The organism is Sulfurovum sp. AR (genome assembly GCF_000296775.1).
GTDB classification, from domain to species: domain Bacteria; phylum Campylobacterota; class Campylobacteria; order Campylobacterales; family Sulfurovaceae; genus Sulfurovum; species Sulfurovum xiamenensis.
In genome coordinates this window covers 1-115,343 of record NZ_AJLE01000009.1, presented here as the reverse complement: position 1 = coordinate 115,343, position 115,343 = coordinate 1, and the positions used below count along the sequence as shown (strand labels likewise).

Genomic DNA, 115,343 nt, shown 5'->3' with positions numbered 1-115,343 from the left:
GGTGGTAAAGTTTTTGTTTTTAAGCAGGGTAAGGGCTTCTGTCGCTTCCATACTTTGCTTGTCTATCTCTTTACCCAGATAAAACAGTCCTAACTTTTCATAGATCTCTTCCATACCCTGATCCTCCATGTTAAAAATAGATAGAGTCTATTTTAGCGAAAGTTCGTTTGATTATTCTGTAGAGGAGAAAGGCAGATACTATAGAGGTGTTGGGGGAATTGTCGTTGCATTTTTGTCTGTAGGTGCTTTCTTTTTCTCAGGCTTGACAATGCCTTGCAACATAAAACTGATGGGCTCTTTTCCTTGTTGCTGTATCAATACCAGGATCTTATCTTCTTCATGGTAGAGATCAAAGACCTCTATCCCCGTCATCACAGGGTCGATTTCAACGCGTTCTTCCAAGCGTAGAGGTAAATGATATCCATTCCCTTCGATCCGTGCCAGTGTATTCTCTTTTTTGAGCACGATCCAACAGACTTTTGCCGAAGGTAAAGCATAGAGTGAATTTCGTGTCTCCCCGATGCAGACTCGACTGAATTCATCTTTTGTTATCGTGATATTACCATCAGAGTCTATCATATCCATATACAGCACTTTAGTGATATTGGTGGTTTTTTTAGACTTTTCCAAGTATTGGGCAAGTTGTTGATTGGAGTCCTGCATCATATCTACAGAAGAAAAAAGAGCTACGATCACGATACCCATAAGGGCGATAGAGATGAGTACTTCTAAAAGGGTGAATGCTTTACGGTTAGTCATGGACCCTAGCCGTCCATCAGTCCGACACGGATCGCTTCTTCATAGCTGGTTTGTCCCTCTAACAGCATCACTTTAAGTTTATCGGCAATGGTTTTCATCCCCTCTTTTTTCATCGCTTCTCTTATTTGATGATCATTAAAATCATCTTTCATCATCTGTTTGACCTTGTCATCGATAATAAAAAGTTCTCCAATGGCCTGTCTGCCTTTATAGCCTGTAAAATCACACGCTTTACACCCGACAGCTTTAAAGAAAAGCTTCTCTTCAGGCACACCTATCTCCTGTGCAGTTGCCGGAGCAAGCTTTGTCTCCTCTTTACAGTGCACACAGAGTTTACGTGTAAGCCTTTGAGCCAATACACCCAACAGCGTAGAAGAGACAAGAAAGTTCGGTATGCCCATATCCATCAAACGACTTAGGGCTGATGTAGCATCATTGGTATGAAGCGTAGAGAGAAGCAGATGTCCTGTCAATGCCGAACGTAACGCAATCTCTGCTGTTTCATTATCACGTATCTCACCTACCATGATAATGTCCGGATCTTGTCTCAAAATAGAACGTAACCCTGCTGCAAAGGTAAGTCCTACTTTACTGTTTACCTGTATCTGAGAGATGTTATCGGCATTGTACTCTACGGGATCTTCTACGGTAATGATATTCTTGTCCGGTGTGGAGACATGCTGAAGACAGGCATGCAGTGTGGTTGATTTACCTGAACCTGTAGGACCAGTTACCAGTATCATACCGTGTGCATGGTTAAGCAGTCTATAGAGATCCTTCGTGATCTCATCCACAAAACCCAAAGATTCAAGTGTTGGAATATGCTCTGTTTGTGCAAGGATCCTCATCACGACCCTTTCACCATGATAGGTAGGGAGTATGGAAACCCTTACATCAATGCTTTTCCCGGAGATCGCCAACTGTGTACGTCCATCCTGAGGCACTCTTTTTTCAGAGATATCCAGGTTTGATATGACCTTGATACGGTTAATGACCAGGTTCACAATACTTTTATCAAGATCTAAATGTTTTTTAAGTGCGCCGTCTATACGTAAACGCACTTCACCCTTCTTCTCCCCACTCTCAATATGAATATCGCTTGCCCCTTTTTGGAGTGCTTGGAAAAAAAGTGAATTGACCAGCTTGATGATCGGTGCAGACTCTTCACTTGAAAGCAGATCCTGGGAGTTACGGATAAACTCCAGAAGATCAGATTCAACTTCAATGAGCTCCTCTGATGTGGTTCCCATCTCTTCAAAATCTGATCCTGTTTGTATTTCCAAAAATTTATTTTTTAAACGTTCAAAACTCTCGGAATCTACAAGTGTGATGGGATAATCCAATGAAAGTTTTGAGAGATAGTTCAGTGCATCGCCCAGCGTCTTTTCCTCAACGATGCATGTTTTGACATCATCGACTATAGAAAAAAGCAAAGAGTGCTTGAGTGCCAGCTTGTGGTTTATCTCTTCTTCCCATAAGGGGTCAAGGTTTACATCCTGAAGGCGGGGAAAATGCATCATGCTTCCTCTAAGATACTTAAATTGCTTTTAGGTTTTCTCTGGATCCTTCTGCTTGCAGGGACAATTGCCTCTTCAGCAGAAATACCGGTTTTTTCTTCCAGTGCTTCATTGAAGAAAGTATTATATCTTCCCTGAACCTCTTCAAGTTCAGCCAGCATACTTTTCAACTTTTGCAGATCACCACTTTCTCTTACAATATAAGGAGTGAGATAGATCACTACATTCTGTTCCTGTTCTATATCTGAAGTATTCTTGAACAGCTCTCCCAGGATAGGGATATCCCCTAGGAGTGGCACTTTAGATACCCCTTTCCCACCCGTTCTTTTGATCAATCCACCCAGAATGATCATCTCTCCATTGTTCACGATCGCATTGGTCTTCACCGTTCGTTTTGTGGTCGTTGGTCTGTCTGCCATTTGCGCTGAAGAAGGGTCGATATCTTCCAGTACTGTCTCTACCTCTAAAGTCACTTTATTGTTGCTCGAGAGTCTTGGTTTCACTTTGAGGCTCAGACCGATGTCCTCTCTTGAATAGTTGTTGACTACATTGGAGACACCTGTCGTGGATTGCTGTGCTTGGGTCAATATAGACATGGTCTGACCGACATAGATCTCTGCTTCTTTGTTGTTGGTACAAAGCACAGAAGGTTCACTCAAGATACGTGCTGCACCATTGTTTTCCAAGAGGTCAAGTGTCGCACCCAAAGCAAAGACCTTATCTACTGCATCAAATGAGAAAGCAGGGTCATTAGAGTAGATCGGATTACCATTCGCATCAAACCCTTCAAAGTTGTTTGTATTTGCATTCAAAAAGCCCAAAAGTGCTGGAGAGATCTGCAGTGCAGAAGCTCCCATATTTCCTGCCAGTGTATAGAGACCGTTGGAAGTGATAGCCCCGCCATTAAATCCGTATTTGAATCCTACCTGTTGCGCCATATTGCTATCGACCTCAACGATCTTCGCTTTGACATAGACCTGCACTTTAGGGATATCGATCCTTTTTATCGTATCCCTGATATTCTTCATCTGTTCTGCCGTCGCAAGCAGAACCAGTGCATTTCTTTCGATGTCTGAAACGACCATCGCTTTACTTGGCGGCTCTGCACCTTTTGCAGGTGTTTTCATCGCCACATTGTTCATCTGAGAGATGAGTTTACTCATGATCTTCTCCATCTCCTCAACATTGGAGTTCTTGAGTCTGATGACATACATCTTCTGTGTGGTACTCTCACCTTGAATATCGAGCTGTTTGATATACTTGATCATGCGGTTGTTATTCTTTGGTTGCCCTACCAGAATAATCGAATTGGTCGCATCATCTTTAAATATATCGACTGTTTCACTCTCAATGGTCTGAGGGAAAATTTTCTTTGCCATATTCTGCGCATTAGCATACACGTCTCTCACACTAGCGTTTTTCAGTTTGATCACCACCGATTTTTTTTCACCTGTTATCTCGACAGCATTGATCACTTTAGCAATGGATTCCAATACTCTTGGGGTTGCAGTAATGGCCAAGACATTATTTTCTTTAAAAGAGATCACTTTTGCACTTCTGTCCAAAAGTGGCTTGATCTTCGCACGAAGTACAGCTGCATTGGTGTTCCTTAACGGGAACATGACCGTCTTCATGGTCTCACCCTTGATAGAACTGCTTACTTCCAGCCCTTCTCCCGCTGCATCGGTACCTTTTACCACCTTATAATACTCACCCTGGTCTATAATCGTTAGACCTTTGCCTCCGAGTATAGAGTTTGCCAAAGAGAAGAGTGCACTTTTTTTAATAGGCTTGGTGGAGACGAAGTTGATCTTTCCTGTAGGCTCAGCTTCGATCAAAATATTCTTTTGTGTGATTTTGGAAACCATTTCAATGAAGTCTTTGACACTAAGGTCGCGGAAGTTCACGTCTACCGTCTCTTCTTCCGCATATGATCCTACAGACAATACCAACAATATACTCAATACAATTTTAGTTAACTTCATATTCTAACTCCATTTCTTCTTTACCTCTTTGAATGACCAATGTCATGTTATTGATATTGGAAATATTTTTATACACATCAAATGCAGCATTATAGCTGTCTATCTTTTGACCGTTTACAGCTTTGATGACATCCCCTCTTTGAAGCCCAAGTTTTGAAAAAGGTGATCCTTTTCTAATAAAAGAGATACTAAAACCTTCCAGATCTTTACCTTTTTTAATCTCCTTGATACCAATGTTCTTATAAATATCATCCATATTTTTTGCATAATGATCCAGTAGTGAGCGATCTACGATCTTGTGATCCCCCGCATCTATCACTTCGCCTTGAATTTGATCTGCAGAAGGAGCTGAAGCTGCAGAAGTCTGGGCACTTTTGATGCTCCCTTCACCTTTTCTACTGACGATCAAATCGATCTGATAGGTTTTTGCATCTTTACTGAAGGTCGCATAGTTGCTCCCTGCCCCTTCGAGGACAAATCCATTGATCGTTTCACCTTTGGCAAGCACTTTTGTTGCACGTTTGTATTCTACTGTCACAACAGTGACATCGGAGGCATTATATATAGCCAAAAGTTTGATATCCTGAATACTCCCCGCAGTTTGTACAGGTCTCTTCGTCGTAGGTACCGCTCCGTCATTGGGGCTTAACTTAACCCTATAGTAAAGTGCTTTGGCTCTACTCTCTTCACTGTGATCTACTCCCATAGTCGGTAACCATAACAATTCAACCACGAACCAGGACATTTTGATCACTAGCAGTAAGATCAAAAGTGTCCAGATCCCTTTCGCTACTTCAGGTTTAAAAAGATGTTTCATAGACCCATCCTTTTTCACTTTGTTTCAACTGAGGCTTTAACATCTCTATGTTCTTGCTCTCATTAAAATCCAAATGTACTTGACGTTCACCAAGATCAATGCTACCCGTCATCCCGCCAAAAGACCCCTCTGCATCTACAGAGATCTTCAGTGGAAAGAGGATAGAGTGCGAGAACAGTGCCTGTTTCGTATCCTGTGGTAGCATTCTTTTTAAAGAGTCATCCACATGCAGCTCCTGTAGCTCCACGCTGCTATAGAGAAGTAATGTACACAGAGCCACCTCATCGATGGTCGCCACAGGGATACCTTTAACATACACGGTGACCTGATGCAGCTTCAAAGAGAACAATCCTTCATCTATCTTCTCTTCATTAAGTTCTATCTCCTGTTTGGCAAGCTCTTCTTCGAGTTTATAATAAAACTCCTGCTTGGGCATTAGTACAATTATGGCAAACCAGGCTACTATCAATACAATACCACTCTTTTTTACCATTTGCATTTGAACTCCACATTGTAAGATGAAGCTATTTTTTGTATCTTAAGTTTCTGTATCTCTACCGGAACATTTAAGATCTTTGTCACTAAAGCATTTAACTCTGTCGCCGTTAAATTTTTATAGCTTGCTGTCACCTTTTTGTTTTGACTGCTCCATGTTACCTTGGAAGAGGGAACGAGCGTCTGAAGCGTCTCTACTTTTTTGCCGGTTCTTGTATCGTCCCATATCTTCTTCAGAGAGATGACCTCTTGGACCTCTTCTACAGCGTGTTTTGCCGTAGCAAGACTTTGGCCCTGTGAAGAAACCTGTGCCGTTTTATACCCATAGGCCCCCAACATGAAGACAAATGCAATTAGTGCGATCAACTCATTCTGATATCTTTGCCAGGTCATAGTGTACCTTCTATCTTCAAGTCATGACTTCCTGAAACGGCTGAAGTTTTCAGTTTGTTCTTTGCTGCCAACTGGTTGAGACGTTTTACAACCTGGGCATCTTTACAGGTAAAATGTATTTTGTAGCTCTTGGTATCTATCTCTAATGCAGAGAGTGTCACGCCTTTAAAGATCATCCCTGATACCATTTTAACAAGCTCACGTTTTTTTCGTTCCGTTCTATCGATCGCTTTATATTTGGACGCAATGCTCTCTCTTGTATAGGTACTCTGCAGGGCCGGATTGGCTGAAAGCAGTTCTTGTATCTTGGCCTCTCCTGCTTTGGAATCATCGCTGTAGCGACTACCTTCAACAAAGAACATGAGTGCAAAAAGTATAAAAATTGCTGAAAGCATCGATGCTTGTTTCAGGCTCAGTACTGAACCGTATGCACCGGAAAGTACGATACCTTTTTTAGGCGTAAAATGATTGTCGAAGACCGGTGAAGGGCCATCCTCATCTGAAAGCGCCCCCCTTGGAACGACCACAACCATACCGTCCAAAGAGACCAATGCATCATCTTCTCCAAACAAAATCGGTTTATCGAAAAGATCAACGGATTGTTGGGCAAAAAAGAGTTTGGAAACGTGCTCCAAGGCAAAGCTTTTACTCTCCAAAAATGTTGTGATCTTCTGTATATCATAAGCGAGGAAGACCCACGCTTCATCCTCTTTCCATACCATATACTCATAATCACCTCCTTCTAGCAGGCCGTCAAACAACGATGGTGCGATCTTCTTTGCCTGATAGGCGTAACGGAGGGGCAATACTTCTTTTTTAAGCGTGTAGAACTGTGGTGGCAACATGACATTCACGGCCTCTGTCAATGACACAGGTTTCATAGAAGGATGTATAAGCAGTAACTCTTTATTGTTTCCCATAAAATTCAAAATATTTTGCCTCTCCCTGAATATATTCAAATCTAAATCCATACTGATTATCCGCCATCGCATAACGTACAGAGCATTCTGCCGCTTCTAGGAATGTTTCACCTGCAAGAATGCTTTTTCTTTTCTCATAGTCTCCGCCATTCTCACGTATAAAGTTTTCCAGCGTGCCTTTGTCCGCAAGCGATGTCAACTCTTCAAGCGACGTCCACTCTTCCACCGTTGATAGATCCATATCAAACAGGTAAGCGAGTAGTTCTGGGGAACTATATTGGGCATCTACTTTATCTGCCTCCGGATAAAAACTAAAATATTTTTTCCATGGAACAGACCCTATCTCAGGATCATCTACCTCAAACTGGTAACGGTCGATGATCTCTGAGAACTGCTTGTAAGATATAATACCCTTTTTTTGGTGAAGCCTGCTTTGCTCTTTTTGTACCCATCTATTTTCCCCACCTATCTCTTCAAGCAGCATCTCCTGCAATCTTCCAGGATCTTGGATATTGTAGTCCTGGGCAATGGCTTCAAAGAGTTCTTGTGCTACGGAAATATATGCTGTTTTTTGAGCACTGTTCTCTAACCCGAGCCAGTTGATGTTCACCCCTTTGTATAAGGGTTCACACCGAAGTTGCAGAGAAAACCTACCTTCTGGCGTCTGCAAGGGTAATGCCGTACTGTATAATACAGAAAAAAGGGTTTTTTTATTTTTAAACCCTTGAAATATGTTTGTTATATTTTTATAGTATATATCTGCCTGTATCAGTGCTTTTGTATCGCTGGCATCCTGTTTGACCTCCTCAAAATAACTCAGAAGTACGGTGGTCAGTGCGATGATAACGGCCAAGACCGACAAAGTGATCAGAAGGGCAAATCCTTGTCTATGCTTGACATCATGTTGGGCAGGCTGGGTTTTATCCATCTAAAAGCTCGATTAAAGTAAAATTTGTACAATTGGATCAAAATATTATACCAAAGCAAACTAAAGGACATCTATGAAAAAAAACATGCAACTTAGAGCCGGTTTCTCCCTTATAGAACTACTCATCGTGATCGTTATTCTTGGAGGGCTTGTTGCGGTTGTGGCTCCAGGACTTATGGATGCTGCGGATGAGGCAAAAAGAGATACAGTCTGTTTAAAAATGAACGATCTAGGCAAAAGACTCGACATGTTTAAACTGGATAACGGTACCTACCCTGAAACAGAAGAGGGGTTTGAAGCGCTTTTAAGCAATCCCGATCCGGATAAATATCCGAACTACCGTGCAAAACCTTACCTCAAAGAGTTGCCTAAAGACTCGTGGAAAACACCTTTTATCTATATCAATAAGGGAGACGAGTTCGAGCTCATCTCCTTTGCTGCCGATAGAAAAGAGGGCGGAGAAGAGAGCAATAGAGATATCCTCTTTAGTGAATGTAACAAGTAAGCTCTTTTTATGCCCACTATCCAGAGATATAACGCAAGCAAAGGATTCTCTCTTTTAGAGCTTCTTATCGTTATTCTCATTGTCTCCATGGTCTACTTTCTTGGTTTTGAGGGAGTAGAGATAGGGAAACAAAGGCCAAAGGCACTCACCCCCCTTAACCTTAAATCCAATATCATCTCATCTGAACTCTTCAGCGGGGAAGGGACTCTTCTCTGTATCAATCAGTGCCGTTCCTGTTACTTCAGATCGGATGTTTCCTCTCCGTTTGAGGAGTATACGAGTCCTATAGACCTCACCAATATCCAAGCCTATACCATTGACAGCTATGACGCACTGACCCGTATCGAATATGGACGATATCTAGATCAAAAAATTTGTCTGATCATGGATTTTTTCAAGAATGGAAGCTCTACTCAGATCATTTTGAAAAATGATGAGGGGAGCTATTTCCTTCCTGCTTTTTTTGGAGAGCCCCAGCGCTTCTCTTCTCCTGAAGAGGCAAAAGAGTATTGGTTGAGAAACACTGCTTTGGCTTCTGACAGTGGAGCGTTCTATTGAAACAGTTACGCCCGGCTTTTACTATTATTGAGATCCTTATCTCTGTGATCATTCTTTCACTTGCTATTTTGCCTGTACTCAAGGTACATACAGACAATCAAGAACAGATCATTTACATTTCCGAGAGGAACAAACGTGCTTTACAGGATTCTCTTTACTTAGACACTGCTATTTTTCAGCAACATAAAGAGACTAAAAGCGCTTATGATATATTGACAGGATCATTCAAGATAAACGAGCTGAAAAGCCGTGAGATCTTAAAGAAGAACCATAAAGACATATACATCCCTGAAGAGATCCGTATCACCCCTCTTCCTGAGGAAGGTGGACCTACCGCCATTGTCAACGAAGTGATGCTGAAAGATAAACACTCTTCGAACTATTATTTTTTTACATTGGATGGCTTTGAATAAAGTGTTTAAACCGTTTCATCTTTTCCTAGAGCAAGATACAGCTAAAAAAGTTATAATACCTATAATTTACTGCAAGGACATACACACGGATGCTTTTTAAGTACAAAGGGTTTGACAAAACAGGAAAAAAGGTCAAAGGTACTGTTACAGCAAGTTCTGAAGAAGAAGCGGGACAAAAACTTCGTACACAACATATCTATCATGAAGGGCTTACACCTACCAAAGAGTTTTCACTGGAAGCCTTTGCCAAACGTCAGATGCCAGGGGAACTTCTGAGTACTTTTTCTAAAGAGCTCTCCTCCTATCTCAAGTCAGGTATGACCATACTCACTGCGATCAAGCTTCTTGAGAACCAGCATGAAGGAGAAAAAAAATATGTCTCCTTTCTGAACTCCGTGAAAACTATGATCGATGAAGGGAAATCTCTTTACCATGCGCTCAATACCCAAAAGGTCTATGCACTGCCTGAGTTTTTTCTTCAAAGCCTCAATGTGGCAGGACAGGGAGGGAAAATGGTTGAAGTCCTTACAAACATGGGCAATTTTTTCTCTGCGCAGAACAAAGTCAAAAAACAGGTCAAGGGTGCGATGACATATCCTGCCATTATTTTTACCGTTGCCATAGGGATGACCTCTTTTCTCATCGCTTTTGTGGTACCCAAGATCACAGGCATTTTTGAAGATACCGGCCAGGCACTTCCCCCGATCACACAATTTGTACTAGGCTTAAGCGACTTTTTGACCGCACATTATATTGCTATCATCGTGGTGATCCTCTCTGTGATCCTCATGTTTAAGATCGCGTATGCCAAAATAGAGACCTTTCACCGTATCATTGATGCAATGCTGCTGAAGATACCTGTACTGGGGTCTCTGATCCAGAACCATGAACTTGGGAGGTTCTCCTATATCCTCTCACTGATGCTCAGCTCTGGTGTTGCGTATGCCCAAGCCGTACAACTTGCCAAAGCGACTTTTGCAAATCACGGCTTACGTGACCTGTTTGAAAAAGCATCCGTAAAAGTGCTCGAAGGGAATAAACTCTCCAATGCACTTCAAATGTCAAAAGGCGTAAAACTCAAACGTAATTTTATGCAATCTCTGGCCCTGGGAGAAGAGTCCAGTGAAGTCGCACAGATCCTGGACAATACCTCTGCACTCTATGCCGAAGAGAATGAGGACAAACTCAAACTGCTTCTGAGCCTACTCGAGCCATTTATGATGCTCTTTATCGGTGTAGTTGTGGGTGTCATCGTCTCAGCGATGCTTTTGCCTATCTTTACTATGACACAAGGATTACAATAAAATGGTAAATATAAAAAGACTTCTACCCTTCATACTACTGCTCACACTCAGCGAGCTTCATGCAGATACCGTAGGAGGAGAGGTCTCCCTTGGATTTTTCAATCATCAGCCAAACGGAAATGCTGCATATAAAGGAAACACTGCAGATATTGAAGATACACTGGGCTTTAGTGAAGAACAAGATACATTTTTAAAAGCCTATTTAGAACATCCTTTACCTCTCATTCCCAATATAAAATTGGGATATACCACACTTTCACATGAGGGAAGCAGCAGTGTGAATAACTTCACTTGGGGAGACCATACCTATAGCAGTACTATAGAGAGCAGCCTGTCACTTGACATGTCGGATGTCACGCTCTATTATGAATTCCTGGATAATTGGGCCGAGACGGATGCCGGATTTACCCTCAGATATATCTCTGGGGATATGGGCGTACACAGCAATGCGAACAGTGATGTTGCAGACTTTTCGACCTGGGTACCGATGCTCTATGGTAAAGTACGTTTTAATCTGCCTATCACTGATCTCTCTTTTCAGATCGAAGCCAATGCTATTAGCTATTGGGATATTACGGCTTATGATTATGAACTCTCTGCCCGTTATACCCTGGCTATGGGAATAGGTCTGGAAGCCGGGTATAAGGCCTTTCACCTGGAGAGTGATGAGTTGGTCAATGGGTTTAATGCGGATGTGGACTTCTCAGGTCCCTATGCCGCTGCGATTTGGGATTTCTAATGGCTAAACAGCGTTTTAGGGATGTCAAACAAAAAAGGCTCCAATGCCAGACACCTACAGTCAAATCGACACCTACTACAAATGACTATGCCTCAACGAGTGTGAAGATAAAAGCATTTTTAACCGATGCTTTTATGCTTCTCATGCCTATCATGTATATTGTCTTTTATCTTGTCATGGATGGCAGAGAAGATTTTTCTGAACATAAAATACTGGGCTGGATCTATATACTGGTTCCTTTGGTCATCATCCAGACGACTTTTATGTATAAGACGGGTCAGACCCCGGGATATCGTGCCTATAACATTACACTCATTGATGAACATATGAAGAAAAAGCCCTCACCTTTTATCATCCTTTTCAGAAATTTGGCTGCAATACTTTCACTCTTGACGATAGTAGGTTGGATACTGATGTTTTTTAGGAAAGACAACAAGACGCTGCATGACCTCTTATCTGCAACGGCTGTTGTAAACAAAAGATGAAACCGGTCAACAGATTTCTTTCACCGCTTTTAGGGGGATACTACTTTTTTTACTTTGCCCTTGTTGGTGTCTATGTCATCTTCCTGCCAAAAGTGTTGCTGGATCTGGGATATACCCCTTTTGAGGTGGGCATCATTTTTGCTGCTGCCCCCTTCATGCGCTTTTTACTCCCTTTTGTATTTCGGCACTTTATCTCTCTAAGCCCCAAGGTCTACCAACTTTCCCTGCTCTTCACTTTTATTGGTACTTTGCTTTTTTTGGCCACGGTACAGGATTTTTGGATCTATCTTGCTGCAAACCTTCTTTTTGGGGCCGCAATGGGTATCTCTCTTCCGTATGTCGAGACCATCGCACTGGCTTCTTTGTCCAGACACGTCTACGGCAAAGTACGACTCTGGGGCTCTCTTGGGTTTATGGGTATTGCGTTATGGCTGGGGAAAGTCCTTGAGTCACCTTATGAAGCACTCTATTACTTAAGTGCCGTAGCGTTTTTAACCCTTCTTTTTGGTGCTATGCTGACAAGGTATGACACGATCTCCCACTCTAGCCCGCAAGAAGATGCATCATTTTCACTCACACAATATTGGGCATTTTGGGTTTCTATCTTTTTAATGCAAGTAGGTTTTGGAGGCTTCTATAACTTTTTCACTATCTACGAAACTGCACATGGTGTCTCTCTTGAAATGACAAGTTGGATGTGGAGTTTTGGCGTCGTCTGTGAAATTTTTATGTACTATTTTCAAGGTCCTCTTCTGCAAAGAAACCTGCTTCGTATCTTGCAGTTTGCCACGCTTATCACGGCAATCAGATGGATGATACTCTATCTCTTTCCTGACTCGATCATTTTGACCTTTGCATCACAATCTCTACATGCCATCGGTTTTGCACTCTACCATACTGCAGCCATTACCTATGTCTTTTCACTCTATACCCAGAAAAAACTTGCACAACAGTTTTTTTTGGGTATTGCATTTGGATTAGGGGGTTCAGTGGGTGCAGTACTTTCCGGCCAGGTCTATGGAAAGTATCTTTTCCTGATCGAGTCACTCATCACCTTTATGGCATTTGCCGTCTTGCTGATACATCAAAAACGTAAAGAGAGTGTAACTCTATGAAAAAAATAACCTATGCTGTCATCTTCGCTGGGGGAAAAAGTTCCCGTATGGGTGAAGACAAGGCTCTACTTCCTTTTGCCAACTATCCTACACTGACAAAATTTCAACTAGATAAACTCCGTACCTTATTTGACGAAGTCTATATTTCGGCAAAAGAGAATAAATTTGATTTTGACTGTAGGGTGATTCAAGACAACTATCTAGAAAACTCGCCTCTTGTAGGACTTATCTCTGTCTTTGAAACATTACAGGCTGAAGAGATTTTTATTTTAAGTGTAGATGCACCCTTTGTCGGCAAAGAGATCATAGAGAAGCTTTTGGAACAAAATGAAAGTCAATTTGATGCGATTGTTGCACAAAGTCCCAGTGGTTTGCAACCTCTCTGTGGCTTCTATAAAAGATCAATACTGCCTTTGGCCTATATACAACTGGAAAAAGGGAACCATAGATTGGGGGACCTGCTGCGCCTTGCCAATACCCGCCTTGTAGCGTTTGATGAAGATGGTCCGTTCACGAACCTGAACCATCCCGAAGAGTATCAGGAAGCCCTTAAACGTTTTGAAAACCATTGATATCTAGGCTTTTTGGCCCTCTATCATCTGCATCATCAGTTTTCGGGAGAAGAAGACAAACTTTTCAAACAATGAACTGTGATACTTGTCTTTATGATAGATCATCAGGAAATCTCTTTTACACTCAAAGTTTTCTACAGGAATTTTGCACAGTTTCCCCTCCTCGAGTTCATTTTTCACTGAGATTTTAGAGATACAGGTCAGACATTCACCGTTCATCAAAATACTTTTAATGGACTCTGTATGTCCAAGTTCCAGGAAAATATTTAAATTGTCCACTTTCTCTTTAATATAACCCAAAAAGACTTCTCTTGTACCAGACCCCTCTTCTCTAAGGACCCATCTTTTTTGTTCCAGTTCATCTATCGTACATGGTTTGCAGAGCTCCTCATTTGCTGTAACAACCACCAGTTCATCTACCCCTATTTTCTCTTTAACGATCTCTGAACCAGGAACAAGCCCTTCAACAAACCCTATATCTATCGTCCCCTCTTTGATCATATCTGCGATCTCTTTGGTGTTCCCCTCTTTAAGCGTGATCTTCACATCAGGATACGAACTCATGTAACTGCAGATAATGGCTGGCATCAAATAGTCTACGATCGTGGTACTTGCCCCTACCCGTATCATTCCCTTATTCTCTGAATTCTTAAATTCATACTCAATGTCTGAAAGCTTTTTAAAGATTGGGTCTATCTCTTTATAAAAGGCACGTCCCACTTCATTGAGCACAAGTTTTTTATTGATCCGGTCAAAGACAGGTCGACCCAAAATATTTTCTAATTCTTTAATGGACATAGAGATCGCTGATTGACTCAGCTTCATATCTTTAGCCACATTCGTTAGATGTCCAGAGACCACAACATTGAGGAATATCTCCATTTGTCTAAGTGTTAATTTCATATTTTTTTCTCTTCTTTAGAATGGTTTTTTAACATTAATTACCTAAATAGTTTGTAAATTATATCAAAATTATAGTAGAATTCTAAAAAAGTTATCAATAATTTTGAATAAAAGGATTTTTATGCCATTTTCTCCACAAAAGCGTAAAGGTACAATGAGTGGTATTTTATTTGTTGCTATCTTCGCTGCAGCAGCAACATTTATCTCAGATTTCCCTGCTGTCAAGGCATTGGGTATCTCACCACTTGTGATCGGTATCGTCATTGGTATTTTCTATGCCAATACTTTGCATAATCAGACCCCCGAAGCATGGCAAGGGGGGATCACGTTCTCAGCGAAAAAGATCCTTCGTTTTGCGATCGTTTTCTATGGGTTCAGACTTACGTTCCAAGAGATCATCGATGTAGGGTTGGCAGGATTCCTTGTCTCTCTTATCATGCTGGCATCTACCTTTATACTCGGTACATGGTTGGGACACAAGATCTTCGGTATGGAGAAAGATACTTCTATGCTTACCGCTTCAGGAGCGTCGGTATGTGGTGCCGCGGCCGTACTTGCAACGGAACCTGTACTCAAGTCTGAGGAGTATAAAGCTGCTATTGCGGTATCGATGGTTGTACTTTTTGGTACGATCTCGATGTTCCTCTACCCGGTACTCTACACAGCGATCATTGAACCTGCTGCCGGATTCCTTCATATGACAGCCAAAGAGTTTGGTATCTATGTAGGTGGTACGATCCACGAAGTGGCACAAGTGGTTGCTGTACCTGCCTCCGTACCTGGTTCACCTAAAGAGATGGCTGATGCAGCCGTGATCGTTAAGATGACGAGAGTCATTATGATCGCTCCAATGCTGATCATTCTTGGTATCTACCTAAGCTATAGTGCTAAAAAAGAGGGTGCTGCAGGTGAAAAAGTGAAACTCGTGATCCCATGGTTCGCGGTTTACTTTATCGGTGTAGCCGGTTTCAACTCGCTGCACCTTGTGCCTGCAGATATCGTAAATATAATCAATGAGATCGATACTTTCCTTCTTACGATGGCAATGACCGCTCTGGGTATGGGAACACGTTTTGCGAAATTCAAAGGTCTTGGACTCGCACCGGTCTATACAGCTTCTGCAATGTTCGTATGGTTGGTTGTCGGTGGATTTATCGTTACTAAAGCGGTTTGTTCGGTATTCTAATACCGAATAGATCGGTTCTTTTTTCTATTTTCTGCGTCTATAACTCAATGCTTCCAAAATATCACTTTTCTCGATCTGCAAATGTCCATTAATATCTGCAATGGTTCTAGCTGTCTTTTTCACTGATGCGATACTTCTATGTGAAAGTCCAAATTTACTGATAGCATTTTCTAAAATTTGACTCGCATGACTCTCTAATATACAGTAAATCTCTATCTCCTATTCTGTCAATTTTCCATTAAGACGCTCTTGCCCGCGCTCTTTTTGTATCTTAAATGCCCTGAGAACAGCTTGATGCATCTGAGCAGAGCTTATATCACCCTTATCCTCACTGTTCACTTCCTGCATAACGACAAAAAGATCTATTCTATCTAAAAATGGGTCGGAAAGTTTATTCTGGTAACGTTTGATCTCAAGTTCTGAACACCTGCAGGATTTACTTTTAGAGAGCAGATTCCCACAGGGGCAAGGATTTTGCGCCGCTACGAACATGATATCCGCTTCATATTCTATCTTTGCATTGACCCTTGCTATATGCACTTTTTTATCTTGCAGTGGCTCTCTAAGGGCTTCAAGGACCGCTTTGGAAAAGTGAGGCAGTTCATCGAAAAAGAGTATCCCTTTATGTGCCAAGGCTACCTCTCCTATCCTGGCTATAGAGGAGCCTCCACCGAAAATAGATGCAGAGTTGGCAGTGTGATGAGGAGATCTTATAGGACGTAAAGCTGAAAAGCTTGGTACCACACCATCTAGGAACTGATGTTTTGCGATGGACAGTATCTCTTCTTCAAAGAGTGGAGGCAAGATATCGCAGTGCCATAGACAGATCCAAGTGTGTACCCGACTTCTTTAGATCCGAAGGACTCAAATTGATCGTGATCTTCAGCGGTGGGAAAACAAAATCATTGGTAAGAAGTGCCGACTTTGTCCTCTCTTTTGCCTCCTGAATGTCGCTACTGGCTAAGCCTACAACCGTAAATCCTGGAAGTCCTTTTGTAAAACTTCTATTACCTGTGCATTCACACCTTCGAGTGTTGCACAGGTCAATCGATTCACAATGGCTTCTTTTTTAGGTTCTTGTTTGTGTTGCTTTTGGGGTGGAGTACCACTATCTATTTTTGCATTCATACACTCATGATGCACTAAATTTGTGAAAATGGTTAAAAATATGTCAAATTGTAATATAATTGGGTTTACACACATACAAAGGACAAGCATGGAGTATATTGAGCAGGCATTAATTCGTGCCGAAAAAAGTAACTGTAAAAGTGACACCATTTTTTTTCAAGCACTGAAAGAAGTACTCGAGACGATACAGCCACTCTTAGAAAAACATCCCGAATATCTGCATCAAAATATCATAGATCGTATCATGGTTCCCAACAGAGCGATCCATTTTAAAATAGAATGGATGGACGATGACAATATCATCCATGTCAATAATGGGTACAGGATTCAATTCAACAATGCGTTGGGCCCTTACAAAGGCGGTGTACGGTTCCATCCTTCAGTCAATCCGGATATCCTGAAATTCCTTGCTTTTGAGCAGATCTTTAAAAATGCGATCACGGGACTTCATATAGGAGGCGCAAAGGGTGGTGCTGATTTTGACCCTAAAGGTAAAAGTGATAAAGAGATCATGAAATTCTGTCAGGCTTTTATGTCTGCTTTTTATAACAGTATCGGTGCAGATATCGATATCCTGGGTGGGGATATCGGTGTAGGAGCCAGGGAAGTAGGCTATCTTTTTGGACAATACAAACAGCTCACGAACTCTTATGACAGTATCATCACCTCCAAGCCCCTTGCTCTAGGGGGAAGTTTAGGACGTACTGAGGCAACAGGATATGGGCTTATCTATTTCACACAAACCTTCTTGGAGGATATGGGAGAGACACTCAAAGGTAAGATCTGTACCATCAGCGGCAGCGGCAATGTTGCGATCCATGCGATAGAAAAACTCTATGAGATCGGCGCCATTCCTGTCACCTGTTCAGATTCCAAAGGTGCGATCCATGACAGTAACGGTATAGACCTTGAACTTTTAAAAAAGATAAAATTGGAGCGAAGAGCTTCACTGGAATATTATGCACTGGAAAGAAAAAAAGCCACATATGTGAAAAGAGAAAGTTATACAGAAGGGCGCAGTTTTGTATGGAGTATCCCTTGTTTTGCCGCATTTCCCTGTGCTACCCAAAATGAATTGGGTGAAGATTCTGCAAAACTGCTCATAGAGAATGATGTGAAGATCGTTGCTGAAGGTGCAAATATGCCTACCACACCTGAAGCGATCGCTCTTTTTGAAGAGAATAATATTCTTTTTGGCCCAGCTAAAGCAGCCAATGCCGGAGGTGTGGCTGTCTCCGTATTGGAGATGAGCCAAAATAGTTCACTCAACTATCTCTCATTTGAAAAAGTAGATCAAAGACTGCAAGACATTATGTCAAATATCTACAGTGACCTCAAGCAAACATGCGATGAGTATAAGCTTGATATGGATCTTGTTTCTGCTGCAAATATCTTAGGATTTCAACGTGTGGCTGATGCGATGATCATGCAGGGAGTATAAAAAAGAAAAGGTCAAATACACTGGCCTTGGCCTACGCCTCTTTTAATCTTCGTTTCCACTCTTTTTCAAATTTCTTTCTTTTTGTAAAAGAGAGTTTTTCAATGAATACCTTACCATCCAAATGGTCTATCTCATGCTGTATAGCAATGGCAAGGAAGTCATTATCTTCTATGATATGCTTATTGCCCTCTCTGTCTAGATACTCTACTTTCACATGTTTGGCACGTTCAACTTCTTCATAGATACCCGGAACCGAGAGGCACCCTTCTTGAAACTTTTCGGAACCATCTTTTTCAAGGATCACAGGGTTGATCATCTCTATCGTATTCTCTTTAGGCTGGTCATGTTCTCCATCCGCATTCTCTAAAGGAACGTTGATGATCAGTGCACGTATATCAATACCGACTTGTATGGCTGCGAGGCCTACACCGTTACGCGCACGCATCGTATCATACATGTCATCAAGAAGATCATGTAATGCACCATCAAAAGACTCTACCTCTTTTGAGACAAGTTTGAGTCTTTTGTCCGGATATACTACTATTTCTCTAACCATACACCATCTCTATTAGGTAAAACTTTTTGTGAGTACTTTATCTATAAGCCCGTATTCCAATGCTTCCCTGGCTGACATAAAGTTATCTCTCTCTGTATCTTTTTCAATACGTTTGGTTGTTTTGCCTGTTTGCTCTGCCAAGATCTCATTGAGTGTATCTTTGAGTCTTTGTATCTCTTGTGCCTGTATTTGGATATCTGTTGACTGACCTTGAGCACCGCCTGAAGGCTGGTGGATCATAATACGTGCATGTGGCAGCGCATAACGTTTACCTTTTGTCCCTGAAGAGAGCAAGAAAGCACCCATAGATGCTGCCTGGCCTATACAGATCGTGACAATATCCGGTTTAATGTAATTCATCGTATCGAACATTGAAAGCCCAGAAGTGATCACACCTCCTGGAGAGTTAATGTAAAAATAGATATCTTTATCCGGATCCTGTGCTTCAAGAAAAAGAAGTTGTGCCACTACAGTGGAAGCCACTTGATCATTGACTTCACCGCTTAGCATAATGATACGGTCTTTAAGTAACCGTGAATAGATATCGTAAGATCTTTCACCTCTACCGGTCTGTTCTACAACGTATGGAATATAACTCATCTTTTGCCTTTAATAATATATAGTTAAATAGATTTTTATCCACTCAACTATACACTCTATAGGTTAACAGAACAAATAGCAACTAATGTTACTATTTGTTTCTTTTATTTATCTAAACCTAGCATCTTACCAAAAAGTTTATCTTCGATCATACCCATCTTCACCGCTGGAAGAAGATTATTCTCCTGGTAATATTTGATCACTTGTTGTGGATCTTGACCACTCATCATTGCTTCATAGTAAATGGCCTGTGATACTTCTTGATCATCTACAGATACCTCTTCTTTTTTAGCCAGTGCATCTACGATAAATGTCGCTTTTACACTCGCTACTGCATCTGCTCTTACTTCTTCACGAAGTGCTTCGATCTTCTCAGGATTATCTTTATAAGAGTTAAGCTCCTCTTCACTCATCTCTCTTGCTTTTGCATTCACCTTTGCATCGATCTCTTGCTCAACAATATTGTTTGGCAATGCAAAGTCAAATTTCTCTACCAATGCTTCAACCAATTTTGGCTTGAGGTCTTCGTTATAGAGTTTAGAAATTTCTGTTGATTCGATCTGTGTTCTTACTCTATCCGTCAACATTTCAAGTGTTGCATTCTCTTCACCTTGAAGCAGTTTTTGTGCCAACTCATCGTTAAGTTCTGCAGGTACCTGCTCTTGAATTTCGTGAAGTTTTACTTTGAACTCTGCTTCTTTTCCTGCAAGATCAGATGACTGATACTCTTTAGGGAACGTCACAGTGATCGTTTTCTCTTCATCATATTTCATTCCAATGATCTGCTCTTCAAATCCAGGGATGAATTGACCTGAACCGATCTTAAGGCTGAATTTCTCAGCTTTACCACCGTCAAATGCTACACCATCTACAAAACCTTCAAAGTCGATCACTACCATGTCACCGTCTCTTACCATACGCTTTCTTTTGATCTTCGTATACGGTGCCTGCTGAGCTGCGATCTCATCCAATTTCTCTTGGATCTCTTTGTCTGATGCTGTTGGTCTCTCAAAGGCCGGAAGAACATCCATATGACCTTCTGCTTCAAATACTGGTCTAGTAGAGATCTCTACCTCAACATCGATACCAGAATCTGTTTTGTCATATTTCTTAAAAGTAGGCTGACCAAGCATATCTGCAGGATTGATACCAGCTTCTTTCATACCCGCATCAATAAGCTCCCTAAGTACTTCACCTTCAGCATCCTGTGCAAGCTTGTCACCATGGAGTTTTTTGACTACGTGCGCAGGTACTTTACCTTTTCTGAACCCGTCTACTTTCATCTCTTTACCAGCTTGAACAGCCATCTTGTTAATGTTCTCTTCAACAGCACTGTTTTCTATAGTGCCGCTTACTATAATATTTGCGTCGTCTACTTTGTTTACTGTAACTTTCACTACAATCCTTTATATATAATGATGTGATTTTATCTAAATAATGTTGAAATACCAATAAGCGTTAAAATGGTAGGAGGAAAAGAGGTTGTAAACAGAGTTCTCCAGGTTTAACCTGGAGAACAAAAAAGTCATACTATTTATAGGTTCTTTTGATATCTTTTTCTATATTACCCGGAGCAGAGGCTATTTTCATAAACTCCGTCATACTTAAAAGAGGTAACGAGACCGCCAAATAATATTTAGGGTCCAACATCACCGCTTTACCCTCTTTGATCATACTTCTATACGGCAAGATATGTGCATTATGCGCTGCATCTATCTTAAGAAGGAATTTATTTGTTCTGCTTCTTAGGTTATGCCCGACCAGTGTTGATCCATTAGGAAGTTTAAGCGTGTAAGCTACATATTTGTTCTCTTTGAGTTTTGTTTCCAGGTCTTCACCTTCACCTACTTCGATCGTATCCTCTACATGGGCCATACCCATCATGAACTGATAGTGTGGAAGTTTTGAAAGTTTGAACTCATCTTCTACCGTATAAAGGTCACCGAGTGCTTTTTGAAAAGATTTCAATGTTCCGGAAAACTGACCATAGGTATACTTGTCCTGAAGGTAAGCTGCACCAAAATAGGATGGATTTTGTATGCGTACTTCTTTTTCATTGACAAGTACATTCAGTGTTGCCAGCCAAGTATTTGTAGCCTTGAGCTCATCATTGGTCACTGTGATCACCGTTGCACCTTTGATCGGTGTAGTCGTAGCCAAAATGGAAAAGCCGTTGGCTTTCAATTTTGATTCTACTTTTTCTGTACTTTGTGCTTTTGCAGCATAATATGTGCTTAATACTTCCGGTGCAGGTGCAGAGATATCCAGTTTAGTTCCTTCTGCCTGCAGTGTAGCAAATGCCAATAAGAACGCTAATGCCATTTTGGTAAATTTCATCTATTTCCTTTTTATACTATTTTCTTTAACTTGTCTTTTGTAAGCGCTAGTCTTTACCGAGAGTGACTACTTCAAAGCCCATCTCTTTAAAGGTTTCAACCACTTCTGCATCGATCGCCCTCATATGATCAATACGTTTTTGGTCTTTAAAGTCGAGTGCATTGATCCAGTTATCTACACTTGCATACCCTACGTGAAGTTCATTAGTTCCCTTAGGAACATAGAAATAGACTGAACATGGTGCGAACATACCTGCTTGAGGCATACCTCTGTTGAAGATAGAGTTTGAGAATTCAAAGTGGCAAAGCATAGAGACCCAGTAAGCATCATATTTGTCAAATTCCATCTCCATATCGGCATATTCAAATTTAAAATCAATAAACCCTGCAATGACAAAATGATGTTGAGAGAAACGTCCATCATGGTCCATAACAAACTCTTCAACAAATGTCTCTAGGTCATCTGTTCTTTCAAACTTTTTCACCATTCTTGTCAACCCGTTTTTTGGTAATGGCTTCGTATGTTCAAACCTTTTTGATTTTGTAGGCTTCATCTCTTTTTCTACCAATGCATCAAAAGAACCTACCATATCTGTAAATTCTTTCCTTGTCTCTACATCTTTCTCACCGATGATATCCAGCATAGTATTTGGAGTAAGGTGTCCATACCAGGTGTTATTATCCTCTTTATCAAGTGTTTTATAGCCAAAGAAGTTGAAAGGGGCATAAGCGCCGAAATCTGGGTTTTTAAGCAAAAGCGGTCTCAGTGCCTCTATATTTACAAGACCATAGAAAGAGATCATCTCCAAAGTCTTCTCATTAAACATGTTTTGCCAATGTACTTGTATATTTCTATTCGCTTGCACGACAGAATAACCAATTGTATTGATCTTTTTGATCAATGAATCCAATTGAACTGCCTGATTACCTTCATTCCCCCAAAGTTCTGCTGTTAATTTTGTTTCTGCCGCATTGGAAGGCACATCCGCCTGTGCCAGTCCAAAAAGCATCAAAAATGCCAATATCACTCTCTTTAATTTCATACGTCTTCCTTATCATGTTCAATAGAATCTCTTATGGTAATAAAAGTTGTATTAATATGTGATTAACCATAAAATAAACTGAACTTCATAAAAATGTTTGCTTGGATACCCTATTATATAATGATGGTACAAGCGTTGATTTTCTTTCTCTTGATTCTGGGCGTACAAAGCAACACATGCTATAATCCCATCATGTATAGAAAAACCCACCAAACCATCCAAGAGTGGTACCAGCAAAGCGGAAGACTGGACCTCCCCTGGCGCAACACAGATGAAGCATATTATATCTACCTCTCGGAAGTGATGCTTCAACAGACACAGGTCAAAACCGTATTGGAGAGATACTACATCCCTTTTATTGAACGTTTTCCCAGCCTAAAAAGTTTAGGGGAAGCACCTTTGGATGATGTATTAAAGATGTGGGAAGGGCTTGGCTACTACAATCGTGCCAAGAACCTACACAAGACCGCCACACTTGTAGATGAACTGCCAAGTGATATAGAGAAACTCATCAAACTTCCAGGTATCGGTAAAAATACTGCCCATGCCGTTGCTGCCTTTGCCTTTCACCAACCTGTTCCTATCATGGAAGCCAATGTCAAACGTATACTGTGCCGTCTACACCAGATCATCAAGCCCACAGAGAAAAGACTCTGGGAGATCGCTTATGATCTGGTAGACAAAGTCAATCCTTTTGACTACAACCAGGCAATGATGGATATAGGGGCAACGATCTGTCTGCCTAGAAATCCTAAATGTGAGATCTGTCCTCTTAGTGATATCTGTAAAGGAAAAGAAGATCCTGAACGCTATCCTGAAAAAAAGAAACGTATGGTACCGACCAGAGAACAAAATATTCTTATCCATATCTATGAAGATAAACTCTCACTGAGACAAAGAAAAGGTAAATTCCTGCATGGCCTTTGGGGGTTTGAATCTGTGGAGATCCCGGAGTGTGCTTCTGATTATCTGGGTGAAGTCACCCATGTTTATACACACTTTAAACTCAACTGTAAAGTCTATCTCTATTATGAACATACGCCTGAACACTCTGACTATTTTAGTGTCGATGAGATACAAAAACTCGCTATCTCTAAAGTAGATGAGAAGATTGTTAAATTGTTTTTAGCTACAATGTGAAAAATATCTCATTAGGTACTATCATGAATAAAGAAGAAGAATTTGAACAGGCTGTGACCAAAGTCCTTGAACTTTTAGGAGAAGACCCTACACGGGAAGGTTTACTTAAAACACCAAGCCGTGTTGCCAAAGCACTCCAATTCCTGACAGAGGGTTACCAGCAAGACCCCAAAGAGATACTGAATCAAGCACTCTTCAGCACAAGTAATGATGAGATGGTACTGGTACGTGATATCGAGTTCTACTCTATGTGTGAACATCACATGCTTCCTATTATAGGACGAGCCCATGTTGCATATATACCTGACGGAAAAGTCGTGGGTCTCTCAAAGATCCCCCGCATCGTCAATGTCTATGCCAGACGTCTGCAGATACAAGAACAGATGACCGAACAGATCGCAGATGCTATTTTGGAAACGATCAAACCTAAAGGTGTAGCAGTAGTCGTACATGCACGCCATATGTGTATGGAGATGAGAGGGGTGCAAAAAATCAATTCAACGACAGTCAGTTCTGCGCTGCGTGGTCTATTTAAAAGTGATGAACGTACCAGAAACGAATTTTATAACCTTATCAATACTCCTACCCCTTCAAATTTTTAAACAATACGGATAGTCTCCGTATTTGGTATTTGTAACTTGCAGATCACTTCTATAATATTCCGTATTTAAACTCTCCTCGTTGTAGATCAGCCAAAAACCATATAAACCAGAGTAAAACTCTCCTCTTTAACTTAAAATTTATCTTAATTTAAGAATAACAGCGTATTATGCGTAAAACTAATTAGGACTAAAATTGTCTCAATTAAAATGAGTATCATTACAAAAAAAATTTAAATGAAATTGAATGGATTTGGTCCTATTCAAAGGAGAAAATGAATGAAGGTCTATTTAGACAATAATGCAACCACTATCGTTGACCCTCAGGTCTTCGCTGAGATGGAACCTTATTTTGTACAGAGGTATGGTAATCCAAACTCACTGCACATATTTGCAAGTGACACGCATCCTGGTATAAAAGCCGGTATGGAAAGAATCTATGCAGGTATCAATTCTCCTAGAGAGGATTCTGTTATCATCACTTCTTGTGCAACAGAGAGCAATAACTGGGTACTCAAAAGTATCTATTTTGATCAGATTTTGACAGGTAAAAAGAACCATATTATCGTTTCTGAGGTGGAACACCCTTCTGTCATTGCCACTGCAAAGTTTCTGGAAAATATGGGATGCAAGGTCACGTATCTTCCTATTAACCATGAGGGACTTATCGATGCCCAGAGTGTAGAAGAGAGTATTACAGATAAAACTGCTCTTGTATCAGTGATGTGGGCAAATAATGAAACAGGTGCTATCTTCCCGGTAGAAGAGATAGGTGCTATCTGTAAAAAACACAACGTACCTTTTCATACAGATGCCGTACAAGCTATAGGGAAAATACCTGTAGATGTACAGTCATTTAATGTAGACTACCTTACATTCTCAGCACATAAGTTCCATGGACCTAAGGGTGTAGGTGCCTTGTATATGAAAAAAGGTAAAGAGCTTATGCCTCTGCTTCACGGTGGTTCACAAATGGGTGGATACCGTTCAGGTACGCTCAATGTACCTGGTATCGTAGGTATGGGTAAGGCAATGGAACAGGCGATCGATGCGCTTGACTATGAAATGTCAGAGATCAGAAAGATGAGAGATGCTTTTGAAGATGAACTCCTCAAAATAGAAGATACATTCGTCGTCACACCAAGAGAGAAAAGAACACCAAATACCATCCTCATTTCATTCAGAGGTATTGAAGGTGAATCAATGTTATGGGATCTTAGCCGTGCAGGTATCGGTGCAAGTACAGGTTCAGCCTGTGCAAGTGAAGATCTGGAAGCAAACTCAGTGATGGAAGCTATCGGTGCAGCAGAGGATTTGGCACATACGGCTATCCGTTTTTCACTGAGCCGTTACACGACACAGGATGAGTTGGACTACACACTTAAAGTGGTTAACGCAGCGGTGATAAGACTGAGAGGGATCTCAAGTTCATACGCATATGCACCGGCAGGTCATGAGAGCGGATTAGACGCTCATCACCATTAATAGATAGAAAATAAGAAAGGATATATTATGGGTATAGATAGTTTAGTAGGCGGTACCATCTGGGATGAGTATAGCAATAAAGTAACAGATTTAATGAACAACCCGCAAAACATGGGTGAGATCACGGAAGAAGAAGCAAAAGAGATGGGTGCAAGACTCATCGTTGCCGACTTTGGTGCAGAGAGCTGTGGGGATGCCGTAAGACTTTACTGGGCAGTAGATCCTGAAACAGATAGAATTCTTTCATCTAAGTTCAAAAGTTTTGGTTGTGGTACTGCTATTGCTTCTTCTGATACAATGGCTGAACTCTGTAAAGGCAAAACAGTGGATGAAGCTGTGAAGATCACAAATATCGATGTTGAAAAAGCAATGCGTGATGACGCTGATACCCCGGCAGTGCCACCGCAAAAAATGCACTGTTCTGTTATGGCTTATGATGTGATCAAGAAAGCTGCAGCACAGTATAAAGGTGTAGATATCGAAAGCTTTGAAGAGGAAGTGATCGTGTGTGAATGTGCACGTATCACACTCTCTACACTCCAAGAGGTGATCCGTCTTAATGACCTTACTACAGTGGAACAGATCACAGATTACACAAAAGCAGGTGCATTTTGTAAATCATGTATCAAACCTGGTGGACACGAGGAAAAAGATGTCTATCTTGTAGACTTGTTAGAAGAGTATGAAAAGGAAAAAATCGCTGCTGGTGCAACGCTTGGTAATGAAGGTGGTCCTGCTGCTGATTTTGCTAAAATGACTATCGTTCAGCGTATCAAAGCAGTCGATAAAGTAGTCGATGAAAATATCAGACAAATGCTTGTGATGGACGGCGGTGACATGGAGATCCTTGACATCAAAGAGAACGGTGCGAACTTTGACATTTACATCCGTTATTTAGGTGCATGTTCTGGTTGTGCAAGTTCAAGTACAGGTACACTTTTCGCTATAGAAAACATTTTAAAAGAGAAACTAGACGAAAACATCAGAGTTTTACCAATTTAATCTCTCTCCATTAACATACCTAAGGCTTTTTGCCTTAGGTTCATCTAATAATATTATCAATAATTTAAGATTTCTATTCAATTGATTAAAAAATATACAGAAATATGTATATTTATTGAATGACCTAGGTTATACTTATCTTATCCATAGTATTTATCCCTAATCTATGGGCGTTAAAACAGATACATTACAATTTTTTTATTGTAATCTCCTTTTTGAATACACACTCCACCTATCTGTTTTAACGTTTTTTATCATTTGGATCTTTACTAATTCAATCTAGAAAATAAACCATCATGTGACGATTTTATCTACCATCAGTTGTAAAGTAACCCTTCCCCGAAAATGATTTTCAGTGACTGTATAGACGATATCAACTTTAGTACCCGTTTCAAATACTTCTCGTGTCTTGAATTTCACTCCCTGCATCACGACACCATCCTGGGCAAAAGAAAAACGTATGTGTTCTCCCTCTTTACCCATAGTGTCTGCCTGAAGAATCTCCACATTGCTACTGACAAATTTTGGTGTAGCATTTCCCTGTCCGTAAGGTTCATACTTCTTCATGAGGGATGTCAACTCAAAAGAGATAGCAGAAAAATGCAGATTTCCTACAATATCCGGGTCAAACAGTTCTTTCACATAAGCACCTTCTTTAAAATTTCTCTCTACTTCCATTTTAAAGGTTTCTAAGCTCTCTTCTTTTAAAGAGAGACCAATGGCTGCTTGATGACCTCCAAACTTCTCTAAATGCATTCTAGCACCATCTACAATAGCAAAGAGATCACACTCTCCAAAACTTCTACCACTCCCTTTCAGTAATCCCTCTTCACTTTGTGTAAGTATGATACAAGGTTTTTCACATGCCCGTGCCACCCTTGCCGCTACGATACCTACAACGCCTTCATGCCACGCTTCACCAACCACAATCGCCACTTTGTCATCCTGTTCCACTTGGGTTATGGCTTTTTGTGTAATATCATGTTCGGTAGCTTTTCTAAGGGTATTAAATTCTATAAGACGTTCCAATCTTACTCTAGCATCATAGATATTAGTCGAAGTGAGAAAATCTACGGCAAAAGAGGCATCTTCCATCCGCCCTGCACTATTCAGTAACGGTGCAAGAAAGAATCCTATATCTTCTGATGTGATCATCTCTTTTTGACTGTGTTCAAGAAAAGCTCTGATCGCAGGCCGTTTACTCTGATTGAGCGCTTTGATCCCTGCAAGAACCATTGCCCGGTTAATATGCTGCAGTGGCATCATATCTGCAATAATAGCAATAGAGACCAATTCCATATATGCCATCATGTCAATTTTAATCTCAAGTGCATTTTTAAGTGAGGCAATAAGATACCATGCAATTTGAGCACCACACACATCTTTATAAGGAAAAGTACATGTTTCTTGTTTTTGGTTTATGATGGCATAAGCTTCTGGTACTTCAGGCGCTAAAAGATGATGATCTGTAATAATAAGATCTATACCCTCTTCTTTACAAAGTTGGGCTGCATAGACAGCTGAAATACCGTTATCCACTGTGAGTGCCAGATCTGTACCGATTATACGAGGTATGATATTTGCAGAGAGCCCATATCCATCTTTAAACCGGTTTGGTATGATCCACTCTATAGGATAACCGATTTCATCGAAAAAAAGTTTCATCAAAGTGGTAGAGGTGACGCCATCGACATCATAGTCACCGATAATGGTTATTTTTTCTCTATTTTTAATGGCATCAACGATACGTTCTGTTGCTCTATCCATATCTTTAAACAAAGAAGGTTTAGGTAGATCCCGCAAAGAGAGGAAACCCTCTTCAAAGCGCATAGTTAAAAGTGTTTCTAACCCTGTGAGTGTTAATGGGCGAACCATCTATTTTTTATGTTGAAGTGCTGCATTGACAAAAGCCAAGATCGATGGATTGGCATTTTGGAGTCTAGAAGTAAATTCCGGGTGGAACTGTACACCTAAGAACCATGGGTGATCTTTCACTTCTACTGCTTCTATCAGTCCGTCAGATTCACCTGTAATTTCCATACCCTTTGCCTCTAACGCTTCTCTATATTTAGGGTTTGCTTCATACCGGTGTCTATGTCTTTCGTAAATCACTTTAGAACCATAAGCTGCTCTAAGATTTGAACCCTCTTTTGTTTCACATTCATATTCACCAAGACGCATGGTCCCACCCATTGGAGATGTCGTAGTTCTTACCTGTTTTGAACCACTCGCATCTATGAATTCATCGATAAGATAAATAATAGGATTTGGGGTATTCTCATCAAATTCTACAGACGTTGCATCGTTTATACCCAGTACATTTCTGGCAAATTCTACCATTGCCAGTTGCATACCAAGGCAAATACCTAAAAATGGTATTTTATTTTCTCTTGCATATTGAATGGCCTGAATTTTACCTTCTACACCACGTCCGCCAAAACCACCTGCAACCAAAATACCGTCACAGTCACTCAAATATTTTTGCGCACCGTCATCTTCAACCTTCTCACTGTCCACCCATTTGATCTCTACTTTTGTATCAAGATGTGCACCTGCATGAATAAGGGCTTCTGTTAAAGACTTATAAGACTCTTTAAGATCCAGGTATTTACCTACAAATGCAATTTTCATACTGTCACTAGGCATAATGATCTTATGTACCAGATCTCTCCATTTATCCATGTTAGGCTGGCAATCATGTAGATCCAATTGTTTACAAATAGGTGTTAATATATCTTGATCTAAAAAGTTTAAAGGTACTTGATAAATCGTAGGTGCATCAGCAGCAACGATTACAGAATCTTCATCTACATCACAAGAGTAGGCTATTTTTCGTTTAATTTCAGTAGAAACTGGCACTTCAGCACGGAGTACCAACATATGCGGTGCAATTCCTATGCGTCTAAGTTCCTGTACAGAATGCTGTGTCGGCTTTGTTTTAAGCTCTCCTGCAGCTTTGATATAAGGTAAAAGCGTGACGTGTATATTCATGACCTGCGTTTTACCAAATTCATGTTTCATTTGTCTGATCGTTTCTAAAAACGGTAAACCTTCGATATCACCTGTTGTACCACCCAGTTCAACAATGAGAATATCTTTATTTTCGCCTGCTTTAACGATACGATCTTTAATTTCGTTTACAATATGAGGAACCACTTGGATCGTTTTTCCAAGATATTTTCCTTTACGTTCATTTTCAATAACCGTTTTGTAAACAAGACCTGTGGTAAAGTTATTGTTTTGTGTCAATGAAGTATCTAAAAATCTTTCATAATGACCAAGATCAAGGTCTGTTTCTGCACCATCTTTGGTAACAAAAACCTCACCATGTTCCAAAGGAGACATAGTACCAGGGTCAACATTGATATAGGGATCGAGTTTTAGTACGCCTACACGTTGTCCTGTATGTTTTAATAATGTTCCTATACTTGCAGCAGTAATACCTTTTCCTAAAGATGAAAGTACACCACCTGTAACAAAAATATATTTTGTTTTATTTTCACTCATATAACGCTTTTCCTTTTATGCTACGATTGGCATGATGATTGTAATAAAATTATCGTCTTTAACAATAAACGGCAGTGATGGTTCATTGAATTCAATAGTAAATTCATTCTTATTGACTTGTGAAATAAAATCTAAGATATATCTACTATTGAATGAAAGTTCAAATTTATCATTGAGACCTGTATTGATCTCTAATTCTGTTTTAGCTTCTACATTATCTGCACTCAAAGAGTTAAAAATAATAGTATCAGATAAAAGTGTCATTTTTATTTCTTGTGAAATGGTTGTGATCATTTTTATCGCATCAACCATTTCTTTTTTAGGTAGTGTAATTTGATGTTTTGTTGTAGCAGGGATGATACGTTGATAATCCGGGAATTTTCCATTGATCAATCTTGTATAGAAATAATAGTTTTCATTTGAAATAATAAGGTTTGTTTCATCAAAGAAGATATTGATTTGATCTAAAAAAAGTTTTTGAATTTCCAAAATAGCTTTTTTAGGCACAATTAAAGAGAGGGCTTCATTATTATTTCCTGGTATGGTTGCAATGGCCAATCTTCTAGTATCGGTACCTACTAGATCTGTGCCGTCATTTTTTATATTGATCAAAGCACCATTGAGTTCAAATTTTGGATTGTTCGTGTCTATTGCAGGAGAGATCTTTTTAAGATTTTGAATCAAACTTAGAGAATCCAGAGAAATTTGAGGTTTATCATTTATATTAGGGAATGATGGATAAGAGTTAGCATCAAATGTCGGTAGTTTAAATTTAGAATGTTTTTGTTTGATAATGAGTGTATTGTCTAAAAGTTCTAAGGTAATGTCATCATCTTTAAGTATACGTATAATATCCAGGAGTTTTTTACCGTGTGCAGTAAATGCTCCTTCTGCTTCTATATTAATATTATCAGTAACAATTTGTAAACCTATTTCAGAATCGGTGGCTTTAATAATACACTTATTGTCTTGTGTTGAAAATAGTATATGTGAGGTTATTTGACTTGCATCTTTTTTCTCTAAAAAAGGTTGTAAATTAATGAGTATAGATTCTATAATTTGTTTTTGTGCTCTTATCTTCATTGACTCTCCTTATTTTTAATAAAATTAGTAGGTAGTAGTAGTACGACATGAATATGTGAAAAACTACTTTAATCGCTGGCGTGATCGTTGTTTAATTGAATGTCTAACTCTTTTTGAACATTCACATTTATTCACTTTTAAAATTATATCTTTTTTTTATTCAAGTTTTCTATGATGAAATAGTGTTTATATGTCATCACTTTGTGTATGGGTATTTACTTTGTTGGAGAGTTCTTCTAAAATTACTTTAAAATTTTCATCACTCTCTATAAGTTCATTGATTTTTTTCATTGCATGTGAAATGGCTGTATGGTCCTTCATACCAAAATATACGGCTATTTGAGGCATAGAATTAGGGGTCAGGTTTCTAGCTAAATAGATCGCAATTCTTCTTGCATTTACCACATTTTTTGTACGTTTTTTAGATTTCATATCTGAAGGTTTGATATTGAGTTCTTTTGAAATAATTTTTACAATTTCATCTATCGTAATGTTCTCTTTTTTCTCTTTAAGCTGGTCTTTGATGGCATTTTGTGCAAAATCAAGTGTGATCTCCTGGTTAAGCATGGAAGACAATGCGTTCAGTTTGATGATGGTTCCTTCGATTTCACGTATATTGTCACCCATGTGCGTAGCGATGTAATTGACGATTTCATTATCCAGTGAAATACCGTCAAGTTCACATTTTTTTTGTATGATGGCAATTTTAGTCTCCAGTCCAGGTGGTTGTATATCTGCAAGGAGTCCCATTTCAAAACGGGTTCTTAATCTATCTACAAGTCCGGCGATCTTATTGGGTTGTCTGTCTGAAGTAATGACAATTTGTTTATTATTGTTATAGAGTTCATTAAACGTGTGAAAAAATTCTTCTTGTGTCTGTTCTTTTCTACTTAGAAATTGTATATCATCTATCAAAAGTAGATCACACTCTCTAAACTTTTCTCTAAATCTATCCATGGTCTGGGAACGTAGATGTGAAGTGAAAGAGTTCATGAATTGTTCTAATGTTGTATAGATAACAGTTTTTCCCAGATCTATGTGATAATTACCTATGGCTTGAAGAAGATGTGTCTTCCCCAGTCCTACACCACCATAAAGAAAAAGAGGGTTATAAAGTTTACCAGGTTTTTCTGCTACGGATTTTGCTGTGGTATAGGCAAATTGGTTAGAGTCCCCTACAATAAAACTTTCGAAGGTCAAAGAGGGATTGAGATAGGTACTTTTCGAATGACTTTTTTCACTTGTATGTTTTGTAACTGGTGTTGAACGTTGGTCTTTTTGTTTGCCTACGGTGATCTCTATTTCCGGTTTGACTTCGTTCTGCAGTTCAAAAAGATGCATGAGCTTATCAGTATATTTACTTTTGATCCATTTTGCAATGATCATATTAGGCGCATTAAAATAGGCAATATTACTTCGGGAACGTTTGGTATCATAAGTAAGGTTTTTAATATATCGTTCATATTCTACTTCAGTGATCTCTTTTTTCAGTTCAAAAAGTACTTTTTGTCCTATATTCATCCGTTCATGCCTTTAATATTTTTAAATGTGTGAATAGATTTTCACAGTTTTCAAGCGTTAAAATTCTGTATGTGAATAACTTATGATATTTTAGCCAACTTAAGCTAAAATAGCGTCATTAAACAGAGTTGAATAATTTTATTCACTATGTGAACAAAGGTGTGAATGAATATTTTAGGAATAGACCCCGGAAGCCGTAATTTAGGGTACTGTATCATATTTTGGGATGGAAAAAAGTTTTCACTGGTTGAAGCAGGTTTACTTAAAATCAAAGCAAAAGAGTTACAAGAGCAGATCATTGAGCTTGTAGAAGGCATTGACGTCATTTTAAAGGCACATAAAGTAGATGAAGTGGCCATAGAAGATATCTTTTTTGCCTATAATCCCAAGTCTGTTTTAAAGCTTGCACAATTCAGGGGAGCACTTTCATTAAAAATACTCCAGGAGATAGGTTATTTCTATGAATATACGCCATTACAGGTCAAAAAAGCAGTCACTGGAAATGGAAAAGCTGATAAAGAACAAGTCGCTTTTATGGTAAAAAGACTTTTTGGCATTAAAAAGGAGATCAAACCCTTGGATATTACAGATGCAATGGCTATTGCATTGACACATCTGCAAAGGGTAAAACTACGAAAAAAATCTAGTTAGAAAGCGGTTGTGCATTTTTCTTTACAGATATCATACGTTTTTCAGGTATGGTAAATGTAGACTTTTTGTTTCCTTCTACGGACTCTTCAATGATCTTATCATACAAATAGATATCATTTTTGAAATAGGCCAATCCATTCTCTTCGTAGACAGTAAAGTATAGGATATGCACAGGGATCTGTTTTTTCAGATAGATAGTTGTAGGCTCATTACTTGCGAGTATTTCATCAATTTTGTTTTGAGAATAGTTTTTCCATGTATGTTCAAGCAGCATATCTACAAGATCAAAAGGTTTTTCTACACGCATACAACCGGAACTATAGATCTTATAACGACGGGAGAGCAATGATTTATTGTCTGTATCATGCAGATAGACGGCATATTTATTCGGGAACATGAATTTTACGCGTCCAAGTGCATTTGTTTCACCTGGAAACTGCACAATACGGTAAGGCACAGGTTTTTCACTCTTTTCATAGGGATCCAGCATCTCTTGGGTGATATTTATCTCTTTATTACCTTGAAATACATGCATATTATTCTCTTCGAGATACATAGGGTTATCTCTCAGTACAGGGATCAGATCTCTTTTGATAAGATTATCAGGTATGGTCCATGTCGGATTGAGTACCATATAGCTTATGGCATTGGAGAAAAGCGGTGTCGGTCTGTCTATACGTCCTACGACAATACCTTTTTTCATGACCTTCTTTTGATCTTTATAATACCGAAGATTAAAATCGGGTATATTCACTTCAATATGTTCATCTTCAAATTGTTTTGGATAGAGTTTTGTTTTATCCAGATTTGTAATGATGGCCTGTATATTACTTTTTGCAGGAAGATTAAGATAGTAGGTCGTTGTTCTGTCCACCATGCCTGTTACTTTAATCAGGTAACGCTTTTGGTAGGTCATGACTGCTCTTTTAAGTGTTTCATCAAATTTACTGTCAATAGGTGCATTTTTAGGATAATCACCAGTGATCTGCAATCGTCTCTTTATCTCTTCGACACGACTGGAACTATCACCCAGTTTCAACGTTTCATTACTATATTTTATCTTTGGAAATTTATCCATCACACGATAATCATTAAGAAGTTTGACAAGTTTTCTGTATCGTTTTTCCATAGGAAGAAGAAAAGTTAGATACTCATAGATAGTGTCATTCTCTATAGCAGAGATCAGTCCGTTAAGATCTGGAAATGCTTTAGGTTCCATTTCCCATCTAGCAGTAATATCATCACTTTGTTCAAGGGTGTTCAGTTTTTTCTGTACAAGGTTCCAGTCTACATCACCCTGAACGATAAATCTTACTAAACGTACGAATGAGCTGGTCAATACAAGGTCAAGTTTTGCATAGGCAGAGGCTTGTTTTACCTGGCTGATCTCTCCATTGTCAAGCTGATAAAAGAGATGTTTGATGGATCTTTGATCAAACGATTTATTTTTATAGTTAAAAAGAGGGTCATTGAGTGCTTGTATCAGGTGACTTGTTTTTATTCTGTTTTTATTTCCTATCCATAAAGGCTTATTGCCAGTTTGGGCATAAATCTCTTGAATGATAGGTCTGTTTTGACCAGTGATACGTGTTTGAATACCTTTTTGAATATGTGTAGTGATGTTCTCCATGGAAAGTATCTCCCCATGAAGAGGATTGAGTGTAAATAGTAAAAATATCAGTAGTGTTAAAAAACGCAAAAAAGTGCTCCAAAATTTAAAGTATAAAGTCATTTATGAAAACGTATTATAGTGAAATTTAGTGTAAGTTCAATTGTAGCAAGAAAGGGTAAATGGAGTGAATATTTTTATGTGGCTAAGCCCCTTAAGGCTTAGCATTATTTTAGAATTTATAGGTAAATCCTATATTGATAGAATCAGCTAGAACATCTTGGTTTGGTAATGCACCATCGAATCCTGTATCATCATAGAGGTTTGTGTAGTCTACGAATATACCTATATTCTCAACCACTTCATAGCTGGCACCTAGACCCCACTGAAAACCTGATTCAGACAAGTTTTGCCCGCCATCATAATCTACCTGCCCATATCCAAGTAATCCGTAAAGTGTAATACCACCCATTGGATACATAGGTTTAAGATAGATGGCTGTATTCTCAAGACAATCGGTAAGTCCGCTATATCTACCTTCCACACCAATATATTGGTTAAAGTTGTACCCTGCCAGTAAAAGTACTGCGTCACCATTTGCTTCAGCACTATTATCAGGATCCAAGTTCATATAGGAATAACCTAAACCTGCATAAAATGAACCTGTAGATTCTTCTATCACTGGAGTCTCTACTACAGGCTCAACCGGTGCGATATCTCCACCCGCCGTTGCGAGTGTACTCATTGCCAACAACGCTACTAATGAAAGATTGAATTTTTTCATTTTACACTCCTTGTATCTTTGTAATTCTCATTAGAATTTATTATATTATAATATTATATTAAATGTCAATTAATTTGTAAATATATTTCTAGACAATCTTTATATTATTTATCTTTATAGTTTTTATCGATGAGTTTTAGATATTTTACAGGGGTGACTGCTTTCATCGCCTCAGCCAGCCATTGTATCTGGAACCATGCTGCACCAGAATCCCTGAGGTCAAAATAGTTTTTGAGACTTCTGATATTAAATGTGACCACCATGTCCACTTTCCAGTTATCTGAGACAATATGTTTAAAGCCATCTCCCACATTTCTTTTTTTCTTTCCGTTTTCCAATGCTTTAAAAAGTGCTGCTGCATTGCCTCTGTTCTCTTCTATAAAAGGTATAGAAGATTTTGCTACGGCTGTGTGTATGAAATCACTGTCTCTTTGATATTGAAAATGTAATTTGTCATGGATCGCTCTGATCTCGATGTGCAGATACTCTTTGTCTGTTATGACGAAAAGGTTTAACGTGAGAAGTGTTTCAAAAAAGAATTCAAAACCGTCCTCTGCCTCAAGTGAAGCTACAAAAGCATTGATAACGCTTGACATGGTGTAGCGTGTACTTCTTACAGAAATGGCCTGGAGTCTGTGTCTTGCATGCTCCTGCAGCACACCTCGTGAAGTTCCCTGTATCAAATAACTCAAAGTCGCATGTTCGATGATGGAGTGATGGTGATGTACCCATGCAAGACTTGAAAGAAGATCTGAATCATCGATGTTATTGATGGCATTCGTATCCAAATGATCCATTGCATTTTTTACACATGCATTTTCACTGTTTTCGAAACTGTCATAACATGTTCTTGCTGCGATCTCTGCAACACCAAGGCCAGATTGTTGTAAAAGCGTAACTTTAGGTTTTTCATACGCTATGTGATACATTTCCATTGTTTCCATGGGGAGACTCCATCATATATTTAGATACAATTATATCACTATAAATTTAGAGCTATATAAGGATTAGACTGTGAGACCCGATGAACGATTTTTTAGTTTCGAAAAAGATTTTAGAGACCCTTTTGCAAGAGACAGGGATAGAGTACTGCATTGTAGTTCTTTCAGACGTTTAGAGTATAAAACACAGGTTTTTTTAAATCATGAAGGTGACTACTTTCGCACACGCTTGACTCATTCACTTGAGGTAAGCCAGATAGCTAGAACACTTTCACGTATGCTAGACCTTAATGAGACTCTTGCAGAAGTGATCGCACTTTCACATGATCTGGGACATACGCCGTTCGGGCATGTGGGCGGAGACGAGTTAGATAAACTTTTAAAGGCAGATGGCAGGCCATTAGGCTTTGAACACAATTTTCAGTCATTCAGGGTTTTGACCAAACTGGAAAAACGTTACAAAGAGTTTGACGGACTTAATCTTACATTTGCCACGCTGGAAGGGGTACTTAAGCATTCCTATCCCTATAAAAAACCTTTTTTGGAAGGGTTGGATCCTCATTTTGATCTGGAGAAACACCCTTCTCTTGAAGCGATGGTAGTGGACCATGCAGATGAGATAGCCTACACATCACATGACATAGATGACGGTATCAAATACGGGCTCATTTCGTTTGATGACCTGTTAAAAGATGCGCTTTGTTTAAGAGTGGATGAAGTGGTACAAAAGGAGGGCGTTTCAAGAGAAGAGAAACTCTATAGACACCGATTTGTAGCAGGACTTATTAAACTGCTGGTAGAAGATTTTATAGAGACTTCAAAGGAGGGTGCAAAACAATATCGGCAAGAGACACCGATCTGTGTGACCATCGATGCGCAAGAGGAGTTACCTGTAGGATTTTCAAAAGAGACAGGAACACAGCTTAAAAAACTCAAAAAACTGCTACATCAGAAACTCTATAAACACCAAAAAATTGTACGAAAAATGCACGCAGGGAAACAGTGTATACAAGGACTCTATAAGGCATTCACAGAAGATACAGATCTGCTTCCTCCCTATCAAAAAGAACTTTTTGATGTACGTATTAAAGAGCGGGTTATTGCAGATTATATCGCAGCGATGACAGACCGTTATGCGATGAAAACCTACCATGAAGTGTACGGATTTTCACTGTAGAAAAGCAGATATCTGTATAGCGATAGAACAGAACATTGAGTCAAATGAGATAATTTTTTATATTAAAATCTCTTATATAGCAATTTTTGGGTATAATTCGCGAAAATTACACATAGGGCACAAAGCCTTATTTTAGGATATTTTATGCAAAAAATTAAAAACATCGCGGTTATTGCGCACGTTGACCACGGTAAAACTACACTTGTAGATCAATTACTTCAACAATCAGGAACCTATGCTGCACACCAAGAGGTGCAAGAAAGAGCAATGGACTCTAATGATATCGAAAAAGAAAGAGGAATTACGATTCTTTCAAAAAACACGGCTATTACGTATGGGGATCATAAGATCAACATTATTGATACTCCGGGTCACGCCGATTTTGGTGGTGAAGTTGAGCGTGTACTTAAGATGGTAGATGGCGTATTGATGCTTGTGGATGCACAAGAAGGTGCAATGCCACAAACAAAATTCGTTTTGAAAAAAGCGGTTGAACTTGGACTTATTCCCGTTGTTGTGATCAACAAGATCGATAAAGACGGAGCAGACCCTGAAAGAGTACTTGACGAAATGTTTGACCTTCTTGTTGCACTTGATGCCAATGAAGAGCAACTTGAATTCCCTGTACTGTATGCAGCAGCCAGAGATGGGTATGCAAAATGGGAAATGGAAGATGAAAACAAAGATATGACACCACTTTTCGAAGCGATTTTAGATAAAGTGCCATATCCGCAAGGATCACCTGACAATGATACACAGGCTCAGGTATTTACCCTTGATTCAGACAACTTTGTTGGACGTATCGGTATTACACGTATCTTCAACGGTAAAGTGAAAAAAGGTGATGAGTATCTTCTTGTTAAAGCAGATGGTTCTAAATCAAAATCTAGAGTCTCTAAGCTTATCGGATTTAAAGGACTTGATCGTATTGAGATCCAAGAAGCTGAAGCAGGTGATATCGTAGCGATCGCAGGATTTGCTGACATTGATGTGGGTGATTCTATCTGTGATCCTGTAAATCCGGTAGCACTCGACCCTATGCATGTGGAAGAGCCGACACTTTCAGTTATTATGTCTGTCAATGACGGTCCTTTGGCAGGTACAGAAGGAAAACATGTTACGTCTAACAAGATCCGTGAAAGACTTGAAAAAGAGATGGAAACAAACATCGCTATGCGTATGGAGCCTACAGGTGAAGCATCATTCAAAGTATCAGGTCGTGGTGAACTACAGATCGGTATTTTGGCTGAAAATATGAGAAGAGAAGGATTTGAATTCCTTCTTGCACGTCCGGAAGTTGTTGTGAAAGAAGAAGAGGGTGTGAAAATGGAGCCATTTGAGCACTTGGTTGTCGATGTTCCTGAAGAATTTCAGGGTGTTGCCATCGAAAAACTCGGTAAAAGAAAAGCAGAAATGACTTCACTTACACCTATGCCAGATGGTACGGTAAGGATTGAGTTTGAGATCCCTGCACGTGGATTGATCGGATTTAGAAATGAATTTTTGACAGATACTAAGGGTGAAGGTATCATGAACCACTCTTACTTAGAGTACAGACCTTATTCTGGAACTGTTGTTAGTAGAACACCGGGTGCATTGGTTTCTATGGATAACGGTGAAGCCGTAGCCTTCTCAATCTTTAACCTTCAAGCACGTGGTGTGATGTTCATTAAACCGCAAGATAAAGTATACTCGGGTATGGTAATCGGTGAATCTGCAAGACCGGGTGATTTGGATGTGAACCCACTTAAAGGAAAGCAGCTTACAAATATGAGAACTTCGGGTGCTGATGATGCCATCAAGCTTGTACCACCAAGACCTATTACACTTGAAAGCGCAATGGAATGGATAGAAGATGATGAACTTATCGAAATTACTCCTGTCTCTATCAGAATCAGAAAGAAATATTTGGATGAGAATATCCGAAAGAGAATGGCAAGAGACAAAAAGAACGCAAAATAGTTTTTCCCTTTTGTTCCATCTTCAAAAAGCATGCGGGTCATATATACTGATTCGTATGCTCCTTTACCACATTAGAAACTTTCAAACAAATTTAACACAGAATATATGTTTTTTATATTCAAGTTTTCCTTCTTCATTTAAAGAGTTTATAAAGTATTAGTAATAAAACAGCAAAAATAAAACTATATTTTGCCGCGAATAAACTAAAAAATGATTCTTGTGTCTGTAGATAGAAATTTTCCTCCTCTTCACTTCGTTCTTGTTTGGGTTTTTGAGAAATAATTTTATATCTTTCTTTTTCATTACGGCTAAGTATGCTAAATTTTTTATATCTATTCATGGAATTAAGTAACATAAAAAAGCTCAATACAAATAGTATGAAAATGACAATGGCAGTTTGTTGAATAAGCATTAGAAAACATACTAAAAAGAACATCATTACAGATACTGTTAGCTCCAATTTATTTTTTTTCAAAAATTCTTTTTTAAACATTTTTTCCTCCTCTCATCCCACTCACCCAGGCAAAGTGAAAATTAAATCCTCCCCTGTCTCCATCGACATCGAGTATCTCTCCTGCAAAATAGAGATTTTTTACAAGTTTTGATTCCATCGTTTCCGGATTGATTTCAGTGGTATTGACACCGCCTGTGGCGACTTCTGCCCCTTTGAAACCTTTAGTATCGTTTATGGAGAGTTTTAGATTTTTAAGGGTGTAGACCAGCTTACTGACCTCTTTTCTATTTAAGTCACTTTCTTGTTTGGCTTTACACTTGGATTGTTCTAAAATGATAGAGATGAGTTTTTTGTTGATGACACCGTGAAGCCATAGTTCTATAGGTTTTTCACTTCCCTCTTTTATACGGCTCAGCAGTAGGTTGGTAAGCTTTTCTTTGCTTAGTTCTGGCATGAGGTCCAAACTGAGCTCACAATAGTCATAATTTGCCAGCCTTGTACTGACCTCTCGGCTAAGATCTAGAATGGCCAACCCGCTGATTCCATAGTTTGTGAAAAGTAGATCACCTTTTTTCTCTGTGATGTACTCTCCATTTGCATAGAGTTTCGCTATCCCAGCCACTTTTACTCCTGCACAGGTTTTTACCCATGTTTCATCCGAACAGAGTTGTACAAGAGCAGGGTGACGCGGTATGAGAGTGTGGCCCATTTTTGTGGCAAAGGCATATCCGGAGTTTGAGCCTCCGAGTTGCGGTGCGGCAGGCGAACCTGATGCCAAAAGGAGTTTCTTACAACGCTTTGTGCCCTGGGATGTCTCTACAGTAAAAATTTCCTCTTCTTTGCTTATGGATGTGACTGCAGAGTCACAGAGTATCGCTACACCTGCTTTTTCAGCTTCATACTCAAGTATTTCAACCACGGAACTCGCTTGCAATGACATAGGAAACATTTTTCCTTCTTTCCCTTCGATGAGTTCAAGCCCCAGGTATGTGAAAAACTTTTCTACGACTTGAAAGTCATATCCTTTCAACATGGCATCTATAAAATCAGGGTTCTCTCCATGAAAGCGATGTGAAGTGATGTATCTGTTGCCTATGTTGCATTTTCCGTTACCAGAAACAAGTATTTTTTTGCCGATTTTGGTATTTTGTTCCAGAAGGAGTACCTTCTGTCCTGCTCTTGCAGAAGTGATGGCAGCGACTAGTCCTGCAGCCCCCGCTCCTACAACGATCATATCCACCATTTTCATCCTTTAACCCGAACTATGCTGGATTATAACCTATAATCTGTTATAACATTAAAAATAAATTAAAAGAATAAGGATGACCATGTCAGCATTAGTAGAATTCAGTATGTTCCCTACGGAAAAAACCCAAAGTAAAAGTGCTTTTGTAGCAAGGGTATTGGATATTGTAGATAAAAGCGGATTGGCGTACCAGCTTACGCCTATGGGTACGATCATAGAGGGTGAAACCGTGGAAGAGGTTTTGGCTGTGATTAACAAAGCCTATGAAGAGCTTCAAAAGGATTGCGGTCGTGTCTATAGTTCTATCAAGATAGATTGGCGTGATGGTCCAGTGGGCAGACTGGGTAACAAAGTAGGTTCAGTGGAGGAGAAGCTGGGTCGGAAGTTAAACAGCTAAAATTAGATATAATACGACCAATTTCTCATAAGGATCTTTAAATGTGTGCTGAAAAGATACAACGTTTAATACAGGCTAGTATACTGGGCTTTGTGATGGGTTTGGCCGGTTCTGGCATGTATGCAGCTGCGTTTATTTTGCAATTTGCCATGATGGTCATGCTTGTTATCGCAGGATTGACAGGCTTCTGTCCAGGGCTTATTATGCTTAAAAAGATCTTCCCTGCGTGTAAATGTGAAGAAACCAATGAAAAGGACAATAACTAATGTCAAACATATCATATAAAGATGCCGGTGTAGATATCGATGCAGGTAATGAGTTTGTAGAAGCGATCAAAAGTGATGTAAAATCTACTTTCGATAAAAATGTGATTGGTGGTATAGGTTCATTTGCCGGTGCCTATGCACTGCCAACGGGTTACAAAGAGCCAGTGATCCTTTCTGCAACAGACGGTGTAGGAACAAAGCTGAAAATTGCCATAGAGAGCGGTAAACTTGATACCGTAGGTATTGACCTTGTAGCCATGTGTGTGAATGATCTTATCTGTAATAACGGTACACCGATGTTCTTCCTGGACTACTATGCAACAGGTAAATTGCTTCCTGAGAATGCAAAAGATGTCGTTGCGGGTATCGCAGAGGGTTGTCGTAGATCTGAATGTGCCCTTGTAGGTGGTGAAACAGCAGAAATGCCAGGTATGTATTCGGATGATGACTTTGACCTTGCAGGATTTGCAGTAGGTATCGCAGAACGTTCAGAGATGGATACGGTAGCCAATGTCAAAGAGGGACAGGTCCTCATTGCTATGCCGAGTTCAGGTGTGCATTCAAACGGGTATTCATTGGTAAGAAAACTTTTCTTTGACAAGTTGGGTATGAGCCTCCAAGATGATTTTAACGGCAAACCGCTTGTAGAGACGCTGTTGGAACCGACACGTATCTACGTCAAAGAGTATAAAGCCAATAAACAGTATGTAAAAGCCTTAGCCCACATCACAGGTGGAGGAATCGTAGAAAACCTTCCTAGAGTCCTTCCAGAAGGTATGAGAGCGATTGTAAACAAAGAGAGTATCAGGGTACTGCCTATCTTTGAATTCATGAGCCAGTATGTGGAAGAAGAAGAGATGTACAGAGCCTTTAACATGGGTGTAGGAATGGTATGGGTAGTAGACCCTGAAAATGTCGATGCCGTACTTGAAAATACAGACGGTTATGTGATCGGTACACTTGAAAAAGGTGAAAAGGGTGTGGAGATGGTTTGACCATCTCTCTTTTAAAATAACTTACATATACTCTACGACTTAGGTTCACAAACCCCTTTTTCTATACACTCTTTATCCAACTCTCCACTTTTCCATTTTGAAAGATACGCTTTGAGATTTGTGTGAACAACACCTTGCAGCATATAAAGCCCTATAAGGTTTGGTAAGGCCATTCCCAAGATGAGAAGATCAGAGAATTCTAACAGAGTAGAAGCGCTGGTTATGGATGAGATCACTGTAAATGACACAAAGATCAGTTTATACAACAGAGTATATTTTTCTCCAAACAGATACGTCCAAGAACGCTCACCATAATAAGACCATGAGATCATCGTGGAAAAAGCAAAAAGTACAATAGAGAATGACAAGATCACAGGGAACCATGAAATGACGGTTCCATAGGCTGCTGCCGTCAGTGCTGCACCCTGTTTTGAAGCCACGAGGTTTGCAAACTCTCCACTAGGGTCATAGACACCTGTAGTGACGATCACAAGCGCTGTCATACTACAGATAACGATGGTATCTATAAAGGGTTCATACAGTGCGACCATCCCCTGTCTGACAGGGTATTTGACTGAGGCAGTAGAGTGTACAATGGCTGCAGAACCTATACCGGCTTCACTTGAGAAGGCAGCACGCTTAAAACCTTGTACAAGTACACCTATGAGACCACCTGCAACGGCAGTAGGAGCAAAGGCTTCATGAAAGATGGTTAAGATCGCAGCAGGTACTTGAGAAGCATTTGTGATCAGTATCCATAAGGATGCAGCTAAATAGATAAATACCATGACAGGAACGATCTTCTCTGCTGTACTGGCGATACGTTTAATACCTCCGATAATGACAAATCCTACCAGTGTTGCCAAGATCAGACCGAAAATGATCGGATACTCTTGAAAGAAAGGGATACGTTCTGAGAGTGCACCCATGGCCTGTGAAGTTTGGAATGCATTCCCCGCACCCAACGATCCTCCTATGGCAAGTACAGCAAACATCACAGCGAGTACTTTTCCCAGTTTGATATATCCTTTAGAGGCAAGTCCTATGGAAAGGTACTGCATCGCTCCACCCATGATACGTCCATCAGGTCTTATCTCTCTATAGATCTGTGCAAGGGTCACTTCTGTAAATTTAAGTGTCATACCAAAGAATCCTGCCAGGATCATCCAGAATGTAGCGCCAGGGCCTCCTACCGCTATGGCAATGGCAACCCCTGCGATATTCCCCAGACCAACTGTGGCGGATAGGGCGGTTGTCAAAGACTGAAAAGGAGTGATCTCCCCTACATCGTCAGCAGTCTTATATTTACCTGTGATGATCTTAAAGGCATGACCAAACATGCGTGCATTGATAAAACCAAAACGAAAAGTAAGAAAAATCCCTCCTACGATCAACCATGCAACGATGAAAGGCATACTCGTCTCTTCCATCTTGCCAAAAAAGATGTCAAAGAAGAAAAAAGAGCCTAAAATACTATTGATTTGTTCAAATATACTGTTCATATGTTAACCCTGTATCGAAGATTGAATCATTATACTCATTAACGCCTAAAGTACCTCTAATTTAGTGATTAAATGCATATTTTTCACTTTTTTTCCAAAATCTATTGACAAATGGAAACCTTTTGACTATAATTGCGTTCCTTTTTATAAGGTAACGGAGTGTAGCGCAGTCTGGTAGCGCACCTGGTTTGGGACCAGGGGGTCGAAGGTTCGAGTCCTTTCACTCCGACCATTTAGATATTTAACGTTATAATAATAAGTAATCATTTAATTATGGTGGATGTAGTTCAGTTGGTAGAGCACCAGTTTGTGGCACTGGGTGTCGCGGGTTCGAGCCCCGTCATCCACCCCATTGGTAATTAAACAGGGTAACCACCCGAATGATGAAGCGCTAGTGGCTCAATTGGATAGAGCATCAGACTTCGGATCTGAGGGTTAGGGGTTCGAGTCCTCTCTGGCGTACCATTTAATGTATCAACTTTGTTATTTATTATTATATTGTTTGCACTCGTAGCTCAGCTGGATAGAGCACTCGCCTTCTAAGCGAGCGGTCTCAGGTTCGAATCCTGACGGGTGTACCACTTACTTTTTATTGTTTAGTAAAACAATCACATGCGGATGTGGTGAAATTGGTATACACGCCAGACTTAGGATCTGGTGCTTTACGGCGTGGAGGTTCGAGTCCTCTCATCCGCACCATCTACAAATTCATAATCCATATTCTCACACAATGATTATCCTGATATTTATTCGCTAACATTTTATTCTCAAGTTATATCGATGCCTTTATAGTCTCTTTAGCCAAATACTCTGCTGATCTATCAATTTTGTTCCATGCTGTACAGTATCCATAAATCGCTTTCTTTGTTGCTGGATAGGTATCCTTAGTGACATTGGTAAAAAGGGCTTTAAATGCATTTGAGAGTGGTTTAATATCATAAATGATACTAGTTTTTTCATCTCTTTTTCATACTCTTTCTTGAGCTGTTGTCGCATTATTTCATATTTGTTCTTTTTTCTTTCGAGGATAATAGCGCTTCACGGATTTTCATGGAGTATGAATTAGGTTTAAAATAAAACTACAATTCACATATATAAAAAATTATTGTATACTTTTCATCGTAAATAAATAATTAGGATTTTAGTATGGACAAAAGTTTATTTTTCTTTATTGTCATAGGTATTGGGTTCCTTTATTTTATCACCAATTTCGTAGGTGATATCCAGGAAGATGAGAAATTCCAAAATGAAGAATATAAGCAAAAGCACCAATTTGATCAGTATCAAACCGTTGACAGTATAGGGCGGGAAATACTCGATATGACTGATACACCAGCAACTGTACAGGTGCAAGCATGGAATAATTCTAAGTTAAAAGCAGAATTTTTAGAGCTTTTTCCTGATTTTTCTGAAATGAAAATATTTGTAAAAGAGAGATTGAGAGGAGAGATATTACAGGCGAAACTTATTGCCTCTATCGATAGTGTGGAAAGTCAATACTTTTCTGGTAAAATGAATGCAGAACAAGCCAAGCGAGAGCTTAGCTTATTGAAATAGCCGAGGTTAACGGCAAGGATCAGACATTCTGTTTCTGTCTGCATAAAGATAGACTTCTACTCTTCTGTTAAGTGCTCTATTTTCAGCAGAGTTATTCGGTGCGATGGCTTTATTGTATGAACATCCTTTTGTGTAGGGTCTTCCATTCACGGCAAGGATATCACTGACTGTAGCTGCACGTCTTTGTGAAAGTCCAAGATTGTATTGGTAGCTTCCTACATTATCTGTAAATCCTGCTACACCTACAACAGTTTGAGGATAGTTACGTAAAACTTGTGCGACTTTTTGTACTTTATATCTTGCATTCGACTGTAGCTTAGATGATCCTGTAGCAAACATCATACGATCTCTAAATATAATTTTTACATAGTTATTATATTTTGATACAACGATGTCTCTACGTGGATCAAGCGCTGCTAGAGGGTCATTATTCACACCTGTACCTAGCGCACGGGCAACTTCATTAGCTTGTTGGTCCATATTGTAGCCGATAGCTCCACCTACAGCAGCACCTAAAAGACCACCTATGATGGCACTTTTCGCATCATGTTTACCTGTATTATAGCCTATCATAGAACCTGCCAAAGCACCGGCAGCTACACCTGTTTTTGTACGATCGTAACTTTCATCTTGAACTAGGCCTGGCTGATTGTAACATCCTCCAAGCATAAAAGCAGCTAATGTAGCAGCAAATATTGGTTTGGTTAATTTCATTTTATCTCCTTTTGATGATCAGATGCAGGCTATTGCCATCCGCCTGTTTCTACTGGTTCTGGATTATTACTGTCCACCGCACTTCCTATGCCCGCACCAAGGGCTGTACCGATAAGCGCACCTACAGCAGCATTTTTTCCGCCGCCACTACCTGTATTGTATCCTATCACTGCACCTGCCACAGCACCGGTAGCTGCGCCTGTCTGTGTAGCATTGTTAGGTGCTACTTCTTGACCTGTACAACCATTTAATAAGATAATACTTGTACTGGATACAAGCATATACTTAAGTATATTTCGTTTCATCTCAATTTCCTTTTTATATTAAATAGTGTGAATTATAGCACAGAAATGTGTGAAAAATGTGTCTTATGATTTAGGCACTATTTTCTCATGCCATTGCCAAAGCGTTTTTTCAAAACCTATCTGTTGTGTGTCATAGTATTTTTTGGGTACTGAAAGGTAGGATTGTTTGACCCAGCCACCAAAATCATGGGGATAGAGATAGTTTTTTGCATGGGTTTTAATATGGGATGGAATAGGGTGTATCTCTCCGGCTGCTATATCCTTAAGCGCATGGTTGATCGCCATATAGGCACTGTTGGACTTGGGCGATGAGGCGAGGTAGATGACCAGCTGTGAAAGAGAGATCCTTGCTTCAGGATACCCTATATGTTTCACAATGTTAAGTGTGGAACTGGCAAGATTGAGAGCAGGGGGGTTGGCATTGCCTATATCCTCACTGGCGAGAATGGCTAGGCGTCTTGCGATGAACTCTGCAGGTTCTCCCCCGTCGATCAATCTGGCAAGATAATAGATGGAGGCATCTATATCCGAACCACGGATACTTTTGATCATCGCAGAGGTGAGTTCATAATGGCTTTCACTTTCAGCACTGCCTGCCTGCATGGCATGAGGACGTATCTGTTTGAGTGTGTGTAATGTGATAGGACTTTCTACAGCTGCTGCACTTTCAAGCAGGTTTAACATGGCACGGACATCGCCGCCACTGGAAAAGACAAGGTACTCTTTTGCCTCCTCTTCTACGCTGATATCTTCAAGTTGAATGATGGTATCAAGATAGGTATGCAACGCTGTTTCATCGATCGCTTCGAGCGCAAAAAGATGAGAACGGGAACGCATCGCTGCAGTAAGTGAATAGTAAGGGTTCTCTGTGGAGGCTCCTATGATCAGGGCTGCCTGGTTTTCCATAAAAGGCAAGAGTACTTCTTGCTGGTTCTTGCTGAGTCTATGGACCTCATCGATGAAAATAAGAGGTTTTTGTAGGGCATTGGTGTACTCTTTAAAGATCTTGCGAAGATCCTCGATTTTGAGTGTAGTGGCATTCATCTCGTAAAAAGGTCTATCTAGAAGGGTAGCGATCACCCTTGCAAGCGTTGTTTTCCCGCAGCCTGGCGGTCCGTAAAAGAAAGTATGGGAGAGGGTACCTGATGTGATGAGCTTTCGTAGTATGGCATGCTCACCTAAAAGATGTGATTGACCTATCAGTGCATCGAGTGTTTTGGGACGATATTTCAGTGCAAGGTTTGGCAAAATTTAATCTTTTTTACTAGACTTTTTTGATGTATCAGATTTTTTCTCTTCTTGTTTTGCTGCATTGGCTCTGTTCTTTGCCTCTATTTCGGCATTCTTTTTTCTGCGTTTCATGAATTTGTGTAGATCATCATATTCTTTGCGTGTAAAATAACGTGTTTTGTTCGTAGGTAGATTGTTCAGTTCTATACCTCCAAAAGCGACACGTTTAAGGTCAAGTACTTTTGCTTCAAAATGTGCAAAGAAACGTCTTAGTTCTCTATTTTTACCTTCAGCAATGGTCACACGAAGCTTTGAAAAGTTTTTTCCTTCTGCCCGTATCTCAAAGTGTACGAAAGGTGCAAATTCCATACTATGGATCTTACTTTTTTCATGGGCACCTGCACGGGCATCATCCAGTACAAGACCTTCTTGCATCGCGCTGATCATCTCTGGTGTGATAGGTTTGTCTATTTTCAGGTTATAGGTACGGTCTAATTCACTCTCCATAAGAGCTGTTGCGATTTCTGGAGAGTCTGTTAAGAGCAAAAGTCCTTCAGAGGCATAGTCGAGCCTACCTACGGGTACAAAGTGTCTATATTTGCCTGGTAGTTTATGATAGATGGTTGCACGTCCTCTGTCATCTTTTTTTGTGACCAGAACCCCTTTAGGTTTGTTGTAGACGATGACCGTCACTTCTTTGCTCGGCTTGACCGGTCTGCCTTTCACATAGATATGGTCACCTTCTTCTACTTCATAACCAAAATCTTTCAACACTTGTTTATTGAGAGTGACCTCTCCCTCTTCAATAAGCTTATCTGCTTCTCTTCTGGAATATTTGGTGTTATGCGATATATATTTGTTTAGTCTCATTGTGTCTCGTTTTTTATTTGCTTTTAATACCAGCATTGACCAGATCATGGATATGCAATACTCCGATGATCTTCCCCGCATCATTGGTGATAGGCAGAAGTTGAATGCGTCCATTTTCTATAATTTCAAGGGCATCACTTGCCAGTAATTCTGTATTGGTATAGCTTTTTGGATTCTGGCTGGCATATTCTATAGCCAGGTGGTCTAAACTGAACCCCTCTTTCATCAGTGCCCGTCTAAGGTCACCATCACTTAAGATAGCGATAAATTTATCATCCGCATCTACGATAAGCACGGTACCCAGTTTCCCTTCGCTCATGGCCACAATGGCATCTTTCAGGGTGGTTGTATCTTTGATAATAGGCAGATCTGTGGTTCTCATGAGATCTTTGATCTTCACAAACAGTTTTCTTCCCAACGAACCTCCAGGGTGGAAAGAGGCAAAATCCTCTTGTTTGAACCCTCTTTGTTCCATCAGTGCGACAGCCAAGGCATCGCCCAATGCCATGGTCAGCGTGGTGGATGTCGTAGGGGCAGCACCCAGAGGACATGCTTCTTTCTCTACAGAAATGTCAAGAAAAACATCCGCATAAGAGCCAAGTGATGACTCTTTATTCCCTGTCAGCCCGATAAGCGGGATATCAAAACGTTTGATATGGGGAAGGATCTTCGTAAGCTCTTCACTCTCTCCACTGCTGCTGATAGCGAGCAGGGTATCGTTTTTACTTATCATCCCCAAGTCCCCATGCAGTGCCTCTGTAGGATGTAAAAAGAAACTGGATGTTCCCGTACTAGCAAACGTCGCAGCCATTTTGGCACCTACAAGACCGGATTTCCCTACACCGGTAATAATGAGCTTTCCCTTGGTTCCCAATATCAGTGAAATGGCATCCAGAAAGTTTTGGTCCAGACGTTCGGCAGCTTTGTATAGGGCATCTGCTTCAATGTGAAAAGTTTCTTGTGCAATTTTAATGAGATCCATGGTTTCAGTCTTTATATATTTTTAAAGGATTATAGCATAATTAGCAGGGGGAGAGCAGATGTTTATATTACTTCAGATCAAATAGATAAGTTAAATGGGATTCTCTCCTGCCCTAAGGCAGAAGTAGATTAGATGATGAAGATCGTAGGAATGATAAGAGGATATCTCTTTTTCGTACGGATCACATGCTTTCTTACGACATTTCGAATTTCATTTTCGACATCTCTATGGTTCTTTAATGCTTCAGGTTTCATGTTAAGCATCATAGTCTCAAGCAGTACTTCGATCTCTTTTGCAAACTTTTTATCTTCTTTGGCAGCTACAAGTCCATGACTTGTCACTACCGGTTTACCCACGACTTTCTGGTTGCTTTGGCTGATCTGTGCAACAACATTGACAATACCGTCCTCTGCCAGTTTTTGTCTGTCAAGTACGACATCATTTTCAATCGTCTTATTGTTTTGATTATCGATGTATGTTTTACCACTCTTGACTGTTTTGACCTTTTTAAGATATTTAGGTGTGATCTCTACTTGATCTCCATCGCTCATCAGCAAGATATTTCTCTCATCCACACCACAAGCAACCGCCGTTTTCGCATGTTGTGCAATGTGATTATACTCACCGTGAACAGGCAAGAAGAATTTAGGCTGGATCAGTCTCAAGATAAGCTTCTGCTCCTCTTGTGCTGCGTGACCAGAGACATGGATATCCCCAAACTCTTTGTATCTTACTGTGACACCTGCTTTCATCAGTTTGTTCATCAGACTGGAGACAGAAGCCTCATTCCCTGGAATTGCTGAAGCGGAGATGATAACAGTATCAGTAGGTTTAAGTTTGATATGTCTATGTTCATCCGTTGCCATACGGTTCAGTGCAGCCATGGTTTCACCCTGTGAACCCGTCGTGACGACGAGGATTTCATGGTCAGCATACTTAGGAACTTCATGCACTTCGATAAAGTGTTTCTCTTCGATATCTACAAAACCTAAAGCTCTGTTTGTCTCAACATTACGCTCCATAGAACGGCCGATCACACAGATCTTTCTTCCATGCTTCACACCTCTTTGCATCGCTTGGAAGATTCTGTGAACATTCGATGAGAAGGTCGACATGATCACCCTTCCTTTTGCAAGTTCGAACAGTGAATCAAACGTTTTCCCAACCACTTTTTCACTCTTTGTGAATCCAGGGTTATGGGAGTTCGTAGAATCAGAGAAAAGGCAAAGTACACCTTTTTCTCCATAATAGGCATAACGACGTAAGTCCATCGTATAGTCATCTACAGGGGTATGGTCTATTTTAAAGTCAGCCGTATGCATGATGATCCCTGCAGGTGTCTCGATTGCAAGAGAACAGGCATCAATGATAGAGTGGGTATTATGCAGCCACTCTATTTTCATATCTCCGATCTGATACTGTTGTCTCAGTGTCACAAAGTTGAAATGTTTGGTGTGTGCGCTCAATCCATGTTCATTGAACTTGTTTTCTATCATAGCGAGTGCAAGTGGTGTTGCATAGATCGGAAATTCTAGTTCTTTAAACAGATATGGCATGGCACCAATATGGTCTTCATGTCCATGTGTGATAATGATATAGACGTCTTTTTGACCCTTGAGTGTGTGCAGATAAGAAAAGTCAGGTACTAAGATATCGACACCGTGCATGGTTTCATCAGGGAAACTCATACCCACATCGATGACAATAGCTGTAGTCTCAGTTTCAAGTACGGCCATATTCCCGCCGATCTCACCAAGCCCCCCAAGTGGTGTAAATCTGACCTTTCCTTTGCTCGCCATGTCAATTTTTTTCCATGGATTCATGGTCGCGTCTTTTACGCGTGCATTCTCTTCAAGAGAGGCTCGCATGGTATCATTCACAGTGGTAACATTTTTTCTTTTCCCTCTGCCTTTACCGCCTCCGACACGGTTTTGCTGCGGTTTTTTACCAGGATGTTGTTTTTTGGTTGGATTTTGTCTATTATCTTGACCTTCAGCATTTTGTGTTCTGTTAGGGTTCGGCTTTCTGTGAGGATGTGGTTTTCTGTTAGGGTTCGGCTTTCTGTTCCCATCCGGAGCCTCTCTGTCTTGCACATTCCCATTGACTTCTCTTTGTGGGTTTGGCTTTCTATTCGGGTTCGGCTTTCTGTTCGCATTAGGGTTAGGTCGGTTGGTATTTTGCCCTTGTGTATTTTGTCTATGTGGGTTTGGTTTTCTATCTCTGGGTGTTCTTTGCCCTTGATTTTGAGATTTTTCGTTGTTCTGACTGTTGTTTTCCATCTAAATTATCCTTTAGTTCATTATATATGTGATGATAAATAGATGTCTCAGCTTCATGAGGCCGTAGGTTGGGGTCTATACCCAACTTTTCGAAGGTTTGATGTACCATATCTTTAGAAAAAACAGCCGTAAGGTTTTTAGAGAGTTTTTTACGCGGTTGCGCAAATGCGATCTTTAAGAACGCTTCAAACCTCTCATCATCCAGTGACCGGTCTTTCTCTATTAAAAGCACCGCGGAAGTCACTTTCGGAGGGGGGACAAATGCTTCGGGTTCAACTTCGAAACAGAGTGTCGCTTTCCCTACCGTTTGAGCAAGTACAGAAAGAGCAGAAAACTCTTTTTGTGTGACACTTGCTGCAAACTTAACAGCCACTTCTTTTTGAACCATCACCAGAATGGACCGGCAGTGTTCATCTTTCAATGCTTTTAAAATGATATTGGTTGCGATATAGTAGGGCAGGTTGGCTACCAGATGATAAGGCTCATCTAACAGGCTTCCTGACTCCCAACGCTCAAGCACATCTCCGCACCGTAATTCAAAGTGCCCTTTGTGGATAGGTTCTTTGAATTCGGTTGTAAGATGCTCACATAATCTTTTATCAACCTCAAATGCTGTGACATTTCGAACTTTTACAAGTTCTTTGGTTAAATCACCTAAGCCAGGTCCAATCTCTGCGACTTTTAGATCGTCATTGGGCATCGCTTGGATGATTTTATGAAGATAGATATCATTCTTTAAAAAGTTTTGACCAAATTTTTTACTGGCAAATTCGGCTAAATTTTCAATAATCATACTATAATCTACCTTTATAATTGATACTAATCCCACGTTTGGGATAATTTTTGTATAATCTTATCATAATTTTGAGAGGAAAACGGCGTATTAGATGGATTATTTTGCAAAACGTATCATACCTTGTCTCGATGTAGATAACGGACGGGTCGTGAAAGGTGTTAATTTTGTCGGGTTACGTGATGCAGGAGATCCTGTAGAAGTAGCCAGACGTTATAATGAAGAGGGTGCAGACGAGATCACTTTTCTTGATATCGGTGCGAGTCATGAAGGACGTGACACGATCGTTGATGTCGTGAAAAAAGTAGCACAGGAAGTTTTCATACCTCTTACGGTAGGTGGAGGGATCAGAGAACTTTCTGATATCTATAACCTTCTCAATGTAGGTTGCGATAAAGTCAGTGTGAACTCTGCAGCCATCAAGAACCCGGGTTTCATCGGAGAGGGTGCAAAACGTTTTGGATCGCAATGTATCGTAGTGGCGATAGATGCCAAAAGAGTGGCTGAAGACAAATGGCATGTCTTTACCCATGGGGGACGTAACGATACAGGTCTCGATGCACTGGAGTGGGCAAAGGAAGCGTATGAAAGGGGTGCAGGTGAATTGCTTGTCACCTCTATGGATGCAGATGGAACCAAAGCAGGATTTGACAATGCCTTGAACAGAAAGATCAGTGATCTTGTGAATATCCCTGTCATTGCATCTGGCGGTGCCGGAACGATGCAGCATATGGAAGAAGCATTCACGATCGGTCATGCGGATGCTGCTTTGGCAGCTTCGATCTTCCACTTTAAAGAGATTGACATTATGGAATTAAAACGCTATCTTAGAGGGAAGAACATCCCAGTGAGAATGTAGTATGATCATTTGTGCAGGAGAGAGCGAGCAGTTTGATTTTGCTTTGCCCGTTGGCATTGGCCTGACAGACGTCGCGATCAATTTGACACGTTTATGTTTGTCACAAAAACCAAAATTTCTATTATTCGTCGGTACGGCAGGTTCGTATGGTGAAAAGAAAGTGTTTGACATTATCGAATCAAAGACTGCCGCGAACATTGAGAACAGTTTTTTCACAGGTGGCTCTTATACCCCTATAGACAATATGGTCTCCACGGCAGAAGATGTTTCACGTGAAACAATTGTGAACAGTTCCAATTATATTACGACGGATAAAAGTATAGGGAAGGCGTACCTTTCTAAAAATATCCATTTGGAAAATATGGAATATTATGCGGTATTGAAAGTAGCAAAATCTTTTGATATCCCTGCGGCAGGTATTTTTATAGTAACCAATTATTGTGATGAAAATGCCCATAGAGATTTTATGAACAATCACAAAGAAGCAATGTTTAGATTGACCAAGTATATGAAAGAAAGTAAATAGATGAAAAAAATAATACAAGATCTGACAAAAGAAGAGTTAAGTGAAGTGATCAAACCTTCTTTTCGTGCAAAACAGATCTACAACTGGATCTACCATAAATATGCTATGTCATTTGAAGAGATGAAAAACCTCCCCAAAGAGATGAGAGAAAAACTCGATGAAGCGTATACCCTTACACCTCTTAAAACGGTTATGGTACAGAATTCTAAAGACGGAAGCCGTAAATATCTTTTCGAGCTCCATGATAAACATACAGTGGAATCTGTTCTGCTTTTAATGAGGGAGAAGGAGTATCATGAAGACGGCTCTGTAAAGCACCAGGAGCGTTATACAGTCTGTATCTCATCCCAGGTAGGGTGTAAGGTAGGGTGTGCCTTTTGTTTGACAGCAAAGGGCGGTTTTATGCGTAATTTGACAGCGGGTGAAATCGTTGAACAGGTACGGATGATCAAAAAGGACAATGGGATTGATGCCAACCGGCGTGTCAATATTGTTTTCATGGGGATGGGTGAACCACTTGACAACCTGACAGAGGTAGCAAAAGCTGTCAAGATATTTGCGGACCCTGAGGGTATGGCGATAGCGACACATAGACAAACCATCTCTACTTCCGGACTCAGTACGAAGATAGAAAGACTTGGAAAGATGGAACTGGGTGTGAACCTGGCGATCTCATTGCACGCGGTTGACGATGAATTGAGACAACAGTTGATGCCTATTAACAAAGCATACAATATTGAGTCTATCATCACTGCGGTGAAAAACTTTCCTGTCAATGACAGAAAAAGAGTCATGTTTGAATACCTTGTCATTAAAGATGTCAATGATGATATCTCTGCAGCCAAGAAACTTCTTTCTCTTCTTGATGGTATTAAAGCCAAGGTCAATTTGATCTATTTTAATCCGTATGGAGGTACGGAGTTCAAACGCCCAAGCGAAAAAGATATGAAAGAGTTCCAGGAGTATCTGACCAAAAGAGGTTTGCATTGTACGATACGTGAGTCTAAAGGGTTGGATATATCAGCAGCCTGCGGTCAGCTGAGAGAACAGGAATTGGAAGGAGAAATCTAATGTCAACTTTGGAACTTTTTATGTTAGGTTTTATTATCGTTGTTGCAGCTATTGGAGTAGGTTGGTTTATCTATGACTCCAGGAGTGATGAGGAGAAATAGTTTTCTCCCTATTTTGTATTAAATACCCTTCTTTCTTTCTTGCAGATCAGATCTTTCATCTGAGCAAAATCACTTTTACTCTCTATATGAAATTTAGCACCCATATTAAAGGTCAAACTGTGGGCATGAAGCATCAGTCTGCTTGCTCCCGTTTCTCTCATACGATCTTCCGGACTGAGTATTTCTTCGAGGTAATCATTGGCAGTTTTGAAGGTGGTTCCGTAAAGTGGATCACCCAAAATAGGATGTTTCACGTGAAACAAATGGACCCTTATCTGATGGGTTCTTCCCGTATGAGGATAACAGGCTACAAGTGTAGCATCAAGTGTTTCATCATACTCTAGAGGGATAAAGTCTGTATGTGAAGCTTTCCCCTCTTCAGAGATAAAGACTTTGTGTTTGCTTTGGCTGTAGTCATTGTTGACCTTGATACGTTCTTTCGAAGAGAAGGGTTCTGTGAGTTTTCCATCGACCCATGCAAGGTAGGATTTTTGAATATTTCTAGCTTCAAAGGCACTTTTTAGGAAGGACTCGGAGTGCTTATGCTTGCTTGCCAAAAGCAATCCGGATGTTTCCATATCTATACGGTGTACAGCATTGGCATCATCACCGGCAATAGTTCGGATTTCATCGAGTAAAGAGTAGGGGGTAGCCATGGTATTGGGGTGGACCAATACACCGGAGTACTTTTCAAAGACCATAAAGTCCTTGGTATGAAAGAGAGGAGGGTTCCCTTGTGATGTAGGTTTAAAATAGACCACTTCCACTTCACCCTCTATATGCTCTCCGGAACGGAAAAAAGAGTTTTTTCCGATCAGTAATCTTCCTTTGGAGATGACACGTTGGGCTTGTCCTTGTGACATATTAAAGGTACGCATGATAAATACAAATGCAGGCATTTTCTCTGCTACTGTAAATTTCTCTTTGACAAATGGCATCTCTGCTTCACCTTTATATAACTGCTATTTTGGTAGAATTCTAGCATAAAAAATTTGTTTCTATATTGTATTGAAATATCTATTCCCACAGAGATCACGGGAACGAAGGTTGCAATGTAAAACACCAAGGAAAAGAAAATGGTTGAAAGATATTCAAGAGAAGAGATGACAAAACATTGGACACAACATGCAAGATATGCAGCATGGCTTGAGGTTGAAAAAGCCGCTGTGAAAGCATGGAATAAACTGGGACTTATTCCTGATGATGATTGCGAAAAGATCGTGAAGAATGCTACCTTCTCAGTAGAGAGAATAGAAGAGATAGAAGCGATTACAAAACATGACCTGATCGCTTTTAATACCAGTGTCAGTGAAAGTCTTGGAGAGGAGTCTAGATGGTTCCATTATGGTATGACATCTTCAGATGCAGTAGATACAGGTGTTGCCCTGCAAATGAAAGCATCTTTGGAGATCATTATTGCTGACGTTAAGATGCTTATGGAGTCTATCAAGAAACGTGCAGAAGAACATAAAATGACTCTCATGGTGGGAAGAAGTCATGGTATCCATGGTGAGCCTATTACCTTTGGGTTGACTTTGGCAGTATGGTATGATGAGATGGCAAGACATCTTAAGAACCTTGAAGAGACGATGGAAGTGATCGCTGTAGGTCAGATCTCTGGTGCTATGGGTAACTTTGCACATGCACCACTTGAACTTGAAGAGTTGGCCATGGCTGAACTGGGTTTGAAACCTGAGCCTTGTTCAAACCAAGTCGTGCATAGAGACAGATATGCAAGATTGGCAACTGCTTTGGCACTGATGGCTTCTTCTGTGGAAAAATTCGCAGTACAGGTCAGACACTTGCAAAGAACAGAAGTGTATGAAGCTGAAGAGTATTTTGCAAAAGGACAAAAAGGATCTTCTGCGATGCCACATAAAAGAAACCCGATCCTTACGGAAAATATCACGGGTCTTGCAAGAATGATCAGAGCCTATGCTGCTCCGGCTATGGAGAATGTAGCGCTTTGGCATGAAAGAGATATCTCTCACTCATCTACTGAGAGATTTTGGCTTCCAGATGCGTTTATCACTTCAGACTTTATGCTGCACAGAATGAACAGTGTCATTGCAAACCTTACAGTTATGCCTGAGAACATGATGAAGAACCTTAACTTGACTGGTGGGTTGGTTTTCTCTCAAAGAGTATTGCTTGAGCTTCCTAAAGCGGGTGTAAGTAGAGAAGACGCCTATAAGATCGTTCAAAGAAATGCAATGAAAGTATGGGAAGAGATCCAACAAGGCAAACCAACGACCAATGATGAAGGTGAATCTTTATACCTGGGACACTTACTTGCAGATGAAGAGTTAAGATCTAAACTTTCAGAAGTGCAGATAAGAGAGTGTTTTAATTATGATTACTACACTAAAAATGTAGATGCTATTTTTAAAAGAGTCTTTAAATAAATAGATCATATCGTGGGCACTTCGTCCACGGTAAATAGAGATAGATACTATCGCTTTTTCGACCTTTCCCCTACTATAAATACCCCTTATACTTTTTGCAAACTCCCTGCCAGAGAGCCTTTTAAATGCTATCACCAAATCTTATAAAAAAGATGCCTAAAAATGATACAACTTTTCAAAAATACACAAGGTAAATTTGAGTAAAATCGGATTAATCAATGTCATAAAAAACGATGACAAAGCAACACAAAAGGACAGGGAAAAGATGATCAGAGTTGTTAAACGAAATGGTAGAGTAGAGACCTTAGATGTAGGAAAAATTCAGAAGTATACAGCCGCAGCAGTAGAGGGACTTGTGCGGGTAAGTCAAAGTGAACTTGAGGTAGACGCCAAGCTACAATTTCGTGATATGATCTCTTCTCAAGAGATACAGCAAACACTGATTAAAACGGCAGTTGACAAGATAGATATTGACAGACCGGACTGGACGTTTGTTGCCGCTAGACTTTTTCTTTACGATCTCTACCATAGAGTAACGGGTTTTACAGGGTATAACCATCTGCGTGAACATTTTGAACGTGGAGAGAAAGAAGGACGTGTCGTTCTTGGACTTAAAGACAAATATGACCTTGACGACCTTAACGATTACATTAAGCCTGAGCGTGATCTTCAGTTCAACTACTTGGGTATTCGTACACTCTATGACAGATATCTTTTAAAAGACCGTAACGGAACACCTATTGAGCTGCCTCAGCAACTCTTTATGGGTGTGGCTATGTTCCTGGCACAAAATGAGTTTGACTGTCAAACATGGGCAAAAAAGTTTTATGACATTTTGAGTAAATTTGAAGTGATGGCGGCAACACCAACACTCTCTAATGCAAGAACACCGAGACACCAACTGAGCTCATGTTACATCGGTTCAACACCAGATAATATTGAAGGTATCTTTGACGGATACAAAGAGATGGCATTGCTTTCTAAATTCGGTGGTGGGATCGGTTGGGACTGGTCACTGGTCCGTGGTATGGGTTCATATATCGATGGTCATAAGCATGCTGCAGGCGGTATCGTACCTTTCCTCAAGATAGCCAATGATGTTGCCATTGCGGTTGACCAGCTTGGTACACGTAAAGGGGCTATCGCTGTTTACATAGAGCCGTGGCATGTTGACGTACGTGACTTCCTTGACTTGAAAAAGAACTCTGGTGAAGAGCGACGTAGAGCACATGACCTCTTCCCTGCGATCTGGCTCAATGACCTCTTTATGAAAAGGGTAGAAGCAGATGAGATGTGGACGCTCTTTGATCCATTTGAAGTGACAGAGTTGACAACACTTTACGGTGAAGCGTTCGAAGCACGCTATATAGAGCTTGAAAATTCGGATGATAAGATCACTAGGGAGAGAATTTCTGCGAAAAGCCTTTGGAAAGAGATGCTGAGATCTTACTTTGAAACAGGAAACCCGTTCCTTACATTTAAAGATACAGCCAACAGAGCAAACCCTAACAAGCATGCAGGTATTATCAGAAGTACAAACCTCTGTACGGAGATTTTCCAAAACACTGCGCCGAACACCTATAAAACTCGTTTCACATTCGAGGATGGAACGACTGCAGCCTATGATGAAGATGAGATGCTCACTGTAGACAACGGAACAACTAAACCGGCTAAAAAGGTGACAGCACTTGACAGCCTTAATGGTAAGCAGATATGGATCGTTGACAAAGAGAAAACGGATGGTGATACAGCGGTATGTAACCTTGCTTCTGTCAACCTTGCCAAAGTCAATACAAAAGAAGATATGGAGCGTGTTGTTCCTACGGCGATCCGTATGCTTGACAATGTGATAGACCTGAACTTCTACCCTTTGGCAAAAGTAAAGAAGACCAATGAAAAGTCAAGATCTATCGGTCTAGGTGTGATGGGTGAGTCACAAATGCTTGCAGAACATCAGATAGAGTGGGGAAGTCATGACCACTTTACGAAGATAGATGAAGTGATGGAGTCATTCTCTTATTATGCCATTGAATCATCGAGTAATTTGGCATTAGAGAAAGGATGTTATCCGAACTTTGAGGGTTCAGACTGGTCCAAAGGTATTTTCCCTATTGATAAAGCCAATGAGAATGCATGTAAACTTGTTGACAGAGGCGGTCTCTTTGGATATACCCATGACTGGCAGGGGCTGAAAGAAAAGGTGAAATCAGACGGTATGAGAAACGGTTACCTGATGGCTATCGCACCGACAAGTTCTATCTCTATTTTGACAGGTACAACACAAGCGATCGAACCGGTCTATAAAAGAAAGTGGTTTGAAGAAAACCTTTCCGGACTTATCCCCGTTGTTGCACCGAATCTGACTGCAGACACTTGGCAGTACTATACGCCTAGTTATGATCTTGATCAGAACCTTCTTGTCAAAGCAGGAGCGATCAGACAAAAATGGTTAGACCAGGGACAGAGTCTGAATATCTTTATTACGCTGGATAAAGCAAGCGGTAAATACCTCAATGAGATTTATATGAATGCCTGGAAGTTTGGATTGAAGTCTACCTACTATCTAAGATCTCAGTCTCCTGAATCTTCCAATGATGTTGAAGATAGATCTATGGAATGTGTCGGTTGTCAGTAATGACAAGTATGAATATACTAGATGCATCCATACTATTTTCGAGAGCCGAGAATGTAAGAACACAGTTAGATTACATTTCCGGACATAGCGTTATGTCGGAAAAGGATCGAAAGTGGGTTGATTATCTAATCAGAACACTGGATAAAATATATATGTCTGCTAATACTCGAGAGCATAGACAACATTTGCAAGATTTTCTATTAATGAATAGTGATAATATTTATAAAAAATATGTGGAGCTCTCTAACGTATTTTTGACGAATAATGACTACTATGAACTAAAATAAGATCTATGATTTTATTTTAGTTCGTAAGTTACCTTTATGAATAGGTTTTATGCTCTTTCTTTAAAATCCAAACTACTTTACATTTCTCAACTTATTTACAATATAAATTTCTAAATTTCTATATCAGTACCAGAATGATGAATGAAAAAGTACATGAAACCTTTAAAATACTCATAATCCTATCTAATTCAAAGAATAATCCACTTTAAACCATTTTTTAACCTTAGGTATGAAAAAAATAAAAAAGACGCTTATTTTAGGCAGAAAAAATTGGGCAAATTGGCGATGAAATAATTATTTTTTGATCATCTATAAATTTCACATTCATTACACACAAGAAGAGTATCATAGCAGCATGAAAACCACTGAGGTTCCTCCTCCCTCCCTTTTATAAGCCTCGATGGTTTTCTGATAGCTTTTGGTTTTATATGGTATTCACATAGACTGTGGGATACTCTCCTTTAAGTGAGTTCGAAACATACTAAAGCTATCTTGTCTCAAATCCTCAGCCAAACAAAAATGGCAGTGTAGATATAGAAATCATTCTCTTTCAGGTATTAGTAAACACACTTCATACTTACTTCATACAATGAAGTTATACTCACGCTATGAAAGTCATGAAGGATTCTTATCCCTTTTTGATACTTCAGGCTTTCTAGGTAGCTTTTCACTTTGTATGCATCATTACTTTCCCTTGATAGATGCATCTCCTTTTTTCAAATATACTTCCCAATGAAAAGTTACCTTTTTAGATACGCTTATATATATTCATATAAATGGGATCATTTACGATAAAAATGCCAGCATTATTTTTTTATAAAAATTAAGATTTTTTTTAGCTTAAAATCTCAAATTTTGACATATAATTCCAATATGGATAGAAAGATAAAACTTCCAGAGAAGCTGTTTATATGGCAGTGATTTAAAATGAGGAGAGGGTAGGATGACCTTCCAAGAGATTGAGTTTGCTTTGAAAGTAAACGGGGTTGGAAAAGAGGATATGCAAACGCTTATGGATTATTGTAGAACGAAAGGCACAGATTATCCAAAACTTGACGAGATGCTTGTCGGGATGGGATATGATAAGGTCTTTACGGATGAATTTTTCGGATGGGCGGATGCAGATGACGAATACTATGATGATGACGACTATGATCATGATTATTTGGAACGAACCCCACATAAACATAAATGGGATGACTAAACCCTCCTGTGTAAATGTTTATGTGTCTTAGGGCATTTCTTCAGACCTTTGGTACCTCACCGTCACCGACGTAGACAGTAGATGTTGAGGGTCTGACCAGTGCAAGCTCAAACACTCATTTGGGTTTGTTTTTTTATCAATCATTCATCGACTTATTCTTACTAAATCATCAGCCAAAATGTGTATAATGTTTTAAAATAATAGATGAATAAATTATCAAGGTGGACAGATGGAACGAAAAAGAATATACAATCCTGATTCAGAAGAAAAAACAGGTGAACGTAAGATATTTGGTGGTGATCCTACAGGGATATTTGAACTCAATGACATCAAATACCAATGGGCCTATAATCTATGGGAGATGATGCTGAACAACACGTGGTTCCCTAAAGAAGTGGATATGACCCGTGATGTCAATGACTATAAAAATCTTACAGATGCAGAGAAGTCAGCGTATGATAAAGTACTGGCACAGCTTATTTTTATGGACTCACTTCAGACCAACAATATTATGGATAATATCAACCCATTCATTACATCTCCAGAAGTCAATCTTATCTTGGTAAGACAGGCATTTGAAGAAGCATTACACTCCCAAAGTTATGCTGTGATGGTAGACAGTATATCGACAAATTCAAAAGAGATCTATGAGCTCTGGAGAAGAGATATGATGCTCAAAACTAAAAATGATGCCATAGCAAAGGTGTATGAAGAGCTTACAGCCAATCCTACAGATACCAATATCGTAAAAGCGATGTTCGCCAATCAGATTCTTGAGGGTATCTATTTCTATAGTGGATTTGCCTACCTCTATACGCTTGCTCGTTCAGATAAAATGCTTGGAACAGCTCAGATGATACGTTTTATTCAAAGAGATGAGGTAACACACCTTCTTCTGTTCCAGAACATGATCAACTCTACAAGAAAAGAGAGACCGGAACTTTTTACCAAAGAGCTGATTGATGAAGTGTATGAAATGTTCAGATCCGCAGTAAAACTTGAGTGTGAATGGGGAGCCTATATCACGCAAGGACAAATCCTGGGGCTTACAGATGATATCATCACACAGTATATTCAATATCTTGCTGACAAAAGGCTACATGCTGTAGGTCTTGAAAAAATCTATAATGTGGAACATCCTATTAAATGGGTAGATAACTTTTCACAGTTTAATGATCAAAAAACGAACTTCTTTGAAGGGAATGTAACAAACTACTCCAAAGGAAGTCTGGATTTGGATGACTTTTAGGTCTTCAGATGTTGATCTTGCCTAAAACCATGGAAGTTGTGACGTTACAGCTTCCTTCTTACAAACGGTATCAGGAAAACCTGGATACACTGCTTTACCATCTAAAAGAACATCAAGATAAGCATATTGTCGTGGCACCGGAAGTCTTTTTGACCGGATTTGATTATGAACATATGGCCACAGCTGCAAAATTTTCTGCCAATGCATTAAAAACACTGAAAAAAGAGGTGAATGAACAGATCGTAGTCTTCACACTTATACTTGAAGAGGGTGAGCATTTTATCAATCAGGCAGTGGTGATCCATAAGCATAAGATCGTACATCGACAGGAGAAGGTGAAACTCTTTAAATTGGGAGATGAGGATCTCTATTTCCTCGAAGGGAAAAAGAAGAAGATCAAACCTTTTGAGATTGATGGGGTGAAGTATGCGATACTGATATGTTTTGAGTTACGGTTTAAAGAGTTATGGGCACAGGTAGAAGGAGCAGATGTGGTGTTTGTCCCCTCTAGATGGGGAAAACAGCGTAAAACACACCTGGAAGTGCTCTCACGTGCTTTGGCGGTGATGAACCAATGTTATGTTGTCGTCTCAAACTCTTGTGATGAAGATATGGCAAGTTCCTCCTCCATTATCTCACCTACTGGGGAGGTTACAATGAATGATGGGTTGGAAGCAGTAGAGGGACGCATAGACTTCAGAGAGATCAAAAAAATGCGTCGCTATATAGTAATGGATTAGAAAACCCGGTCTCCGGAATAAGCGAAAAAGCCTTTTTAACTAGATTTTAGGTAGAATTTCTGCATTATTTGGGATGAGGGACTTGAATTGATGATAAAAGAGAGACAGCGACAAAATCTTGTGGCAGAGATAGAAAAACACTTTGCATTGGATACGCATGTCAGAGAAGCATTTTTAGCTGTTGACAGAGAGACCTTTGTCCCTTCACAATTTAAACACCTTGCTTACCAGCTTGAAGCCCTCCCTTTAGCGGCAAGCCAGTGGATATCCTCACCTCTAACCGTTGCTAAAATGACACAACACTTGGAGCTCGAAGGTGTTGACTCCGTGCTTGAGATCGGCTGTGGAAGTGGGTATCAAGCAGCGATACTCAGTAAGATCTGTCGTCGTGTCTTCACCATAGAGCGTATCGATGAGCTTCTTAAAGAGGCAAAAAACCGTTTTTCTACACTGGAAATGCACAATATCATTACACGTTTTGATGACGGGCAAAGAGGATGGAAGCAGTATGCTCCATTTGAGCGTATACTCTTTTCGGCAACAGCCAAAGAGATACCGGAAGTGCTTTTTGAACAATTGGCTGAAGGCGGTATAATGGTGGCCCCGGTGGAAGAGGCAGAAAATTATCATATTATCACACGATACTATAAGAAAAACGGCCGTATCACTTCTGAAACGATCGAACAGTGTCTCTTTGTCCCCGTACTCGACGGGACACAAAAGTAAATTAACTGTTTTTACTTTATTTATAAACCTCTAACAATATACAAATCTCTTAACTAATACATATAAACTCAAAAAATCATATTCCTTATAAAATATGTTAGATTATAAGGTTTTCATTTTTTACATATAATCTATTAATGTGGTACCTTTACACTTTAGCACCAAGGAAAGCAAGAATGATATAACCTATACTGGAAGCCCATTAAACAATAACGGTTAGCAGGTAAGTGTGAAGTTATATATTTATGTAGACTAAGAGAAAATAAAAAAAGGCATACCCTAGCTTTAGGATACGCCTTGCTTTTTCTTATCCAAAATATATTAATATAATGAACTAGTCTATGTTACATTCCACCAAGCAGTGCATCCCAGTGTCCAGAATTATCTGGTATTCCTGTGCCGGCTTGATCTACTGGTGCAGGATGATGTGCCATAGCGCTTGAAGCTAAACCGATTGTTAGAAGTAAGATTGCTGTTAATTTTTTCATTATAAATCCTTTTAATTTTTTTGTAATGCTTATCTGATATTCAAATCAGAAACGCTTTATCCAAATTCAGATGAAGTATAAAATAGAAGTGTGAAACTAGTGTGAAGAGAAAACCTTATAAAATATATAAATTCATAAGGTTTCATTTCAGTAAATAATGTCAGTTCTTGCAAATTCTTCCTGATACTCACCAGATCCCTGGAATTAGTCGGTAAACTGTTTGTTTAGCATACTTTGAATAGCCTTCTAGTTCAGTGTGTAATGTATGATCTTCGAGGTAAGTTCGAACAATCAACAACATCGTCAAAAATAATGAAAGAATTAATGTCAACCGAGACCCAAGTGCTAAGGGAACAGCGAACAGTAAAATGATTGTTACAGTATACATGGGGTGACGGACATAAGCGTAAGGGCCGGTACTGATCACTTTATGGACACGATCCTTATCAATTTTTACTACCTGTGATAGATAAGTGTTCTCACGCATTATCCAAATTAGAAGTACAAAGCAGGGTACATGTACAAACATTGCAGTAATTCTTATCCATAACGGTAAAGGTTCACTCCACGCATAACGCATAACATCAAAACCGGGAAGTAGATAAAGACCAATACCTACAATAAAAAAAAGAAGCATTAAGACCTTATCCCAAACCTTTTGATCCTTATAGAGGTACGAGCTTCAATCGTTCTACAAGTAAAGCAGGATCATTGCGTAATAAGTAAGTCGTTGTGGCAACTCCATAGATAGACCAGAGTCCAACCAATATCCAGGCTTCCCACCATATAAAGGTACCAGCTGGCCACATCAAACCAACGGCAAATAAAATCATCCGGACAACAAAACTCAACCAGATCATGATAGGATTTTGTTTATTTATCATTTTACAACTCGACTGAGTCACCCATTCTGAGAATTACACACTCAGTGCCCAGTTTCTCCACTTCCCTTTTAAAAAGTTGGTCATCTGTCACAGCCATTTTTTTGATCCACAAAAAAGGGACATTATAGTGACATGGGATAACGATCTTTGGAGCTATCAACTTGACTGCTTCAATAGCATCATGTATATCCATCGTCCATGTATTATTGCCCAGACCTCCGATGGGTAGCATAAGGACATCAGGTTTTAATCCTTCCCATTCTTTTAAAAGTAGTGTATCTCCGAGATTCACAATACTCTTATTACCAATGGTGATTTTAAACCCCATAGATCCAATACCTGTTCTCTCACCGAGACCTGGTTGTTTTTTTATCTTAAATCCTAAAATGGGAATGGATATCTGGCCATGCACGGTTTTGATAGCTTCTATCTTGACATCATTTAAAGTAACTGATTCTCCAACATCCAAAGGATAAAGGTTTTCATATGTAATCCAAGATGTTAATTCTCTGCCTCGTGGGTCTATCACAAGAGTTTTTCCATTTTCGATTTTAGTGAGTCCCTTACCACAGATAACGGGAGCACCGGAGACTTTTGCTACTCTATCGGACTGCCAGTGATGATCGGGGTCTCCATGGGTGATCAGGATATGCGTGATATCGTGCCACTCTGACTGTGGAATCAGACTTTGGAGTTTAAATATCCAGAGGTTTTGTCCGGGATCGATAGCGATTTTTGTACTGCCATCCTCTATTAAAAATGCGTTATAGAGATAGTGCGTGATCTTCATTGATTAACCTTTTTATATCTAATCTAAATACTCTATTGATAACATTTCGTTTTAATTTGACTATCAGATGGATGTTGCATTTATTTCTTCTTTAAGGCTTCTCTCTTCATCTCTTTTTCAATCATTTTCTCTGTGAGAGATGGTCTTCCAGAAAAAACAAAGACTCCCAAAGCATGAAAAAATACACCGATGCCCCATCCCATGAGTGGCCACTTGAACCATAGGTATTGGGTGGATGAACTTAGGTTTATAACAATAAGTAAAATTGATACAGCTATGTAAACCGATAAATGAATGTAAAATCCAAATTTTGCTTCTGCTCTTTTTTTAGCTTTTTGATAAGCTTCTTGATGTTCCATTGTGTCTCCTTTGTCATGACTGTGACTACTTGATCAGAGCATTTTTTATAACACGTATTGTTGCCCCTGAAAAAATAAAAGCTAGAATATAACCTAATATCCGAATCGGAAAAATACGAACCTCTGCTTTACAATAGCCTTCAAGGACGGCTTCTTGAAAATCTGCACTGAGTGTTGCATTGTTCCAGGGAAGTAGCATAGGCTGCAGTAAGCCTAAAAGCATTCCGGTATCTGCTGGATCACCCAGTCCAAAGTGCCAATGCATGCGTAAATCTTTGATCTGTAAATCGTGAAAAAGATCCCGGACAAGCCTCATCAGTCGCTTTATAAATCTTTTGCTTTCTCTCAATGACACCAGATGCAGATTTTTTTCTTTTTTTTCTTTTTTGGTAATGTTCTTTTTCTTGTTTTCTGATTCTGCTTGGCCATATCGATAGTAATAAGACCAAACAGTAGACACAGTTCTGCCCGGTACTCTAATGCTTCATCTCTTTTCAGATAGAATTCCAGATCAACAGGGATAGAAAGCAAAATCAGAACAAAGAGCAGAAAGCCGATCAAAATTGCTATGATCTCCATCCTTTCTCCAATCACATATTAGTATATGCTATTTGTCTTTTTCCTGCTTCTCTTGCATCGCTTTACCGATAGCTTCGCCTATATGTTCGAATGCCGAAGCCATACCGCTTTTGATAGACTCAACCCTTACGTCACCGTCTTTGTTAATGATCACGAGGGCAACCGGCCTAATACCGCCGCCACCTCCAGTACCGGCTCCAATTCCCTCTTCGTCACTTTTTTTGCACTTTCCGGTACCACCTCCGGCACCAAAACCAAATCCGATACTGATCAGTGGAATAAGTGTATTGCCCTCTATGACAATCGGTTCTCCTACGACTGTTTTAGTATCCAGTACTCTTTCCAGTTCCTCCAACGAGGTTTTTAATACATCTTTCACATGTTCCATCATGGTATCCTTTGTGTTGTATCATGTATGTTGTCTGTTATAATTCCAGACTCTATTGTTGTTTCATGGACCTTTATAAAGTATAGTGAACATCGCTTAACAGATAATAAACAAACCACAATTGAAATAGTTACTTTCTGAAAGAAGTTGGGCATCTCATATCTTTTATTCTCCCTGTAAGCCTTTCATAAAACTTATGCTATCATTTACAAAACTGTAAATAGGGGAGAGTATGGAAAAGTTGATGAAGCCTGCTGAGTATGCACAGGAGCTGGGTATCTCACGGCAAGCAGTCTATGCGAAGATCAAGCGGGGAATATTGACAGCAAAAAATGTAGAGGGGAAGCTTTACATTGTGGTTGACAATGAGAGTACAGAAGAGACACCCTCTCGTGAAAAAGAGACAACGGTCATACCTAAGAAGTCAATCTCAACACAAACTACTCTACCTCCTGCAGATGTCAAAGACTATAAAGCATTGCTTAAAGCCAAAGATGAAACGATCTCGGTACTTAAAGGCACCGTCAAAGACCTCAAGAAGTCCAATAAACAGATCTCAACCACACTCAAAGGGGAGATAGATTTGCTCAAAGAGGCATTTTATGAGATGCGTACACTCTATGTCCATCAGTTAGAGCAGAAAAAATCCCAAGAAGCGATAGAAGTGATCTCTGAAGAAGAGAGTATGGATGCTGAAGAAGAGCGCTGGATAGGGCTCAAGAAATTCTTCAAGCAGCACAAAATCACGAATGAGAAAGAACAGGCCAAGATCACAAAACGTTTGAAAAAAGCCTATAGAGCAGGGGATGAACGCATTATGGGCGTAGAGGATAAGCTCAAGTTCAATGCCAATAAAAGCTATAAGGATATCCTGAAATAATGCAACTTCTTAAAGATTTTTCAAAAGAGTATAGCCTCTTTGCCGCGATCATCGCGTATTTTGGCATTACGTTTTTCGAACATACATTAGTAGCATCCACGGTTGGGAACCTTATAGGTTTTTCTGTGTTGTTTGCAGTCATTATCTATGCAGCGATGTCCGTAGCACACCATGCAGAGATGCTGGCTGAAAAATTCGGTGAGCCTTATGGGACGCTGATCCTGACCATCTCTGCCGTGGTAGTAGAGATCGTTATCATTGCCATTATGATGGTACATGAGCATAATCCTGTACTGGCACGTGATACCATCTATGCGGCTATTATGCTGGATATCAATGCCTTACTGGGACTCGCAGCGATCATAGGGGGGATCAAGTATGGTGAACAGCCCTACAATGTGGATTCTTCAAACTCTTATCTCTCGATGCTGCTTGTTGCTATAGGTATCGCGATGGTGGTACCGCACTTTATGGATGCAGCCCATATCGACAATTATATGATGTTCAATGTGGTGATGTTCATACTGCTCTATATCACCTTTACACGTATTCAGGTAGCCTCACACAAATACTTTTTTGAGTATGAACATGAAGCAGAGGAAGTATGTGACGAGGAGGGACACTGTATACCTAACCCGCATAAGATCAACGGATGGTACCACAGTGTGAACTTGGTCGTGGCCATCATTATGATCGGGGTGCTTTCGGAAATTTTGGCCGTATTTATGGGAAATACGATGAAAACCTTCGGACTGCCTCTCTCTATCGCTGCAGTGGGCGTAGCTATTATCTCCGCTGCGCCAGAGCTCATTACTGCGGTGCGTGCGGCATTGGATAACCGTATGCAGACTGTTGTCAATATCGCTTTGGGGGCTTCGCTGGCAACCATACTTTTAACGGTACCTGCTGTGATACTTGTGACACGTTACATGGGTATGGACCTTAACCTTGCTATCACACCGGTGCAAGGGGTGATGCTGGGATTAACCCTGCTTGTGAGTATCGTGAACTTTAATGACGGGGAAACCAACATGCTTGAAGGTTTTCTGCATGTGATCTTGTTTGTGGTGTTTGTCTACTTATTGTTTATCTGAAGCTAAAATATATAGGCTATACAAACAGACCCACCAGTTTGCTTACGGCTTCGTCATCTGTGAATATCTTGACAGAACGGATGTCATAGTGGGCAAAATGTTCACCCAGTCTCTCATCGTTCTCTTTGAGTTTTGCAAGATACTTCTCTATACTTCTTTGGCCAAAATAGGTATCCATCTTTTTGCCATCTTGTGGATGGGAGAGTGTAACTTCACCCAGTTTTTTAGGCACTTCTTCTTCTCTGTCCCGGAGTATCACTGCAATCACTTCGTGTTTTTGCGATAGTAAAGAGAGATCCATCTCTTCTAAAAAGTCACTCAAAATAAACAGAAGTGAAGGTTTGTGCAGTCTTTTGAAAAGGTCCTGGATCGCAGCATTATGGTCCAGGGTAGTATTGAGTACAGACGCACTGTAGAGGGTTTGTGAGAACTGTTCTATGTGATAGAGCTGCTTGGTCGGCGGGGTCGCATGGGTCTGCTCCTGTGTATAGTATATCCCGGTAAAGAGATCATTGTTCTGCTGCGCAGCATAGCCTAGAATGGTGGCTACTTCTGTAAGCTTCTTCTGTTTGGCATTGCCTGAGCCAAAATAGAGGCTGGCATCCATAAAGGCAGCCACAACGACGGAGAGTTCCCGGTTGGCATGCAGCTCTTTGATATACGGACGACCCAACTTTGCCGAGATGGTCCAGTTGATCTTACGGATGTCATCCCCCACCTGGTACTCTCTGAGTTCAGAGAAATCATACCCCTCTCCATAGAGCTTAGAGAGGTTGTGCCCGCTAAGGAGGGTGTATACCTGGTGTCTGGCTTTGAGTTGGAGTGCTTTAAGGGCTGTATGCATTAAGGTATCGGCAATGTCTCAATGATAGCAGTGATGATCTCATCTGCATGTATACCTTTAGCTCTGGCCTCATAGGAGAGTACAATACGGTGACGAAGGACATTGTGTATCACATACCCGATGTCTGCAGGAGTGACAAAGTCATTACCACGCAGAAAGGCTTTAGCTTTGGCTGCCTTGTAAAGGTCTATAGAGGCTCTTGGGCTTGCTCCAAACATAATGTTTTCAGCGATCTCATCTAATCCGAATCTTAGAGGTTCTCTTGTCGCAGTGATGATCTGCACCATATAGCGTTCCAGCTCTTCATCGATGTGGATCTTCCCTATCTCTTCCTGAAGGACGAAGAGATCTTCTACACTCAACACGGTCTCTACTTCCCCAAAACTTTTACTGGCTGCTTTTCGCATGATCTCCAGCTCTTGGGCTTCACTGTTGTGTTGTACGACGATCTTCATCATAAAACGGTCCAGCTGTGCTTCTGGAAGAGCGTAGACCCCTTCTTGTTCTATGGGGTTCTGTGTTGCCATGACCAGAAACGGCCGTTCAAGTTTAAAGGTCTCTTCTGCGATGGTGACCTGTCTCTCCTGCATGACCTCAAGCAGGGCAGATTGCACTTTGGCAGGAGCACGGTTGATCTCGTCCGCTAAGAGGAGGTGTGCAAAGAGCGGACCCTTTTTGATACTGAAGCTATGGTCTTGGGGATTATAGATCTGTGCTCCGATGATATCCGAAGGCAAAAGGTCAGGCGTGAACTGGATACGTTTGGACTCTAATCCCAGGGCACGTGAGAGCGCATTGATCGTTGTGGTCTTTGCAAGTCCAGGTACACCCTCCACAAGGATATGCCCATCACAAAGCAATCCTATGAGTAATCCCTCAACCATCGCTTCCTGACCTATCACAGCTTTGCTTATCTCTTTTTTGAGTGTGCTTATCTTTTCATTCATATCTGTTCTTCTGCCTCTTGTTTAACTTTATTCAAATTGATTTTACCATTTCCATATAAAGAATCTTCTAGTTTCTCTATACTGGAGCTAAAATGCCTGTTGTCTGCTGCGATAAGTACCTGCAGCAATGCTTTTTCATCTTTACAATTCCGTATTTTCTCTACCAAAGGGTGGTGCCCTTTTTGTCTCTTTTTCTTAGTCCATCTCCAGCTAAGCGCACTGATATACCCTGCAATAAATGCTACGATGTAACCCAGAAGTGTACTTAACCAGGACCGCTCTTCCTTTGCAGCCTCCGGTGCATCGACCGTATCAACCAAATCATGGGACTCCACTGGTTCAATGTCAAAATGTTGTGAAGGGATATCAAGTATGTAACCTTTATCTGTTTTAGGATCAAAGGCTTTGAGCACGATAGGTGGGAGGATAAAGCTTTGATCATGCGAAAGTGCCATCGGGTAGGTCACTGTACTTTGTGTTCCTCCTTTGGTCGCTACAGATTTCACAATAGGCTTTTCTGTAAAGCGTGTAAAGTTCCCCTCTTTTGGAAGCAGTGTCTCTACTAGCGGGGGATAACCCTTTCCTTTGATACTCACCTGGAAAGGCAGAGGTTCATAGGCTTTGGCTTGATTTTTTTTGATTTCATAGGTCAAGGCAAAGTTTCCTACAAGCACTGTCCCCTCGGGAAGCGGCTTGACCTGTAGTTGTAAAGGTGGTAGGTCGAAAGGTGTGTCCTTGGTCACCAATTTCTTCACATTGTCTCTGTCTCCGGAGAAACTGTAGGCTAGACTCTCATCAGTTGTTACTTTCTTGATGAGGTCGAATGTAATGTTGATATCTCCAGATCTTAAAGGGTAGATGAGATAGACATAATGTATTTTGGCATCATGATAATGCTCGGTTTTACGGATGTCAAGTCTTTGGAATGTGTAATCTTCACTTTTTTTAATGTCAAAGTTAAAGAGCATAACGACATCATGGTTGGTTTGGTTGAGATCAAGAGTAAGCATAACGGGCTCTTTGACATAAGGCGTCGGTTGATCTACATTAAATGTATAGGTAAAATCTTCTGCCTGAAGTGTAAGAAAGCTCAGAAGAAGAAAGAAAAGATGTAATGAGCTTTTACCAAGGTTGTGTTTCACGTATATATCCTTTATTGATAAGTTCATAGACTTTAGAGCCCAGGGGGTGCTGCTCTTGCTTTCCTGCATCTAAAAGCTTGTTCTTCTCCTGCGCTTTTTTTGTTTGGCTCTCTCCGCCTCCACCACTTCCTGAACTGGGTTCATCTTCACTGTTTGACTCTTTATCATCATCTTCTTGTAATTCACTTTTACTTGAAGAGGAGTCTTGTGATTTAGGGTGGGCGATACCAAGGTCTGCACTCTTCTGGTCACTAAGGAGTGCTACCAGACGTAGATTATGTGCTGCATCTGGATCTTCACCTAACTGTAAGACTTTAGTATAGTACACTTTGGCTTTATCATATGCTTCTTGCATCGCATAGGCATTGCCAATGTTGTAATAGAGCTGTTGCTTTATCTTTGGAGAAGTAGAACGGATAGATTTGTAGGTTTGGATCGCTTTTTTAAAAGTACGCTGTTTGTAGTAGACATTTGCCAGTAGCATTTGACTCTGCAAAGAACGGATCTTTATCTGCTGTATCTGTTTTTTTGTCTCATTAAGATCAGAGGCTTTGTAGTTTTTGTAAGCACGGTTAAGATGGTAGTTGTCAAGCATAGAAGCTTCAGCCTGTACCCCTAGAAGGGTAAAGAGTATGAGCAAGTATTTGACAGCACGTGTATGTACCATAAGGAACAAGAGAAGAGCCAATCCCAAAGGCAGTTGATAGAGCTCGAGGTAATGGCGTTGCATCTTTTCTATACGTTGTGCTTCATTCTCGCTCTCCGTTAATGCATCATTGATCTTCTCTGCGGTTGCTTTGGGTGTATTTGAGGCAGTCAAGTAAGTACCTGAGACAGAGGAAGAGAGTGATTCCAAAAGAGGGTTGACACGTGAAATGACAAGGTTGTCATCTTTGTCTTTGAGCAGGCTCCCGTCCTTGTTTTGGATGGTGGTTCCCTGTGTGGTTCCCAATGCTAAAATCGTTAAAGAGATATCCGAAGTTTGCAGTATTGTTGTCAGGGTTTCAAGATCCTCTTCTTCTCCCCCATCGGTGATAAGTATAAGGTTTTTATGACCCATTTTCATGGTAGCAAGTTTCTTAAAGAGTTTTTCAAGAGAGGTTCCCTTGGTAAGGATGAACTCTGGATTGAGATTTTTAAGAGCAATGTTGATCAGTGCATGATCCGTGGTAGGAGGAGAGAGCAGTAAAGGGTTCGTTGTAAAGGCAATGAGCATGATATTGTCACTCGGATTTTCCTCCAGAAGGGAAGCAATGGTTTCTTTGGCAAAGTCATAACGTGTTGGAATGATGTCCGTAGCTTTCATGGAGTATGAGACATCCAGGGCAATGATAATGTCCTTGGCTTCTATACTTGCTTCCTGGAGGGCCTCTTCTTGGATAGGGCGTGCAAGTGAGAGCACGATAAGCATAAGGATGATGAGATGTACCATCTGTACCAGCTTGCGTGAACCGCTCCATAAGAGTATAGTCAAGGGGATTAGAAACCATAAAAAGCTTGGATAAAGCAGTGTCATTTCTCACTCCTTCTAGTGCCAAGTACCCAGAGTAAAAGCAGAATGAACACCAGTACCAGAGGGTAGAGTATGAGCACTCTTTGGTTGAGGTAGTTTTCACTTCTTATCGCACTTGGTTCCAGGGCATTGATCTCGTCGTAGACCTTGGAAAGGGCTTCTGCAGAAGAGGCGGCATAACTCTTAGCTCCACTTTGTTTAGCGATGGTTTCAAGCAAAGAGACATCATAATCAGATTTTTTCCCTATCCCTATGGTATAGATCTTGATGCCTAACTCTTTGGCTTTACTTACGGCTTCTTTAGGCGAGCTTTGACCTGCATTGTGATATCCGTCTGTAAGCAGGATGATCACTTTGTTTTGTGCCTCACCATAAGAAAGGGTACGGATGGACTGCATGATAGCATCACCCAGGGCCGTACTCTCTCCCGCAAGTCCGACATTGGTCATCTCAAGCAGATACGAGAGTGATTCAAGGTCGTAGGTCAGAGGAGAAGCGGTATAAGCGAAGGTACCAAAGACAACCACCCCCATATTGTCATCAAAGCGTTTTGCTATGAAGTCTTTGGAGAGTTCGGTGGTGATTTCATATTTGGTTTTAAATCGGTCTTTCACATGGAATCCGCTCTGTGCCATAGAACCGCTTGCATCAATAGCCAGGACGAGGTCCCGTCCTTTTTTGTGCTGATCCGAGCTCGCATCATAGACAAAAGGTTTTGCAAGGGCAAAGACCATCAGTGTGAACAGGGCCATTTTCAGCCATGGCTCCCAGCTCAAAAGAGGACTCTGTCGCGTCACCCATGCCAACTTGGGGAAATAGTAGGGTTTACTATACTGTTTACACCAAAGGAAACAGGGTAAGAGTAACAGTAGCGCCAATAGATAAGGTGAACCGAATGTAAAATGCATGGAGGTATTCTAGCACTTCTATGTTTATTTTAGTATAATAGGGCATGAATAAAATACTTAAAATCACACTTTCGATAGTACTGTTTCTATTGCTCACTGTAACGGGCCTCTCTTTTTTCATTTTCAGTCAAAAAGGGAATGAGTTGTTAAAGCCCTATGTCAAAGAGACGTTAGAAGAGAATATAGGGTTACCTGTTGAGGTCAACAGATTCAAGCTGGATTCGGGGAGATCCACTCTGGAGTTTGTCATTAACAAACAGGCTTTTGTCAATGTAGCAACACAGCATAAGCTGTGGAGCCAGTCGTTTGAAGGGACCTATCAGATCAAAACAGACAGCTTTTCGTATGAGGAGATCAAGTTAAAAGAGGTAGATATTAAAGGAAACTTTAAAGGGGTTTCCGAAGATATCTATGTAGAGGGGAAAGGAAGGGCCCTTGGTGCAGCATTAGACTACCGCTTCAATCTCATCGATGAGAGTGCACAGAAGATCATTGCCAACATGAAAGGGGCACACTTTTCAGAAGTCTTGCAGCTTGTAGGGTATCCTGCTTTGGCAGAAGGAAAGATAGATGTTGAGATCAATATGCCTAAGATCGGTGAAGAGGCAGCAAGCGGGTATGGGCATATTGTCCTGAACAGAGCCATATTCAATCGGGCATTGGTGAAAGAGCTCTATCACTATACCCTTCCTAAGAAAAGTTACGTAGAGGGAACAGTGGATGCCACACTGGAAGGCAAAAGTGCCCAATTGGTGGGGGATATACAAAGTAACCTCTTTGCCTTACAGATCAAAGATGCCGTGATGGATATGGCTTCGGATGAAGCCAAAGCAGTCTACCGCCTGGATGTGAAAGATATGCGTATCTTGACAAAGAATCAACTGGCAGGCCCTTTCAAAGTAGAAGGGAAGTTAGAAAAGAAAGAGGAAGCCACGCTTGTGACTGGAACTAGCCGCTCTTTGGGAGGGGTGCTCGATTTTGCGTTGGGGGAAACCGCTCAGGTCACTTTAGAGAAACTTTCCCTGGAGAAGCTTCTTGCTTTTCTTAAACAGCCTGACTATGCAAAAGGTGAACTCAGCGGAAACCTGGTGTTCGATGAGTTGGAAGAGATGTCCGGGGCCTATAAGCTACAGGTCGATAAAGGGGTATTCAATCCTAAGGTTGTAGAAAAAATGGCAGGATACAAGATCCCCGAAGAGAATACATTTACTTTTGAATCCAAAGGGGAGATAGACAATGCACTGCTTAGCGGAAATGCAAGAGTCGAATCAACACTGACCAATATCACACTTCCTTCATTCGAATATGACCTGAAGCAAAATACTCTGGTCTCCGAGTACGATATCCTGGTCCATGATATCAATACATTGATCCCCAAGGCAAAGAATGGGAAAGCTACACCTGTTAGTGCCAAAGGCTCACTCAATCTTACGGATACACTGAGCATCTCCGGTGTAACGGAAGGATTGGGTAAAAAAGTCGCGTTTGCGTATGACAGCAAAACAGCCAAAGTAGAGATATCAGAGCTTTCTGTCGAGAAGGTACTTGCCTTGAGCGGATTGCCTGTATACGTGAAAGGAACCCTAGACAGTGATATAGACTTTACGAGCCTTGACCCTGAAGAAGGTACTTTCTCTCTCAAAAGCAGCAAACTGGTAACCCAGCCCGATGCAATGAAAAAATTGACAGGCGAAGCATTCACTATGAATGCGGTCGTAGAGTCTTCAGGAACATTCAAAGAGGGCAAAGGAATGATCCATGCAAAAGTGGAAAGTTCCGTGGGAGATATCACGTTTGACAATATGGTCTATGACGCGGAAAATCAAACCTTGAAAAGTGCGTATACTATCGACATTCCAAGTCTAAAGGAGGTGCAACCTCTGATCGGCAAAAAGTTCTATGGACCGCTTCTCTTGCAAGGGGAATTGTTTAAAGACAAAATCGTAAAAGTCACGGGTGCAACGACCTCTTTGGGAGGCAAGATCAACTATACCCTTAAAGGGGATGATCTCACCAGTACGATCAGCAGTGTACCTTTGGAAAATATTTTGGGAACGCTCGGACATAAGAGGAACTTTTTAGGATCCGCTTCAGGGAACGCAAACTATAACCTTAAGAAGAAATCAGGTGTAGTAGATCTGGATATCGCCTCATTCCAGATCAAACCAAATGATCTGACCAAGATGATAAGCTTGGCGATAGGAAAAGATCCTGCACGTGTGATCTTCTCGTCGACAAAGTTTCATGCAGATATAAACAAAAATATCATTGATTATACATTACATGCGATAGGGACAAGAAGCAGTATTGATATTACGCAGGGAAGAATGAATACGACCAATAATACCAATTCAGCCAGATTCTCATTCGTCTATGAGGAACACACGGTAAGAGGAAAGATCAAAGGGTCGGTCAATAGTCCAAAAATTACGATAGATACCTCTGCATTGATCAAGGATAAAATAGACGAAAAGGTACAGGAAAAGCTTGATAAGGCATTGGGTGGTCAGGCCGCAGAATTTTTAAAAAGTCTGCCATTTTAATATGGCGGGATGCTTAAATTGATAATTACTCTCAATTTAATACTTTTTTAAGAGAAGGTAGACTATACTTCATCAAAATTTAGATAAGTGATAATTATTATCATTTATATAGGTTATAACACTCCATAAGGAAAATAGGTGGAAAAAATAACCATAGCATTGGCAGGACAGCCAAACGTAGGGAAAAGTTCACTCATTAATGCCATATCCAATGCCACACTGAAAGTAGGTAACTTTTCAGGGGTCACCGTAGATAAAACAGAAGTAGAATTTACATTTTGTGATGAGGTCAGCTGTAAGGATTATGAGATACATATCATTGACCTCCCGGGTGCCTACTCCTTAACGGAATATACGATAGAAGAGAAGGTCACCAAGAGTTTTTTACAAAGTGATGAGTATGATATCATTGTTAATGTCGTGGATTCTACGAACCTTCAGAGAAATTTACTCTTTACCACACAACTGCTTGAAACGGGTAAGAAAGTGATCGTTGCCCTCAATATGGATGACGAGGCACGAAAAGAAGGCATTAGCATAGATGAAAAACAACTCTCTGCCATACTCGGGGTACCCTGTATTAAAACCTCTGCTTCGCAAAAAGTAGGTATTGACGCGCTGAAAGCAGCTATTATTGAAGTGTATGAGAGAGAAGAGACAGGCTCAAAGGTTGTCTATAGTGACCCCATAGAAGAAGAGATAGAATCTATTGTTACCTTTTTAAAAGAGAAAAATTATAAAAGTACACTTCCTTATCGCCATCTGGCCGTAAGGTTATTGCAAGAAGATGCAGATGTGTATAAGAAAATGCACGATGAACCTATCTGGATAGAGATGCTGCCTATCGTAAGAGAAGCTTTGAATCATCTCTATCTGCACAATAACACCAAAGACTTGGATGAGATCTTCGCGGATGAACATTTTGCTTTTGCCAAAGGGGCAAAGATGGAAGTGATGTCTGTGGAAGGAATGAAAGCCAAAAACCTTACCCAGAAGATAGACAACCTTCTCATCAACAAGATCCTCGGTATACCACTTTTCTTATTTTTTATGTGGGGATTGTTTCAACTTACGTTTGAACTAGGTTCTGTACCTATGGATTATATTGATGCCGCTTTTGGTTGGCTTGGAGATCAGGCTAAATCGGTCTTGGGAGAGGGCGAATTAAGTTCCTTGATTGCAGATGGGATGATAGCCGGTGTAGGGGCAGTCATCATGTTCCTGCCTAATATTCTTATCCTCTTTGTGGGTATCGCATTGCTGGAGACCACAGGCTATATGAGCCGTGTAGCCTTTTTGCTGGATGGATTTTTCCATAAGTTCGGGTTGCATGGTAAAAGTTTCATCCCGCTGGTCACAGGATTCGGATGTTCGGTACCCGCTTATATGGCAGCCCGTACCCTTAAGAACGAGAAGGACAGGCTGATTACGCTCTTTATTATAGGTTTTATGAGTTGTGGGGCAAGACTTCCTATTTATGTCTTGTTCGCAGGCGCATTTTTTGCACAGGAACAGGCAGGAAATATCTTGTTTGTTATCTATATTTCGGGGGCTATTCTGGGCTTAATCGCAGCAAAAGTGCTTAAAGTATTTGTCTTTAAAGGCGAAGATGAACCTTTTGTTATGGAGATGCCAAAGTATCGTATGCCTTCATTCAAACTCATTTGGCATACGGTCTATGGCCAGGCAAAATCTTATCTAAAAAAAGCGGGAACTTTCATCTTGGCAGCATCTGTACTGATCTGGTTCGCAAGTAACTATCCTAAAAATGAATTGCTTGAAACAGAGTATCAAACAAAGATAGCACAAGCAGTTCATGAGGATACAAAAAATCAACTCAGTAATGAGCTCTCTATGCTCCACTTGGAACAAAGCTACCTGGGAAAGATAGGACATGCTTCCGAACCGTTCTTTGCGCCATTAGGATTTGACTGGCGTATGGCCGTAGCTTTGGAGACAGGATTGGCAGCCAAGGAAGTGGTTGTCTCTACACTGGGGGTATTGTATGCGCTTGGGGATGAGGTAGATGAAGGAAATGAGGGACTGATAGAGCAGATAAAGGCCAACATACCGTTTGCTGCGGCAATAGCATTTATCGTCTTTGTGATGCTTTATCTGCCTTGTCTGGCTGCATCTATGGTCTTTGCTAAAGAGGCAGGAGGGTGGAAGTATCTTGTCTATCTGTTCTTCATGACCACCGCTACAGCATGGATACTAAGTTTTATAGCGTACCGTGTGACGCTGATGATTACAGGAGTGTAAGATGGTATTGAGTGAATTACATAAAGGTGACAAAGCTGAGATCATAAAGGTCCATGCAGACAAGGCGCTAAAAGACAGGCTGACCTCATTTGGAGTGATGCGTGGTGAAACACTTTTTGTCAAAGGGTGTTCTATTGCCAAGCAGACGATGGAGATAGAAGTAGGTTCAACACTTATCGCATTGCGTGCAGATGAAGCAGGCAAAATAGAAGTAGAACAAATAGAGAACTAACACTTAAGCTAAAAGATGAAAAAGAAAATAACCGGTTTTTTACTTTTAATTATGATAATGAGTATTAATATATATGCAGATACATTAAGTGATGTACTATCCAATGCCAAGTCTGACGGTATGGTTAGACTGGGGTATCAAAGCCATGAAACAGACAATATCACAGACACGGAATTTGCACTGGGAGTTAAACTGCACTTTGAAACAGCGCCCTATTACGTCCTACAGGCAGGTGCAACGCTTTTTACATCTCATGGTAATGGGAAAGAGGGTTTTGAAGGTATTGCTTTCTTTGATAAAAACAATGAAGATTATGCCATCCTGGGTGAAGTCTATCTGAAAGGTAAATTTTCAGACACTACACTTTTTTTTGGACGACAGTGTTTTGATACCCCTTTTTCGGATAGTGATGATATAGGAATGGTCCCCAATACATTTGAGGCTTTGACACTGCTCAATACCTCGCTCAAAGATACAACCATCTTTCTTTCACATGTACAAAAATGGTCAGGTGTTGACAGTGAAACACCTGGCACATTTAGCGATATCAATGACAATGCGGGCATGCAAATACTGGGTATAACCTATGAAGGTGTGAGTAAAATGATACTCTCCGGATGGTTCTATCATTTGAAAGATAGAGTGAAGATAAGCTATCTGGAAGCCAATTATGAAGATGAAACCGATAGGTTTACCTATGGTGCTGCACTCCAGTATAGTTTTCAGGACTATGATCACACAGAGAGCTCGACTGTTTACGGAGTCGCAGCATCTTTTGGTGTGAAGAAGGTAGGAGTTACAACGACCATCGCTTATAATAAAGTCCATGGTAGTGCGGCAGACAACTTTTTTGGCGGTGGACCGTTCTTCACGAATGCAGAGCATAATACTTTGAGAGAAGAAGGACCGGATGGAGAGACTATACTTTATGCCATCACGTGGGATGCATCTACCATAGGAGCAGAAGGATTAAACTTTATAGCCAATATAGATGCACATGCAGGAGAACAAAACCATGCGACGGAATATGACATTGGGATGAGATATGCATATAGTGATAGACTCAATTTTTCAGCCATTTACTCCGATGTCGAAAATGGAGATCTTGCTTTCCAAAATCTTAGGATGTTTGTAAATTACTATTTTTAGATCACACCTCTTTGGGATGAAAACTATTTTGGTATAATTTTTTGATATACTCATATCTGATCAAGATAGAATGGGAAGGTCAATGAAAAAAATTAAACAGAGAATAAGAGATCTATCTATACGCTTTGGACTTATGGCTGTTTTAATGTTTACCCAGGGTGCGAGTGCAAATACCCATTTGGAATTTCATGAAGCGGCATCAACAGTCATGATCAATTCACTGGAGACAGAACCTTCAAATAGTTTTTTAAAACAGCTCTATACACGGCTTTTCTTTGTACCTGTCTGGATAGATGAGAATTCTCTCTCTACCTTCAGTCAGGAACTTTTTAGGCAAATAAAGCAAGATAAAACCCTCGATATAACCTCCAGACTCTATCGGGATACCGTTGATCTGGAGAGAGAAGCCCAAGATATTTATGGCTTGAATGGGACATTGTCTCAAAAAGTAGACCTCGAATTTAAAATGTCACAACTCTATAAAGGGTATGCTGATTATACGCTATATGGCAGTATCAACTGGGGTGCATTTCAAGATAGGCTTTACAATCTGAAAGCAGAGGGAATCCATGCAGGATGGGTGACCTACAGACCCGGGTTTAGTCCACTTTCTCTGCTTGAAACGGCAGCAATGAGCGGTAGTTTATCGGAGTTGTTTGCCCAGGCAGTACCCAAAGAGTACCACTATAAAGCGCTTCAGGCATCACTCATCAAGTACCTGGAGATACAAAAAAATGGGGGATGGCCTATCATAGCGTTCAAAGGTGTGCTTAAGCCGGGTGAATCCCATGAGATTGTTCCCCTTTTAAGAAAAAGAGTACGTATCACAGGAGATTATGGCAGCTGTAACAGTAAGGAGGGGGATCTGTATGATAGCTGTTTAAAAGAGGCTGTTGTGCATTTTCAAAAGCGTCATGGTCTGGAAGCTGAAGGCATCATTGGTGCTAAGACCATGGCAGCACTGAATGTGCCGATCGAAAAGCGTGTTGAACAGATACGTTTAAACCTTGACCGTATCAAATGGCTTCATGAACGCAATGCAAAACGGCACATTATTATCAATATCCCTGCATTTACACTCTTCTTTGAAGAAGATAAGGCTTTACGTCTGCAGATGAAAGTGATCACAGGAACAAGAAAAAATCCTACACCGGTCTTCTCCAATACGGTACGGACCATTGTGCTTAACCCGCATTGGAACGTACCTAAGAGCATTATCCAAAAAGAGATGATCCCTAAGATATTTAGAGATCCCAATGCCATGAAAAAAGAGAAGATAGAGATCTATACAGGCTGGGGAGAAGATGCGCAAAAAGTGGATGCAAGCTCTGTAAACTGGGGGCAATACCGTTACAGCAAAAACGTTCCCTATCGCTTTGCGCAGACACCGGGATATCATAATGCTCTGGGAAAAGTGAAATTTCTTTTTCCAAACCAGTTCTCTGTCTATATGCATGATACCCCGACAAAAAACCTTTTTAATCGCAATGTCAGAGCATTCAGTCACGGCTGCATCCGTCTTTCTAAACCCATAGAACTTTTGGAGACATTCTCTACGTTTAATGACACGATAGATTTTGAGAAGGCACAGGAGAGACTCAAGGGCAAAAGAAAAGAGTTTTTGGCTTTAACGCAGAGGGTTCCTGTGGATGTGGTGTATCTGACTGCCTATGTAGATTATGATGGCGTGCTGCAGTTTAGAGATGATATCTACGGTTATGACAAAATGCAACTTCAGTCTTATAGAAAATGGTAATGGCTTTTAAGTATGCTATCGCCCTTACAGGGAGTATCGCTACGGGAAAAAGTTCTACCGTAAAACTTCTTGAAGCTTCCGGGTTTCATATCATAGATGCCGACAAGATCGCCCATAAGATACTGGATGAACAGCATGAAGCGATAGCGGAGAGGTTTGGTGAAGCGTTGGTACATGAGGGGAAGGTAGACAGAAAGGCGTTGGGAGCCATTGTCTTTTCCGATAACACTCAACGTCAAGTACTTGAAGCTTTGCTCCATCCGCTGATCTATGATGAGATCGAGCGTCTTTCTATCGAACAGGACAAGCTAGGGAAGCCTTACTTTATAGATATTCCCCTCTTTTTTGAAAATGAACGATACCCTATAAAAAAATCGTTAGTGGTCTATACGACAGAAGAACAACAGCTTGAACGCCTTATGCAGAGGGAAGGGTATACGAAAGAAGAAGCACTCAATCGTATAAAGGCACAAATACCTGTAGAAGAAAAACGTAAACGTGCTACCTATGTTATAGATAATAGTGGTACACTTACACAATTAGAAAAAGAATGTGAACGGGTAAAAGAGGAGATATTGAATGACAGTGACTAAATATTCAGCCAGCGGTAACGATTTTGTAATGTTCGTGGCACAAAAAAAGGCCGATAGGTCAGAACTTGCCAAAAAACTCTGCCATAGGCAAAATGGTGTAGGGGCAGATGGTCTTGTAGTGGTATTGCCACATCCTGAGTATGACTTTGAATGGGAATTTTACAATGCAGATGGAAGTGTGGCAGATATGTGCGGTAATGCGAGCAGGGCGGTAGCTCACTTTGCACTGGAAAAAGGTATTGCCAAAGATAATAAGGCTGAGTTTCTCACCGGTGCAGGTGTGATACGTGCCACCATTAATGGACTCTATGTGGTGAGTGACATGGTCCCGCCTGATATCATCAGTCAAGAGATAGAAGAGTATGGTGAAAATTGGTGGCTGATCAATTCGGGGGTGCCTCATCTTGTAGCCGTAAGAGACACTATAGATGAGTTCAATATCGAAGAGGCACGTGTTTTACGTCATAAATATAATGCAAATATAGATATCTGTACAGTGAAAGATGATGCCCTATATGTCCGTACTTATGAGCGTGGTGTGGAAGATGAAACCTTGGCCTGTGGAACTGGGATGGTCGCATGTTTTATACGTTGTCATAAAGAGGGTAAAGTTTCTGATAAGATGAAGGTGTATCCTACAAGCGGAGAGGAACTCTATGTAAGTTATGAAGAGGGTGTGTATAGATTTGGCGGCAAGGTAACTAAGACGTTTGTTGCTGAGACCCTGATATAATCAATCTGTTAGTTTAAAGAGGAAGTTATGAAATTTTTATCTATGTTTATCATCGCTACAGTCACTCTTTTGGCCAATGATTTCAATCAGGCGGTAGAGGACTATAACAATGGCGGTTACATCAAAGCTCTGAATACCTTTTATGAATTAGCCAAAAAAGATGATGCAAAGGCACAATACAATGTCGGGCTTATCTATGCGAATGGAAAAGGTGTCCAGAAAGACCTTGACAAAGCGAAAAAATGGTATGAAAAAGCGGCAAAACAGGGCAATGGACCTGCGCAGTACAATTTGGCACAACTCTATCACAGTGCCGGAGAGACAGATGCCCATGGGTATGAAAAAGCACGATACTGGTATGAGAAAGCCGTAGAATCAGGTATTGTGCAGGCCTATAACAATCTCGCTGCCTTGTATATGGAAGGCAAAGGTGTGAAGCAGGATCAGCAAAAGGCGTTTGAACTGTTTCAAAAAGCAGCGAGTATGGGTGACAATGCTGCACAGGTCAATGTAGCTGTACTCTATGCATGGGGAGAGGGTATCACGCACGATAAAATGAAAGCCTATGACAACTTTAAAAAAGCGTTGATCGCAGGGAAAAGCGAAGCCAGTGAATATCTGGATAGACTCTGTTCGGAGAGCGCCTGGGTCTGTGAAGACTAAGTCGCCTCATTTTTAAGTATCTGTTGGCTATACTTTCAACCTGCAAAACATCTCTGTTTTGTTCAATGATCGCGTAACTCAGTTGGTAGAGTACTTCCTTGACATGGAAGAAGTCGTTGGTTCAAGTCCAATCGTGATCACCACTCGAAACCTCCCCTGTGTCCATACTTTGAAGAGATTACACAATTTTTAAAATCGTTTTTAAAATAATGACTTTCCCCCAAAACTTTCCCCCTAAAATCATCTTTTTAGATCAGAATCTAAGCATCGAACAAAAAATGTAACCACAAACGATACTAAAATATCATATAAAATAGACTATGTAAATAAAAAGAAACAGGTGATATAATTTATTAAAGCATAAAAGGTAGGAAAGATGGGGAAAGTAAGTCATATAGATGAAAAAGTTCTTCCAGAACTAAAAGTTTCTAAACAAGAAGCAGAACAAAAATTACAAAAGAGAATTGAAAAAGGGCAAGAACTTTTAAAATTACCAATAACAAATCAATTACAACTTTCTGAAGTAAGAAGAGAGTATAAAAAATGGGATGAATATAACAATGAGTATTTAAGAAGAATTTTTTCTACTGAAGAAGAAGCTAAAAAGTATTCAAGATTTAGAAGTGCTTCTTTTCCCATTAATCCACCGTTTCGTGTAATAATAAGTAATTTTCTAGATGATGTAAAAGAAAAAATCCATAGAATAGAATCTATAATTGAAAGGCTTGAATTGATTTCTTTGGATTCATCATCTAATAATGCTCAAACTGATAATAAAAATTCACCAAGCAATAAAGTTTTTATTGTTCATGGCAGAGATGAGTTAGCAAAAACAAATCTTGAGATTTTACTTCAGGATATGGGCTTAGAAACTATTGTATTGCATCGTCAAGCTGATGAAGGCCAAACAGTAATAGAGAAATTTGAAAAACATGGAAAAGATGTTGGTTATGCGTTTATTTTACTCACACCCGATGAGATCGCTTATTTAGAAAGTGAAGAATCCCTAGCTGATCAAGATAGGAAAAAAGAAAAAAGAGCAAGACCAAATGTAATATTCGAATTTGGTTATTTTATAGGAAGTTTAGGAAGAAATAGAGTGTGTTGTCTTTATACTGGTGGTGTAATGTTGCCAAGTGATTTGAGTGGTTTTGTGTATAAACAATACAATAATTCAGTAGAGGAAGTAGCATGGAGTATCCAAAAAGATTTAAAAGCCATTGGGATTATAAATTGAAAGATTGTATAGATTTTGTTCTATAAAACTTTCCCCCCTACTTTCCCCTTTTTACCCCCAAATGCGGTGGAAAGTTTTATTAGTTGACCCCAGTAAGGCCCGAAAAATAGGGCATGTAGGAAAATGGTCGCTTTTTTGACATGGAAGAAGTCGTTGGTTCAAGTCCAATCGTGATCACCACTTACTTTTTTTATACCATTGATTATCCTCCAAAACTTTTCTTAACTTCACATCTTGATATTTATTTTGTATTACACAATATTATTTGATATAATGTGACGTTTTTATGCTATAGTTTCTATATCAAATTGATTTACAGGGGTTATTTTGGGACTATTTGACTTTCTCAAAACGAAAGATACAGTACCTTATGAAAAAATATATGAAGAGTTAAGTGCCTTTACTGAGGCCTCTCTTGCTATGCCCAAGATGAATAATCCCTTTTTGCTTGATGACAAGAATAAACATGCAATGATCTTTGGCTACTTTATGGGAGTGATGGATTATATCGCACAAACTTATCAACTCAACGAAAAAGATATACTCAAAATACGTACACACTATCTATTAAAAAACTTTACAGAAAATGACATGGAGCAAGCCCAAGAATTATTGAAATACTGTGATGACATAAGAGACACAGATGATGGCAGTAATTATGCGTTACGGGGAAAACTTGCAATGAAAAAATGGGTAGCAGGCGGTCCTATGGCTGCCTATGCACCAATGGGGCTGATAAAAATATTGAATGATTAAGGATGTGCCTGTGCGAAAAATCCGCCTCTTTCTTCCATTAATTTCTTTCTATCCAACTTTTGGCTATAATAGCCACATTTTTAACGCTGCATAGTAAGCGGCGATAACACAAAGGGTTAATTTGAGTGAAAATCTTATCGGTTATATAGATGACCAAGGCAATATTATTGATACACAGAGTGCAGGAGAAAACTGTACAGCAACACCTATAGAGTATGACAATTCCGAAGCTTCTTTAGAGATAGTACGTCACTCTACAGCGCACCTTATGGCCCAGGCTATCACAGAACTTTATCCTAACTCACAGTTCTTTGTCGGTCCTGTGGTAGATGAAGGTTTCTACTATGACTTCAGAGTCGATCAGCAGATAGGTGAGAATGATCTTAAAGCGATCGAAAAGAAGATGAAAGAGCTCATCAAGAAGAAGTACAAGATCGAAAAGTACGAAATGAGCAAAGCCGAAGCGATGGAAAAGTTTGCTGATGATGATCTGAAACAAAAGGTCATGTCTCGTATCGAAGATGATACGCTCTCTATCTATAAGCAGGGTGATTTTGAAGACCTCTGTCGTGGACCTCACGTACCGGCACTCCGTTTCTTGCATAACTTCAAACTGACACGTGTGGCAGGGGCATACCTTGGCGGTGATGAAAATGCAGAGATGCTGACACGTATCTACGGTGTGGCTTTTGCAGACAAAGAGACACTGAAAGCACACCTGGAGATGCTTGAAGAGGCTAAAAAGCGTGACCATAGAAAGATAGGTCATGAGATGGAACTCTTTATGTTCAATGACGCCGCAGGTCAAGGGCTTCCGTTCTGGATGCCAAAAGGTGCAAAACTCCGTTATAAGTTAGAGAGTATCCTGCACAAAGCACACCTTACACGCGGTTATGAACCTGTAAGAGGACCAGAGATCCTTAAGGCGGATATGTGGAGAATTTCCGGGCATTATGCATGTTACGGTGAAAATATGTACCTTACGACGATCGATGAACAGGAGTATGGGATCAAGCCGATGAACTGTTTAGGGCATATCCAAGTCTTTAAACAGACACCAAAAAGTTATCGTGATCTTCCGTTACGTTATTATGAGTATGGTGTGGTGCATCGTCATGAAAAGTCGGGTGTTCTACACGGGCTTCTACGTGTACGTGAATTTACGCAGGATGATGCACATATCTTCTGTGAACCAAACCAGATCGCTGCTGAGGTCCTTGACGTCGTAGAGTTTGTGGATTCAGTGATGAAACTCTTTGGATTTGAGTATACGATGGAAGTCGCAACCAAGCCGGAAAAAGCGATCGGTGATGATGATGTATGGGAATTGGCAACACAGGGTCTCAAAGATGCACTGAATGGCAATAATCTACCATTTACCATCGATGAAGGTGGGGGTGCATTTTATGGCCCTAAGATAGACATTAAGATCACGGATGCGATTGGACGTAAATGGCAGTGTGGTACGATACAGGTAGATTTCAATCTCCCTGAACGTTTTGAGGTTGAGTACGTTGGAGATGACAACACACGTAAGAAACCGGTGATGATACACAGAGCGATCTTGGGATCATTTGAACGTTTCATTGGTATCCTTACGGAGCACTATGCCGGGGAGTTCCCTTTCTTCCTGGCTCCGGTACAGGTCATTTTTGTTCCTATCGCTGATACACATGCAGATTATGCCTATGCACTTAAGAAAAGATTGGTGCAAGAGGGAATGGATGCTGAAGTCTATGACAAAAATGATTCTCTTAACAAACGTGTACGTAACGCAGAAAAGCAGCGTGTGCCGTACGTAGTGATCATTGGTGATGAAGAAGTGGCAAATAAAACGGTCGCAATTCGTGACAGAAGAGCCAAAGAACAGTATAATCTTACGCAAGAAGAATTTATGGTAAAATTAACACAACAACTTCAAGAAGGTAAAATTTGAGTAAACAACACGATAGAAACAGAGGTAGAAAAAAAGCTGATGATGTCATCATGAATGATGCTATTAGGGTCAATGAACTTAGAGTACTAAGTGATGATGGCGAACAACTTGGTATCATTTCTAAGTCTGAAGCACTGCAAATAGCAGAAGAGAAAGGTTTAGATCTTGTTCTTATGTCTCCTGATGCTAAACCTCCTGTTGCTAAAATTATGGATTACGGCAAACATAAATACGAACTTGAGAAAAAGAAAAAAGAAGCAAAAAAGAAGCAAAAGACGATAGATGTCAAAGAGGTCAAGTTCTCTTGTAAAATCGCTGAAAATGACATCGCCTATAAAGTGAAACATGCCAGAGAGTTCCTGGAAAAAGGAAAGCATGTAAAACTTCGTGTGTTCCTTAGAGGACGTGAGATGGCAAACCCTGAATGGGGCGTAGAGGTACTGAACCGTGTCTGGCCTATGCTTGAAGATATCGGAAACCTGGAGAGTAAACCTACACAAGAGGGACGTTACATCAATATGTATGTAACCCCACTTAAAAAGTAACAATAGATTTATTACAATCTCTCAAAACCTAAAATACGCTAAACCTATTTTGGTTTGCGTTAATCTTTGTACGATTCGGAATTTAATTCCTCACATGCACTGAGCTTTAGCTCTTGATTTCATAATGCAGTTTTAACCCTTCACTTGTCATGACAAATCCAGAGATATTGATCTTCCCTTCATGTACCAGATTATGATGATTTTTACATAGAGGGATGAGATTGTATTTGTGGTTTTTATGGAAGTGGTCTATCTGTCCTTCTTCATTTGCATGCTTCTGTTCAGCGATATGATGGACATCTTCTACACTCTCTTCACATAAGGCACACTTACTGAGGTAAAGGTCTTTATTGTATTTACTGCTTTTTTGTTTACGCAGTTTTTTAATGTCGCTTCCGCTATTGTTCAGATTTTCTCGTATGGTCTGTGCCATGTTGAGAAATTCACTGTCCATATGGAGCGATTTGGCAAATTCCAGTCCGTAAAGACTATCTCCCATACCTAACTGCAGTACACGGTTATAGATAAGGGTATCATTACTCTCATCATACTTGATCCCCAAATGCAGGAAGATAAGCTGTTTCATATTTTGAAGCTGAGGTATATTTCCTAACTGATGCAAGTGTGTAGCAAAGATAAAGGTCGATCTCAATGAAATAAGTTTGAGTATAGCACTTGAAACGATCGCAAGCGCAGATTCTGTTTCCGTCCCTTGGCTTATCTCATCCCCCAAGATCAAAGAGCGCTCATTCGCACGGTTAAAGATGTTTTTGAGCTCCATCATCTCCACGGCAAAGGTTGACAACCCTTTGTAAAGATTGTCTTGTGAAACGATGCGTGTAAAGAGTTTGTCATAGAGACCAAAACGAAGTTCCACCGCAGGTACAAAAAAACCGGCCTGTGCCAGTACCACTGAGATCCCTATACTTTTCATCAATGAGGATTTTCCTGAAGAGTTAATACCATACAGAAGCGTGCCTAGTACATCCTCTCCGTTACTGGCATTGAGGGTAATGTGATTGTGTATGGTACCATTGTTTTGGCCTAAAAACACATCATTGGGCACATAGATCCCTCTTTCATCATTGGACTCGATAATAGGATGGCGCAGTGCTGTGGCCTCATAGAAATTACCCTCTTCTATGATCGGACGGGAGAGATTCATCGTTTTGCTGCATTTTGCATTGGAGATCGCAACATCGATGTCAGCGATGAAGACTATCAGCTTGTCAAGCAGTAAAGAGAACCTGTCTTCAAGTAGATCAAGACTCTCTATATAGCGCTGTTTGACAAGGGACACAAGTTTGACCTGAGAGGCTTCATAGTTTCTTGTGATCTCTTCAAAAAGCGGTGCTTGTACTTTGACGGCATTTTTTAAATATTTATAGTGAAAGTCTTTAAAAAAGTGATGCTCGTTGTCAATGGTCACGAAGGACTCTTTGAGAGACTTTTCTATCAGGGTAAAACGGTTTTTTGTAAGGTTGAGAAAATACCCTTCGCTTTCAAGATAATTGACCGTTGTATATTTGGCAGTACCTGAGAATAGTTTGTCTTGGTCAAAGAGTGATTCAACATGTGCGGCTACATCTTCCATTTTGTTGACTTCTTTTTGTTGACTTTTGACAATGCTGTCAATCGCAGGATACACACCATCTTTAAACAGGTTGTCATTGATCTGTTCTATACGGAAGCGTGCACATATATCCAGTTCAAACGTGTCATTTAATACTTTCCTCATCTCTTGTGTCTCATCATAGAGGTTACCCTCTATCTCAAGCCCATTGTTTTGAGCATCATCAAGCAGTTTCAGGATGGCGTCCAAGGACATAGCAATGTAGGTGAGTTCTACGGGATGCAATTTACGCAGTTTAATTCGCCGTGTAATACGCTCAAGGTCATAGATCTGCTTTAAGTGTGTCTCAAAACGATTGATGCTCGGCAGTAGCAGTTCTGTAAGATCATAGCGTTTTTCAAGTAATTCTTTATCGCAGATAGGGTTGAGCAATCGCTCTTTGAGAAGTCGTTTACCAAAAGCGGTGGACGTTTTGTCGATCAGGTCAAGCAACGTGATGTCAGAAGGATCACGAGAGATCACTGAAAGCTGTTCCATGGCATTGTTGCCTATATACATATAACGATTATTCCCCAGGAACTGGGGCTTATTCATCTTCTCTATGATACTCTCATCATGTTCGATGATAAAGTCGATCAGTACTGCCAAAGACTCCGTGGTATATGGGTGCCTTTCAAGGTCCAGATATTCAATGCTCGAAAGGAAAGAGTTGATGTTGAAGACTCGGGTAAAGAGTTCATTTTGAAATTGTATTTTAAAACGTTTTGTATTGAGAGAGTAGTGCAGAGACTCGAGCTCCAAATAGTGAATGATCCACTCTTTGTCTATCTCTTTGCTGTCCAGTGTAATGATCACCTCTGAAGTTGTATAGGTTTGCAAAAGGTTGAACGCTTCATCCAAAGCATAGGTTTTGTCATCTCGGGTGGAGTGTATCTCGTTACAGATGGTTTTACCCGTACTCACATCTATAGCAGCATAGCCTACAGAGAAGATACCGCTGTTTTCAACGATGAGTAGAGAGACGATGTTGTTCTCAGAGGGTTCACTCAGGTACTCAAAGTTTGTACCCGGAGAGATGATGTTGGAGACATAGCGTTTGATATGGGGCATCTCGCCTTTTTGTTTGACGACGATGATGGTATATTTTTTGGTAGAGATGAGTCGGGAGAGATAACGGTCCAATGAGACAGCAGGGACACCCGCAAGAAGAGGGTTTGAAACTGAGTTTTCCAACACAGCTTTGCTTTTGCGTGTGAGCTGTATGTTGAGGAGTTCGGCGATCTCTTTGGCCTTACCTACTTTCATCTCATCATTGTTGACTTCATAGACTTCGAAAAAAGTACCTATCTCCATTAGGACAAGGGCATCTTTCCCGTATTTTTCTTCAAAATGCAGTTGCAGATCAAAATAAACTTCTGTTAAAAGTTTCTTTTTTTGAGAAAGTATTTCGGTCACTCTATCCACTACGCCTGCCCTCATTTTTAATAGATAGATTCTATCACAAATAGGGTTAGAGATATCGGTAGTGAACGGATTTATAAATATTTTAGATAGTTTGGGTATAATACCGTCCCATTTTCTACTAAATGTACGTTTGGTCGAAAAAATCCATACGGGAGTAAGCATATGCCAAAAATGAAAAGTGTTAAAGGCGCTGTAAAGCGTTTTAAAGTGAAAAAAAGCGGCAAGATCAAAAGAGGTACGGCGTACAGAAGTCACATCCTTTCTAAAGTTGATGGTAAACATCACAGAAGTATGAGAAGTCCTAAGCACGTTGACCCTGCTGATGCAAAAAACATTAAAGAGATGATTAACTAATCATTCTTTGACAGAGACATTCCCCCGATTAGGGGCAAGTTCAAACAGAGAGAATGTTTGACACCTACTAAAACTGGCTTTTAAAAAGTTACAGTACAAGTCTAAGGTAAAGGAAAAACCATGAGAGTAAAAACTGGTGTTGTAAGACACAGACGTCATAAAAGACTATTAAAACAAGCTAGAGGGTTCTACAGCGGTAGAAGAAAACACTTCAGAAAAGCAAAAGAACAACTCGAGCGTTCATTAGTATATGCTTACAGAGATAGAAGACAAAAAAAGAGAGATTTCAGAAGACTCTGGATCGTTCGTATCAATGCAGCTACAAGATTAAATGGAATGAACTATTCAACATTCATGCATGGTCTTAAACTTGCAAATATCGAACTTGACAGAAAAATTCTTGCTGATATGGCAATGAATGCTCCTGAAAGTTTTACAAAAGTAGCGGAAGCTTCTAAAGCTGCGCTTGCTAAATAAGTCTTACTTGACTATTTCTTGAGGGGCTTTGGCCCCTCATCCCCTTTTTTAATATTTCCCTAAATTATCATCATTTTGTATTTCTTTATATTCCTTGTTTTATTTGTTGATGCAACAAATAGAAAAACGAACCAAAAAAAAATGCAAAGGATTGTCGTTGGCTAAATGATAGTGTTATGGTATGGTTTTTTTGAGGGGTAAGGGCTTCCTCTTTTCAGAAGAGGGAGGAAATAATTCCTCTGGAAAAGGTTTTGGGCTAACCTCTTTGTGTTTTTCCTGAGAATCCGATGATCCCTGGACGTAGATTACATACATGTTCGAAACCCAGGCCTTTCATAGCGTGTTGTACCTGATAGCTTCTGCTTCCTGAGTGGCAGTAAACGATGATAGGTTCTTTTTTGAGGCCTGCGAGTTCTTCTTCTACTTTGGCATAGAATTGTGAGGTGGGTACAAGTTTGTCCGTTCCTACGATATGTTCCATTTGGTACTCCATGTATTCTCTTGTATCCACAAGGGTAAAATCGATCATACCCAGTTTTTTTGCTTCTATAAGTGCTTCAAGTTCATCTCCGTCAAGTTGTTCTTCTTTCAGAAGCGTTTCTGCTTGCTCTTTTGTTAAGCCACCTGAGTGTTGATGTACGACCTCTTCTATGGCATCGTGTTGTGCTTGTGCTTGAGCGTATTCCGGGGTACAGAATATCCCACAGTGACAGGTACCATCTTCAGGGATCTCTTTTTCCAGAGCAGGAGTACATGGGCAGATACGGTTGTCTGCTGATTTTTGTTCCTCTTTGGTCTCTCCTATCACCATAAAGCAAGGACAAAACCGCTTACCATAGATGAGTTTATTGCGTGCAAGCCCCATTGCCACACCTTCGTTGACCTCTTCATTGGGGTTTTGAACAAAACCGAACTGGTTGTTTACCTTCTCTACAAAGGTCCATGTCTTCTCCAATTCAGCTTGAAATTCATCTGAGTTCATATCTATCGGTTGCATTATATTCCTTTCATTGTCGTATTGGTATTGTTTGTCTCTAATGTTTTTGCCATTTCATCAAACTCTTCTACAAAAACCTGTATCTGTTTGCCCCAGTTTATCAGCATATCATGTGTTTTATTGAGGTCAATATGGATGTGTTGTTCATTGATCTCAATGCCGGCTTCTTTTGTTTCAACCATGCCTTTTTTCATATCATCAGAGAGTTTTTTCATTTGTTCACCCATTTTTTGATTCAATGCCCGAAAAAAATCTTTAGTCTTATTGGTATCTATGGTGATGGTTCCCTCTTCCATATGGATACCCATTTTATGAAGTTTGGATGCATTATTATCGGAGAAGTCTTTTTTTGCCTGCAGTTCTGCAAGCAGTTCTGCTCTAGCTTGTTGTGCTATTTTTGCATCATGTGCGGCTTGCTCTCTAGCTTGCTGTTCTTTGTCTTCACAGCCAGAAAAGAAGAGTAGTAGTATGAGACTGATAAGCAGATGTCGCATTAGTATCCTTCTTGAATTGATAGATACATTATACAAAGATTTATACAAGAAAGGTAAATCCCCTATACCCTGAGGTAGAGGAGACTTGAAAAAGAGGTATTATGTGTAGATTATTCCCCACATTTACCTTTGCCGCATTTACCTTTGACCGGTGCTTTTTTATCGTTGTCACACTTGTCCCCGGATTTTTTGCCGCTATCACATTTTCCACTGTCACATTTTGTTTCAGTTTTTTTGCCGCTATCACATTTTCCACTGTCACATTTTGTTTCAGTTTTTTTGCTGCTGTCACATTTACCACATTTCCCCTCTGCAGTTGCCAGTGTAAGTGTGAGTGCCATTGCTCCAAGTAGTATCAGTAATTTTTTCATCGTTTTTCCTTTGTGTTATTGCTCTTCACCAAACAGAAGATGGTCTAAGCTAAATTTTCCGGCTCCAAATGAAGCGAATATGGCCAAAAACAGCATGTAATATAAAGGAATTTCAAATCCATTGTCTCCTGCAGAAAAGCCATGGCCTAAATGTACAGTAAGAATGGCAACAACCATCACTACAATAAGAGGAAGTGAGATAAGTCTTGTAAAAAGCCCCAATGTTAATAACACAACACCCAACAGTTCTGTACTAGCCGCCACATAGGCATTCAACGTAGGGAAGGGTATACCTAGGGTACCAAACCAACTGGCAACACTAGACATGTCTGACCACTTTTGCATCGCTGGATTGTAAAAACCATAGGCTATAGTAAGTCTGGCCAAAAGTAAGGCAATGTCTTTTCCCTTACTTAATATATTTCTGGTGAGAGGATAGATACCTTTTAGCATGTGTAACTCCTTTATATACAATATGTTTGTTGTTACAGTTACAAGTATAGTATGAAAGATGTGTAAGGTGTGTGTATTATTATGTTAAAGAAAAAGAAGCCTGTCCTCTTTTCCAGAGAACAGGAAGAAGAGATTAGTGGTCACCATCTTTCGTATCTGCATTACACTTTTGTGCAGGTACTTCCGATTTTTGCATAGCACTATCACATTTCCCGGCTTCACACTTTGTCATAGATGCAGTGTTTGTCTCTTCTTTCTTTTCACATCCTGTAAAAAAGAGCAGGGACAAGCTTATGAGTGCCCCAAAGAGTAATTTTATCATCGTCCTATCCTTTACAATAATGGTGTCATGGAGTGAAACATAAGTGTATTCTGTAATGTATCTCTAACTCTTAGAATCACTCAACCCAAACAGAGAGTGGTCATTTTTATTAACCACATTTCTTACTGGCATCACATTTTGTCTCCATTACATTTTGTTGTTCCACCACATTTGCTGCTTGCTGAGCATTTGGTATCCACTTCTGTATTGCTGTTCTTTGTACAGCCGGTAAAAGTAAGCATTGCCAAACCTATGAATGCACTCATAATAAATTTTTGCATATCTGTCTCCTTATATTTTTTTGACAGTTGCAGTATAATATACCACTCGTGCAATGTTCGTGTAGTGATTGCACCTAAAGTGCACACATGGGTGGCTATAATAAAAAAATCAATGTAAAGACAGCGTAATGAAAAGAAGAAAATTTCTCATATTTGGCTCCGTCCTGGGACTCTCTCCCTATATACAGGCAAAAGAGGTCAGTGAGTTTGAAAAAACATTTAAAAAGGTAGCACCGACTCTCTTGGCAGTACAGGATCATCTATTCCCTGAAGGAAGCAAGCTCCCCTCGGCAAAATCTATGAATACCATACAATTCTTGTTTGAAACCATGATGCATGAGAGTTTTGATAGAGATATCAAAGCATTTGTCATTGAGGGAGCAAAAGAACTGGAGAAGCGCGAAAAAGGAAGCTTCCTGTCTATGCCAGCTCAGGAGAAAGAAAGGGCCCTGCGTGCCTATGAGGAGACGCGCTATGGCCACAATTGGCTGTCCCATATCATGACACTGACCATGGAGGGACTCTTTAGTGATCCTATCTATGGCTCGAACATTAAAGAAGCAGGGTGGGAAGCGATATCCTCGTATAGTGGTCTCCCTAGACCTACATCAAGGTATATAGCGCTATGAGTGTGTATGATGTTGTCATCGTAGGCTCAGGAGCCAGTGGGGGTGCTGTAGCCTATACTTTATGTCAAGCAGGATACAAAGTAGCCGTGCTGGAGAAAGGCCGGCTCATCAAACGTGAAGAATTCTCTAAAGATGAGTTGGCTTACTGTAGAAGAGATCTGGTCACGCCCAATCTGTTTGATGAGTATCATACCATAGAAGAAAAAGTAGATGGTGAATGGGTAAGGACACCTACGTATGAATCGGGTTGGAGTTTTTGGAACGGGAACATTGTGGGAGGATCTTCCAATCTGATGTCCGGTATGCTGCACCGTATGCATCCTGATGATTTTAGACTGAAGAGTAAATATGGAGAGATAGAAGGGGCCAATGTGGTGGATTGGCCCATCTCTTATGAAGAGTTGGAACCCTATTATACGCTCACAGAAGAGTTGGTAGGCATTTCCGGTAAAGTCGAGAAACATCCTTTTGAGCCACCCCGGAGTACGGCAGATTTTACACAGCCTCCGACCAAAGAAAATGCAGTCGTAAAACTCTTTGACAAAAGTTGTCAAGCACTTGACATTACACCGCTTGTCACACCAAGAGCGGTACTTTCAAAAGATAAACCCGGACGTGATGCCTGTTATTACTCAAACCGCTGCGGAAGCTATGGGTGTAGCTCCGGTGCTAAGGGAAGTTCAAGAGAGGCACTTTTAAAACCCGCTTTAGCTACGGGTAATTTGACCTTGCTAAGTAACACTTATGTGAAGTATCTGCATACAGCTAAAAAAGATGAGGTAGATCATGCGGTAGTCGTTGACACGGTTACAGGTAAAGAGAAAAAGATTCAAGGAAAGATCTTTGTTGTTGCGGCACAGGCACATGAGAGTGCAAGACTTTTGCTCAATTCAGCCAATGCACATCATCCTAAGGGATTGGGAAACAGTAGTGGAGAAGTAGGAAAGAATCTCATTTTCTCTGGGGGAGGTTCCGGTCAGGGAGAACTCCATAAGGATTCTTTGAAAGAGATAAAATTTGAAGAGTTGATGACAACAGGGCTTTTTGTCAATCGTTCTATTCTGGATTGGTATTTTATAGACCATTGGTGGGACGGTAAATTTAAAGGAGGGTCTGTTGAATTTATGTTTGAACATCAAAACATCATCAGCCGTGCTCGGAAAGATAACTATAAGAACGGTAAGCTTGTGTGGGGTAAAGAGTTGGGTGAACGTGTAGTTTCCCGCTTTACAGAGCAAAAAAGTATACGTTTTGAAGTCTTTAATGACTGGCTTCCGAACGACAACTGTTTTGTCTCATTAGATCCTGTACATAAAGACAAGTTTGGTATGCCTGTAGGTAAATTGCGTGTGGAAGGACATCCGCAAGATTTGAAGGTGGGAAATTATATTGCAAAGAAGTGTGAAAAGATACTCGAAGAGATGGGCGCCAAGAATATATACTCTGCTATCTCTTCGACACCCCCGCAGAACCTGGTTGCCGGAGGGTGCCGTTTTGGAAATGATCCCAAGACATCCGTACTGAACAAATATTGCAGATCTCATGATGTGAAGAACCTTTATGTAGCCGATGCCAGTTTTATGCCCACAGGGGGTTCTGTAGCGTATACTTGGACCATTTATGCCAATGCATTCAGGGTCGCCGATCACATTGTGGACGTATTGAAAAAGCGAGCATAATATCAAGTATAGATCTCTCTTTAGAGCAAGAAAGGGATAACAGGTTAAGCTTGATTTAAAAGCACGTTTATTTTTTATTAATCATATATAGCTACAATCTATCAAATATTTCATAAGTATCAATTTTTATCATTTTTACTTATAATTTTATGATGTAGGAGAATCCATTGTACAGACTTTATGCGTTACTATTTGCCTTATCTCTCACCACGATGACAGCTACAGCCTCTACCCACACAGCGAAACAAATGGTTAAATATACTATTAAAAAAGGGGATACCCTCTCTTCTATCGCACATAAACATCATACAACCATCGCAAAAGTAAGAAAAACAAATGGACTTAAAAAGGGTGCTGTCCTGAGGATAGGCAAGGTCTTGAATGTACCAACAAATGGTAAAGTCCTTTATACAAAAACATCTGAAAAACCGGTGAAATATGTGACAAAAAAAGGAGATACTCTCTCTTCCATAGCCCTTAAACATCACACCTCTGTGACAAAAATAAGAAAAGCCAATGCACTTAGAAAAAGTCAAATACTTAAAATTGGAAAGGTTCTGCATATCCCCCAAACTCAAAAGACGCATAAAGTGGCGAAAGTAAAGCAACCAGCTTCAGATAAAAAGTTGGTGGCATCACTTTCTCGCCTCGATACGATCAGTTTAGAGAAAGAAAAGAAAGAAACCCCGAAAACATTTTCCTTCACTGATATTTTTACAAACAAGAAAGACAAAGACGATGATAAATGTCAGAGAATCACGTCCCTGGCAAAAACAAAGTTGGGAAAAAAATATGTATGGGGAGCAAGCGGTAATAAAAATACCTATGACTGTTCGAGTTTTACAAAGTTTGTCTATAAAAATATCGGTATTGATATCCCGCGTACTTCGATCAGGCAGTCAAAGTTTGGAAAATTCGTGAAAAGAAGTGAGTTGCAAAAAGGAGACCTGATCTTCTTTGATACGTCTAAAAAACGTAGAGGGTATGTGAATCATGTAGGAATTTATCTTGGAGATAATAAGTTCATTCATGCTTCATCTGCAAAGAAAAAAGTTGTGATCACAAGTCTTGATAAAAAGTTTTATAGCAACAGATACAAAGGTGCAAGACGACCATCTTAATAGGTCGTTCTCTTTTTGATGAGGGGTATGTACTCCTCATAACCCTTCGAGTGAATAAAATCTATCTATAAAAATTAGGAACCTGGTGGATCAGTATAAGATACATGTGCTGGGTACTGTTGTCTGAATAAACAAAGTGTAAAGGAAGCATCATGAATGCATGTATAAAATGTAACAATACCAATGTTTCGTGGAATGGTCTATGGAAACAATGCGTAAGCTGTGGTGAAGTGCATGAAAAGGGTGCTAGTGTTATGCCAAACCATACCATAGAAAAGAGTAATAGTCTACAGGATATTATAGCATTGCCTTTAAAGTCGACACTGATGGGAAAATTGATATCAAGACTTCACTTGATACATTAAACAGTGTATAGGGTGTTTTTTTGTGAATTGAGGAAGAGGCCTGTCAAAGAAAATCCTTGACAGGGGATAAAGTGACGATGCGGTGCTATTCAGCTTCTAACACGGCTCCGGAACTGGCATTGGTTACCAGGGCTCTATATTGTCTTAGCCATTTACTTTTCAATGGCTTGACCAAAGGTTTGAAGTTGTCTCTTCTTTCTGCGATCTCTTCGAATGTAAGCTTTGCTTCCAAGATGTAATTGTCCACATCGATATGGATCTCATCACCATCTTCAAGTAACCCTATAAGACCACCTTCTGCCGCTTCAGGACTGACGTGACCTATACTTGCACCTCTGGTTGCTCCAGAGAATCTACCATCCGTGATCAATGCAACTTTGTCTCCTAGACCCATACCCATGATAAGGCTTGTAGGGCTGAGCATCTCTTGCATACCAGGACCACCGCGAGGACCTTCATATCTGATAACCACAACATTACCGGCTTTTACTTTACCACCGAGAATACCCTCGATCGCTTCATCCTGTGAGTTAAAGCATACGGCAGTACCGGTAAAGACTCTGTCTCCAGTAATACCCGCGGTTTTGATGACGGCACCCTGTTCTGCAAGGTTACCGTAAAGGATAGCCAGTCCACCCACTTCAGAATAAGGGTTGTCGATCGTGTGGATAATATTGGTATCCAATATCTCTGCATCTTTTACCTTTTCATAGAGTGTTTCTCCTGTAATAGACAGGTTGTCTATGAGGATGTTATCACCACGTTTCATCATTTCGTGCATTACGGCATTGACCCCACCGGCTTTGTTGATGTCTTCCATATGGACAGTTGAGAGTGATGGAGAGATCTTCGCAATGTGAGAAACACGCTTAGAGATCGCATTGATATCTTCAAGATTGAAGTCTATTTCCGCTTCTTTTGCGATAGCTAGCATATGGAGTACCGTATTTGAACTTCCACCCATGGCCATATCTACAGCAAAAGCATTACGTACAGCATTTTCATTTAAAATATTTCTCATACGGTATTTTTCACGTTCGTTTTCTTCAGCTTTTGCTATCTCACAGATACGTCTGGCAGCTTTTCTGTAAAGCTCTGTTCTCTCAGGTGTAAGCGCAAGTATGGTTCCGTTACCTGGAAGAGCGATACCCATAGCTTCCATCAGCGTATTCATAGAGTTTGCAGTAAACATTCCTGAACAAGATCCACCGCTTGGACAAGCATTACACTCGATATCGTGAAGCTCTTCATCTGTGATCTCACCTGTTTCATGTTTACCCACCGCTTCAAATGCTGTTGCAAGGTCAATAGGCGTACCATCTTTGGTGTATCCTTTTTCCATAGGACCCCCGGAGACAAATACAGTAGGAACATTCACACGTAAAGCACCCATGATCATCCCCGGAACGATCTTGTCACAGTTAGGGATAGCGATCATTGCATCAAGTTTATGTGCATTCATCACCGTCTCTACAGAGTTTGCGATGATCTCACGGCTTGGAAGAGAGTAAAGCATACCATCATGCCCCATAGCAATACCGTCATCAACACCGATGGTATTGAATTCAAAAGGGACACAGCCGTTGGCACGAATCTCTTCTTTGATCACTTCAGCGACTTTATTCAGGAAAAAGTGCCCAGGAATGATCTCTATAAATGAATTTGCCACACCGATGAACGGTTTTTTAAAATCTTCCTCTTTTACACCGGTTGCACGCAGTAGACTTCTATGTGGAGCTCTACTAAACCCCTCTTTTATTTCATCACTTCTCATGAGAAAGCCTTTTATATGTATTTTAACGGATTATAGCAGATGATTCTCAAAAAAAAAGAGGGCAAATAGACTTTTTATCGCATAAGTAATGTTTTTCTCTTTACATTAAAAACTTTTTTGGCTATAATCGCACTCCAATTTTAAGTAAATGCTTAGAAGTGGTATGGAGATGCGGGCGTAGCTCAGTGGTAGAGCATAACCTTGCCAAGGTTGGGGTCGACGGTTCGAACCCGTTCGCCCGCTCCATGAAAAATGAATGTCAATATATGAATGGTACCAATAATGCCCGGGTGGTGGAATGGTAGACACAGGGGACTTAAAATCCCCCGGTCATTGTGACCGTGCCGGTTCAAGTCCGGCTCCGGGTACCACCCATATATAGATGGAACCATCGCCAAGTTGGTAAGGCCGCAGCCTGCAAAGCTGCTATTCGCCGGTTCGAGTCCGGCTGGTTCCTCCACATATCAACTAGAATTTATCTATCTTTAGGTAATATTCTTTGCTTCAAATTGTCGGGAGATGTCAGAGTGGTCGAATGTGCCGGTCTTGAAAACCGGTGAGGGTAACACCTCCGGGGGTTCGAATCCCCCTCTCCCGGCCATCCTTTTTATAATCACTACTTAATATCAATACAAAGTATTTTCAGAGAAATCATATAGTTTTATATTTTATTTTCCCATATTACATACAAAGTTTTTAGTCTTTAATTTAGTGACGTCGAATACAGATTTTTAAAAACAGTGTACTATTGAGATGTTGGGGCATAAAGTCCTAAAAGGTAGGACTTTTATGTTTGAAATTCTTTTATAAAGCATTACCTTCATAGGTATATAAATTAGCTTCCGGATCTTCTGCGTACCATGACAAGTGACTACCGTCTGAGTATAATTTGATAAGATAATTTCTGTCACGTACTCCTTCTGCATTAGTAATAAGGATACCATTTTCTATAGCATAGGCTTCTTCTCGTAAAAGAATTCCATCCATATCATAAATTTTTGCAGTAGTTTCTGTGAATTCAACGACTACAGTCTGAGAAAGTTCGATAGAGAATCTTTTGCCCACTAGCATATCCGAACTATATTTAAGTTCAAGAAACCAAGTTGTAGACTCTTTATCTTCAACAAATGTAACATCCCACTCTGTAGCTCTTGCAGCATTTAGTATGATTGTTTTGTCACCATCAATGGTTGTTGCAATAATTTTCCCATCTACTACAGTATAGCTACCGACAGTTTCAGTTGTTCCATTGCGCTCAAAAAGAAGATTCCCATTACTTTCGAATGTAGCACGAAGCCACTCATCTTTTGTTGCGATACCATCATCATTGGCATCATTCCATTCATAGATTGATTGTCCAGAGATCATTGCTGTTGTAAATTCCGTAGTACAGTCAAAAACTGTTTCTGTACAAGGTTGCTGTACTGCTGTATTTAGAAGAGTATCTCCTGAAGTACCACTGCCACCACAACCAATAATAGTGAATATACTTAGAATGCTTACTATTGTTCTTATCATTAAGATGCTTTTCATGTCTATTCCTCTTTATAAAATTATTTCTATGGATATCATGCTAGCTTTCTAAATAATGATGTTAACAGTTTTATTAAACTATTAAGTCTCATATCTATTCCGTTCATTTAATATCGAAAAAGAGCATAGCAAAACTCAAATGTCATTGATATGAAATTTAAATAAAAATTATTTTAAAATTTTATAAAATACAATAAATTTATCCAAAGGTAACACATAAAGTATTCTAAGAACTTCTAACTCAATGACTTATGCATAATACAGAAATTAAAAACTTATAAAAAGAGTAGTATTTATTCTTATTAATTAAAAAATCTTTTTTAAATTATAGTAAAGTATTATTTAAAGTGTTACTTAAAGTAATATTAAAAATTAATTAAATTTTTCTTAAATAAAATTGTAGTGATTATATTTTGATTTAGTTATAGTGACAACTATTATTTTAATATTAATTGTAATTATTACTATAATTTATAGATAATAAAGGTTAGAAAATATTTTTGGGTTATAGGGAACCTTATGAAAAAAATGTGTATTAACTTATGTCTCTTATTTTTATTGCTTTTGCCTTTGAGTCTGATGGCGCAAAAAAGTGAACTCTATTTAGCTGTGGATGCACAGGATTTGACCACTGTAAAAACCGAACTTGCCAAGGGTGCTAATATTAATGAGAGGTTTGAAGGTGGGTTTACACCTCTGTATAGTGCAGCAGGTTTAAATGACAAAGAGATCGTTGTTTTGTTGGTTGAGCATGGCGCCGATGTTCAGGCCGAGTCGGACTTGGGGTTTGGTATTATACATAAAGCGGCTATGAGTAAAAACCCTGCAATATTGAAATACATCATATCCAAAGGTGGTGATGTTAACCGTATATCAAAAAGTTCTTGTTCTCCTTTTCATTCCTCCATCAGTAATAACGCTTTACAAAACTACGGCTCTTTAGAGAATGCAAAGACACTACTGAAACACGGTGCACAATCTTCTATCAACAAAAAGTGCAGGGGGTACACGCCTTTGATGGTTGGGGTCAGCAGTGAAGAGGTGACACGGTTCCTGCTTGATAACGGTGCTGATAAAAGCATCCAGACACGCTCTGGAAAAACGGCGTATGACCTGGCAAAAGAATACAATGCACCAAGCTCCGTACTTAAGATGCTTTCGATACCAACTAAGCAGACAGAAGAAAAAGCTCCTTCAAATGATCTCATAGCACTTACTAAGGCAGACAAGGGTCTGATGTGGGAGAGAAAAACTTTAAAAAACCGTCATGATAAACCTACTGCAGAAGAGGCGCAGGCTTATTGCGCAGAACTCAACTGGGCAGGATACACAGACTGGCGGGTGCCTACACTCAATGAATATCAGTCCATTCTTTTAGAAAGTGCAGTCATTGACTTCACGATAGACGGTATCAGCAGATACTACATGGACCCAAAGCGTTTTCCCAACTTGTCACCATCCGTCTTCTGGGCAAAAGATGAAGAGGGCGAGATGGTTTATCTTAATGTCGCTATCAAAAGAAGCGGAAATATCTGTTCTATGTGCAACAAGAATCTAATTCGATGTGTGAGAGGAATTTATAATGAAAAATAAAAGTGTAGATTTGCGATCTGCCTTAAATGTTGTAATAACAATAATGATTTTGTTATGGACGGCGCTTTATGCTCAAGAAAATGAATGTGTTGGGAAAAATATAAATGTAGGAGTTGATCAAAAAAATTTTGCTCAGTGTCAAACTAAAATAAAAGATGGAATGACTTCGATGGCATATATAAGAGTGAAGCCTAAACGGATATTAAAAAAAACATCATACAAAAATAGTATTAGCTTTATCCGAAATATTAAAGCTAAGGTCTCCAACACAGATGTTTTAAATATATCTTTTGGTGATCCTATAAACTTTAAATACAAAGGAGTGCGTTTCAATTTTGAAGATTTTTCGCCTTATGCACAAAAAATTGAATATGAAATTATAGATAATCATGATAAAAAAGTAAAAAAAAGTTGTGAAATTTTTAGAGAAAATATGATTTCAAAAAAACACTTATATCCTGAAGTTACAAATGTTTTGTCTAATGGTGTTGATCAAAAAGTATGGACTGCAACTACTATTAAAGAAGTGATTCAATTGCTTTATGGTGTAGATAAAACTGAGCAAATGAAAAAATCTGAAGTAGGTAATAGTATACAGCTGATGTGCAGTAATAAAAGTTTAAATGCAATGCCAAAAAGTCTTTGGTATGAAGAACAATGTTTGAAGTCAGTTAATTATAAAACAGGAATAAAAATACTTTCTTCTAAAGATTTAGAGTCAGTGGCACTACTATATACGGGTAATAAGTTTCCATTAATATTTTTTGCAAAATTTTCCAATTACTCCCGTTTACCTTTAAAGGTGCTGACGAGGTTTTATAAAGAGGGGACTCTTATGTTATTAGCTAAAGACAAAAATGGGAAGTTGTATTATTCAAAATCTTATTTTTTAAATACAAGAACAGCAAATGATTTAGACGATGGTACGCGTTTAGATTTTTATATTAAATAAAACAAGGAAAACAAATGACAATTCAAGATTTCATAAATAAATACCCACAAATTCCAAATGAAGAAGCTCAATTACTGAAAGATGCAGTAGCATACTGGGAAAGCAAGAATCCAGGTCAAACATATACTATCGACGTTACAGAAGAGGCAACTAATGGGGGAGCAAGTTATTCAGGACATCCTCCAAAACCTTCTTTGGTAATTAAGACTGGATCTGGGGGTCGGGTTCCTGTATTGTCGGTTGATGGAAAGATTACATTTTTTCAATATGATAATATGGTTGGAGCAGTACATGAATTGGGACATGCTATACTGGATTTACTTGGTATAGGTGATGCTACTGATAAAGATGAACTTCGGAATGCAGTCTTAGCAAAAGCAGCTAGACAGGCGAATGGAGATATGGAATTATTGACACGTATGCTTTTAGGTCAAGAAAACAATTGGAGTGTATCTGATCAAGAAATGTATGCACAAGAACCTACGGCAAGTTATGAAAATATGTATAATAAATCAAGAGATTTCAGAAATATGGTTGGTTTAAGTAATAATCCAGATATACAAAGGCGAGGGTATTCTCGTCTTAATAATTGGACTCCAGCTGGAGCAGACTCTTTTACTGGTAAAAATAGAAGTACAAACTTAAATGATGGCGATAATGTTTCCTTACTTGGAAATCAATTGTCAAATAGCTTTGTCGGTGGAGCAGGTGATGACTATATAGATGGAGGAGATAACGATGATATATTACGAGGTGATGGTTATTTTGATGAATATAGTTTTGCCGAGAGTCTAAAAGATGCATTAGCTGAGAATGGTGGAGGAGATGATACTATTATTGGAGGGGAAGGTAGAGATACCCTGTATGGTGAATTGGGTGACGACATTCTCTGGGCAGATAAGTTAGAGCAGCATAGTAGTATTTCAGATGATAGACTCTACGGTGGAGATGGAAGAGACACCATCTATGGAAGCGATGGGAATAATACTATTTATGGCGATAATTCTGATGGTAGTGAAAGTAGCAATAAGACAGATGATGGGGATACTATTTATGGCTATGGTGGAAAAGACACTATCTATGGAGGAGGAGGAGTTGATACCCTTATAGGAGGTGAAGGAATAGACCATATTTATGGAGGAGCTGACAACGATATTATCTATGGAGGAAAAAAAGACCTAACAGATGATAATGCAGGCTATACAGGCTATAATTTACTTGTAGGGGGTGAAGGTGAAGATACCATCCGTGGTGGAGATAAAAATGACCACCTTGTCGGTGGAGAACTAAAACGGATAGCCCATAATGGTTATTATACCTATGAGTACAAAGAAGATATTGATAAACAAGATACACTTATGGGTGGTGATGGCTATGACTACTATAGTGTTAATGATCAAGATATTGTTGATGATAGTGATGGAAGTGGAACCTTCTCTTTCAATGGTAAATGGCTTTGGCACGATACACGTGGATTGAATAAACTAGGGTATGCGCGTACTGACAATGGTCAAATCATAAATAACCTATACAGTGATGGTCGTTTTCTCTATCATTATAATGGTGGTGATCTGACTGTTATGGAACGTACAGGAACGGGAAATGATGTTACAGGGAAATACTTTACCGTAAAAAATTTTAATAGCGGTGATTTTGGAATTATTATCCCTCCAGACCCTATCGATCCTACCGATCCGAATAATGATGATGGTTCTGGTGCAGCTGGTGGTGGTACAGGAGGTGGAGACACTGATCCTGCCGATGATGGTGCGACTGAACCGACGCTATATCTTTTAAGTGTCTCAGATGGGAGAAGTGCTGAGGGTAATGATCATATTGAATATACCAGTGTAACAGTTTCTCTGAGCAATGCACTAAATGAAGACCTACATATCACTATGTCTGATTTGAATGACTATGTAATACCGGCACATACGACTAGTATATCTGTTCCAGTATATTGGTACGGTGATACTGAACCAGAACCAAATACTACAACTTCTATTAGTATCGTTGATTATTGGACGTGGGGTGAAACAGAAAATAAAGTTGGTATTGCTGATGGTAGTGGTGTAGTAACTATTCTTGATGATGACGGAACTAATGATGACGGAACACCACAACGAGACCCAGGTAAAGTACCGGATTATGATCCTGATGATTCTATTAGAAGGGGTGATCCATTAGTCCTTGACCTTGATCAAGATGGATTGATCTCGACGCAGAATCTAGCAGACTCTTCAGCATTCTTTGATATTACAGGCGATGGTATACGTGAGCAGGTAGGCTGGGTTGAAGCCAATGACGGGATACTTGTCTATGATAAAGATGAAGATGGCTGGGTTGACGGTGTTGATGAAGTCTTTGGAAATCTCTCTAAGAGCGGATTCGAAGAACTCAAAGAGATAGCTGACAGTAATCATGACTTCAGAATAGACAGACGTGATGAACTATATAACCGTTTGCAGGTGTGGCAGGATGAAAATCAGGATGGACGTTCTCAAGAGAGTGAACTTAAAAGCCTAAGCGAAGCAGGCATCTCTTCCATAGACCTTCGTGCTATTGAGACAGATATCAATATAAATGGTAACATGATCAGCGAAGCTTCTCACTATACGGACCTACAAGGTGATCTTGAACTGGCAGCAGATGTTCAACTGCAGTTCGATACGAGAATAACGGATATAAGCCCTGAAGATATTCCTGATTTTACTGTAGACCCGATCACGAATGATTTTCCCGATCTAAGAGGGTATGGACTGGTACTTGACAGTTTCTACGGTTATAACATGAATGAGGCATTTAAAAACCTTACACTTGACTATACTCTAGATATCTCAAAAGTATCCGGAAGTTTTCAAGCTTATCTGGAAGGCTGGACAGGATACACTGCAAAACAGCAAGAACTTCAAGCACAATATGGACTTGATGAAGCACCGACTGTGTCAGATATCGATAAAAAAGTATGGATACTTGAAAAGTTTATAGCTCAAAGCGCTTCTACTCCTAGAATCGAGAATAGACTTATAAGCAATGCCGAACTGTTAAAAGCAGGTAATGCACAGAATCTGTCTATGACGAACAGTAGATATATAACAAGTTATATTAACGGACATTACAGCATCTTGTTTAATCGCTATCAAGCGATCTTCTCGATCGAAGCATTTTATCAAGACGATCTTGTCGGCTTAGAATACAGCGTAAATACAGATACATTTGTCTTAACAGACAGTGTCGCTTTTTATAATAGTGCTATAGCGTATTTGAACAGTGATACAGCTGGATTTGAGGATAAACTCTACCTTGCACAGATGATGAAAAACCTCAAGGCAGATGATACTTTGAATTTCAGTCATAGCACTATCACTGCAGGCCTTAATGAGAGTTTTGAAAAGAGTTTTATCTCTTCTGTTTTAAACGGATCGATCAATGCACGTGTGTTTGAGACAGATGGTACAGCATTTTACAGAGATGGTCTGGACACGTTTGACATGAACTCCTTAGAAAGTGTTCGTAATGAACGCTCTTTGGTTATGGGCACGGATGCAGATGAGACAATCTTGGCTCAAGGGTCGACTGTCCTTTCAGGTAAAGGTAATGATACTATTCTCGGGTATGGTGCTAACGATACCTATATCTATGAAAAAGGTGACGGGTCGGATACCATCTATGATGGTGGCGGAAATGATTTGCTCCGTTTTAGAGAGGGCATTGCGCTGGAAGATATCATCTTAAAATCTGTTGGAGCGGACCTGATACTTGCGGTTCAAGAGGTTGGTGTTGCATTTGAAGATCTGACAGATGTAGTGACGTTGAAAGATTGGAAGAATACAGGGCATCGCATCGAAGACATCGTTTTCTCGGATGGCCGTAAATTAGATGTCTCTGCGATTATCAATGCACATTTCGTTTCTGATGAAAGCGATAATGTTGACCTTACTAATGCTAACGATACGCTAAATGCACAAGGCGGAGATGATACGATCCGTGGTCTTGGCGGTGATGATACGATTGACGGTGGAACTGGCGATGACATTCTTGAAGGTAATGCTGGAAATGACATCCTCACAGGTGGTCTTGGAAATGACTCCCTTGATGGCGGAAGCGGGAATGATACGTATCTCTTCAACCTTGGAGATGGTAAAGATACGATCATCGATGCATCAGGGGTAGATACACTTCAATTGGGTGCTGGTATTACTAGAGATGACATCATTGTCGTTCTTTCCCAGGAGAACAGCGATGTCGTGATAGGTTTCAAAGAAACAGGTAAGACTTTTGAAGAGCTAAGTGATACGATCACGATCAAAAACTGGAAAAATGCTGCAAACCGTTTGGAAAACATTATCTTATCTGACGGGACAGAGATCTTTCTTGACGAGTTTCAAGTAGGAACAGTGGGTGACGACGCCCTTGTCTTTGGTGACAGCGGAATCACCATCGATGCAGGAGATGGCAATGATGTCGTGACCTCAGGAAGTGGTGCCGATGTGATTGAAGGTGGAGCAGGAAACGATACAGTCTCTTCAGGGGCAGGGAACGATACGCTAAGTGGTGGAACAGGTGCAGATAACCTGAATGCCGGTAGTGGGGATGACAGCTTAAGCGGTGGCGCAGATAATGATACCTTGACTGGAGCAGATGGACACGATACTCTTGATGGCGGACTGGGAGATGATACTCTTGATGGCGGAAGTGGAAATGATACGCTAATAGGTGGCGAAGGAAATGACAGCTTAAGTGCAGGTAGCGGAAACGATATCTTAGACGGTGGTCTTGGAAATGATGTTCTTGATGCCGGATATGGAAATGACGTTCTAAGCGGAGCAGAAGGATCAGATACACTATATGGTGGAGCAGGAAATGATACCTATGTCTTTAATCTAGGTGACGGAAAAGATACGATCTACGATGCGTATAGTTATGGAAACTATTCAGCCAATGCAGGAGATGACACCTTACAGTTTGGTGAAGGAATCACTAAGGCTGATCTTATCGCCATCGTCACACCGGGAAGCAGTGATCTAGTGCTTGCGATCAAAGAAGATGGTAAAACACTTGCTGAACTGAGTGATGTCATTACACTTACAAATTGGCTGAACGCAAACAACAGAGTCGAACATATCAAGCTTTCTGACGGAACGGAAGTCTCTCTTGAAGAGATACAACAGGCAACCGATGCTAATGACTATCTTGTTTACGGAGATACGGACACCGTTCTTGATGCTTTGGCGGGGAATGACAGTGTAACAACAGGAAGCGGTAATGATACACTTGAAGGAAATGTGGGTAATGATACTCTTGTCTCAAATGCTGGGAATGATGTACTCAGTGGTGGAGCAGGTGACGACCTTCTTCAAGCAGGAAGCGGAAATGACAGTCTAAGCGGTGGAGCAGGAATAGACAGGCTTGAAGGCGGATTAGGAAACGATACTTATACTTTTGGACGCGGAGACGGGCAGGATACAGTTTATGACGATTACCGTTATAGCGGAAGCAGGCAAGGAAATGGAGGTACAGACACTCTTGTATTTGCAGAAGGTATTTTGAAAACTGACCTTGCTGTAAAAGCAAATGGGAATGACCTTATTATAGGTCTCAAAGAAGACGGAAAGACCTTTGATCAACTTAGTGACAAGGTGACTTTAAAAGACTGGTTCAATACCAACAACCGAATCGAGAATCTTCTTCTGTCTGATGGAACAAGTATCAGTCTTGATGAGATCCAGCAGGGAACAGAAGGAAATGACAACCTAGTTTATGGCGATTCTGCTGTTAATGTCAACGCACTTGGCGGGGATGATCTTGTGATCTCTGGTGCGGGGAATGATGTCATCGACGGTGGTGATGGTAATGATACACTTGACTCAAAAGCCGGCAACGATACCTTAAGCGGTGGAGCCGGTACGGATGCATTACGTTCGGGTAGTGGAAATGACACTCTTGAGGGCGGTACAGGCTCCGATAGTCTATATGGTGGCGCAGGAGATGATACTTATATCTACAATCGTGGAGACGGTAAAGATACGATCTATGACGATTATCGATACGGTTCGAACAATCAGTACCAAGGTAATGGCGGTTTGGATACTTTGGTCTTTGGTCTTGGTATCGTTAAAGAAGATCTTGCTGTCAAAGCAGAAGGGTCTGATCTTATTATTGCGCTTAAAGAAGTCGGTGTGCTCTTTGAGGACCTTACAGATGTGATTCGTATCAAAGACTGGTTGAATGTAGAGAACCGTGTAGAAAAACTCCTTCTTGCTGATGGTACGCAATTGAGTCTAGATGAGATCCAAGGCGGTACGGAGGGTGATGATTATCTGATCTTTGGAAATGATGATGTTTCGGTCAATGCTTTGGGTGGAGATGACAGAATCGTTACAGGTGACGGCAATGATGTCATTGACGGCGGTGAAGGAAATGACATCATCAACTCAGCTGCAGGAGATGATACACTTTCTGGTGGTGCTGGTAATGACACGATCGATGCAGGAACAGGTAATGACACGATCACTGGTGGGGCAGGAGATGATACATTAAGAGGTGGTATCGGTCATGATACATATCTGTTTAACCGAGGTGACGGTTTGGATGAGATATTGGATATGGCTGGAACGGATGTCCTGCGTTTTGGTGTGGGTATTACAAAAGATGATCTTATCGTTAAACAAGATAAGTATGATCTTATCGTCAGTATTAAAGAAGTCGGTAAGAACTTCAATGAACTTTCCGACTCCATTATCATTTCTGATTGGTTTAAAGTCAATAATAATATCGAAACTTTTGAGTTTGCAGATGGGACAAGCTGGGTAAGTGACAATATCGCTTCGGCCTTTGTCAATGTCAATATCGAAGACACATTGTTTGCTAAACCGGGTTCTATATTACGTGGAGATAGAGGTGACGATACTTATGTCTACAGCCGCGGTAATTTCACGGTTGTAATCGATGATACTGCCCTTAATGATGATATCGAGATCACGGCTGGAAACGATACTTTGATGTTTACCTCAGACATCAACAGAACTGATGTACAGATCGGTGTGAACGGAGCTAACCTTATCATCAAGGTTATCGACACGAACGAGACGTATGAAGCGCTTCAAGATATTGTCGTGATCAAAGATTGGCAAGACCCTAAGCGTGGAATAGAGAAGATCATCTTTAGTGACGGTGAAGAGATGCTTATCAATAAGGATGAAGTCTTCGCTCCGATCACTTTTAGCGATGCATGGACATCCAAACGTTATTATGTCTATGGAAATGAAGACAATATCATTTCAGGTACGGCTCAAAATGACCGTATAGAAAGTGCCGGCGGGGATGATGATATCAATGCAGGTGCAGGGAATGACATCATTGAAGGTGGCCAAGGGTCGGATTACTTTAGAGATACTTCAGGTAATGAGACCTATATCTTTAATCGCGGTGATGGGGAAGACCTTATTCATGATACCAACGGATCTGATAATATCAACTTTGGTGAGGGTATCACAAAAGATGACCTCGTCTTTAAACAGTACGGCAATACTTTGGTCATAGGTATCAAAGAGTACGGTAAGACATTTTACAACTTAAATGACAAGATTATGGTACGTGATTGGTTCTTGGAGGATTCACGAGTCGAGCTACTTACTTTCCGTGATGGAACGGAGATGAGTATCGATGAAATTGTCAGCTCTATTGGAACAGAAAAAGATGATGAAATCTCAGGAATTGATAGTAGAGATGATGTGCTTAATGCTGGTGCCGGGAATGATATCCTTAATGGTGGTAATGGAAACGATATCTTAAACGGCGGAACTGGAAATGATACGCTTCAAGGTGGTTCAGGTAATGATACTTATATTTACAACAGAGGCGACGGCGCAGATGTTATCATTGATGCCTCGGGTCTGGATACACTGAGTTTTGGTGCGGGTATTTCTATGGCCGATGTTATTATCACTGAAGAAGCAAACAGTCTTGTTCTGACTCTTAAAGAAGAAGGAAAGAGTGGAGCTGAACTAACAGACCGAATTACGCTAGTTGATTGGTTTACTTTGACAAACCGTGTGGATATCATCCTCTTTGAAAATGGTGATAAGATCCAGCCTGAAGACATTATTCTTGCGACAGTAGAAGCAGATACAATGACA

Annotated in this window: 107 protein-coding genes, 10 tRNA genes and 1 pseudogene (1 of these 118 running past the window's edge); 63 read left to right on the top strand and 55 right to left on the bottom strand. The window is 40.2% G+C overall.

Translation table 11 applies throughout. From position 1 onward, the window contains the following. The 9 genes from SULAR_RS08725 to SULAR_RS08685 all read right to left on the bottom strand — a co-directional run. Positions 1-114, bottom strand: the 5' portion of a protein-coding gene (locus SULAR_RS08725; protein ID WP_008245159.1) for an ATP-binding protein. Its footprint begins 2,220 nt before the window's first position; 114 of the gene's 2,334 nt are visible here — the first part of the coding sequence; the start codon lies at positions 112-114; the stop codon falls past the left edge of the window. Between the two features lie 84 nt (positions 115-198). After that, positions 199-759 (bottom strand): type II secretion system protein J, encoded by a 561-nt coding sequence (locus SULAR_RS08720; RefSeq protein WP_008245157.1) that lies wholly within the window; start codon positions 757-759, stop codon positions 199-201. A 5-nt stretch (positions 760-764) separates the two neighbouring features. Further along, positions 765-2,276 carry a GspE/PulE family protein gene (locus SULAR_RS08715; RefSeq protein ID WP_008245155.1) on the bottom strand — a complete coding sequence of 504 codons (1,512 nt, stop codon included), beginning with the start codon at positions 2,274-2,276 and terminating at the stop codon, positions 765-767. After that, the gene (gene gspD / locus SULAR_RS10965) at positions 2,276-4,261 is read right to left on the bottom strand and encodes a type II secretion system secretin GspD (RefSeq protein ID WP_008245154.1); all 1,986 of its coding nucleotides are present in this window, start codon (positions 4,259-4,261) and stop codon (positions 2,276-2,278) included. Before gspD ends, SULAR_RS08715 begins: the two co-directional genes overlap by 1 nt. Next, on the bottom strand, positions 4,248-5,078 hold the full coding sequence (locus SULAR_RS08705) for a PDZ domain-containing protein (protein ID WP_008245152.1): 831 nt from the start codon (positions 5,076-5,078) through the stop codon (positions 4,248-4,250). The genes gspD and SULAR_RS08705 overlap by 14 nt, the downstream gene beginning before the upstream one ends. Beyond that, positions 5,062-5,577 (bottom strand): hypothetical protein, encoded by a 516-nt coding sequence (locus tag SULAR_RS08700; RefSeq protein WP_008245151.1) that lies wholly within the window; start codon positions 5,575-5,577, stop codon positions 5,062-5,064. Before SULAR_RS08700 ends, SULAR_RS08705 begins: the two co-directional genes overlap by 17 nt. Continuing rightward, the gene (locus SULAR_RS08695; RefSeq protein ID WP_008245148.1) at positions 5,565-5,966 is read right to left on the bottom strand and encodes a hypothetical protein; all 402 of its coding nucleotides are present in this window, start codon (positions 5,964-5,966) and stop codon (positions 5,565-5,567) included. The genes SULAR_RS08700 and SULAR_RS08695 overlap by 13 nt, the downstream gene beginning before the upstream one ends. After that, a complete protein-coding gene (locus tag SULAR_RS08690; protein ID WP_008245136.1) occupies positions 5,963-6,886 on the bottom strand; it encodes a hypothetical protein in 924 nt (307 codons plus the stop codon). Before SULAR_RS08690 ends, SULAR_RS08695 begins: the two co-directional genes overlap by 4 nt. After that, positions 6,873-7,814 carry a hypothetical protein gene (locus SULAR_RS08685; RefSeq protein ID WP_008245134.1) on the bottom strand — a complete coding sequence of 314 codons (942 nt, stop codon included), beginning with the start codon at positions 7,812-7,814 and terminating at the stop codon, positions 6,873-6,875. Before SULAR_RS08685 ends, SULAR_RS08690 begins: the two co-directional genes overlap by 14 nt. 73 nt (positions 7,815-7,887) lie before the next feature. Between SULAR_RS08685 and gspG the strand changes: the two genes are divergently transcribed. From gspG to mobA, 8 genes are all read left to right on the top strand, one after another. Beyond that, the gene (gene gspG, locus SULAR_RS08680) at positions 7,888-8,319 is read left to right on the top strand and encodes a type II secretion system major pseudopilin GspG (protein WP_008245133.1); all 432 of its coding nucleotides are present in this window, start codon (positions 7,888-7,890) and stop codon (positions 8,317-8,319) included. A 9-nt stretch (positions 8,320-8,328) separates the two neighbouring features. Continuing rightward, on the top strand, positions 8,329-8,877 hold the full coding sequence (locus tag SULAR_RS08675) for a prepilin-type N-terminal cleavage/methylation domain-containing protein (RefSeq protein WP_008245131.1): 549 nt from the start codon (positions 8,329-8,331) through the stop codon (positions 8,875-8,877). Then, entirely contained in the window at positions 8,874-9,290 is a 417-nt protein-coding gene (locus SULAR_RS08670; protein WP_008245128.1) for a hypothetical protein, read from the top strand. The genes SULAR_RS08675 and SULAR_RS08670 overlap by 4 nt, the downstream gene beginning before the upstream one ends. A gap of 89 nt (positions 9,291-9,379) precedes the next feature. After that, positions 9,380-10,594 carry a type II secretion system F family protein gene (locus tag SULAR_RS08665; RefSeq protein ID WP_008245127.1) on the top strand — a complete coding sequence of 405 codons (1,215 nt, stop codon included), beginning with the start codon at positions 9,380-9,382 and terminating at the stop codon, positions 10,592-10,594. 1 nt (position 10,595) lies between these two features. Then, the gene (locus SULAR_RS08660; protein WP_008245126.1) at positions 10,596-11,333 is read left to right on the top strand and encodes a TIGR04219 family outer membrane beta-barrel protein; all 738 of its coding nucleotides are present in this window, start codon (positions 10,596-10,598) and stop codon (positions 11,331-11,333) included. After that, a complete protein-coding gene (locus SULAR_RS08655; RefSeq protein WP_008245125.1) occupies positions 11,333-11,818 on the top strand; it encodes an RDD family protein in 486 nt (161 codons plus the stop codon). Before SULAR_RS08660 ends, SULAR_RS08655 begins: the two co-directional genes overlap by 1 nt. Beyond that, a complete protein-coding gene (locus SULAR_RS08650; protein ID WP_008245124.1) occupies positions 11,815-12,933 on the top strand; it encodes an MFS transporter in 1,119 nt (372 codons plus the stop codon). Before SULAR_RS08655 ends, SULAR_RS08650 begins: the two co-directional genes overlap by 4 nt. Beyond that, on the top strand, positions 12,930-13,505 hold the full coding sequence (gene mobA, locus SULAR_RS08645) for a molybdenum cofactor guanylyltransferase MobA (RefSeq protein WP_008245110.1): 576 nt from the start codon (positions 12,930-12,932) through the stop codon (positions 13,503-13,505). The genes SULAR_RS08650 and mobA overlap by 4 nt, the downstream gene beginning before the upstream one ends. A gap of 3 nt (positions 13,506-13,508) precedes the next feature. Here the strand turns inward: mobA and SULAR_RS08640 are convergent, their stop codons facing one another. Next, positions 13,509-14,408, bottom strand: coding sequence for a LysR family transcriptional regulator (locus SULAR_RS08640; RefSeq protein WP_008245108.1), 900 nt, complete (start codon positions 14,406-14,408; stop codon positions 13,509-13,511). A 121-nt stretch (positions 14,409-14,529) separates the two neighbouring features. On the opposite strand from SULAR_RS08640, the gene SULAR_RS08635 reads away from it, so the two are divergent. Continuing rightward, positions 14,530-15,594, top strand: a complete 1,065-nt coding sequence (locus SULAR_RS08635) for a YeiH family protein (RefSeq protein ID WP_008245105.1) — start codon at positions 14,530-14,532, stop codon at positions 15,592-15,594. A gap of 24 nt (positions 15,595-15,618) precedes the next feature. Here the strand turns inward: SULAR_RS08635 and SULAR_RS11050 are convergent. Continuing rightward, a pseudogene (locus tag SULAR_RS11050) lies at positions 15,619-16,653 on the bottom strand (ATP-binding protein). A 157-nt stretch (positions 16,654-16,810) separates the two neighbouring features. Here SULAR_RS11050 and gdhA point away from each other — a divergent pair. After that, the gene (gdhA, locus tag SULAR_RS08625; protein WP_008245086.1) at positions 16,811-18,163 is read left to right on the top strand and encodes an NADP-specific glutamate dehydrogenase; all 1,353 of its coding nucleotides are present in this window, start codon (positions 16,811-16,813) and stop codon (positions 18,161-18,163) included. Positions 18,164-18,194: 31 nt separating this feature from the next. Here gdhA and def read toward each other — a convergent pair whose 3' ends face one another. From def to SULAR_RS08600, 5 genes are all read right to left on the bottom strand, one after another. Next, a complete protein-coding gene (gene def / locus SULAR_RS08620; RefSeq protein ID WP_008245084.1) occupies positions 18,195-18,719 on the bottom strand; it encodes a peptide deformylase in 525 nt (174 codons plus the stop codon). A 12-nt stretch (positions 18,720-18,731) separates the two neighbouring features. Then, a complete protein-coding gene (gene clpP, locus SULAR_RS08615; protein ID WP_008245082.1) occupies positions 18,732-19,319 on the bottom strand; it encodes an ATP-dependent Clp endopeptidase proteolytic subunit ClpP in 588 nt (195 codons plus the stop codon). Between the two features lie 104 nt (positions 19,320-19,423). Then, positions 19,424-20,716, bottom strand: a complete 1,293-nt coding sequence (gene tig / locus SULAR_RS08610; protein ID WP_008245081.1) for a trigger factor — start codon at positions 20,714-20,716, stop codon at positions 19,424-19,426. A 133-nt stretch (positions 20,717-20,849) separates the two neighbouring features. Next, positions 20,850-21,656, bottom strand: coding sequence for a hypothetical protein (locus SULAR_RS08605; protein WP_008245072.1), 807 nt, complete (start codon positions 21,654-21,656; stop codon positions 20,850-20,852). A 46-nt stretch (positions 21,657-21,702) separates the two neighbouring features. Further along, a complete protein-coding gene (locus SULAR_RS08600) occupies positions 21,703-22,698 on the bottom strand; it encodes a hypothetical protein (protein WP_008245062.1) in 996 nt (331 codons plus the stop codon). Positions 22,699-22,890: 192 nt separating this feature from the next. Here SULAR_RS08600 and SULAR_RS08595 point away from each other — a divergent pair, with 192 nt between their 5' ends. The 4 genes from SULAR_RS08595 (at position 22,891) to SULAR_RS08580 (ending at position 26,924) form a co-directional block, all read left to right on the top strand. Continuing rightward, positions 22,891-23,838, top strand: coding sequence for an A/G-specific adenine glycosylase (locus tag SULAR_RS08595; protein ID WP_038000503.1), 948 nt, complete (start codon positions 22,891-22,893; stop codon positions 23,836-23,838). 23 nt (positions 23,839-23,861) lie between these two features. Further along, the gene (gene folE, locus SULAR_RS08590) at positions 23,862-24,440 is read left to right on the top strand and encodes a GTP cyclohydrolase I FolE (RefSeq protein WP_008245055.1); all 579 of its coding nucleotides are present in this window, start codon (positions 23,862-23,864) and stop codon (positions 24,438-24,440) included. Positions 24,441-24,716: 276 nt separating this feature from the next. Further along, on the top strand, positions 24,717-25,922 hold the full coding sequence (locus SULAR_RS08585) for a NifS family cysteine desulfurase (protein ID WP_008245054.1): 1,206 nt from the start codon (positions 24,717-24,719) through the stop codon (positions 25,920-25,922). Between the two features lie 27 nt (positions 25,923-25,949). Beyond that, complete coding sequence (locus tag SULAR_RS08580) at positions 25,950-26,924, top strand: iron-sulfur cluster assembly scaffold protein NifU (protein WP_008245053.1); 975 nt, start codon at positions 25,950-25,952, stop codon at positions 26,922-26,924. Between the two features lie 294 nt (positions 26,925-27,218). Here SULAR_RS08580 and recJ read toward each other — a convergent pair whose 3' ends face one another. The 4 genes from recJ to dnaA form a co-directional block, all read right to left on the bottom strand. Then, positions 27,219-28,799, bottom strand: a complete 1,581-nt coding sequence (gene recJ, locus SULAR_RS08575; RefSeq protein ID WP_038000473.1) for a single-stranded-DNA-specific exonuclease RecJ — start codon at positions 28,797-28,799, stop codon at positions 27,219-27,221. Continuing rightward, positions 28,800-30,431 (bottom strand): CTP synthase, encoded by a 1,632-nt coding sequence (locus SULAR_RS08570; protein ID WP_008245051.1) that lies wholly within the window; start codon positions 30,429-30,431, stop codon positions 28,800-28,802. It abuts the gene before it with no gap. Between the two features lie 15 nt (positions 30,432-30,446). Next, the gene (dnaN, locus tag SULAR_RS08565; RefSeq protein ID WP_008245049.1) at positions 30,447-31,514 is read right to left on the bottom strand and encodes a DNA polymerase III subunit beta; all 1,068 of its coding nucleotides are present in this window, start codon (positions 31,512-31,514) and stop codon (positions 30,447-30,449) included. A 186-nt stretch (positions 31,515-31,700) separates the two neighbouring features. Beyond that, positions 31,701-33,035 (bottom strand): chromosomal replication initiator protein DnaA, encoded by a 1,335-nt coding sequence (dnaA, locus tag SULAR_RS08560; RefSeq protein ID WP_008245048.1) that lies wholly within the window; start codon positions 33,033-33,035, stop codon positions 31,701-31,703. Between the two features lie 165 nt (positions 33,036-33,200). Here dnaA and ruvC point away from each other — a divergent pair, with 165 nt between their 5' ends. Beyond that, a complete protein-coding gene (ruvC, locus tag SULAR_RS08555) occupies positions 33,201-33,686 on the top strand; it encodes a crossover junction endodeoxyribonuclease RuvC (RefSeq protein WP_008245046.1) in 486 nt (161 codons plus the stop codon). On the opposite strand, the gene SULAR_RS08550 is transcribed toward ruvC, so the two are convergent. The 3 genes from SULAR_RS08550 to SULAR_RS08540 all read right to left on the bottom strand — a co-directional run bounded on the left by SULAR_RS08550 (position 33,679) and on the right by SULAR_RS08540 (position 37,023). Beyond that, the gene (locus SULAR_RS08550; protein ID WP_008245044.1) at positions 33,679-35,385 is read right to left on the bottom strand and encodes a murein L,D-transpeptidase; all 1,707 of its coding nucleotides are present in this window, start codon (positions 35,383-35,385) and stop codon (positions 33,679-33,681) included. The two genes, ruvC and SULAR_RS08550, sit on opposite strands and share 8 nt — an antisense overlap. A gap of 142 nt (positions 35,386-35,527) precedes the next feature. Then, entirely contained in the window at positions 35,528-36,079 is a 552-nt protein-coding gene (locus tag SULAR_RS08545; protein ID WP_008245042.1) for a porin family protein, read from the bottom strand. A 104-nt stretch (positions 36,080-36,183) separates the two neighbouring features. Then, entirely contained in the window at positions 36,184-37,023 is an 840-nt protein-coding gene (locus SULAR_RS08540) for an FAD-dependent thymidylate synthase (RefSeq protein ID WP_008245040.1), read from the bottom strand. Positions 37,024-37,093: 70 nt separating this feature from the next. Between SULAR_RS08540 and SULAR_RS08535 the strand changes: the two genes are divergently transcribed. Both SULAR_RS08535 and typA read left to right on the top strand, forming a co-directional pair. Further along, complete coding sequence (locus SULAR_RS08535) at positions 37,094-38,197, top strand: deoxyguanosinetriphosphate triphosphohydrolase (RefSeq protein ID WP_008245038.1); 1,104 nt, start codon at positions 37,094-37,096, stop codon at positions 38,195-38,197. Between the two features lie 144 nt (positions 38,198-38,341). After that, positions 38,342-40,159, top strand: a complete 1,818-nt coding sequence (gene typA / locus SULAR_RS08530; protein WP_008245037.1) for a translational GTPase TypA — start codon at positions 38,342-38,344, stop codon at positions 40,157-40,159. Positions 40,160-40,292: 133 nt separating this feature from the next. Here the strand turns inward: typA and SULAR_RS08525 are convergent, their stop codons facing one another. Both SULAR_RS08525 and SULAR_RS08520 read right to left on the bottom strand, forming a co-directional pair. Further along, complete coding sequence (locus SULAR_RS08525; protein ID WP_008245036.1) at positions 40,293-40,652, bottom strand: hypothetical protein; 360 nt, start codon at positions 40,650-40,652, stop codon at positions 40,293-40,295. After that, entirely contained in the window at positions 40,645-41,856 is a 1,212-nt protein-coding gene (locus SULAR_RS08520; RefSeq protein ID WP_008245035.1) for an NAD(P)/FAD-dependent oxidoreductase, read from the bottom strand. The genes SULAR_RS08525 and SULAR_RS08520 overlap by 8 nt, the downstream gene beginning before the upstream one ends. An 85-nt stretch (positions 41,857-41,941) precedes the next feature. On the opposite strand from SULAR_RS08520, the gene SULAR_RS08515 reads away from it, so the two are divergent. The 3 genes from SULAR_RS08515 to purM are packed head-to-tail and all read left to right on the top strand — an operon-like array spanning position 41,942 to position 43,517. After that, on the top strand, positions 41,942-42,256 hold the full coding sequence (locus SULAR_RS08515; RefSeq protein ID WP_008245034.1) for an MTH1187 family thiamine-binding protein: 315 nt from the start codon (positions 41,942-41,944) through the stop codon (positions 42,254-42,256). Between the two features lie 41 nt (positions 42,257-42,297). Next, positions 42,298-42,522, top strand: a complete 225-nt coding sequence (locus SULAR_RS08510; protein ID WP_008245033.1) for a DUF2892 domain-containing protein — start codon at positions 42,298-42,300, stop codon at positions 42,520-42,522. After that, positions 42,522-43,517 carry a phosphoribosylformylglycinamidine cyclo-ligase gene (purM, locus tag SULAR_RS08505; RefSeq protein WP_008245032.1) on the top strand — a complete coding sequence of 332 codons (996 nt, stop codon included), beginning with the start codon at positions 42,522-42,524 and terminating at the stop codon, positions 43,515-43,517. The genes SULAR_RS08510 and purM overlap by 1 nt, the downstream gene beginning before the upstream one ends. A gap of 32 nt (positions 43,518-43,549) precedes the next feature. Here the strand turns inward: purM and SULAR_RS08500 are convergent, their stop codons facing one another. Continuing rightward, complete coding sequence (locus tag SULAR_RS08500) at positions 43,550-45,019, bottom strand: sodium:alanine symporter family protein (RefSeq protein ID WP_008245025.1); 1,470 nt, start codon at positions 45,017-45,019, stop codon at positions 43,550-43,552. 155 nt (positions 45,020-45,174) lie between these two features. On the opposite strand from SULAR_RS08500, the gene SULAR_RS08495 reads away from it, so the two are divergent. From SULAR_RS08495 to SULAR_RS08465, 6 genes are all read left to right on the top strand, one after another. Continuing rightward, a tRNA-Pro gene (locus SULAR_RS08495) sits at positions 45,175-45,251 on the top strand. A gap of 44 nt (positions 45,252-45,295) precedes the next feature. Then, positions 45,296-45,371, top strand: a tRNA-His gene (locus SULAR_RS08490). A gap of 36 nt (positions 45,372-45,407) precedes the next feature. Continuing rightward, positions 45,408-45,484: transfer RNA gene (locus SULAR_RS08485), tRNA-Arg, on the top strand. A gap of 39 nt (positions 45,485-45,523) precedes the next feature. After that, positions 45,524-45,600 (top strand) — tRNA-Arg (locus SULAR_RS08480). Positions 45,601-45,633: 33 nt separating this feature from the next. Then, positions 45,634-45,718: transfer RNA gene (locus SULAR_RS08475), tRNA-Leu, on the top strand. A 447-nt stretch (positions 45,719-46,165) separates the two neighbouring features. After that, entirely contained in the window at positions 46,166-46,576 is a 411-nt protein-coding gene (locus SULAR_RS08465) for a hypothetical protein (protein ID WP_008245021.1), read from the top strand. A 6-nt stretch (positions 46,577-46,582) separates the two neighbouring features. Here the strand turns inward: SULAR_RS08465 and SULAR_RS08460 are convergent, their stop codons facing one another. From SULAR_RS08460 to rsmA, 7 genes are all read right to left on the bottom strand, one after another. Next, a complete protein-coding gene (locus SULAR_RS08460) occupies positions 46,583-47,290 on the bottom strand; it encodes an OmpA family protein (RefSeq protein WP_008245020.1) in 708 nt (235 codons plus the stop codon). Positions 47,291-47,319: 29 nt separating this feature from the next. Then, positions 47,320-47,595 carry a YMGG-like glycine zipper-containing protein gene (locus SULAR_RS08455; RefSeq protein ID WP_008245019.1) on the bottom strand — a complete coding sequence of 92 codons (276 nt, stop codon included), beginning with the start codon at positions 47,593-47,595 and terminating at the stop codon, positions 47,320-47,322. Between the two features lie 63 nt (positions 47,596-47,658). After that, the gene (locus SULAR_RS08450) at positions 47,659-48,843 is read right to left on the bottom strand and encodes a replication-associated recombination protein A (RefSeq protein WP_008245018.1); all 1,185 of its coding nucleotides are present in this window, start codon (positions 48,841-48,843) and stop codon (positions 47,659-47,661) included. Between the two features lie 3 nt (positions 48,844-48,846). Further along, complete coding sequence (locus SULAR_RS08445; RefSeq protein WP_038000494.1) at positions 48,847-49,695, bottom strand: pseudouridine synthase; 849 nt, start codon at positions 49,693-49,695, stop codon at positions 48,847-48,849. Between the two features lie 13 nt (positions 49,696-49,708). After that, positions 49,709-50,677, bottom strand: coding sequence for an SIS domain-containing protein (locus tag SULAR_RS08440; protein WP_008245015.1), 969 nt, complete (start codon positions 50,675-50,677; stop codon positions 49,709-49,711). A 128-nt stretch (positions 50,678-50,805) separates the two neighbouring features. Further along, complete coding sequence (locus tag SULAR_RS08435; protein WP_008245012.1) at positions 50,806-52,956, bottom strand: ribonuclease J; 2,151 nt, start codon at positions 52,954-52,956, stop codon at positions 50,806-50,808. Beyond that, positions 52,892-53,749: a 16S rRNA (adenine(1518)-N(6)/adenine(1519)-N(6))-dimethyltransferase RsmA gene (rsmA, locus tag SULAR_RS08430; RefSeq protein WP_008245010.1), complete on the bottom strand. Its 858-nt coding sequence runs from the start codon at positions 53,747-53,749 to the stop codon at positions 52,892-52,894. The genes SULAR_RS08435 and rsmA overlap by 65 nt, the downstream gene beginning before the upstream one ends. 94 nt (positions 53,750-53,843) lie before the next feature. On the opposite strand from rsmA, the gene hisF reads away from it, so the two are divergent. The 3 genes from hisF to rlmN are packed head-to-tail and all read left to right on the top strand — an operon-like array spanning position 53,844 to position 56,205. Beyond that, complete coding sequence (gene hisF, locus SULAR_RS08425; RefSeq protein WP_008245008.1) at positions 53,844-54,608, top strand: imidazole glycerol phosphate synthase subunit HisF; 765 nt, start codon at positions 53,844-53,846, stop codon at positions 54,606-54,608. A gap of 1 nt (position 54,609) precedes the next feature. After that, entirely contained in the window at positions 54,610-55,134 is a 525-nt protein-coding gene (locus SULAR_RS08420) for a purine-nucleoside phosphorylase (RefSeq protein ID WP_008245006.1), read from the top strand. Beyond that, positions 55,135-56,205, top strand: a complete 1,071-nt coding sequence (gene rlmN, locus SULAR_RS08415) for a 23S rRNA (adenine(2503)-C(2))-methyltransferase RlmN (protein ID WP_008245004.1) — start codon at positions 55,135-55,137, stop codon at positions 56,203-56,205. Positions 56,206-56,314: 109 nt separating this feature from the next. On the opposite strand, the gene SULAR_RS08410 is transcribed toward rlmN, so the two are convergent. Beyond that, a complete protein-coding gene (locus SULAR_RS08410) occupies positions 56,315-57,244 on the bottom strand; it encodes an RluA family pseudouridine synthase (RefSeq protein ID WP_008245002.1) in 930 nt (309 codons plus the stop codon). Between the two features lie 138 nt (positions 57,245-57,382). Between SULAR_RS08410 and purB the strand changes: the two genes are divergently transcribed. The 6 genes from purB to SULAR_RS08375 all read left to right on the top strand — a co-directional run bounded on the left by purB (position 57,383) and on the right by SULAR_RS08375 (position 65,552). Then, entirely contained in the window at positions 57,383-58,711 is a 1,329-nt protein-coding gene (purB, locus tag SULAR_RS08405) for an adenylosuccinate lyase (protein WP_008244999.1), read from the top strand. Between the two features lie 265 nt (positions 58,712-58,976). After that, on the top strand, positions 58,977-61,346 hold the full coding sequence (locus SULAR_RS08400) for a ribonucleoside-diphosphate reductase subunit alpha (RefSeq protein WP_008244997.1): 2,370 nt from the start codon (positions 58,977-58,979) through the stop codon (positions 61,344-61,346). 1,230 nt (positions 61,347-62,576) lie between these two features. Beyond that, a complete protein-coding gene (locus SULAR_RS08390) occupies positions 62,577-62,837 on the top strand; it encodes a hypothetical protein (RefSeq protein ID WP_008244992.1) in 261 nt (86 codons plus the stop codon). A 229-nt stretch (positions 62,838-63,066) separates the two neighbouring features. Continuing rightward, positions 63,067-64,086, top strand: coding sequence for a ribonucleotide-diphosphate reductase subunit beta (locus SULAR_RS08385; RefSeq protein ID WP_008244991.1), 1,020 nt, complete (start codon positions 63,067-63,069; stop codon positions 64,084-64,086). An 8-nt stretch (positions 64,087-64,094) separates the two neighbouring features. Further along, positions 64,095-64,826 (top strand): carbon-nitrogen hydrolase family protein, encoded by a 732-nt coding sequence (locus SULAR_RS08380; RefSeq protein WP_008244990.1) that lies wholly within the window; start codon positions 64,095-64,097, stop codon positions 64,824-64,826. Positions 64,827-64,916: 90 nt separating this feature from the next. Further along, a complete protein-coding gene (locus SULAR_RS08375; protein WP_008244987.1) occupies positions 64,917-65,552 on the top strand; it encodes a protein-L-isoaspartate(D-aspartate) O-methyltransferase in 636 nt (211 codons plus the stop codon). Between the two features lie 344 nt (positions 65,553-65,896). Here SULAR_RS08375 and SULAR_RS11180 read toward each other — a convergent pair whose 3' ends face one another. From SULAR_RS11180 to SULAR_RS08340, 7 genes are all read right to left on the bottom strand, one after another. Further along, positions 65,897-66,040: a hypothetical protein gene (locus SULAR_RS11180; RefSeq protein ID WP_155993855.1), complete on the bottom strand. Its 144-nt coding sequence runs from the start codon at positions 66,038-66,040 to the stop codon at positions 65,897-65,899. A 187-nt stretch (positions 66,041-66,227) separates the two neighbouring features. After that, positions 66,228-66,569 (bottom strand): isoprenylcysteine carboxylmethyltransferase family protein, encoded by a 342-nt coding sequence (locus SULAR_RS11480; protein ID WP_369791779.1) that lies wholly within the window; start codon positions 66,567-66,569, stop codon positions 66,228-66,230. Positions 66,570-66,925: 356 nt separating this feature from the next. Next, entirely contained in the window at positions 66,926-67,714 is a 789-nt protein-coding gene (locus SULAR_RS08360) for an MBL fold metallo-hydrolase (protein WP_008244981.1), read from the bottom strand. Positions 67,715-67,794: 80 nt separating this feature from the next. Then, positions 67,795-68,073, bottom strand: a complete 279-nt coding sequence (locus SULAR_RS08355) for a 2TM domain-containing protein (RefSeq protein ID WP_008244979.1) — start codon at positions 68,071-68,073, stop codon at positions 67,795-67,797. A gap of 25 nt (positions 68,074-68,098) precedes the next feature. Next, positions 68,099-68,389 (bottom strand): hypothetical protein, encoded by a 291-nt coding sequence (locus SULAR_RS08350; RefSeq protein ID WP_155993853.1) that lies wholly within the window; start codon positions 68,387-68,389, stop codon positions 68,099-68,101. A gap of 29 nt (positions 68,390-68,418) precedes the next feature. Then, positions 68,419-68,652, bottom strand: a complete 234-nt coding sequence (locus tag SULAR_RS08345) for a hypothetical protein (RefSeq protein ID WP_008244975.1) — start codon at positions 68,650-68,652, stop codon at positions 68,419-68,421. A 28-nt stretch (positions 68,653-68,680) separates the two neighbouring features. Next, positions 68,681-69,040 carry a GerW family sporulation protein gene (locus SULAR_RS08340; RefSeq protein WP_008244973.1) on the bottom strand — a complete coding sequence of 120 codons (360 nt, stop codon included), beginning with the start codon at positions 69,038-69,040 and terminating at the stop codon, positions 68,681-68,683. Between the two features lie 232 nt (positions 69,041-69,272). Here SULAR_RS08340 and SULAR_RS08335 point away from each other — a divergent pair, with 232 nt between their 5' ends. Both SULAR_RS08335 and SULAR_RS08330 read left to right on the top strand, forming a co-directional pair. Continuing rightward, the gene (locus SULAR_RS08335) at positions 69,273-69,920 is read left to right on the top strand and encodes a DUF3972 domain-containing protein (RefSeq protein ID WP_008244971.1); all 648 of its coding nucleotides are present in this window, start codon (positions 69,273-69,275) and stop codon (positions 69,918-69,920) included. Beyond that, a complete protein-coding gene (locus tag SULAR_RS08330) occupies positions 69,920-71,014 on the top strand; it encodes a calcium:proton antiporter (protein WP_008244969.1) in 1,095 nt (364 codons plus the stop codon). Before SULAR_RS08335 ends, SULAR_RS08330 begins: the two co-directional genes overlap by 1 nt. Positions 71,015-71,030: 16 nt before the next feature. On the opposite strand, the gene SULAR_RS08325 is transcribed toward SULAR_RS08330, so the two are convergent. From SULAR_RS08325 to SULAR_RS08305, 5 genes are read right to left on the bottom strand one after another with little or no spacing between them, the layout of a single operon-like run. Continuing rightward, positions 71,031-71,858: a DUF58 domain-containing protein gene (locus tag SULAR_RS08325; RefSeq protein ID WP_008244968.1), complete on the bottom strand. Its 828-nt coding sequence runs from the start codon at positions 71,856-71,858 to the stop codon at positions 71,031-71,033. Next, complete coding sequence (locus tag SULAR_RS08320) at positions 71,858-72,805, bottom strand: MoxR family ATPase (protein WP_008244967.1); 948 nt, start codon at positions 72,803-72,805, stop codon at positions 71,858-71,860. The genes SULAR_RS08325 and SULAR_RS08320 overlap by 1 nt, the downstream gene beginning before the upstream one ends. Beyond that, positions 72,802-73,947 carry a BatD family protein gene (locus tag SULAR_RS08315; protein WP_008244966.1) on the bottom strand — a complete coding sequence of 382 codons (1,146 nt, stop codon included), beginning with the start codon at positions 73,945-73,947 and terminating at the stop codon, positions 72,802-72,804. Before SULAR_RS08315 ends, SULAR_RS08320 begins: the two co-directional genes overlap by 4 nt. Continuing rightward, on the bottom strand, positions 73,928-75,463 hold the full coding sequence (locus SULAR_RS08310; protein ID WP_008244964.1) for a VWA domain-containing protein: 1,536 nt from the start codon (positions 75,461-75,463) through the stop codon (positions 73,928-73,930). Before SULAR_RS08310 ends, SULAR_RS08315 begins: the two co-directional genes overlap by 20 nt. Next, positions 75,460-76,368, bottom strand: a complete 909-nt coding sequence (locus SULAR_RS08305; protein WP_051002503.1) for a VWA domain-containing protein — start codon at positions 76,366-76,368, stop codon at positions 75,460-75,462. Before SULAR_RS08305 ends, SULAR_RS08310 begins: the two co-directional genes overlap by 4 nt. Positions 76,369-76,412: 44 nt before the next feature. On the opposite strand from SULAR_RS08305, the gene SULAR_RS08300 reads away from it, so the two are divergent. The 13 genes from SULAR_RS08300 (at position 76,413) to infC (ending at position 90,773) form a co-directional block, all read left to right on the top strand. Next, positions 76,413-78,911, top strand: a complete 2,499-nt coding sequence (locus SULAR_RS08300) for a hypothetical protein (RefSeq protein ID WP_008244960.1) — start codon at positions 76,413-76,415, stop codon at positions 78,909-78,911. Between the two features lie 138 nt (positions 78,912-79,049). After that, positions 79,050-81,173 carry a ferrous iron transport protein B gene (gene feoB, locus SULAR_RS08295; RefSeq protein WP_008244958.1) on the top strand — a complete coding sequence of 708 codons (2,124 nt, stop codon included), beginning with the start codon at positions 79,050-79,052 and terminating at the stop codon, positions 81,171-81,173. Between the two features lies 1 nt (position 81,174). Then, positions 81,175-81,405: a FeoA family protein gene (locus tag SULAR_RS08290; protein WP_008244956.1), complete on the top strand. Its 231-nt coding sequence runs from the start codon at positions 81,175-81,177 to the stop codon at positions 81,403-81,405. A gap of 15 nt (positions 81,406-81,420) precedes the next feature. Next, entirely contained in the window at positions 81,421-82,554 is a 1,134-nt protein-coding gene (locus SULAR_RS08285) for an OprD family outer membrane porin (protein ID WP_008244955.1), read from the top strand. An 82-nt stretch (positions 82,555-82,636) separates the two neighbouring features. Further along, on the top strand, positions 82,637-84,310 hold the full coding sequence (locus tag SULAR_RS08280; protein WP_008244953.1) for a murein L,D-transpeptidase: 1,674 nt from the start codon (positions 82,637-82,639) through the stop codon (positions 84,308-84,310). Next, positions 84,310-84,903, top strand: coding sequence for a dephospho-CoA kinase (gene coaE, locus SULAR_RS08275; protein WP_008244950.1), 594 nt, complete (start codon positions 84,310-84,312; stop codon positions 84,901-84,903). Before SULAR_RS08280 ends, coaE begins: the two co-directional genes overlap by 1 nt. After that, positions 84,890-85,636 (top strand): diaminopimelate epimerase, encoded by a 747-nt coding sequence (gene dapF, locus SULAR_RS08270; protein WP_008244949.1) that lies wholly within the window; start codon positions 84,890-84,892, stop codon positions 85,634-85,636. Before coaE ends, dapF begins: the two co-directional genes overlap by 14 nt. A gap of 27 nt (positions 85,637-85,663) precedes the next feature. Next, a complete protein-coding gene (locus SULAR_RS08265; protein WP_008244948.1) occupies positions 85,664-86,299 on the top strand; it encodes a tetratricopeptide repeat protein in 636 nt (211 codons plus the stop codon). A 67-nt stretch (positions 86,300-86,366) separates the two neighbouring features. After that, a tRNA-Val gene (locus SULAR_RS08260) sits at positions 86,367-86,442 on the top strand. Between the two features lie 233 nt (positions 86,443-86,675). Further along, complete coding sequence (locus tag SULAR_RS08255; RefSeq protein WP_008244947.1) at positions 86,676-87,536, top strand: TIR domain-containing protein; 861 nt, start codon at positions 86,676-86,678, stop codon at positions 87,534-87,536. Between the two features lie 327 nt (positions 87,537-87,863). Then, positions 87,864-88,292: a hypothetical protein gene (locus tag SULAR_RS08245; protein WP_008244945.1), complete on the top strand. Its 429-nt coding sequence runs from the start codon at positions 87,864-87,866 to the stop codon at positions 88,290-88,292. Positions 88,293-88,413: 121 nt separating this feature from the next. Beyond that, on the top strand, positions 88,414-90,228 hold the full coding sequence (thrS, locus tag SULAR_RS08240) for a threonine--tRNA ligase (RefSeq protein ID WP_008244944.1): 1,815 nt from the start codon (positions 88,414-88,416) through the stop codon (positions 90,226-90,228). Further along, complete coding sequence (gene infC, locus SULAR_RS08235) at positions 90,225-90,773, top strand: translation initiation factor IF-3 (protein ID WP_008244943.1); 549 nt, start codon at positions 90,225-90,227, stop codon at positions 90,771-90,773. Before thrS ends, infC begins: the two co-directional genes overlap by 4 nt. Positions 90,774-90,879: 106 nt before the next feature. Here the strand turns inward: infC and SULAR_RS08230 are convergent, their stop codons facing one another. After that, entirely contained in the window at positions 90,880-93,810 is a 2,931-nt protein-coding gene (locus SULAR_RS08230; protein WP_008244942.1) for a DNA mismatch repair protein, read from the bottom strand. A gap of 162 nt (positions 93,811-93,972) precedes the next feature. On the opposite strand from SULAR_RS08230, the gene rpmI reads away from it, so the two are divergent. After that, positions 93,973-94,164, top strand: coding sequence for a 50S ribosomal protein L35 (gene rpmI / locus SULAR_RS08225; RefSeq protein ID WP_008244941.1), 192 nt, complete (start codon positions 93,973-93,975; stop codon positions 94,162-94,164). 120 nt (positions 94,165-94,284) lie between these two features. Next, on the top strand, positions 94,285-94,641 hold the full coding sequence (gene rplT / locus SULAR_RS08220; RefSeq protein ID WP_008244940.1) for a 50S ribosomal protein L20: 357 nt from the start codon (positions 94,285-94,287) through the stop codon (positions 94,639-94,641). Positions 94,642-94,897: 256 nt separating this feature from the next. Here rplT and SULAR_RS08215 read toward each other — a convergent pair whose 3' ends face one another. The 6 genes from SULAR_RS08215 to SULAR_RS11175 form a co-directional block, all read right to left on the bottom strand. After that, positions 94,898-95,638, bottom strand: a complete 741-nt coding sequence (locus SULAR_RS08215) for a ferredoxin-thioredoxin reductase catalytic domain-containing protein (RefSeq protein ID WP_008244938.1) — start codon at positions 95,636-95,638, stop codon at positions 94,898-94,900. Beyond that, the gene (locus SULAR_RS08210) at positions 95,638-96,132 is read right to left on the bottom strand and encodes a hypothetical protein (protein ID WP_008244936.1); all 495 of its coding nucleotides are present in this window, start codon (positions 96,130-96,132) and stop codon (positions 95,638-95,640) included. Before SULAR_RS08210 ends, SULAR_RS08215 begins: the two co-directional genes overlap by 1 nt. Positions 96,133-96,242: 110 nt before the next feature. After that, positions 96,243-96,503, bottom strand: a complete 261-nt coding sequence (locus SULAR_RS08205) for a hypothetical protein (RefSeq protein WP_008244933.1) — start codon at positions 96,501-96,503, stop codon at positions 96,243-96,245. Between the two features lie 15 nt (positions 96,504-96,518). Beyond that, complete coding sequence (locus SULAR_RS08200; RefSeq protein ID WP_008244923.1) at positions 96,519-96,956, bottom strand: DoxX family protein; 438 nt, start codon at positions 96,954-96,956, stop codon at positions 96,519-96,521. A 133-nt stretch (positions 96,957-97,089) separates the two neighbouring features. Next, positions 97,090-97,278 carry a hypothetical protein gene (locus SULAR_RS08195; protein WP_008244921.1) on the bottom strand — a complete coding sequence of 63 codons (189 nt, stop codon included), beginning with the start codon at positions 97,276-97,278 and terminating at the stop codon, positions 97,090-97,092. Between the two features lie 131 nt (positions 97,279-97,409). Then, positions 97,410-97,559, bottom strand: a complete 150-nt coding sequence (locus SULAR_RS11175) for a hypothetical protein (RefSeq protein WP_155993849.1) — start codon at positions 97,557-97,559, stop codon at positions 97,410-97,412. Between the two features lie 128 nt (positions 97,560-97,687). On the opposite strand from SULAR_RS11175, the gene SULAR_RS08190 reads away from it, so the two are divergent. The 4 genes from SULAR_RS08190 (at position 97,688) to SULAR_RS08175 (ending at position 101,353) form a co-directional block, all read left to right on the top strand. After that, positions 97,688-98,188: a gluconate 2-dehydrogenase subunit 3 family protein gene (locus SULAR_RS08190; RefSeq protein ID WP_008244920.1), complete on the top strand. Its 501-nt coding sequence runs from the start codon at positions 97,688-97,690 to the stop codon at positions 98,186-98,188. After that, a complete protein-coding gene (locus SULAR_RS08185) occupies positions 98,185-99,867 on the top strand; it encodes a GMC family oxidoreductase (protein ID WP_008244919.1) in 1,683 nt (560 codons plus the stop codon). The genes SULAR_RS08190 and SULAR_RS08185 overlap by 4 nt, the downstream gene beginning before the upstream one ends. A gap of 167 nt (positions 99,868-100,034) precedes the next feature. Continuing rightward, complete coding sequence (locus SULAR_RS08180; RefSeq protein ID WP_008244918.1) at positions 100,035-100,988, top strand: C40 family peptidase; 954 nt, start codon at positions 100,035-100,037, stop codon at positions 100,986-100,988. A 152-nt stretch (positions 100,989-101,140) separates the two neighbouring features. Continuing rightward, on the top strand, positions 101,141-101,353 hold the full coding sequence (locus SULAR_RS08175; protein WP_008244917.1) for a hypothetical protein: 213 nt from the start codon (positions 101,141-101,143) through the stop codon (positions 101,351-101,353). Between the two features lie 85 nt (positions 101,354-101,438). Here the strand turns inward: SULAR_RS08175 and ilvD are convergent, their stop codons facing one another. Continuing rightward, on the bottom strand, positions 101,439-103,127 hold the full coding sequence (gene ilvD, locus SULAR_RS08170) for a dihydroxy-acid dehydratase (RefSeq protein ID WP_008244916.1): 1,689 nt from the start codon (positions 103,125-103,127) through the stop codon (positions 101,439-101,441). A gap of 171 nt (positions 103,128-103,298) precedes the next feature. Between ilvD and SULAR_RS08165 the strand changes: the two genes are divergently transcribed. The 4 genes from SULAR_RS08165 (at position 103,299) to SULAR_RS08150 (ending at position 103,728) form a co-directional block, all read left to right on the top strand. Beyond that, a tRNA-Gly gene (locus SULAR_RS08165) sits at positions 103,299-103,373 on the top strand. 38 nt (positions 103,374-103,411) lie between these two features. Beyond that, a tRNA-Leu gene (locus tag SULAR_RS08160) sits at positions 103,412-103,498 on the top strand. A gap of 13 nt (positions 103,499-103,511) precedes the next feature. Further along, positions 103,512-103,587, top strand: a tRNA-Cys gene (locus SULAR_RS08155). A 53-nt stretch (positions 103,588-103,640) separates the two neighbouring features. Next, positions 103,641-103,728, top strand: a tRNA-Ser gene (locus tag SULAR_RS08150). 203 nt (positions 103,729-103,931) lie between these two features. Here SULAR_RS08150 and SULAR_RS08145 read toward each other — a convergent pair. After that, complete coding sequence (locus SULAR_RS08145) at positions 103,932-104,660, bottom strand: hypothetical protein (protein WP_008244915.1); 729 nt, start codon at positions 104,658-104,660, stop codon at positions 103,932-103,934. Positions 104,661-105,179: 519 nt separating this feature from the next. On the opposite strand from SULAR_RS08145, the gene SULAR_RS08140 reads away from it, so the two are divergent. From SULAR_RS08140 to SULAR_RS08130, 3 genes are all read left to right on the top strand, one after another. Beyond that, positions 105,180-106,253, top strand: a complete 1,074-nt coding sequence (locus SULAR_RS08140; protein ID WP_008244914.1) for an ankyrin repeat domain-containing protein — start codon at positions 105,180-105,182, stop codon at positions 106,251-106,253. Then, complete coding sequence (locus SULAR_RS08135) at positions 106,243-107,205, top strand: hypothetical protein (protein WP_008244913.1); 963 nt, start codon at positions 106,243-106,245, stop codon at positions 107,203-107,205. Before SULAR_RS08140 ends, SULAR_RS08135 begins: the two co-directional genes overlap by 11 nt. A gap of 14 nt (positions 107,206-107,219) precedes the next feature. Continuing rightward, positions 107,220-115,343 (top strand): calcium-binding protein (locus SULAR_RS08130; protein ID WP_008244910.1); only part of this gene is annotated, 8,124 nt, incomplete at its 3' end.

Excerpts from the sequence above, each read along its gene's own strand:
- SULAR_RS08720 (WP_008245157.1), bottom strand. The coding sequence starts at position 759 with ATGACTAACCGTAAAGCATTCACCCTTTTAGAAGTACTCATCTCTATC.
- SULAR_RS08715 (WP_008245155.1), bottom strand. The coding sequence starts at position 2,276 with ATGCATTTTCCCCGCCTTCAGGATGTAAACCTTGACCCCTTATGGGAA.
- gspD (WP_008245154.1), bottom strand. The coding sequence starts at position 4,261 with ATGAAGTTAACTAAAATTGTATTGAGTATATTGTTGGTATTGTCTGTA.
- SULAR_RS08705 (WP_008245152.1), bottom strand. The coding sequence starts at position 5,078 with ATGAAACATCTTTTTAAACCTGAAGTAGCGAAAGGGATCTGGACACTT.
- SULAR_RS08700 (WP_008245151.1), bottom strand. The coding sequence starts at position 5,577 with ATGCAAATGGTAAAAAAGAGTGGTATTGTATTGATAGTAGCCTGGTTT.
- SULAR_RS08695 (WP_008245148.1), bottom strand. The coding sequence starts at position 5,966 with ATGACCTGGCAAAGATATCAGAATGAGTTGATCGCACTAATTGCATTT.
- SULAR_RS08690 (WP_008245136.1), bottom strand. The coding sequence starts at position 6,886 with ATGGGAAACAATAAAGAGTTACTGCTTATACATCCTTCTATGAAACCT.
- SULAR_RS08685 (WP_008245134.1), bottom strand. The coding sequence starts at position 7,814 with ATGGATAAAACCCAGCCTGCCCAACATGATGTCAAGCATAGACAAGGA.
- gspG (WP_008245133.1), top strand. The coding sequence starts at position 7,888 with ATGAAAAAAAACATGCAACTTAGAGCCGGTTTCTCCCTTATAGAACTA.
- SULAR_RS08675 (WP_008245131.1), top strand. The coding sequence starts at position 8,329 with ATGCCCACTATCCAGAGATATAACGCAAGCAAAGGATTCTCTCTTTTA.
- SULAR_RS08665 (WP_008245127.1), top strand. The coding sequence starts at position 9,380 with ATGCTTTTTAAGTACAAAGGGTTTGACAAAACAGGAAAAAAGGTCAAA.
- SULAR_RS08660 (WP_008245126.1), top strand. The coding sequence starts at position 10,596 with ATGGTAAATATAAAAAGACTTCTACCCTTCATACTACTGCTCACACTC.
- SULAR_RS08655 (WP_008245125.1), top strand. The coding sequence starts at position 11,333 with ATGGCTAAACAGCGTTTTAGGGATGTCAAACAAAAAAGGCTCCAATGC.
- SULAR_RS08650 (WP_008245124.1), top strand. The coding sequence starts at position 11,815 with ATGAAACCGGTCAACAGATTTCTTTCACCGCTTTTAGGGGGATACTAC.
- mobA (WP_008245110.1), top strand. The coding sequence starts at position 12,930 with ATGAAAAAAATAACCTATGCTGTCATCTTCGCTGGGGGAAAAAGTTCC.
- SULAR_RS08640 (WP_008245108.1), bottom strand. The coding sequence starts at position 14,408 with ATGAAATTAACACTTAGACAAATGGAGATATTCCTCAATGTTGTGGTC.
- SULAR_RS08635 (WP_008245105.1), top strand. The coding sequence starts at position 14,530 with ATGCCATTTTCTCCACAAAAGCGTAAAGGTACAATGAGTGGTATTTTA.
- gdhA (WP_008245086.1), top strand. The coding sequence starts at position 16,811 with ATGGAGTATATTGAGCAGGCATTAATTCGTGCCGAAAAAAGTAACTGT.
- def (WP_008245084.1), bottom strand. The coding sequence starts at position 18,719 with ATGGTTAGAGAAATAGTAGTATATCCGGACAAAAGACTCAAACTTGTC.
- clpP (WP_008245082.1), bottom strand. The coding sequence starts at position 19,319 with ATGAGTTATATTCCATACGTTGTAGAACAGACCGGTAGAGGTGAAAGA.
- SULAR_RS08605 (WP_008245072.1), bottom strand. The coding sequence starts at position 21,656 with ATGAAATTTACCAAAATGGCATTAGCGTTCTTATTGGCATTTGCTACA.
- SULAR_RS08600 (WP_008245062.1), bottom strand. The coding sequence starts at position 22,698 with ATGAAATTAAAGAGAGTGATATTGGCATTTTTGATGCTTTTTGGACTG.
- SULAR_RS08595 (WP_038000503.1), top strand. The coding sequence starts at position 22,891 with ATGTATAGAAAAACCCACCAAACCATCCAAGAGTGGTACCAGCAAAGC.
- folE (WP_008245055.1), top strand. The coding sequence starts at position 23,862 with ATGAATAAAGAAGAAGAATTTGAACAGGCTGTGACCAAAGTCCTTGAA.
- SULAR_RS08585 (WP_008245054.1), top strand. The coding sequence starts at position 24,717 with ATGAAGGTCTATTTAGACAATAATGCAACCACTATCGTTGACCCTCAG.
- SULAR_RS08580 (WP_008245053.1), top strand. The coding sequence starts at position 25,950 with ATGGGTATAGATAGTTTAGTAGGCGGTACCATCTGGGATGAGTATAGC.
- recJ (WP_038000473.1), bottom strand. The coding sequence starts at position 28,799 with ATGGTTCGCCCATTAACACTCACAGGGTTAGAAACACTTTTAACTATG.
- SULAR_RS08570 (WP_008245051.1), bottom strand. The coding sequence starts at position 30,431 with ATGAGTGAAAATAAAACAAAATATATTTTTGTTACAGGTGGTGTACTT.
- dnaN (WP_008245049.1), bottom strand. The coding sequence starts at position 31,514 with ATGAAGATAAGAGCACAAAAACAAATTATAGAATCTATACTCATTAAT.
- dnaA (WP_008245048.1), bottom strand. The coding sequence starts at position 33,035 with ATGAATATAGGACAAAAAGTACTTTTTGAACTGAAAAAAGAGATCACT.
- ruvC (WP_008245046.1), top strand. The coding sequence starts at position 33,201 with ATGAATATTTTAGGAATAGACCCCGGAAGCCGTAATTTAGGGTACTGT.
- SULAR_RS08545 (WP_008245042.1), bottom strand. The coding sequence starts at position 36,079 with ATGAAAAAATTCAATCTTTCATTAGTAGCGTTGTTGGCAATGAGTACA.
- SULAR_RS08540 (WP_008245040.1), bottom strand. The coding sequence starts at position 37,023 with ATGGAAACAATGGAAATGTATCACATAGCGTATGAAAAACCTAAAGTT.
- typA (WP_008245037.1), top strand. The coding sequence starts at position 38,342 with ATGCAAAAAATTAAAAACATCGCGGTTATTGCGCACGTTGACCACGGT.
- SULAR_RS08525 (WP_008245036.1), bottom strand. The coding sequence starts at position 40,652 with ATGTTTAAAAAAGAATTTTTGAAAAAAAATAAATTGGAGCTAACAGTA.
- SULAR_RS08520 (WP_008245035.1), bottom strand. The coding sequence starts at position 41,856 with ATGGTGGATATGATCGTTGTAGGAGCGGGGGCTGCAGGACTAGTCGCT.
- SULAR_RS08515 (WP_008245034.1), top strand. The coding sequence starts at position 41,942 with ATGTCAGCATTAGTAGAATTCAGTATGTTCCCTACGGAAAAAACCCAA.
- SULAR_RS08510 (WP_008245033.1), top strand. The coding sequence starts at position 42,298 with ATGTGTGCTGAAAAGATACAACGTTTAATACAGGCTAGTATACTGGGC.
- purM (WP_008245032.1), top strand. The coding sequence starts at position 42,522 with ATGTCAAACATATCATATAAAGATGCCGGTGTAGATATCGATGCAGGT.
- SULAR_RS08500 (WP_008245025.1), bottom strand. The coding sequence starts at position 45,019 with ATGAACAGTATATTTGAACAAATCAATAGTATTTTAGGCTCTTTTTTC.
- SULAR_RS08465 (WP_008245021.1), top strand. The coding sequence starts at position 46,166 with ATGGACAAAAGTTTATTTTTCTTTATTGTCATAGGTATTGGGTTCCTT.
- SULAR_RS08460 (WP_008245020.1), bottom strand. The coding sequence starts at position 47,290 with ATGAAATTAACCAAACCAATATTTGCTGCTACATTAGCTGCTTTTATG.
- SULAR_RS08455 (WP_008245019.1), bottom strand. The coding sequence starts at position 47,595 with ATGAAACGAAATATACTTAAGTATATGCTTGTATCCAGTACAAGTATT.
- SULAR_RS08445 (WP_038000494.1), bottom strand. The coding sequence starts at position 49,695 with ATGAGACTAAACAAATATATATCGCATAACACCAAATATTCCAGAAGA.
- SULAR_RS08440 (WP_008245015.1), bottom strand. The coding sequence starts at position 50,677 with ATGGATCTCATTAAAATTGCACAAGAAACTTTTCACATTGAAGCAGAT.
- SULAR_RS08435 (WP_008245012.1), bottom strand. The coding sequence starts at position 52,956 with ATGGAAAACAACAGTCAGAACAACGAAAAATCTCAAAATCAAGGGCAA.
- rsmA (WP_008245010.1), bottom strand. The coding sequence starts at position 53,749 with ATGATTATTGAAAATTTAGCCGAATTTGCCAGTAAAAAATTTGGTCAA.
- hisF (WP_008245008.1), top strand. The coding sequence starts at position 53,844 with ATGGATTATTTTGCAAAACGTATCATACCTTGTCTCGATGTAGATAAC.
- SULAR_RS08420 (WP_008245006.1), top strand. The coding sequence starts at position 54,610 with ATGATCATTTGTGCAGGAGAGAGCGAGCAGTTTGATTTTGCTTTGCCC.
- rlmN (WP_008245004.1), top strand. The coding sequence starts at position 55,135 with ATGAAAAAAATAATACAAGATCTGACAAAAGAAGAGTTAAGTGAAGTG.
- SULAR_RS08410 (WP_008245002.1), bottom strand. The coding sequence starts at position 57,244 with ATGCCATTTGTCAAAGAGAAATTTACAGTAGCAGAGAAAATGCCTGCA.
- purB (WP_008244999.1), top strand. The coding sequence starts at position 57,383 with ATGGTTGAAAGATATTCAAGAGAAGAGATGACAAAACATTGGACACAA.
- SULAR_RS08400 (WP_008244997.1), top strand. The coding sequence starts at position 58,977 with ATGATCAGAGTTGTTAAACGAAATGGTAGAGTAGAGACCTTAGATGTA.
- SULAR_RS08390 (WP_008244992.1), top strand. The coding sequence starts at position 62,577 with ATGACCTTCCAAGAGATTGAGTTTGCTTTGAAAGTAAACGGGGTTGGA.
- SULAR_RS08385 (WP_008244991.1), top strand. The coding sequence starts at position 63,067 with ATGGAACGAAAAAGAATATACAATCCTGATTCAGAAGAAAAAACAGGT.
- SULAR_RS08380 (WP_008244990.1), top strand. The coding sequence starts at position 64,095 with ATGTTGATCTTGCCTAAAACCATGGAAGTTGTGACGTTACAGCTTCCT.
- SULAR_RS08375 (WP_008244987.1), top strand. The coding sequence starts at position 64,917 with ATGATAAAAGAGAGACAGCGACAAAATCTTGTGGCAGAGATAGAAAAA.
- SULAR_RS11180 (WP_155993855.1), bottom strand. The coding sequence starts at position 66,040 with ATGAAAAAATTAACAGCAATCTTACTTCTAACAATCGGTTTAGCTTCA.
- SULAR_RS11480 (WP_369791779.1), bottom strand. The coding sequence starts at position 66,569 with ATGTTTGTACATGTACCCTGCTTTGTACTTCTAATTTGGATAATGCGT.
- SULAR_RS08360 (WP_008244981.1), bottom strand. The coding sequence starts at position 67,714 with ATGAAGATCACGCACTATCTCTATAACGCATTTTTAATAGAGGATGGC.
- SULAR_RS08355 (WP_008244979.1), bottom strand. The coding sequence starts at position 68,073 with ATGGAACATCAAGAAGCTTATCAAAAAGCTAAAAAAAGAGCAGAAGCA.
- SULAR_RS08350 (WP_155993853.1), bottom strand. The coding sequence starts at position 68,389 with ATGAGGCTTGTCCGGGATCTTTTTCACGATTTACAGATCAAAGATTTA.
- SULAR_RS08345 (WP_008244975.1), bottom strand. The coding sequence starts at position 68,652 with ATGGAGATCATAGCAATTTTGATCGGCTTTCTGCTCTTTGTTCTGATT.
- SULAR_RS08340 (WP_008244973.1), bottom strand. The coding sequence starts at position 69,040 with ATGGAACATGTGAAAGATGTATTAAAAACCTCGTTGGAGGAACTGGAA.
- SULAR_RS08335 (WP_008244971.1), top strand. The coding sequence starts at position 69,273 with ATGGAAAAGTTGATGAAGCCTGCTGAGTATGCACAGGAGCTGGGTATC.
- SULAR_RS08330 (WP_008244969.1), top strand. The coding sequence starts at position 69,920 with ATGCAACTTCTTAAAGATTTTTCAAAAGAGTATAGCCTCTTTGCCGCG.
- SULAR_RS08325 (WP_008244968.1), bottom strand. The coding sequence starts at position 71,858 with ATGCATACAGCCCTTAAAGCACTCCAACTCAAAGCCAGACACCAGGTA.
- SULAR_RS08320 (WP_008244967.1), bottom strand. The coding sequence starts at position 72,805 with ATGAATGAAAAGATAAGCACACTCAAAAAAGAGATAAGCAAAGCTGTG.
- SULAR_RS08310 (WP_008244964.1), bottom strand. The coding sequence starts at position 75,463 with ATGACACTGCTTTATCCAAGCTTTTTATGGTTTCTAATCCCCTTGACT.
- SULAR_RS08305 (WP_051002503.1), bottom strand. The coding sequence starts at position 76,368 with ATGCATTTTACATTCGGTTCACCTTATCTATTGGCGCTACTGTTACTC.
- SULAR_RS08300 (WP_008244960.1), top strand. The coding sequence starts at position 76,413 with ATGAATAAAATACTTAAAATCACACTTTCGATAGTACTGTTTCTATTG.
- SULAR_RS08290 (WP_008244956.1), top strand. The coding sequence starts at position 81,175 with ATGGTATTGAGTGAATTACATAAAGGTGACAAAGCTGAGATCATAAAG.
- SULAR_RS08285 (WP_008244955.1), top strand. The coding sequence starts at position 81,421 with ATGAAAAAGAAAATAACCGGTTTTTTACTTTTAATTATGATAATGAGT.
- SULAR_RS08280 (WP_008244953.1), top strand. The coding sequence starts at position 82,637 with ATGAAAAAAATTAAACAGAGAATAAGAGATCTATCTATACGCTTTGGA.
- coaE (WP_008244950.1), top strand. The coding sequence starts at position 84,310 with ATGGCTTTTAAGTATGCTATCGCCCTTACAGGGAGTATCGCTACGGGA.
- dapF (WP_008244949.1), top strand. The coding sequence starts at position 84,890 with ATGACAGTGACTAAATATTCAGCCAGCGGTAACGATTTTGTAATGTTC.
- SULAR_RS08265 (WP_008244948.1), top strand. The coding sequence starts at position 85,664 with ATGAAATTTTTATCTATGTTTATCATCGCTACAGTCACTCTTTTGGCC.
- SULAR_RS08255 (WP_008244947.1), top strand. The coding sequence starts at position 86,676 with ATGGGGAAAGTAAGTCATATAGATGAAAAAGTTCTTCCAGAACTAAAA.
- rpmI (WP_008244941.1), top strand. The coding sequence starts at position 93,973 with ATGCCAAAAATGAAAAGTGTTAAAGGCGCTGTAAAGCGTTTTAAAGTG.
- rplT (WP_008244940.1), top strand. The coding sequence starts at position 94,285 with ATGAGAGTAAAAACTGGTGTTGTAAGACACAGACGTCATAAAAGACTA.
- SULAR_RS08215 (WP_008244938.1), bottom strand. The coding sequence starts at position 95,638 with ATGCAACCGATAGATATGAACTCAGATGAATTTCAAGCTGAATTGGAG.
- SULAR_RS08210 (WP_008244936.1), bottom strand. The coding sequence starts at position 96,132 with ATGCGACATCTGCTTATCAGTCTCATACTACTACTCTTCTTTTCTGGC.
- SULAR_RS08205 (WP_008244933.1), bottom strand. The coding sequence starts at position 96,503 with ATGAAAAAATTACTGATACTACTTGGAGCAATGGCACTCACACTTACA.
- SULAR_RS08200 (WP_008244923.1), bottom strand. The coding sequence starts at position 96,956 with ATGCTAAAAGGTATCTATCCTCTCACCAGAAATATATTAAGTAAGGGA.
- SULAR_RS08195 (WP_008244921.1), bottom strand. The coding sequence starts at position 97,278 with ATGATAAAATTACTCTTTGGGGCACTCATAAGCTTGTCCCTGCTCTTT.
- SULAR_RS11175 (WP_155993849.1), bottom strand. The coding sequence starts at position 97,559 with ATGCAAAAATTTATTATGAGTGCATTCATAGGTTTGGCAATGCTTACT.
- SULAR_RS08190 (WP_008244920.1), top strand. The coding sequence starts at position 97,688 with ATGAAAAGAAGAAAATTTCTCATATTTGGCTCCGTCCTGGGACTCTCT.
- SULAR_RS08185 (WP_008244919.1), top strand. The coding sequence starts at position 98,185 with ATGAGTGTGTATGATGTTGTCATCGTAGGCTCAGGAGCCAGTGGGGGT.
- SULAR_RS08175 (WP_008244917.1), top strand. The coding sequence starts at position 101,141 with ATGAATGCATGTATAAAATGTAACAATACCAATGTTTCGTGGAATGGT.
- ilvD (WP_008244916.1), bottom strand. The coding sequence starts at position 103,127 with ATGAGAAGTGATGAAATAAAAGAGGGGTTTAGTAGAGCTCCACATAGA.
- SULAR_RS08145 (WP_008244915.1), bottom strand. The coding sequence starts at position 104,660 with ATGAAAAGCATCTTAATGATAAGAACAATAGTAAGCATTCTAAGTATA.
- SULAR_RS08140 (WP_008244914.1), top strand. The coding sequence starts at position 105,180 with ATGAAAAAAATGTGTATTAACTTATGTCTCTTATTTTTATTGCTTTTG.
- SULAR_RS08135 (WP_008244913.1), top strand. The coding sequence starts at position 106,243 with ATGAAAAATAAAAGTGTAGATTTGCGATCTGCCTTAAATGTTGTAATA.